Consider the following 113,802-nt stretch of genomic DNA (forward strand, 5'->3'; position numbering starts at 1 on the left):
ACTTGGCGCCTTCTTCTTCCTTGCCAGCCACGACGCGGGCGCTGAGCACGGCTTCCTGCTTGAGATAGCTGCGCAGCTTGTCGAGCAGGGCGGCGTCTTCGGCAAAGCGCTCCATCAGGATGTATTTGGCGCCTTCCAGCGCGGCCTTGACGTCGGCCACGCCCTTTTCGACGTTGACGAAGCGTGCGGCTTCGCTTTCCGGGGCCAGGGTCGGGTCGTTGAACAGGCCATCGGCCAGTTCGCCGAGGCCGGCTTCCAGGGCGATCTGGCCCTTGGTGCGGCGTTTCTGCTTGTAGGGCAGGTAAAGGTCTTCGAGGCGGGTCTTGGTGTCGGCCAGCTTGATCTCGCGGGCCAGTTCCGGGGTCAGCTTGCCCTGTTCCTCGATACTGGAAAGGATGCTGGCGCGGCGCTCGTCGAGTTCGCGCAGGTAGCGCAGGCGCTCTTCCAGGTGGCGCAACTGAGTGTCGTCAAGGCTACCGGTCACTTCCTTGCGGTAGCGGGCGATGAAGGGCACGGTCGAGCCTTCGTCCAACAGGCTCACGGCCGCCTCGACCTGCTGCGGGCGTACGCCCAGTTCCTCGGCGATACGGCTGTTGATGCTGTCCATGTAAACCACCTGACATTTGTGAATACGGGGGTCGCCTGTGGGCTTTTTGCCCGGCGGCGCTGGATGAAAGCCGCGCATTATACCCATCGCAAACGGCTTGCGGTGATGGCGCCCGGCCAGCCGGAACTGGCGCCGGGGGAAAAATCTGCTAACAATGCTCACGCAACGTGCAGCAATGGCTACGCCATAATGCGCGGCGATATCAGAGGAGTTATTCATGACCGGCACGCCAAACACCGCTGAAGGTGACAAGATTCTCATCGTCGACGACGATCCGGGGCTTAGCAGCCTGCTGGAACGTTTCTTCACCAGCAAGGGCTACCGTGCCCGTGCAGTGCCCAACACCGAGCAGATGGATCGCCTGCTGCAGCGCGAGGTGTTCAACCTGGTGGTGCTCGACCTGATGCTGCCAGGCGAGGATGGTCTGTCCGCCTGCAAGCGCCTGCGCCAGCAGAACAACCAGATCCCGATCATCATGCTGACCGCCAAGGGCGACGAGCTCAGCCGCATCAAGGGCCTGGAGCTGGGCGCCGACGACTACCTGGGCAAACCGTTCAACCCGGACGAACTGATGGCCCGGGTCAAGGCGGTGCTGCGTCGCCAGGCGCCGAGCGTGCCGGGAGCGCCGGGCAGCGAAGACGAGTCGGTCACCTTCGGCGACTATGAACTGTCGCTGGCCACCCGCGAGCTCAAGCGCGGCAACGAAGTGCACATGCTCACCACCGGCGAGTTCGCCGTGCTCAAGGCCCTGGTGATGCACGCCCGTGAGCCGTTGACCCGTGACAAGCTGATGAACCTGGCGCGCGGCCGCGAATGGGATGCGCTGGAGCGCTCCATCGATGTGCAGATCTCACGCCTGCGTCGCATGATCGAGCCGGACCCGTCCAAGCCGCGTTACATCCAGACCGTCTGGGGCGTCGGCTACGTGTTCGTACCGGACGGAAACGCCGGAAAATGATGCCTGAACGTCGATGAAAACACCGCTCTGGTTTCCGCAAAGTTTCTTCGCCCGCACCCTGTGGCTGGTGTTGATCGTCGTTCTGTTCTCCAAGGCGCTGACCCTGGTCTACCTGCTGATGAACGAGGACGTGCTGGTCGACCGTCAGTACAGCCATGGTGTAGCGCTGACCTTGCGCGCCTATTGGGCCGCCGACGAAGAAAACCGCGACAAGATCGCCGAGGCGGCAGGCCTTATCCGGGTGACCGGCTCGGGTGTGCCCGAAGGCGAGCAGCATTGGCCCTACAGTGAAATCTACCAACGGCAGATGCAGGCCGAGCTGGGTGACGACACCGAAGTGCGGCTGCGCATTCATGCACCGCCCGCGTTGTGGGTCAATGCGCCAAGCCTGGGGCCGGGTTGGCTGAAAGTGCCGCTGTACCCGCACCCATTGCGTGGGCAGAAGATCTGGAACGTGCTGGGCTGGTTCCTGGCCATTGGCTTGTTGTCCACAGCATCGGCGTGGATTTTTGTGCGTCAGCTCAACCAGCCGCTCAAACGCTTGGTGTTCGCCGCCCGCCAGCTTGGCCAGGGGCGCAGTGTGCGCCTGCCGATCAGCGATACCCCCAGCGAGATGACCGAGGTGTACAAGGCGTTCAACCAGATGGCCGAGGATGTCGAGCAGGCCGGGCGCGAGCGCGAGTTGATGCTGGCCGGGGTTTCCCACGACTTGCGCACGCCACTGACGCGCCTGCGTCTGTCGCTGTCCTTGCTGAACAGCGACAACGAGCTGAGCGATGACATGGTTCGCGATATCGAGGACATGGACGCGATTCTCGATCAGTTCCTGGCCTTCATCCGCGATGGCCGTGACGAGCCGGTGGAGGAGGTCGACCTTGCTGACTTGGTGCGTGAGGTGGTGGCTCCGTACAACCAGCCGGAAGAGCGTGTGCGCCTGTGCCTGGAGCCGATTCCACCGTTCCCGCTGCGCCGGGTTTCGCTCAAGCGCATGCTGGGCAACCTGATCGGCAACGCCCTGCACCATGCTGGCAAGGGGGTCGAGGTGGCTGCCTATGTATCAGGTGATGAGAGTGCGCCGTATGTGGTGCTCAGTGTGCTGGACCGGGGCACCGGTATTGACGAGTCGGAGCTGGAAACCATTTTCAACCCGTTCATTCGCGGTGACCGGGCGCGGGGCGGCAAGGGCACCGGGTTGGGGTTGGCGATCGTGAAGCGGATTGCTGCGCAACATGGCGGGAACGTGGAGTTGCGTAACCGGTCTGGCGGCGGGATCGAGGCGCGGGTCAGGTTGCCGCTGGGGCTGCTGCTGCCGCGTAATGCTGTGTGAGGCTCACTGGCCTCTTCGCGGTTAAAGTCGCTCCTACAGGGATTGTGCAGTACCTGTGGCAGCGGCTTAGCCGCGAAGAGGCGGGCACAGGCTTGAATCAGCCTTTGCCCTTGGTCCGGGTCTGATTGGGCCCGCCATTCTTCTCCAGGTGCTCGATGATCATCCCGGCGACGTTCTTGCCGGTGGTGACTTCAATGCCCTCCAGCCCTGGCGACGAGTTTACCTCCATCACCAACGGCCCGTGGTTGGAACGCAGGATATCCACACCCGCCACGCTCAACCCCATCACCTTGGCCGCCCGGATGGCGGTGATGCGCTCTTCTGGGGTGATTTTTATCAGGCTGGCGACGCCACCCCGGTGCAGGTTGGAGCGGAACTCGCCCGGTTTGGCCTGACGCTTCATCGAGGCAATCACTTTGTCGCCTACCACGAAGCATCGGATATCTGCGCCACCGGCCTCCTTGATGTACTCCTGCACCATGATGTTCTGCTTGAGGCCCATGAACGCTTCGATCACCGACTCGGCCGCCTGGGGCGTTTCGCACAGCACCACGCCAATGCCCTGGGTGCCTTCCAGTACCTTGATCACCAGCGGGGCACCGTTGACCATCTGGATCAAGTCGGGGATGTCATCCGGCGAGTGGGCGAAACCGGTGATCGGCAAGCCGATGCCGCGCCGCGACAACAGCTGCAACGAGCGCAGCTTGTCGCGCGAGCGGGCAATGGCTACCGACTCGTTGAGCGGGTAGACGCCCATCATTTCGAACTGGCGCAGCACCGCGCAGCCATAGAACGTAACCGAAGCACCTATGCGCGGGATCACGGCATCGAAGCCTTCCAGCGGCTTGCCGCGGTAGTGGATCTGCGGCTTGTGGCTGGCAATGTTCATGTATGCCCGCAGGGTATCGATCACCACCATTTCGTGGCCACGCTGGGTACCGGCTTCGACCAGGCGGCGGGTGGAATACAGACGCGGATTGCGCGACAGCACAGCGATCTTCATGCAGCACCTGTGACAGGGGAAAGGGTGGCCGGGAAGGCCGGTTTGTCTTGTACGTATTTCAGGCCTGGGTTCACTACCAGCTGGCCGTGAATCAGGGCCTTGGAGCCAAGCAACAGGCGGTAGCGCATGTTCTTGCGGCAGGCCAGGGTGAACTCCACCTCCCACACACCATCACCCAGCGCCAGTGACGTGCGGATGACGTAGCGGGTCTGGGCGTGGCCGTTGGAGCTTTTGATGGTCTTCATCGTCACCAACGGTGCCTCGCAGCGGCGGTGGCGCAACTGCACCACCGAGCCCAGGTGCGCAGTGAAGCGAACCCAGGGCTGGCCGTCGCGCTCGAAGGGTTCCACTTCGGTGGCATGCAGGCTCGACGTGCTGGCACCGGTGTCGATCTTGGCGCGCAGCCCGGCCACGCCGAGGTCAGGCAGGGCGACCCACTCGCGCAGGCCGATCACAGTCAAATGGTCAAATGTCTTCACGAAGCGCACCCTGCGAATGAGGTGGAGAACTTTAAGCACGGCGGGGACTTTTTGCATCCGTATGTGAAGGTAGTACAGTTCGATGAAAGACAGAATCCGAGGTAACGGGATGGCACAAAAAGCCGAAGACGACGACAAGGTTCGCCTGGACAAATGGTTGTGGGCGGCGCGCTTCTACAAGACGCGAGCGCTGGCCAAGGCGGCGATCGAGAGTGGCAAGGTGCATTGCCGGGGCGAGCGTTGCAAGCCGGGCAAAGAGCCGCGGGTGGGCGACGAGTTCGTACTGCGTACCGGCTTCGATGAGCGCACGGTGGTGGTGAAGGCGCTGTCGGTGGTGCGTCGTGGTGCCCCAGAGGCGCAGGCGTTGTACGAGGAAACCGAAGAAAGTGTGCGTCGCCGTGAACAGGCGGCTGAGATGCGTAAGGCCGGGGCCATGGGCGTGACCACCGATGGCCGGCCGACCAAGAAGCAGCGGCGGCAGATTCACCAGCTGCATGGAAGTTACGATTGAATGGGGCTGCTGCGCAGCCCCAGGAATCTAGCGCAACACCGCCATTCGTCCGACCAGCGGTAACGTGGACAGCAGCTTGAACAACGGCGCTGTCCAGCGCATCAACGCCTCGCTGCCTTTGGCCGCCAGGGGCGTGTAGTAGCTCCAGCCCAACGCCAGTACGGCCATCAGCAAGCCGCCGATGTAGTCGTCCTGCCCCCAGTGGGCACCGGCCACCAGGCGCGGCAGCATGAACAGCGCTGCGAGCCCCCAGACCACCAGGTATTGCATAAGGCGGCGGCTGAACACGCTCATGAACAGCGCCCAGATCAGCAGCACCGAGGCGTGATCACCCGGGAAACTTTTGCTGGAACGGTCCTTGAGTTCCCAGGCCGCCTCCAGGGTCGGGTAATAGTCACTCAGGTGCACGACGTCGTCGAAGATCATCGATGGGCTCTTGTGTTGCCACCCGGCTGCATCCACCCACTTGGAAAACAGCGCGCGAATCACCACTAAGAGGAGTAGCGTGACCAGAAAGCCGAAAAATGCCTGGCGAACCTGAGCGGCCTTGAACACCCAGTCACCACGAATGAGCACAGCGAGCAGGATCAGGCCGACGACGATGTCGAACGGGCGTAGGCTGCCGATGGTCCAGATGTAGCGCCAGGTGGTGCTATCGGCCAGCGGCGCGTTCAGGCTGCGGAACAGCCACTCGTCGAAAGTCAGGCACAGGATCTGGCCAAAAGGCCATAACCAGAAACACAGTAGAGCGATGGGAAGCAGCGTACAGGCTGCCAATGGTCCCCAGGACCACCTTGCTTGGAACAGTGGTCGATTGTCCATAAAATACCTCTATTGCAAACAGGAATCGGAGCGCCTTGTGAGCGCTCTGTCACGGGTTCTCGCCGATTCTCGACAACCCTTGTAACCATTTTGTCATCATTTTTTAGATAGCCGAAACCTATGAGCGATTTGCCTGATACAGATTTCACCCAACGTTTCCTCTTCGACGAGCGCGATGTGCGCGGCGAGTGGGTGTCTCTCGATGACAGCTACGCCGCAGTGTTGGCGCGTCATGAGTACCCTCAGCCGGTCAAGGTGCTGCTCGGTGAGTTGATGGCCGCCACCGCCTTGCTGGTGGGTGCGATGAAGTTCGATGGCTTGCTGATTCTGCAGGCGCGTTCGGCTGGGCCGATTCCGCTGCTGATGGTGGAATGCTCCAGCGACCGCGAGATCCGCGGCATGGCCCGCTACGAAGCGGACCAGATTTCGGCTGATGCCACCCTGTCGCAGCTGATGCCCGACGGCCACCTGACCCTGACCATCGACCCGGTCAAGGGCCAGCGCTATCAGGGGACCGTCGACCTCGATGGCGCCAACCTGTCGGAATGTTTCACCAGCTACTTCGTCCAGTCGCAGCAGCTCAATACCCGTTTCTGGCTCAATGCCGCAGGCGGCAAGGCCCGTGGGCTGTTGCTGCAGCAACTGCCGCGTGATCGCCAGCCGGATGATGAAGAGCGTGAAGACAGCTGGCAGCACGTGGTGGCCCTGGCCAAGACGCTCAAGCCTGAAGAGTGGACAGAGGGCAACGAAACCCTGCTGCACCGCCTGTACCACGAAGACGCCGTGCGCCTGTTCGATATCCAGCCACTGCGCTTCAATTGCAGCTGTTCGCGGGAACGCTCCGGCAATGCGCTGGTCAGTCTGGGCGAACACGACGCCAAGGCGCTGGTGGACGAATGTGGCGGGACGGTAGAGATCGATTGCCAGTTCTGCAACGAGCGCTACTTCTTCGATGCCAGCGATGTGGCGCAACTGTTTGCGGGTGGCGGTACTGACGTGGCCTCAGAAACTCGTCACTGAAACGTTAAATCACAGGATAATCTCCTGTCGAATTGCGCAAAAGCGCAGTTCTGACAGGAGGGGCCTACTTTTTTTGGGCGTTTCTGGCATAATCCGGCCACTTTTTTCGCTGTAGTAGTTTTTTCAAGACAACTACAAAACGTTTGGAGCACTCGGCCTCGGGCCGGATGGGGTATCTCATGACGCAAGCCAACAACACCGTGTACACCGACCTGAGCGTCGATGAGCTGGTAAAAGAAGCGCTGCAACGCGGTGAAGGCGTACTAGCCGATACTGGCGCACTGGTCGTGGAGACTGGTCACCGTACTGGCCGCTCGCCGGCTGACCGTTTCATCGTCGAAGAACCTTCCACCCAGGACGCCATTTCCTGGGGCCCGATCAACCGCAAGTTCCCGGCTGACAAGTTCGATGCCCTGTGGGCTCGCGTCGAGGCGTTCAACAACGCCCAGGATCACTTCGTTTCCTATGTTCACGTAGGGGCCGCAGCCGAGCACTACCTGCCGGTGAAGATGACCACCCAGACTGCCTGGCAGAACCTGTTCGGTCGTTGCCTGTTCATCAACCCGGAGCAGTTCAACCCGGCTGGCCGCGACCAGTGGCAGATCCTCAACGTCGCCAACTTCGTGTGCGAGCCTGAGCGTGACGGCACCAACTCCGACGGTTGCGTGATCATCAACTTCGCCCAGAAGAAAGTGCTGATCGCTGGCATGCGCTACGCCGGCGAAATGAAGAAAGCCATGTTCTCGGTGCAGAACTTCCTGCTGCCGGCTGCCGACGTACTGCCAATGCACTGCGCAGCCAACATCGGCGAAGAAGGCGATGTGACCTTGTTCTTCGGCCTGTCCGGTACTGGCAAGACCACCCTTTCGGCTGACGAAAGCCGTTACCTGATCGGTGACGACGAGCACGGTTGGGGCGAAGGCGTTGTCTTCAACATGGAAGGCGGCTGCTACGCCAAGTGCATCGACTTGTCCGAAAAGAACGAGCCGGTCATCTGGAAAGCCATCAAGCACGGCGCAGTACTGGAAAACGTCGTTCTCGACGCCAACAAGCACGCCGACTACACCGACGTCAGCCTGACTCAGAACAGCCGTGCGGCCTACCCGCTGGAGCACGTTGCCAAGCGTTCGGAAGCGAACCTGGGCGGCGAGCCTAACGCAGTGATCTTCCTCACCTGCGACCTGACAGGTGTTCTGCCTCCGGTTTCGATCCTGAACAACGAGCAGGCGGCCTACCACTTCCTGTCCGGCTACACCGCGCTGGTCGGTTCCACTGAAATGGGCTCGGGCGGCGGCATCAAGTCGACCTTCTCCACCTGCTTCGGCGCACCGTTCTTCCCGCGTCCGGCTGGCGAGTACGCTGAGCTGCTGATCAAGCGTATCAATGGTTTCAACTCCAAGGTCTACCTGGTCAACACCGGTTGGACTGGTGGTGGCTACGGCGTTGGCAAGCGCTTCAGCATCCCCACCACCCGTGCCGTGATCGCTGCCATCCAGAGCGGCGCATTGGTCGGTGCCGAAACCGAGCACCTGGACATCATCAACCTGGACGTGCCGAAGGCCGTTCCGGGCGTTGAAACCGAACTGCTCAACCCGCGCACCAACTGGGCTGACAAAGCGGCCTACGACGAGGCTGCCAAAGGTCTGGCCAAGCTGTTCATCGAAAACTTCAAGAAGTTCGAAGTTTCCGACGCCATCAAAGCCGCTGGCCCGCAGCTGTAAGCCGAGCCCAGCCGCAACGAGAAAGCCGCCCCCAGGGGCGGCTTTTTTGTGGATGCGGGATTACCCGCGAAAAGGCTGGACGTGCTGGCCAATTTCCACCCGTGGTTCACCGTCGCAGCCGCCATCGTATTCGCGGGTAAACCCGCTCCTACACACTGATCGGTGGTGGGCGCAGGCCGTCGTGTAGGAGCGGGTTTACCCGCGAAGGGGCCCGCATAGGCAGCGAAAGTCTGGTTTTTCTGTTTCACTGTCAGCATCCATTGCGAAGACAAGAGCCAGCCAGATGACCGAAGCCCCTCAGCGCACTGCCTTCTCCCACTTCCACCCGATCCTTACCCGCCCCCAGGACAACGACCTGAACGGCCACATCGCCGGTGCAACGGTGCACGGTTTTTTTGAAACCGCGATCCAGGCGTTTCTCGTCGAGCAGGCCGAACTGGACCTGCGGCACGGTGAACTGGCCGCCTTCGTGGTCAGTTCGGCTGCGGATTTCTACGCGCTACCGGGCTTCCCGGATTTGTTGGAGGTGGGGTTGGGAGTGACGCGACTGGCGGGCAGCACGGTAGAGTACCGGCTGGCGCTGTATCGCCCGGGCGAACCGGAGGCGTGCGCAGCAGGCACGGTAGTGCAGGTGTTCATCGAGCGCGACAGTGGCCGGCCTGTGGCGTTGCCAGAGGCGCTGCAGGTGATTCTGTCCGGCCTCGTGCTGGAGCGGCAGGCATAAAAAAGCCCCGCTGGCAGGGGCGGGGCTTTTGTTGCCGGGGGCAGGGCCCTCAGGCATTAGTCGCGCCAGTGGCGCTTGTGCTTGCGGTGGCCATAGTGGTGACCACGGTCCCAGTGACGACGGTCGTCGTCGTAGCCGCGACGGTAGCGGCGATTTTCGTGGCGCTCGTCTTCGTCGGCCTTGTTGCCCATGTAGTTACCCAGCGCACCACCGGCGCCACCGCCGGCTGCTGCGCCAATGTAGCTACCGGTGGTGCCACCCACCGAGCGACCCACCACGTTACCGCCGGCAGCACCCAGCGCGCCGCCAATAGCAGCCTCACCGCGCTGGCGCTTGTCGGCACCCAATGCGCCGCCTGCCGCACCGCCCAGACCGGCACCAATGGCGCCGCCGGTGCTGCCACCGATGGAGTTGCCCACGACAGAGCCCAGTACCCCACCCAATGCGCCGCCAATGCCGGCCTCGGTGGTGCCGCCTGCCATGGCAACGCCGCTGAGCAAGCTGAAAGACAACAACAGAATCGAGGAGTACTTCTTCATCAAGAGAGCCTCATAGGGATGACGAGGCGAATTTGAGGCTAAGAGACTTGGCTGGCAACGGAAATCCGACGAGTAACACGAGTTGTACACAATTCTCTAACTTGCTGTATTTACTATGAAACTTTATCGTTTTTAGGCTGTCTGAGACCTTTATGACAAAGCCCTGAGCCGCCACGGAACAGGGCTTTTTTCATTTTTACAGGATACGCCCGTCCTCGCGCGCACGCTCCAGCTTGATGGCAATGAACTTCGATGTTGGCGTATGGCTACCAACACCAATGCTCTCCAGTGGCACCAGCGGGTTCACCTCCGGGTAATACGCCGCCGCCTGCCCGGCAGGTATGTCGAAGGCCAGCAGGGTAAAGCCTTGCACCCGGCGCACATGTTCATCCCCCCACAGCGAAACGATGTCGACCTTCTGCCCCGGCTGGAAGCCCAGGCGGATGATGTCGGCTTCGTTGGCGAACAGCACCTCGCGTTGGCCGCGCACACCGCGGTAGCGGTCGTCCAGGCCGTAGATAGTGGTGTTGTACTGATCGTGCGAGCGCATCGATTGCATGATCAAGTCTGGCAACTGGCCGCTGGCCCGTACGCGTTCGTCAAGCAGCGTGTCGGGCAGCAGGTTGGCCTTGAAGTTGGCGCGGCCGGTGCTGGTCGCCCATTCGCGGCTGGCCGCGCTGTTGCCCAGATAGAAGCCACCCGGATTACGTAGGCGCTGGTTAAAGCCGCTGAAACCGGCAATGGTATCGCCGATCAGATCGCGAATGCGGTCGTAGTCGGCCACCAGCCAGTGCCAGTCCACCGGTTGCTTGCCCAGCGTGGCGGCGGCGATGCCAGCGATCACTGCAGGTTCCGAGCGCATTTGCGTCGACAGCGGCTTCAGCTGGCCGTTGGAGGCGTGGACCATGCTGAACGAGTCTTCCACCGTGACTGCCTGCGGCCCGTCGGCCTGCAGGTCGATGTCGGTGCGGCCCAGGCACGGCAGGATCAGTGCCTGCTTGCCATGGACCAGGTGGCTACGGTTGAGCTTGGTGCTGATGTGCACGGTCAGCTCGCAGTTGCGCAGCGCCTGGGCGGTACGCTCAGTGTCGGGTGTGGCTTGGGCGAAGTTGCCGCCCAAGCCGATGAAAACCTTGGCCCGGCCATCGAGCATCGCGTGAATGGCTTCGACGGTGTTATGGCCATTGCGCCGCGGCACGGGGAAGCCAAAGCGCTTTTCGATGGCATCCAGCAGCGCCTCTGGCGGGCGCTCGTTGATGCCCATGGTGCGGTCACCCTGCACGTTGCTGTGGCCACGCACCGGGCACAGGCCGGCGCCGGGCACGCCGATGTTGCCACGCAGCATCTGCAGGTTGACGATTTCCTGAATGGTCGGCACCGAATGACGGTGTTGGGTGATGCCCATCGCCCAGCACATGATCACCCGCTTGCCACGGCAGTACATGCGCGCGGCCAGTTCGATATCGGCCAGGGGCAGGCCGGACTGTGCCTGGATGTGCGACCACGGCGTGGCGTCCACCACGGCCAGGTACTCATCGACGCCATGGCCATGTTCGGCGATGAAGGCGTGGTCGAACACGGCCGGTTCGCCGTTGGCCTGGGCTTCGCGTTCCCATTGCAGGGCGAACTTGGCCATGCCACGCAGCATCGCCATGTCGCCACCCAGGGCCGGGCGGAAGAAGGCGGTGTTGGTCGGACGGTCACTGTTGGTCAGCATTTCCAGTGGCTTCTGGGGGTGCTGGAAGCGCTCCAGACCACGCTCCTTGAGCGGGTTGATGCACACCACCTGGGCGCCACGTTTTACCGCATCGCGCAGTGGGTCGAGCATGCGCGGGTGATTGGTGCCGGGGTTCTGGCCCCAGACAAAAATAGAGTCGGCGTGCTCGAAGTCGTCGAAGGTGACGGTACCCTTGCCGACCCCGACGCTTTGCCCCAATGCCACGCCGCTGGCCTCATGGCACATGTTCGAGCAGTCAGGAAAGTTGTTGGTGCCGTAGGCGCGCACGAACAGTTGGTACAGGTACGCCGCTTCGTTGCTGGCACGTCCCGAGGTATAGAATTCGGCCTGGTCAGGGTTGGCCAGCTTGTTCAGTTCGCGGGCGATCAGGGCGAAGGCGGCATCCCAGCTGATCGGCAGGTAACGGTCGCTGGGTGCGTCGTAGACCATCGGTTCGGTCAGACGCCCTTGGTACTCCAACCAGTAGTCGCTCTGCTGCAGCAGCGAGGTGACGCTGTAACGGGCGAAGAAGGCTGCATCGACACGGCGCTTGGTAGCTTCCCAGTTCACCGCCTTGGCGCCGTTCTCGCAGAACTTGACCATGCCGCTTTCCGGCGAATCCCCCCAGGCGCAGCCGGGGCAGTCGAAGCCGCCGTTCTGGTTGGTCTTGAGCAGGGCGCGAATGTTCTTCAGCGCGTTATCGCTGCCGACCCATGCCTTGGCCACGCTACGCAGTGCGCCCCAACCGCCGGCGGGGCCGTGGTAGGGCTTGTAGCGAGGAGGGGAGGCTGGGGCGTTGTCCGGAAGAGGTTGGTACGAGGTCACGACTGTTACGACTCCGCCGCTGGGCTGTAGACCCGCGGTGCGCTGTGCTTGGGCAAATGGATAAGGTTGAGGTTGTGCTTGCGTGCCCATTGCAGGGCAAGGCCGGTGGGCGCTGACAGGCTGACCAGGGTCTGGATGCCGGCACGCAGTACTTTCTGGATCAGCTCCAGGCTGCAGCGGCTGGTGACGATGACCAAGCCACCCTGGCTGTCGATGTGTTGCCGCAGCAGGGCACCAATCAGTTTGTCGAGGGCGTTGTGCCGGCCGATGTCTTCGCGGCCGAGCAGCAGTTCGCCTTGGCGGTCCATGAACAGTGCTGCATGTACGGCGCCGCAATGCTGGCCCAGTGGCTGGAAGGCGTCGATGCGCTCGCGCAGGCCGACCAGCCACTGGGCCGGGGGCAGGGGCGCACCCGGCAACACGGCCAGATCCGGCAGCGCCTGCTCCAGGGCCTCGACCCCACACAGCCCGCAACCACTGGTGCCGGCCAGTTGGCGGCGCTGGTTTTTCAGGTTCCAGAACGCCCGGCTGGAGATTTCCAGGTCGGCGTACATTGCCGAGCCGCTGCCGGAGAGCTTGAGGTCGTAGATTTCTGCGGTGCCTTCGACAATGCCGCTGCCGACGCTGAAACCGACCGCGAAGTCTTCCAGATCGGTAGGACTGACCAGCATCACCGCCTGGTTGAGGCCGTTATAGACAATGGCCAGGGCCACTTCCTCGGCCAGCGGGGTGCTGTCGCGTTTGGCGTCGCTGAGCTGGACGTAATCGTAGGTGTTGCTGGCGGCGGGCATGGACAAGGGCGATGAGGCCGCGCAGACCGGAGGCTTGCTGTTCATCGGGGCGCTGAATACCGGCGGCTTTCTGATAGCACAAGCCTAGGCGTGCGGGCCGGCGGCGTCTAATCGCTAGGGTCTATGCCTTGATAGACCGCGTCGATTGGTCGCGCAGGGCGGGAGTGGTAAAGCTGGCCTAGACTCTTGTGTCCAAGGTTTCGTCAACAAGGAGAGCGCAATGAGCCTGTTCAGTTTCGTGAAGGAAGCCGGCGAGAAGTTGATCGACCTGCTGACCCCTGGCAACGCCAATGCCGAGGAGCAGCTTAAGAAACACGTGGAAGCTGTCGGCCTGGGCAACCCCAACATCACGGCCACTGTAGAAGGAGACAAGATCATCCTCAAGGGTGAAGTGGCCAGCCAGGAAGAGAAGGAGAAGATCATCCTGGCGGCGGGCAACATCAGCGGCGTGGCCAGTGTCGAGGACCAGATCACCGTGACCGGGCCGGTAGTCCAGGCGGCAAGGTTCGTCACTGTGAAGTCGGGCGACACACTTTCAGCCATTGCCATGGTCGTGTATGGCAATGCCAACCAGTACAACAAGATTTTCGAGGCCAACAAGCCGATGCTCAAGCACCCGGACAAGATCTATCCGGGGCAGGTGCTGCGTATTCCTGACTGATCGCTGAAGTCTGTGCCGGCCTCTTCGCGGGCATGCCCGCTCCCACAGGTTGAGCGCCCTCTCACGGCTGGCGCAGTATCTGTAGGAGCGGGTTCACCCGCGAAGAGGGCCTCATAGGCCTACCAGTAACTCCCGGTAATCCTCGACCGCCGCAAACTCTTCAGTATCCCGCGGCCCTGCTTTGCTATCTGGCTGGCGCACCGCCAGCAAGTGCCCCACACCAAACCGCCGTGCACTGCGCAGAATCGCCAGCGTGTCATCAATGAACAGGCTGCGTTCCGGTTCGAAGCCGATATCCGCCCGCAGGGCATCCCAGAACTGCGGGCTTTCCTTCGGGTAGCCATAGTCGTGCGAGCTGATCAGCCGCTCGAAGTACGGTGCAAGCTCCACCCGTTCCAGCTTCAGCGACAGCGAGTCACGGTGGGCATTGGTGATCATCACGACACGCTTGCCGGCCTGGCGAATCGCCGCCAGGAAGGTATCGGCATCCGGGCGCAGGGCAATCAGGTCGGCAATTTCCCGCTTCAGCTCGCGAATGGGCAGGCGTAGCTCGCGGCTCCAGAAGTCCAGGCAGTACCAGTTCAATGTGCCGGCATTGCGTTCGAACAGCGGTTGCAGCTCCATTTCCGCCATGGCCCGGCTAACACCGTGCAGCTCGGCATAGCGCTGGGGCAGGTGGTCCAGCCAGAAGCGGTTGTCGTAATGCAGGTCGAGCAGGGTGCCATCCATGTCCAGCAGGACGGTATCGATGGCAGACCAGGGAAGAACAGGCATGGGAAACTCTCGATCAGTCGGCAAGCCACGGTATAGTAACCCGTTCACGCCAAGGAGCCGCCCCATGCGCCAGAAACCCACCGTACTCAGCCGCGAAATTGTCGCCAGTAGCCGCCTGTTCCGCGTCGAAGCCGTACAGCTGCGCTTCAGCAATGGCGCCGAGCGCACCTATGAGCGCCTGGTGGGCCGGGGTAACGGCTACGGCGCGGTGATGATCGTGGCCATGCTCGATGCCGAGCACGCCGTGCTGGTGGAGGAATACTGCGGTGGCACCGATGAATACGAGCTGTCGTTGCCCAAGGGCCTGATCGAGCCGGGCGAAGACGTGCTGGCGGCAGCCGACCGGGAGCTCAAGGAAGAAGCCGGTTTTGGCGCACGCCAGCTGGAGCACCTGACGGAACTGTCGCTGTCGCCGGGCTACATGAGCCAGAAGATTCAGGTGGTGCTGGCCAGCGACCTGTACGAAGAGCGCCTGGAAGGCGACGAGCCCGAGCCGATGCGGGTCGACAAGGTCAACCTGCGTGAGTTGTCGGCCTTGGCCATGCATCCGCAGTTCACCGAGGGCCGCGCCCTGGCGGCGCTGTACCTGGCCCGTGACCTGCTGATTCAGCGGGGGCTGCTGGAGCTATGAACGACCTGCAACTGATGCACGAAGTGGTCAAGCTGGCGCTGACGGCAGGCGAGGCGATCCTGCCATTCTGGCGCGCCGATGTCGCGGTAACCAACAAGGCCGACGATTCGCCGGTTACCGCCGCCGACCTGGCCGCGCACCGGGTAATTGCCGATGGTCTGCTGGCGCTGGCGCCGCAGATTCCGGTGCTGTCCGAAGAGGACTGCAATATTGCGCTGGCCGAGCGGCAAAGCTGGAGCCGCTGGTGGCTGGTCGATCCGCTGGATGGCACCAAGGAATTCATTGCCGGCAGTGAAGAGTTCACGGTCAACATTGCTCTGATCGAGAACGGCGAGGTGGTGTTTGGCGTGGTGTCGATGCCCACCAATGGGCGCTGCTATTTTGGTGGGCGCGGCATGGGGGCCTGGCGTGCAGATGCCGGTGAGGCAGCCCAGCTGATCCAAGTACGCAACGCACCCGCGCAGGGCGAGCGTTTTACCGTGGTGGCCAGCCGTCGGCATTCCAGCCCGGAGCAGGAAGCGCTGTTGGCCGGCCTTGGGGCTGCGGTGGGCGAACTGGAGCTGGCCAATATCGGCAGTTCGTTGAAGTTCTGCCTGCTGGCTGAGGGCAGCGCAGACTGCTATCCGCGCCTGGCGCCGACTTCGCAGTGGGACACTGCTGCGGCGCAGGGTGTGGTGGAGGGGGCCGGTGGCGAAGTGATCGGGCTGGATGGCTTGCCGTTCCGGTATCCGCCGCGCGAGTCGCTGCTCAACCCGCATTTCCTGGCATTGCCTGCCAATGCTGCATGGCGCCAGGCCTTCCTGAACCTCATCTAACTGCCTGGCACGATCCTGTGGGAGCGGCCTTGCGTCGCGAAAGGGCCGCAAAGCGGCCCCGGCAATTCTGGCGGCGAAGCTGAAATCCTGGGGCCGCTTTGCGGCCCTATCGCGACGCAAGGCCGCTCCCACAAAGGCCGCGTTAGTCGTACTAGCGGTGCAGAACGTACTGGCCGCTGAATTTCACCGCAGGCTCGTCACTTCCGGCATTGCTCACGGTGGTTTCCAACGTCAACCGCGCCCGCCCACGGCGCTGGTACAGGGTCAGGAACCGCTCCCAGGTTTTATCGTCCGGCGCGGCACAACGCGCCACTGCCGTGCCGGTCACTGGCAACGGGTAGCTGATCTGCCCTTCCTGGATGACGATATGCCCGTCATCGATCCCCAGTTCGCGCAGGCGCAGGTGCAGCCAGCCCCAACCCACCAGCACTGCTGCGCAGTACAGGCTGCCGCCGAACATGGTGCTTTTGTGGTTGACGTTGGCCGCCAGCGGCAGTTGCAGGCGCAGGGTGTGCTGCTGCCAATCGATCACTTCCAGGCCCATTTCGCGGGTCAGGGGGATGTCGCTGTGCAGTACGGACTGCAGGTATTGGCTATCGGTGCTCATTAACGGTTGTCCTCTTGATCGTCATGCCCGCCGCTGCCGCCGTCGAAGTTCAAGCCATGCTTGCGCAGCTTGTCATGCAGGGTTTTGCGGGGGATACCCAGTGCTTCGGCCAGGCTCCGCATGGAGCCGTGTGGCTGGGCCAGTTCGGCGGCGATCAGCGAACGTTCGAACTGCTCGACCTGTTCGCTGAGGTTGCCGCTGAGCATGGGCGCTGCCGGCGCTGCTGCCGAGGGTGCCTGGCCATCGAGTGCCAGTTCCAGGCCAAGGGCGAAACGCTCGGCGGCGTTCTGTAGCTCGCGGACGTTGCCTGGCCAGTCATGACGCAGCAGCAGGGCGCGTTGCGCGGGTTGCAGCGCATGCGGCGACAGGCCATGACGTTGGCTGGCAGCATCGGCGAAATGCTGGAACAACACCAATATGTCGTCGCCGCGTTCACGCAGTGGCGGAATACGCAGCGGCGCCACGTTCAGGCGGTAATACAGGTCCGCGCGGAAACGCCCTTGGTCGGCAGCCTGACGCAGGTCTTCCTTGGTGGCGGCTATGATGCGGATGTCCAGCGGGATCAACTGGTTGCCGCCCAGGCGTTCGACCACCCGCTCCTGCAGCATGCGCAGTAGCTTCACCTGCACATCCAGGCTCATGCTCTCGATTTCGTCGAGGAACAGCGTGCCGCCGTTGGCAAATTCGAACTTGCCGATACGGCGTTTCTGCGCGCCGGTGAACGCACCGGGCTCGTGGCCGAACAGTTCGCTTTCGACCACCGACTCGGCCAGCGCGCCGGCGTTGATCGCCACGAACGGCCCTTCGCTGCGGCTGGACAGGTCGTGCAGCGCGCGGGCCACCACCTCTTTGCCAGCGCCCGTCTCACCCAGAATCAACACGTCGGCGCGGGTGCCGGCCAAGGCGCCGATCTGCTCGCGCAGGCGCAGCATGGCCGGTGAATGGCCGACCAGGCGGGTTGCCAGTTGCTGGCGGTCGCTCAGTGCCAGGCGCAGGCTACGGTTGTCCAGCACCAGTCGGCGCAAGGCCAGGGCGCGGCGTACGCTGTCGAGCAGGGCGTCTGTGGCAAAGGGTTTTTCCAGGAAGTCATAAGCCCCGGCACGCATCGCCTGCACCGCCAGCGGCACATCGCCATGGCCGGTTATCAGCAGCACCGGCAGTTCGCTGTCGCGGCCGTGCAGTTGTTCCAGCAACTGCAGGCCATCGATGCCCGGCATGCGGATGTCGCTGACCACCACGCCGGGCCAGTCGGCCTCGATACGTTCGGCCAGGCCTTGGGCCTCGGCCAGGGCGACTACCTTGAGCCCAGCCAGGTCCAGGGTCTGGCTCAAGGCTTGGCGCAGGTGGGGGTCATCGTCGACCAGGATGACCTGGGCTCGGCTGTCGATCAGTGTCTCGGTGGTCATGCCGAGGGGTCCTCCGAATTGGGCAAAGTAGCGCCAGATGCGGCCACACGCAGCTGGAGGGTCAGCATTGCACCACCTTCCGGGTGGTTGGCCAGCAGCAGTTCACCGCCCAGGGCGCGCATCAGGCTTTCACAGATGGCCAGCCCCAGGCCCAAGCCCTGGGTACGGGTCTTGGTGGTGAAAAACGGCTCCTTGGCGTGCTCCAGGGCCTGGCGGCTGAAGCCGGGTCCGTTGTCACGGATGTACAGGTAGACGCAGTCATCACGCTGCTCGGCACTTAGCCACAGGCGGCGCGGGTTGGCTTTTTCGGTCAGGGCGTCGAGGGCATTGGCCAGCAGGTTGCCTAGCACCTGGCGCAGGCGCGTTTCGCCGGCCTGTACCCACAAGGTGGCTTCCGGCAGGTCGCGGATCAGCTCTACGGCCATCGCCCGGCGGCGCTTGGCAAGCAGCGCCAGGGCATCGTCCAGGGCCGGCTGCAGGGCAACGCTCTCCGGGGCATGGCGGTCACGACGGGCGAAGGCACGCAGGTGGGCAATGATCGAGGCCATGCGCCCGGTCAGCTCGCCGATCAGCTTGAGGTTGCCGCGGGCGTCTTCGGTACGTTGGTGGTCGAGCAGGATCTCGGCATTTTCTGCGTAGCTGCGGATGGCGGCCAGGGGCTGGTTCAACTCATGGCTGATACTGGCCGACATGGTGCCGAGCACCGACAGCTTGCCGGCCTGCACCAGTTCGTCCTGTGCGCGCACTGCCTCTTGCTGAGCGTTTTCGCGCTCCAGCACGGCATTTTTCAGGCGGGTATTCAGGCCTTCAAGGTCGGCGGTGCGTTCGGCCACGCGCTTTTCCAGTTCCTGGCGGCCACGGGCTTCGAAGTCGATGCGGTCGATGTAATGGCGCCGCCGTTGCATCACCAGGCCTGCCAGCAACATCAGTACCAGCAGCGTGCCGGCACCGATGGCCATTACCGTCTGCACCGAGCGATCAACCAGCGTGCGCGGGGCAAGGATGCTGACTTGCCAGCCAGTTTCCTTGATGTCGCGGGTCTGGGTGATCCAGGCCTGCGGGTTGAGAACCAACGGCTGTGGGGCTTGGGTCGGATAGGGCTGGATGGCGATGATGGCCTGGCGCTCGGCGTCGGTCAGCGTGCGGGTAGCACGGAAGCGCCAGTCGGGCCGTGAAGTCAGGATGACCACGCCATTGTGATCGGTCAGCAGCAGCTGCTCGGGCGTACGGCCCCACAGGGTTTCGGTGTGGTCGAGATCGACCTTGACCACCAGCACCCCGACGATCCGCTCGCGGTCCCGCACGGCCGCGGCAAAGAAGTAGCCGCGCTTGGCCGAGGTGGTGCCCTGGCCGAAGAAGCGGCCCAGGTGGCCAGCCATGGCTTCGTTGAAGTAGGGGCGGAAGGCGAAGTTTCGGCCGACGAAGCTGTCGTGCTTGTCCCAATTCGAGGCGGCCAAGGTGTTGCCGCTGACGTCCATCAGGTACATCACCTCGGCACCGGTCTGCTGCACGATGTCCTTGAGCAGGCGGTTGGCGTTGGTCACCGCTTCCAGGCGGAAAGGATCGGCCAGCACGCCACGCAGCGCCGGCAAGTCGCCGAGAATTTGCGGCAAGGTCTCGTAGCGGTGCAGGGTGCCGAGCAGGTTGGCCACATACAGGTCGAGGGTCTGGCGGTTCTGCGAGGCCAGTTCTTCCTGGTAATAGCGTTCGGCCAAGTGATGCAGGGGCCACAGTAATGGGGCCAAGATCAGCGCCAGCAGGGCCAGGCTGCGCCAGCGGGGACGGCGTGGGGGCGTGGGCTTTGCAATCATCAGGTAAATGCGCCAGAAAAGTCTGACGCAATTATGCGCTAGTTAAGGCAGCAGTTCCGCCTCTGCCAATGGCAGGCCTACCTTGTCCTTGTCCGACAACAGCGGAGGCTGCTGCAGCCCCCAGTCGATGGCCAGTTGCGGGTCGTCCCAGCGGATGCAGCGGTCGGCGCCCGGGTTGTAGTAGTCGGTGGTCTTGTAGAGGAACTCGGCCGATTCACTCATCACCGCAAAACCGTGGGCGAAGCCAGGCGGAATCCACAGCTGGCGATGGTTGTCGGCTGACAGGTGCACCGCGACCCATTTGCCGAATGTTGGCGAGCTTTTGCGCACGTCCACGGCGATATCGCGGATCTCCCCGTGCACCACGCGCACCAGCTTGCCCTGGGTGTTTGCCACCTGGTAGTGCAGCCCACGCAGCACGCCCTTGATGGAGCGCGAGTGGTTGTCCTGAACGAACTCCACGTTCACGCCGGTTTGCTGTGAGAACTCACGGGCGTTGAATGCCTCGAAGAAAAAACCACGGCTGTCAGCGAACACCTTCGGCTCGATGATCAGTACTTCAGGGATTGCTGTAGGGATGATGTTCATAGCGGCTCGCTGGCCCGTCGTTCAAGTATTGACCCTAGTCGGCCTTGCCGGAAATTTCCGCGCGTAGCTGTAACAGGATGCATAAGGTGTGGCTATGGTAGACAGCAGGCCGCTCCTTTCACCAGACCAGCGCTGACTGGTATCGATTGTTATCGATTTAAATTCGCCGAATGGCGCGGCATTCTTCGATTATCAGGCTTCAAATATCGATATATATCGGTTATAAATTGGCAAACGCCCCAGCACCCCCGGCTCAGGGCCATCACAGAGGTCACCCATGAAAACCCTCAACTCCACGCCCCGTGCCGATGGTTTCCACATGCCCGCCGAGTGGGCCCCGCAGACTCAGGTGTGGATGGTCTGGCCGGAGCGCCCGGACAACTGGCGCCTGGGCGGCAAGCCGGCGCAGGCTGCCCACGTAACCCTGGCCAAAGCCATTGCCCGTTTCGAACCTGTGACCGTCGCGGCCTCCGCCGGCCAGTACGAAAACGCCCGGCGCCAACTCGACCAGCCGAACATTCGTGTGGTTGAAATCAGCAACGACGATGCCTGGGTGCGTGATACCGGCCCGACCTTTGTCATCGACGGCCATGGCGAAGTGCGCGGTGTCGATTGGGGCTTCAATGCCTGGGGCGGCTTCGACGGCGGCCTGTACGCACCCTGGAACCGCGACGAGGAACTGGCCGCCAAGGTGCTGGAAATGGAGCGCTGCCAGCGCTACCAGACCGAAGGTTTTGTGCTTGAAGGTGGTTCGATCCACGTAGACGGTGAAGGCACCGTGATCACCACTGAGGAATGCCTGCTCAACCGCAACCGCAACCCGCACCTGAGCCGCGAGCAGATCGAAGCGGTGCTGCGCGATCACTTGGCGGTCGACACCGTGGTATGGCTGCCTGATGGCTTGTACAACGACGAAACCGACGGTCACGTCGACAACTTCTGCTGTTACGTGCGCCCGGGCGAAGTGTTACTGGCCTGGACCGATGATTCCAACGACCCCAACTATGCGCGCTGCCACGCGGCCATGGATGTGCTGAAGAACACCCGCGACGCCAAGGGCCGCGAGTTCATCGTGCACAAGATGCCGATCCCGGGCCCGCTGTACGCCACCGCCGAAGAGTGCGCCGGTGTCGACCAGGTCGCCGGCAGCCAGGAGCGTGACCCGTCGGTGCGCCTGGCGGGTTCGTACGTGAACTTCCTGATTGTTAACGGTGGCATCATTGCCCCAAGCTTCGACGACCCGGCAGATGCCGAAGCCAGAGCGATCCTGGCAAGGATCTTCCCCGACCATGAGGTGGTGATGATCCCGGGCCGCGAGCTGCTCTTGGGGGGCGGCAACATCCACTGCCTGACCCAACAGCAGCCGGCGCCGGTCAAGCGCTGAGCGCGTGATGAATAAAGAGGCCCGTCCTGTGACGGGCCTCTTTTTTGCGCGGGCGACGCCCGGAGGCCCGAGCTGGCATACGTTTTGTATTGTTTTTCAAGCAGATAGCGAGATGGCACGGCCAAGCCGCGCCTCTGATCTGTAACAATACCTACGTAAATTAGCCGCTCACGGGCCAGGGAGTACGTGTGGACATGAACGCAGCAAGTGAGTCGGCTTTGCGCCCATCGGCAGTTGATCGCCAATCGCTCAGGCTTTTGGCGAAGCGGTTGAAACACCATGGAAGCATCAGGGTCAGGACGACCGACTCGACCGACCCACGACGTCTGCTTGCCGGGCGATACCCCCAAGGGTTGATCAGCGAAGCAGAGATGCAGGCGCTGATGGCGGTGTGGCACTGATTGATGGCACCTGTACCTGCCTCTTCGCAGGCATGCTCGCGAAGAGGCAGGTACAGGCAACTAAGATCAGAAACTGTAGCTACCCGTCACCACAAGGCTACGCGGATCGCCCACCTGGATCTGCGCCGCACTGGTCGCCGAGCTGTAGTAGGTCTTGTCAGCAATGTTGCTCAATGCCGCCCGCACATCCCAGTCATGGGTCCGATACCCCGCCAGTGCATCCCAACGGCCATACCCTGGCAATACCGTGGTGTTCTGGTTGTCCGCATAACGTTCGCCCACCAGTGTCAGCCCGGTTTCGGCGTACCACCCCAGTTCTGGCTTCCAGGTCACGAACAGGCTGCCATTGCGCTTGGCCACGTCATTGATGCGGTTGCCTTCCTGGCCGTTATTGTCCTTGACGATGATCGCATCCTGCAGGCCAATGCCGCCGCGTACATACCAGTTGCCGACGATGTTGCCGGTGGCAGTCAGCTCGATGCCGCGCGAACGTTGCATGCCGCTGAGCAAGATGATGTTCGGGTCGTTCGGGTCGCGGGTGCGGCGGTTGTAAAGTTCCAGCTCGTAGATGGCCAGGGTGGTGGTCAGGCGCTGGTCGAGCCAGTCACTTTTCACCCCGATTTCCTTCTGCCGGGTCTGCTCCGGACGGGTGTCGTTGGTATTGCCCGGCGCCCCCGGGGTGATGCCGATCAAGCCTCCGCCCACCGGCGAGAAAGTCTTGCTCCACGAGGCGTAGAACGAATGGTCGCGCCATGGCGTGTAGACCACGCCCAGGCGTGGGCTGGTGCTGTTGCTGTCCTGCGGTTCGCGCAAGCCATCCTTGTTGGTGGTTTCCACTTCGAACTGGTCAAAGCGTACGCCGGCGAGAACCTGCCACTGATCGTTCAGGCGAATCTGGTCCTGCAGATAAACCCCGCGGCTGTCGACCACGGTGTGGTTGTTGCTCGATACCGCCAACGTACCATTGTGCGGCTGGCTGGGTTTGCCCAGGCCTGGCAGGTTCTGGCTGCCGGCACTGTATAGCAGCGGGTCGCGCCGCTGGTTGCCGAACTCCAGGCCCAGCAGCAGCTTGTGTTCAAGGCCCAAGGTGTCGAAGTCGCCCTCGGCCTCCAGGTTGTTGAACAGGTTGCGGGTGTTCAGGTCCTGCTGCCAGCGTTGGCGGGTCAAGGTATTGGTGCCGGCGTTGTAGCCCGTGACATAGGTGTTGTCGAACTCGCTGTCGAGTTTGAACAGGCCCAGGGTGTGGCGCAGCTGCCAGGTTTCGTTCAACTGGTAGTTCAGGCGCGAGCGCAGCGATTGGGCGCGGTCGTCAATGTAGTCGCGATGGTCGCCGTAGGTGGCGCTGCGGCTGACGTCTGCCGGGCGGCCGTTGACACTCGGGATGCCGCGGTCTGGTGTGCGGTTGTAGCGGCTGTATTCATACTGCACCAGCCAGTTCAGGTCGGGGGTGATCTGCCAGCTGATCGACGGGGCGAACAGTTGGCGGCTACCGTCAATACCCTCGCGAAAGCTGTTGTTGTCCTGGTTGCCCATGTTCAGGCGCAGGCTGACCGTGTCGCTGGGGTCTGCGCTGAGGTCGGCATACAGGCTGCGCAGGTCTTCGCTGCCGGCCTGCGCTTCGATGGTCGAGCGGCGACCCGGCTCTGGTGCCTTGCTGACCCTGTTGACGATGCCGCCCTGGCTGCCACGGCCATACAGTACCGCTGCAGGCCCCTTCAGCACTTCGACCCGCTCGATGTTGTGCAGGTCGCGGATGTACTGGCTGTCGTCGCGAATACCGTCCAGATAGAAGTCGTTGCTGGCCTCGAAGCCGCGGATGCGTACGCTGTCAAAACGGGTGTCGGCGCCGCTGCTGACGTTGGGGATACCCTCCAGCGCCTTGCCCAGCGTGTTGCTGCCGTAATCCAGCACATTGGCGGTTTTCACCGTATCGATGGCCTGCGGCACATAACGCACGGGCGTCGAGGTGCGGGTTGCGGTGCTCACCTCCTTGACCCGCGGGTTGTCCTTCTCGCGTTCGCTCTCGGCGGTAACCGACGACTCCGGCAGTGTGGTGGTGGCGGCACTGGCCAGGCTGGCGCTGAAAAGCAGCGACAGGCCAAGCGTCAGGGGTGAAAGACGGCAGGGTACAAGCATGGGCACATCCGGAACGGGCAGTTGAAAATAAAGTGCGGATGGTAATGCTTGTTATTTGCTCTCGCTCGGCTATTTGTAAAGGGTTGTCTTTACATATGTGTCAGTTTGTAACTACCTCTACGGCCACGCTTTGCCTGCTTTCAGGAAATTGTCCGCTCGATCAAAAGGCAATTTCCTACACAAGATAAATTGCCCGCTGATAGCGCAAACCTGCATGGAAATGCACCAGACAGGCCGGTAATTTTGGTTATATCAACCTGCATTTCACGACTTTTTGACATTTGTAATCGCACACGGCTAGGATTCGGCCAACGCCAGCTGGCCATGTTATTGGCCAAGCTGCTGCCAAGGGCCGCCGTGAACTTACCGGTCGGCCCGCCCGGCTGGATCCGCATAGCGTCGAACCTACGAAGGGGCGTTGGTTCCTGGCGTCATATTGCAGAGCGTTTTTGATTAAGAAATAAGGAAAACAACATGTTGAAAACCAGGATCAGCCTGGTCGCCCTGGCGATGATCGCCGCGACCCAGGCTCAGGCCAATGACCAGGCTGACAGCAAGGGCTTCATCGAGGACAGTCACGCCAACGTCCTTCTGCGCAACGCCTACATCAACCGTGACAAGAAGCATGGCACCGACGACCAGATCGAATGGGGCCAGGCGTTCATCGCCAACTTCTCCTCCGGTTTCACCCAGGGCACCGTTGGCGTCGGTGTTGACGCATTCGGCCTGTACGCCGTGCGCCTGGATGGTGGCAAAGGCCACAACGGTGGTGGCGGCGTCGACTTCTTCAAACCGCACGAAACCACCAATGCCGAAGGCAACGCCAGCTCGCCGCACAACCTGGCGCGTGGTGGTGCTGCTGTGAAATTCCGCATTTCCAACACCGTGCTGAAGTACGGTGACCAGATGCCAGCACTGCCAGTGCTGCAGTACGACGATGCACGTCTGCTGCCAGAAAGCTTCACCGGCACCCTGATCACCTCCAAAGAGATCCAGGGCCTGGAACTGAACGCCGGCCGCTTCACCCAGGAAGCGCGCAAGAGCGCCGAGCGCCGTGATGGTGGTGGCCTGAAGTCGATCAACGTCTTAGGTGGCAGCTACAAGTTCACCGACAACTTCACCGCTTCGCTGTACACCGCCGACAACGAAGATGTGATGAAGAAGCACTACCTGGGCTTGAACTACGTCTTCCCGATCGCCAGCGACCAGTCCCTGACCCTGGACTTCAACGGCTACAAGTCGGACATCAACAACAAGTACGTAAAAGCCGCAGGCCTGAACGGCGATTCCAACACCATCTGGAGCCTTGCAGCCACCTACGCATACGGTGCGCACTCGTTCACCCTCGCTCACCAGCGCAGCACCGGCAGCACTGGCTACAACTACGGCTTCTACCAGAACGCCGGCGGCGTGGGTGACGGTGGTTCCACCATCTACCTGGCCAACTCGTACTGGTCCGACTTCAACGCCGAAGACGAGCGCTCCTGGCAGCTTGGCTACGGCCTGGACTTCGGTGCCTATGGCATTCCGGGCCTGACCTACAAGCTGGCTTACGTGGTGGGTGACAACATCAACACCCGTAACGTCGCCAACCCGCAAGGCTTCGGCGAAGGTAAAGAGCGCGAGATCTTCAACCAGATCCGTTACGTGGTGCAGGACGGCCCGGCCAAGGACCTGTCGATCAAACTGCGTAGCTCGTTCTTGCGTACCAACAACGCCGTGCAGCAGAACGGTTACAACGACGACGGCAACGAAGTCCGCGTATTCGTCGAGTACCCGATCAGCATCTTCTGATTCTGATCTGATGTATCGAACAGCCCCGGCCTATGCCGGGGCTGTCTCTTTTCGGCGAACGGTTACTGGTTGAGCCGGCGCTGGGCTTACGGTCTCCGGCGCAAAACTGTCGCTACGCGCCATCCGCCACATCCGCGCATAAAACTCGCTTTCGATCGAGCCACTGAGTAATTCGCCCGGCTTGAGGAATGTGTGCAAGTCCGAAAACAACCCGATTTCGCTGGGGCTGATGCGCCGTGCCAGGTGCTTGGGCTTGAGCTCCGAAGGGTGCTCCAGGCCTGCGGCAGCCAACATCTCGGCCAGTGCGTGCAGTGTGTTGCGGTGGAAGCTGGCCACCCGCTCGGCCTTGTCTGGCACCACCAGGGCGCGCTGGCGCAGAGGGTCTTGGGTCGCCACGCCGGTCGGGCACTTGTTGGTGTGGCAGCTCTGCGACTGAATGCAGCCAATGGCAAACATGAAGCCGCGTGCCGAGTTGACCCAGTCAGCGCCGATGGCCAATACGCTGGCAATGTCGAAGGCGCTGACGATCTTGCCCGCCGCACCAATGCGGATGCTGGAGCGCAGGTTCAGGCCGACCAACGTGTTGTGCACGAACATCAGGCCTTCGCGCATCGGCACGCCCATGTTGTCGCTGAACTCGCGAGGTGCCGCGCCGGTGCCGCCTTCCTTGCCATCGACAACGATGAAGTCAGGGGTGATGCCGGTGGCGAGCATGGCCTTGGCAATGCCCATGAATTCCCAAGGGTGGCCCAGGCAGAACTTGAAGCCCACGGGTTTGCCGCCCGAAAGCTCGCGCAGGCCGGCTACGAACTGCAGCAGCTCGACCGGCGTGCGGAAGGCGCTGTGCGCCGCCGGCGAGATGCAGTCCTCGCCTACACGTACGCCACGGGTCTCGGCAATTTCGGGGCTGACCTTGTGCCCCGGTAAAATGCCGCCGTGGCCAGGCTTGGCGCCCTGGCTGAGCTTGATCTCGATCATCTTCACCTGTGCCGAGCGGGCCTGTTCGGCGAAGCGCTGTGGGTCGAAACGACCGTCCTCGGTGCGGCAGCCGAAGTAGCCGCTGCCAATTTCCCAGATCAGGTCGCCGCCGTGTTCACGGTGGTACGGGCTGATACTGCCTTCGCCGGTGTCATGGGCAAACCGGCCCATGCGCGCGCCGCGGTTGAGCGCAGCGATGGCGTTGGCGCTGAGGGCGCCGAAACTCATCGCCGAGATGTTGAAGATCGAGGCCGAGTAGGGCACTCGGCATTGCGGCCCGCCGATGGCAATGCGGAACGACGCAGGGTCTGGCGTGGCCACCGGTAGCATGGAATGGCTGATGAATTCGAAACCAGGTTTGTAGGCGTCGTTGAGCGTGCCGAACGCTTTCTCGGCGCTTTCGTTCTTGGCACGGGCGTAGACCAGCGAGCGTTGCGAGCGGGAGAACGGCAGCTTGTCGTCGTCACCTTCGATCAGGTACTGGCGGATTTCCGGGCGGATGGTTTCGATCAGGTAACGGATATTGCCCAGGATCGGGTAGTTGCGTCGCACCGCATGGTGGCTTTGGCGCAGGTCATTCAGGCCGACCAGGCTGAGCAGCGCGGTGATCAGCGTTACCGGCCACAGCCAGGCATGCTGGGCCAGCAGGGGCAGGCTGGCGAAGGTGAAGGCAAGGCAGAGTACGAAGCAGGCGTAGCGGCTGGGAAGAGAGTGTTTCATGGGTCCATCGCAGGCAGGATGACCGGGCCTAGGATAGGCAAACGCAGGGGACGGAAAACCTGGGTAATCGGTAAAAGACTGTTACCTGATTGCGAACTCCCAGGTCTGCGCAGCCCTATTTTGTGGGAGCGGCCTTGTGTCGCGATGGGCTGCGCAGCAGCCCCAGATATTGGTGTCACGGCACTAATCGTCGGGGCTGCTGCGCAGCCCATCGCGACACAAGGCCGCTTCCACAGAAGATCGCGTTAGCCTGGCAGCAGTATGCTGACCCGCAACCCACCGCTCTCACGGTTCGACAGCATCAGCTCACCCCCATGGCTGGTGGCGATCCGCTGGGCAATGCTCAACCCCAACCCATATCCGCCGGACGCCTGGTTACGCGACCCGTCACCGCGCACGAAGGGGTCGGTAATGGTCGCCAGCAGGCCCGGGGCAATCCCTGGCCCGCAGTCGTCGATATGGATCAATACACCTGTGGTGGCCCGTTCCAACGTGACCGAAATGTTCTTGGCGTAGCGCAACGCGTTGACCAACAAGTTTTGCAGGCAGCGCTGCAACAGCAAGGCATCTACCCGCAAGTTGCCCGCCTTGCCGTGCACCGGAAGTGGTTCTGCGGCAGTGGCCAGGTCCGCACACTGGCGCGCGACCAATCGGTCCAGGTCCACCTGCTGCAGATTCCGCTGCTCCCCCGCACGCAGGTAGTCCAGAACCTGACCGATCATATCGTCCATCTGCGTGATGTTCTGCCGCAAGCGCTGGCGGTGTTCGTCATCGGGTAAGCGCTCCAGACGCAGGCGCATGCGGGTGAGTGGGGTGCGCAGGTCATGAGACACGGCGGCCAGGAAGTAGGCCTTGTCGTTGACCATGGCAATCAGCCGCTGCTGCATCGCGTTGAACGCCTGCGCCGCCTGGCGCACTTCCTCCGGGCCATCCAGTGCCAGGGGTGGCTGCTCGAGGTTGCTGCCCAGGCCGCGTGCGGCATCGGCCAGGCGCCGCAACGGGCGCAGGCACAGGCGCACGGCAACCAGGCATACCAGCAACACCGCGACGATGCGCAGCGCATACACCCGCAGCAGGTAATCGCTGATCAGCACCCAGGCCGACTCGCCGCTCCAGCCCTGCAGTTCCTGGCCCGCAACGGTCAGCCAGTGGCCATCGGCCAGCGGCACCGCGAACTGGATATGCGCCTGGGCTGTGCGCAGGCCGAACAGGCTGCGCCAGACGATCGGCTGGCCCAGTTCGTCGGTGAGTTGCACGTTCATCAGGCGCACGTCCTGGGCATGCCCCAGCTCGTACTTCAGGGCCTGCTGCAACAACAGCTCGACCCGCCTGTGTCCGCGGCGCTCGTCATGCTCTTGCGCAGGCAGGCTTTCGACGCAGTGAAGCTGGTAGTGGGCTGGCGCCTGCAGCGTACCGCCGTGGCAGTCGGCCTGGGCAATCAGGGGGGCGCTGCGTGCAGCAACCAGTCGCACGGGCACCTCTAGCGCCTGAGCGAAACGCACATCGAACCAGATGCTGCTCGACATCAACTGGATCACCAGCGTGCCACTGACCATGATCAGCAGCAGTTGACCAAACAAGGTGCGGGGCCATAGCCGGTGAAACCAGCGCATGTCAGGCACCGGCCGCGAGGGGGGCGAGACTCAGCAGGTAGCCTTCGTTACGGATGGTCAGGATTTGCGCGGTCCCCGCCGGCGCCCGGCGCAGCTGCTGGCGCAGGCGGCTGACACACATGTCCACGGAACGGTCGTCGGGCAGGTGGTCGCGGCCGAACGCGCTCCGGGTCAGTTGGTCACGGGAGACCACACGGTTGTTGGCTTCCAGCAGTTCGCGCAGCACGCGGTAGTCGGAGCGCGGCAGGGTCAGGGTCTCGCCATCCGGGCGGGTGAGCAGGCGCTTGACGTGTTCCAGGCGAAAGCCTGCGAACAGCTGGGCGTCCACCACGGGTTCTTCGGCAGAGGTGCCCAGGCGTTGCGGACGACGCAGTACGGCTTTGATCCGGGCGATCAGTTCGCGTGGTTCGAAGGGCTTGGCCAGATAGTCGTCGGCGCCTACTTCCAGGCCGATGATGCGGTCCAGCGTGCTGCCCTTGGCTGACAGCATGATCACTGCCAACCCAGGTGTGGCCTGCAACTGCCTGCACAGGCTAAGGCCGTCCTCGCCCGGCAGCATCAGGTCGAGCACCACCAGCTCCACTTTGTGCCGGGCCAGCTGGTCACGCATCTGTTGACCGTCGGCTGCCGCCAGCACGCTGTAGCCGGCATCGGTCAGGTAATCACAAAGAAGTTCGCGGATCTCGTCGTCATCATCGACAACCAGCAGGGTCGTGCTCATGCAGAAAAACACCTGTTAGGTGAGGGCCGGCGGCGCTCGTTACGTTCAATTACATCCCCGTACATGTCGGGTCTGGAGCCCGGAGGGCTGATCCCTAGAATCCTAACAAAAAATCATCTGCAAATACGAAGCCTTCCCAAATGAATCCCCAAAGCATCACGCCAGTGTTCACCCCCTTCAGTCAAAGCGGCAATTGCCTCAAGCCGCTGGCCTTCTGCGTCGCCGTCGCCATCAGCGGTGGTGCAGTGGCTGCCGACGGCAAACCCCTTGAACTCGACGCCACACAGATCGAAGACAGCGCAGTACTGCCTGCCGACGATGCCGGCCAGTTGGGCTACACGGTCGAGAGCACCCGCAGCTCCACTGGCCTGGCACTGACGCCACGGCAGACACCGCAATCGGTTACCACCATCACCCGCCAGCAGATGGATGACCGCGACATCCATACCATCGAGCAGGCATTGGAAACCGCCCCAGGCGTAACGGCCAACAAGTCCGAGGTGGGTGGGCGCACCGACTACCGCGCGCGTGGTTACTCGATCAGCAACTGGAAGGTTGATGGCCTGCAGACCCAGGGCGGCTCCGATTTCAGTGGCAGCGGCAATGCGCTGAACATGGACCTGTACGAACGCATCGACATCGTGCGCGGCGCCAACGGCCTGCTGGGCGGCACCGGCGACCCCTCGGCCACCGTCAACCTGATCCGCAAGGCACCGACCAAAACCTTCGGCGGCAGCGCTTATGCCACTTATGGCAGCTGGGACAAGCGTCGTCTGGGGGCGGACTTGAACCTGCCGCTGTCCGAAGATGGCCGCCTGCGTTCGCGCTTCGTGATGACCCAGCAGGATGCCAACTCCTTCCGCGACAACCAGTCCGAACGTTCCCGCGCCGCGTTGGCCAATTTCGAGTTCGACCTGGACGACGCCACTACCTTGGGCGCCGGTTACCAGTATGAATACAACAAGGTCGTGGGTGGCGGCTGGGGCGCGAACATCCCGATCTGGTACCGCGACGGCAGCAAGACCGACTTGCCGCGCAGCACCAACGTGGTGCCCAGCTGGAGCTTTGGCGAGTACACCACCCGCACTGCGTTCGGCTCGCTGGAGCACCGCTTCGACAACGACTGGACCCTGGACCTGAAAGCCGCCCAAGCCACCACCGAAGCCCTGAACCATCGCGGCCTTGCCAAGGTGAACTCAGCTGGGCGCGGCAGCTACGGTGGCTATTGGGACCAGGACGGCAGCGGCGCCGTGCTGAACGGTTTGCACAGCTCCAGCGACACCACCCAGCAGTCGGCGCAGATCGACCTGTCCGGCCCGTTCCAGCTGTTTGGCCGCACCCACCAGGCCATGGTCGGCTACAACGACAGCCGCACCGTCGGCTGGTCGCCTCAGTACACCTGCACCATGGTCGGCGACGGCATGACCAGCGCGCCTGCACTGGGTTGCCAGTTCCGCGCCAACAACGGCTTCCCGGTCACCGACTGGCACAATGGCGTGGATGACGACTACGACCTCATCGCCTCGCGCACCGGCCTTCACAGCAAGACCACCACTCGCCTGCAGGGCATGTACGCCGCCACCCGCCTGAGCATCACCGACCCGCTATCGGTAATCGTGGGCGTGCGCACCAGCAACTATTCCTCGGTCACCCGCAGCGTGGCTGGCGAGCGCAGCAGCCAGGAAGAAAACGGCATCGTCACCCCCTACCTGGGCGCGGTGTATGACCTCAACGACAACTACTCGGTGTATGCCAGCTACACCGATATCTTCACGCCGCAAACCTCTGAAACCAGCAGCGGCAGCAAGGTCGAGCCGATTCGTGGGCAAAGCTACGAGACCGGTATCAAGGGTGAGTGGTTCGATGGCCGCCTGAACGCCTCGGCGGCGTACTTCCGCACCAAGCAGGAAAACAAGGCCGTGTTGGACGGCGACCTGACCACCCCGACTGGCGGCAGCGCCTACAAGGCCGGCTCCGGGCAGGAAACCGACGGTATCGACCTGGAAGTCGCAGGCGCCCTGACCCCCAACTGGAACGTCTACGCCGGTTACACCTACCTGCACTTCCGCCGCGTCGACAGCGACGGCCGCAGCGACCCGTCGCACCTGTTCAAGGCCTCCACCACCTACCGCCTGAGCGGCCCGCTCGACCGCCTGACCCTGGGCGCCGGCGTGACTGCGCAGACCAACATCCGCGCCATCTCCAGCCCGGCTGGCCAGCCTACGAACGGTGTGAGCAATGGTGCCACTGACGTGAACTGGTCCGGTTATGCCATCTGGAATGCCATGGCCAAGTACCAGCTGACCGACAACACCAGTGTCAGCCTCAACGCCAACAACCTGTTCGACAAGCACTACTACAGCCAGTACGGGTTCTATGCCGGGGCGATCTACGGCGACCCGCGTAACCTGTCGTTGACGGTAAGCACCGCGTTCTGATCAAGCCCTTCCACAAGGCCTGGCGCTGTACCTGTAGGAGCGGGTTCACCCGCGAACACCGGCGCAGCCGGTGCCTGCACGCGCATCGCCAGCTTCGCGGGCAAGCCCGGTCCCATAGAGCCAGCGCTGGGTTCAAGGCCTGCGCTGGGCCGCCAAGCGGCCCTTTCTTACCTGGGCTCTACCGCTTGCCCTGGATCAACCGGCTTCTCCAGCTGGCCCTCGAAGCTATCCCAATCCTCGCCAAACAGCTCCACCGGATGCATGGTCCGGTCTGCGCCATTGCCACAGGCTAGCGCCTTGGCAGGGCAGTACAGGTCGCAACCCCAGCAGATTCGCTCGGGGTGGCGAGGGTTTGTGGGGAATCTCTTGGCCATGCTCATCCTCCCTCAGGGCTGCCTGTTCTGAACGTAAACTCCTCGCCCAGCCCGTCGTTTGACCGCCATCAATCCATTGGCGATCCACTGAGGTGAATGTCTTACAATCTAGCGAGCCTCGCCTTGGCGGGGTATCGCAGGGTCGATGATGCACATTGCTGTATCGCAAAAGGAGTTGCTTTGGTGCCCCATTCAACCGGCAAGCGCGGCGTGAGTTACGATCCGTCGCAGCGGCGGCAACGCAGGGACATTCCATCCATCGTGCGCCGGGTGACGCTAGGCGTTGTGGTCGTCTGGTTGGCACTTGTGGCAAGCCTGAGCGGGTGGGTAGCGCAGCGCCTTACGGCAGAAGAACTCGACAACCTGGCGGCAGGCGCCGAATACGAAGCCCAGATCACGGGGCGAGTCGTAGACCGCCTGTTCACCGAGATGGCCAGCGTGGCCAACATGGTGGCCCGTCAAAGCGAGGTGATCCAACTCGCTGCCCGATATCGCCATGATCCGCCCGGTTTCGCGGCACTCACGCGTGAGGAGCGCGCTTCGAAGTTCACCCGTGACCCGCTGGTGCGAAGCGTGGGTGATTTCATGGATAGATTGGCCAGTGATCTTCACTATGCCCGTATCTACATGAACAACCTCTCAGACGATACGGTGACGGCCAGCAACTGGGCGGAGTCATTCAGCATCGTTGGCCAGATCTATACGGGCAGGGCGTACCTCCTCGACGCATTGCGCACCGGCAGTGGTGAAATGTTCGGCATTGCCCGCCTGAACAAAACCCCCTCCTATTTCGTAGCCAGCCGCATCGACGATGCTGACGGCAAGCCACTCGGCTCTGTCACGGTCAAGTTCGATGCCCCGGACATCGCCCTTTACCTGACAGGGCGTCACATTGCCTTGATTGTGAACCGTCAGGGGCGCGTGACCACCGCGTCCAGCGAACCCTTCATGCTGCGTAACGTGGCGACACTGCTCCCGCCCGATATTCGCAGGCCTCTGGATGGCGACGAAGAGCCGGGCGAGCCCATGGATATCCGCGCAGTGGCAGCCGCGGCTCAGGCCGATCAATGGCTCATTGGCGGGCACCCTTATCTGGTGCATCGCCAGCCCCTGAACGACGCGCAATATCAGCTGCTGACGCTGGCAAAGCTTGATCACCTGCAGCCGATGCGTCAGCAGTACTACTGGACCGGAGCCTCTGTGGCAGCGCTCGGGTTGATCTTGATCTTGCTCTCCAGCCGTGTGGCCGGGCAGATGCTATTGCGCCGCCAGGAAGAACGCTATGCAGCCAACTATGACGCGCTGACCGGGTTGAAGAACCGGCGTGCGATCCTGGCTGCCTTGCATCGGCATTTCGCGTTGGCGAAGCGAACGGGGCAGGGGGTGCTGGTGGCATTTATCGACCTCGACGAATTCAAGGCGATCAACGACACCTACGGGCACGAGGTGGGGGACAAGTTCCTGATCGAAGGCAGCCGGCGCTTGCAGGGCGGGTTGCGGGCAACAGATGAACTTGGGCGCTGGGGTGGTGACGAGTTCGTTGTGATCGGCTTGACCGCTTCGATCAACCCGGACGAAATGGCCAAAACTGCCGCAGCGATGCGCAGACGGCTGGTGCCGCTGCTGATTGGTAGCTACGAATTTGACGACTGTCGGTTTGATTATGTGGGTGCGAGTTTTGGTATTACGAGTGTTGATCCCGCTGCGACTTCGCTGCAGGCCGCGCTTAAAGCGGCGGATCAGTTGATGTATGCCGATAAAGAGGTGCGGCGGGGGTTGCGGACGGTTTGAGAGGGGGAGGGCGGGCATAACGGCACCCACCTTTCGGTGAGAGTTCTCTGGGTAACTTCACAGCCGGTCGGTTACCGTATCGCCAAATTGGCGATACGATCATGCCATGTCTACCAAATACCGATATCGCGACAAGTACCGCATCGAGCCAAGGGAAAGGGATCATCTACCACCCCACGTTCACCTTACGGGCGGTGGGGTGGATGTGGTGATCAGTCTGGAATCTGTGACTGTTAGCCAAGGCAGGGCACCTGCGAAAGTGGTGCAAGAAGCCCTGGCCTGGGTGGCGGCCAATCAGGCCGATTTGTTGAAGGAGTGGATGAAATGGCATCGATGAAACGTCCCCGTCTGAAGGGTGTACAACCTCGATCGGGCGCTAGCCTTGAGCTTACCTTTACCAATGGTCAGCATTTCACCCTGGATATGAGTGATGCGCTCAAGACGTATCCTGGATTGGCGCCACTGTCCAAGCGCAAAGCGTTTGAAGGCGTCGTATTGGGTGACGGAGGATGGTCGGTGGAGTGGCCAGCGCTGGATATTCAGATTGGTGCGGACACCCTGCTACTGGACGCGCTTGCCCAGAGCGCACCTGATGAAAATACCCGAGTTTTCATTCGCTGGCGCTTGCGGCACCGGATGACGCTCGACCAGGCAGCCGAAGCGCTGAGAGTCAGCGCCCGCAGCATCAGCCGCTACAGCAGTGGTCGTGAAGCGGTACCACGCACATTGGCGCTGGCTTGCCTGGGGTGGGAGAGCTTGGAGCAAAGAGCCGCCTGATAGGGCTTTCTGACGCTTGTGGGAGGGCTGAGGTTTCGCTGTTCCGGTCTGAGATTGCCAGGGCCGCTTTGCGGCCCATCGCGGCGCAAGGCTGCTCCCACAGAAGACGCGACTTACTGGCGAATCCAGTTCTCTGCGCGACGTTGGAGAACAGGCGGAACGCAAACCATCGCGGAGGGGGTTGCCGGAACACCTTTGAGAACGCCGTAGCTGAAAGCCGAAAAGGCCCACCTTTCGGTGAGCCCTTTTTGATACTGCGTAGGGTGCGGCACCAGGAATCGAACCCGGGACCTACTGATTACAAGAAAGTTGCTTACTACTTTTAAATCAATGGGTTATAGAGTTTCGTGGTACGTGTTCACGCCGTTAAGCGCCGCAAATCATCAGATCTTCGACCCGACTGGTACGTGGTGACATCGCTGCCCACTCTGGTCGTGCCTAACTCTTCCAGGTTTTCATGATTTTCTCGCTGTCATACATACTGTAAACCCATTCATTTTTAAATTTTTCTTTCCTGAAAATACCCAGTTCTACGAGCCCATTTAGCGCGTTCGCAGCAGTGTTGTAAGCGCATCTTAAGTTTTCCTTAACATTTGTAATTGTAAACTCAGATGCAACACCCTGTTTTGCTACGTTAAGTATGATTCTCTGTTTTTCTGAAATTTTTGCGTAGAGTCCTGACTGAAAGAGGAAGGCATTGAACTTCATTATGGATTCAGCGGTTTTTTCGTATGTAGAGTTGAATTTGCTTATCGCTCTAGCTACAACTCTGCACTGATAATCTAGGAAATATGTTAAGTCCATATTGTCGGTTTCAGTGTACAGGTAGCTTTTCCCATATTGTATTTGCGCTTTTTTTAGCAAGGTGCTGATAGCAATGTACCTAAAGCCGCTGAAGCCCTTCTTGAACATGAACCAGTAGAAAAGTGACCGTGCTACCCTCCCGTTTCCATCGTGGAAAGGATGCTCGTATCCTATGGCAAAGTGTAAAATGATAGCTTTGATAAGAGGATGCATATAGTCCTTGCTTAACGCGTCGGTATGATCCTTGTTTATCCACTCACACAGCGCAACGATCCTGCCGTGCAGCCCTGCGACTGGCGGGGGCTGATGCACTATCTGGCCATTATCCCCAACAACAACATCGTCGCTATTTTTAAATGTACCAGGATGATATTTGTCGTCGTCAATTCCTTCGACGCCGATTTTATGTAATTCAGTTATAAGATCTTCGGTTAGATCCTTATCTCTGTTTTCCCAAGCGTAGTTCATCATTTTATAGTTGCCGATAATCATTTTTTCATCGGCTGACCGGGGGCCCTTGTTTCTCTTCAAAAGGTCTTTTGCAGCTTTTGTAGTTGTGGCTGCCCCCTCAAGTTGACTGCTGCTTATCGCTTCATCTTCTACGAGGTCATTTAAAAGGTATTGAAGGTGCTTGCCTTCGCCAATCTTTGAGCACATCCATTCAAGCTGGGCTGTCGTTGTGTGTTGATCGCACTTCGAGACTGCTAAGTGCATGGCAGGGGTGTACATGTACTGGCATGTTTGTGCCGGATCCCCGAGTACTATCGCAGGGGTTAGTTGACTTACTCTTGAAAACTTTATGACTGACCATGCTAACGCTGCATCCAGCCCTTTTGGAAACCGGAACCGCCATTCGTCAAAATGGAGGTACCGGCCTTTGGAGTCCAAAGGGTGTACCAGTTCCATGTACTGGCCTATCTGAGCCTTGTGCTCTTCGATAATGGGCTGGAACGGATTGGCTATGACTGGAGGCGGCCGTTTGATGATGCTCATTTCAAAAATTCCTCTATTTGAAATGGAGACTACATCAAAGGGATGTCCGTTTCAATTTCATGAAAAACTGAAACGGACCAATTTCACTAGCACCCACGCGGTTTGAGATTAGTCGGCGGATGGGGAGACGAGTGGGAGGCTGAAATCGTAAATGTCGAGCATAGCCTCGTCACGGTGGCCGCTTGCGTCTTGCTTTTGCTTGCGATCGCCAGGGGTGTCGGTGACGCCCCGTCGCTTGAGATCGTGCAACGCGAAACGCTGTTCCTCGGTGAGAATGCCATCCCTAATAGCCTTGGTGATGAAGCGCTGCCAAGTCGTATCTAGGCTGGACTTCTGCAAGGCCCCCCCATGAGCGGCCACAATGATGAAACGGCGTTCAGCCGCGGTTGGGACCGGGTAGGCCTGACTCGTCCAGACGCTGCGTCTGTATGACTTGGCCCCCTCCCAAGCGGCCCGAAGCCGTGGCGTCCACCGCACCACGTTGTCCCGGCTGCCCTTGCGCCTATTTGTCTGCACCCCTTCTTCCAGCTCGTTGGCATCGGTGAGTGTGACAGTTTCGATACCTCGTAGTCGGCAAAGGTAGGCCAGTTCCATCACGTAGCCTAGATACGCCGGGCAAGAACCTTTCTGGCCTCGTGTGAGTTTGCCTTTTGCATGGGCACGAGCGATCAGCTCTCCCATTACCTTGGGACTCGGTAGGTGGCGCTGTTTACGCTCAGCCGGCGCTTCAATGCCCAGAGCAACGTTTATTTCCAGATAGCCGCGGTTACGGCCCCACTGCATCACTCGCCGAAGGTATCGCAGCACGTGCGCTGCCTTAGAGGGCGTCCCTTCATCGGCTATTCGGTCGACCAGGCGTTGCACAAGGGCCGAAGTGAATTTGCGCACAGATAGTTCACCCAGGAGCTTCTTCAGCTTTGTCGGAATGGGCAGCAGCACATGCCTGCAGTACTCGTAGCAGTGAACAAGCCGCTCTTCGGGGCGGCTTTTTTTCGCCCTGGAAAAGTAGGTCAGAGTATTGGATACACCGCGATCTGCTTGCTCTTGAGTCCTGGCGATGCACCTCCCCAAGTGGAGAAGATTCGCCCGTGCATGTTGGTCTCCATGCAAAGGTGATGGCGCAACTCCAGCACTTGGCGCTGCAAGGCCATGATCTGCTTGTTCAGATCCGCATTGATGTCCACCAGCTTTCGCACATCGGCCTTCGCTTTTGCTACCTGCCCCCAAGCCTGCTCCGCCTCATGGGTCAGAAGCACCACCTGGTGCGCAACCATCTCGGGCCAGCTGGGCAGCCCGTGTTCAAACCCTTCAATGTCGATGTCCACGGCACTGCCATCCAAATACTGTATGTGCAAACAGTATCACCCGGTGGACGAGCAAGCGAGCTTCAGTGACGGCCGGTGCGAGCTGGACCCGGCGCGCGCAATCGTCCCCCCGCCACGCCTGCGGGCTAAACGTGTCGGATTTTCCGCACCCCTGCGCAGATGCTGAACAGGCCAGGCTGTTGGGCTGCTGGAAGGAATTGACGATCCAGGTTTTCTGCGAATCCCTGCACCGGAGGAGGTATTGCGACGGCACAAGGCTGATCTTGGAGCGTCGTTTGGCAGAGGTAGGGGTAGTCTCGAAAAAAGAGTAACAACCGTAACCGAGGGGGAGGGATGGTGCTGAAGACCCCCTATTTACTGGGCTTCGCTGATTACAAAGAGAGGTAATAGAAAGGTAATTTTTCGCTAAGCCCTTGATTTCAAAGGCTTTCAGGAATTGGAAATATCACTCAAGTAAAGAGTAATCTGATTACTTAAGGGTTACTTATAAATTACTTTTTGGTATTGAACTGAGGCCCCGAAATTCAAGGGCTCCAGCGGAGAAAACGGTCAGGATTACTGAGATTACTCTTTTTTTCAGGCATGCCACTACCTTGAAAACAGGAGCCTAGACGCGAGTGCAGGCGCGTGCGTATCTAAACCTCTGCTCCTAGCGACTTCAGCTTCGCAAGGGTCCACTCACACAACTCACCCGTGGAGATCGCCTCGTCAAAACTGACGGGACCGATATGGACAGCCTGGGCTCGAACACGCATCAGCCGGCTGATGACCTCAAAAAGGGAGTCGTCCAGAATTCCTGCTTTGTGCAGGCTGTCGTGGATCGTGTAGACCGGCATACCCAACTTGTAAATGCCGTTCTTCATGCTTAGGTCTTTCAGTGCTAGCTCTACTGGTGACCAGGCGCTCAGTACTGCGGCCCGAGGTTCGATGGATGCCAACTGCCGGAAAACCGGGGTGGGTTCCAATTCCTCCATGCATTCGACCTGCACGTCCGTGTGTTCGGCGCTCACCTTGGCGGCTTCTAACTCACGGCCCACATCGATTTGCAGCCCCTTGTATTTAAGGGAGCGAATCATGGGGACTACTTTCCCCAAAGGCTCGCGAAGCAGAGCAACGATGGTGATCACTGCTACCGGCCAGGCCAGCGAAGCAACGATCGATGAAATGAACTGCAGCCAATCCATGGAGCACCTTTAGCAGCCGCTTGGTACGTGCGTTGGTACGTGCAAAGCCAAAAAAAAGGGCCTGCATCGCTGCAAGCCCTTGATTTATATGGTGCCGGCACCAGGAATCGAACCCGGGACCTACTGATTACAAGTCAGTTGCTCTACCATCTGAGCTATACCGGCAATGGGGCGTCATTATAGCGATCGTTTGGCGCCTGTAAACCACTTCCTTGCGAATGTTCGCAAAAGACCTAAGTCACCGGCCCAAAAGAAGAATTTTCCTACCAGCCGCGGTGCATGGTGGTGACGCTAGGCTCGCTTTTACCCGGGTTGAAAAACAGCTTGTCATTGTCGCAGCCGCGCTTGCGGCACGGGGCTTCTGTGCGCAGGGGCAGGCCGTTGTCGCCGCCCAGCTGCATGCCGGGGTGGTTCCAGCCCAGGTTGCTGTTGGGTTGGGGCGGGGTGCCGCCGGCACAGCCGGTCAGGGCCAGGGCGAAGGTCAACAGGGCGAGGGGGTTGGCTCGGGTCACGATGCTCAGGTCCGGTGGTCCATTGTCGGTTCTGGCGCAACGCCAGAAGGTCGCGGGGCTGGCGGGCAGCGCGCGACGTCACTTTTTAATGATTTGGGGGACGGATGATACACCGTTGCGGCGGTGGAGCATTAGCCTTGTGTTGTCTGGTATGGCCTCTTCGCGGGTGAACCCGCTCCTACAGGGGGGCGGGTAAGCCGGGTTATCTGTGTAAGGGAATTCTGAACCATGGGGTCTAAAGCTTCAGGGTTTGGATGCTTCGGAAGTATCCTACGCGCGCCGCCGAAGTAACGCTGTTGTCGGGGAAGTGGCTCACGGATACCGTTTTCGGGTCGCTCTGGCGACCGGGTGTGAGAACCCGACTTTGAACGTATCGGCTGCGTAATGGCGACTGTGCGCGGGCAGACCTTGGTCTGGCCGAGCTTCCTACGTTCACTCGGTTTCTCACCTCGTGCACGGTTGCCGCCTTTGTTCCGTGAGAAAGAATGAACACGGCAACTCCTTTTGAACTAGGGAGTTTGAAAAGTGAAAACGATCGATTCTGATCCCAACAGCCCCAAACCAATCACAACCGCAGGCGTGGAAACCTTCCTCGCAGCCGGTAACCCATCCCTCAATCTCCTGCGCGTAGAGCCCGGCGTTCCCGTCGACGCGGCCTACGAGCATGTCTCGATCCTGATGGGCTACATCAAGCACCTGGTGCGCGAGGGCGATATGGAGGACGACCATAAATTCCTGGGGGCTGCCGATTACCTGTGCGACATGGCCAAGGCGCTGATGAACGATATCGAGATCGCCAAGGGCAAGGCGCATTAGGCATTGACGCGGTCATTTGTGGGAGCGGCCTTGCGTCGCGAAAGGGCCGCAAAGCGGCCCCCGTTTTCGGCACAATCTCTGAAATCGCCGGGGCTGCTTTGCAGCCCTTTCGCGACGCAAGGCCGCTCCCACAAAAGCCGCTTGCGCTAACCACAAGAAATGTTTATGCACAAGTGGCATCGGCGACCTGAGCGAAAGGCATGCCGGATCGCTACGCCGCTGGTCTTTGCGCAAACGCCTGTTTTTACTGGGCTGCAGCCGCAAGCAGGAATAAGCCAAGCGCTTGAAATAGCGCTTGGATCCAACAGGTAATCACAAGCTTGTTCACAGACTTATCCACAGGTTGTGCTGCGGCTAACCGTCGCGTTCCGCGAGAATGAGCAGGTTGCGCGGGGTCAGTGGGTAATCGCAAAACAGGCCCAGGCGCACGTCATAGCCTTGTTCTTCGAGGAACAGGGCGCGATCGAGTACCAGCCACAGCTCCAGTGGCCGACGGAACAGGTTGCGTACGCGCTCCAGGTTCCGAACCTCGGCCAGGCGTTGCCAGCCCGCAGCTTCCAGCATTGCCCAGTCCGGGTCGCCGCTCACTGGCAATTGCTTCAGTTCAGCCAAGTCGCGGCAGTATTGCTCGAAGGGCTTCTCCAGCCAGGCCACCGGCAGGGAAGGCGTCGGCAGGTATTCATCGCTCTGGCGCTGTTGGCGTTGCAGCAGGTCGAAGCCCAGGCGCCGGGCCATCGAGGTGTCGCGCTGGCGCCGCACGCGGGCGCCGGCAGTGACGGTTTCGCTCAAGGGCAGGCCCAGGTCGTCCAGCGACAGCTGCAGGCTCGACGCCTGCGCGGCTGTGGACAACGTCTGGTACTGCTGCGCGGCGATGCGGTTGTAGCAGCAGGGGGCTATGGCCAGTTGCCGGCAACCTTGCTGGCTGGCCAGTTGCATCAGGCGGACATGCAGATCGCCACAGGCATGCAAGGCAACCACGCTTTTATCGTCAGCCAGGTGGCGCGCGCTGTCGCTGGCCATCACATCCTGATGTAAGTGCTGTGCTTGCAAGTGGTGGTGTGCACTCAGGGCCTGACCGGCAGCGACCAGGTCGGCGTCGTACTCCAGGCAGGTCAGGTGTTGCCCAGGTTGCAGCAGGCGACGGCCGAGGTGGCCTTTGCCAGAACACCAGTCCAGCCAGTGCCGGGGCTGCTCGCGGAAGGCCAGGTGGCTGGCGAAGGCTTCGATCTGTTGCCATTTGCGACCGGGGACGGCGACGTCCAGGCGGTGGGCGGCCGGCGGTAGATTGGTTTGCGCAAGGCTGCCGAGCGTGGCGAGCTGTCGGGCTTGTTCGGCCAGTTGCGGGAATGGGGCAGGCAAGCGGTCAGCGGCGCTGTCGGCTTCGGCGTCTGCCAGGGAACATTGGCGCAGGTGGGCGGCAAGCTCTGGGTGGGTGGTTTCCCAAGGCAGTTGCAGGGTGGTGAAGGGGCGGGGTTTCCACAGCTGTTGGTGCTCGATCAGGAACTGGTCGAGGGCCTGGAAGCGGGTGCTTAGGTGGTGGCTGTGGAGGGGGCTGGGCATGGGGATGTGTGTTGGGGTTGAGGGCCTGTTCGCGGGTAAACCCGCTCCTACGAAGGTTCAGCATAGGCCTGTTGTAGGAGCGGGCGTGCCCGCGAAGATGGCTAGGAGATGTTAGCGGCCTTGGCAGGCATCCACGCGCAACCAGCGCTCCAGCAGCTTGAAGCCTTGCACCAGCACGAACGAGATCACCAGGTAGAACACGCCTGCGGCGAAGAAGATCTCCACCGGCAGGTAGGTGCGGGCGATGATGGTACGGGCCATGCCGGTCAGCTCCAGCAGGGTCACGGTACTGGCCAGGGCACTGGCCTTGAGCATCAGGATCACTTCGTTGCTGTACGCCGGCAGGCCGATGCGCGCAGCGCGTGGCAGCATGATGTAGAACAGCGTTTTGCCACGCGACATGCCCAGCGCTCGTGCCGCTTCAATCTCACCTTTAGGGATCGCCTGCAGCGCGCCACGCAGGATCTCGGCGATGTACGCAGCGGTGTGCAGGGTCATGGTCAGCACCGTGCACCAGAACGGATCGCGCAGGTACGGCCACAGCGAACTGGAGCGCACCGCATCGAACTGCGCCAGGCCGTAATAGACCAGGAACAACTGCACCAGCAGGGGTGTGCCACGGAAGAAGAAAATGTAGCTGAACGGCACCGCGCGCACGTACCAGTGGCGCGAGGAGCGGGCGATGCCCAGCGGTATGGCCAGGATCAACCCGGCAACCACGGCGATGGCCACCAGCTCAAGGGTCAGGGTCGCGCCTTCGGCCAGGCGTGGCAGCCATTTGAAGATGACTTCCCAATTCATTATTCAGCCCTCGCAAAGCCGCGAGCGGCGCGTTTTTCCATGAAATGCATACCGGTCATGGCAAGCACGGTCAGGCCCAGGTAGATGCAGGCCGCGACCATGTAGAAGGTGAACGGCTCTTTGGTCACGGTCACGCCAATTTGCGAGTGACGCATGATTTCTTCAAGGCCGATTACCGATACCAGGGCGGTGTCCTTCATCAGGATCATGAACAGGTTGCCAAGGCCGGGCAGGGCGATGCGCCACATCTGCGGCAGGATGATCCGCGAGAGGATGCGGCCCTTTGACAAGCCCAGCGCCAGGCCAGCTTCGCGGTGGCCTTTGGGGATCGCCAGGATAGCGCCACGGAACACTTCGGTGGCGTAGGCGCCAAAGCACAGGCCCAGGGCGATCACGCCCGCGGCGAAGGCGCTTAGCTCAAGGCCCGGCATGTTCAGGGCTTCGCCGAGGCTGTTCATGAGCCCGACGGTGCCGAAATAGATAAGCAGTACCCACAGCAGTTCGGGCACGCCGCGAACCAGGGTCGAGTAGAAGCCGCCAAGCCATTGCAGCGGCTTGAGCGGGGAGGTCTTGGCCAGGGCGCCGAGCAGGCCCAGGACCAGCCCCAGCAGCAAGGCGCAAAGCGCCAGTTTTACGGTCATCAGGGTGCCGGCCATCATGGCCGGACCGAATCCGTGCAGGTCGATATTCATGGGCAGGTCATTTTAGGGACTGGCGCGCCACTTGGGCGCGCCGGTCAGGGCGGGTCATTCGATACTGAACGGGAAGTACTTGTCGTTGATCTTCTTGTACGTGCCGTCGGCCTTGATCTCTGCCAGGGCTTTGTTCAGGTCGTCGCGCAGCTTGGTGTCACCTTTGCGCACGGCAATGCCGATCTTGTCGCTGTCCATCACCGGCTCGCCCTTGAACTCGAAGTTCGAGCCGTCTTTGCTTTTCAGCCACTCGTACTGCACGTACTTGTCGGCCAGGATGCCGTCGATACGACCGGAGACCAGGTCGAGGTAGGCGTTTTCCTGGGTGTCGTACAGCTTGACGTCGACGCCCTTGAAGTTGTCTTCAAGGTAGGTGCCGGCCAGGGTGGCGCGCTGGGTGCCGATGACCTTGCCTTTCAGCGACTCTTTGTCAGTCTTGAAGTCGACGTTTTTCGGCGCGATGAACTGCAGCTTGTTGGAGTAGTACGGCTCGGTGAAGTCCACAGCCTGCTTGCGTTCGTCGGTGATCGACAGCGAAGACACCAGGAAGTCGAACTTCTTGGCGTTCAGGGCCGGGATGATGCCGTCCCAGTCGGAGGTAACGACCGAGCACTCGACTTTCATCTTGGCGCACAGGGCGTCGCCAATGTCTTTGTCGAAGCCAACCACGTTACCGCTGGCATCCTTGTTGTTGAACGGTGGGTAGGCGGCTTCGATGCCCATGCGCAGTTTTTCTGCGGCCATGGCGTTTGCCGACATCACCAGCGTGGCAGCAGCTGCCAGGAGAAACTTCTTGTAGGTGTGCATGTATTGCTCCGTTAGCGGTGGCTGGACATGAATTGCTTGCAACGCGCCGAGGTCGGGTTTTCGAAGACCTGCTGCGGCGATCCCTGCTCTTCGACCAGGCCCTGGTGCAGGAAGACGACTTCACTGGACACATGGCGGGCAAAGCTCATCTCGTGCGTCACCAGCAGCATGGTACGGCCTTCTTCGGCCAATGCGCGGATAACGTTAAGCACTTCCTGGACCATTTCCGGATCGAGTGCCGATGTAGGCTCGTCGAACAGGATGACCTTGGGCTTCATGGCCAGGGTACGGGCAATGGCGGCGCGCTGTTGCTGGCCACCGGAAAGCTGGGCGGGGTAGCTGTGGCGTTTGTCGTAGATGCCGACCTTGTTCAGCAGCGCTTCGGCGGCTTCGATGGCCTCGGCCTTGCTTTGGCCGAGCACGCGGCGTGGCGCCTCGATGATGTTGTCGAGGATCGACATGTGCGGCCACAGGTTGAAATTCTGGAAGACAAAGCCGATTTCGCTGCGCAGGCGATTGATCTGGCGGTTGTCGGCTGCGATCAGGTCGCCATTCTTGGCGGCCTTGAGCTTGAGGGCTTCGCCGGCGACCAGGATTTCGCCCTGGTGCGGGTTCTCGAGCAGGTTGATGCAGCGCAGCAGGGTGGACTTGCCGGAGCCGGACGACCCCAGGATGGAGATCACGTCACCGTCGCGAGCGGTCAGCGAAATGCCCTTGAGAATTTCCTGCTCGCCGTAGCGTTTGTGCAAATTGCGGATTTCCAGCGCGGGCGTGGCCTGAGCCATGTGCGGTCCTCATGTGTTCGGGTGCGTTCCCAGCTGTTGGCGGCCTTCCTGGCGTGCGCCAAGCTAGCATAGCGGCATTATGACGGCCAACAGGGTCGCCGGGGACTGGGGGCGCTGGTGGGGCAGTTTGTCGCATCGCTACAGCGTAACGTCGCGCAGATGTCCGCGAAGGTGTCGCCCAGCACCAGAGCCTTGATGAAAAAAGGCGCGATGGTGCCAGCTTTGGCCGGCGCATGGAAGCTGTTTTGACCCATTGGAGGGGTAAACCCGACCTTTTGCCAGTGCAAACGGGTTCACCCACGAATGCCATGTTGATGTGACAAGGTTGTACCCATGGGTTGCACTTTTTGGCATTGCGTTGGTGCGTGGGTGTTACCGAGGAGCACCTTTGGTGCATTTGTAAGTGGGTATTTCAGTAATCCGTTGATTTGATGCCCTTTCGGTCATGTAATGGCCGAAAGCCCTCCAAGCCGCATCCTAAAAGGCCTGCAGAATTTTCTGACGGGTGTATTCGGCATGTGGCGCGCTTATTGCCAGTTGGAAACCGCCGATTGCAGCGACGCCTGGGTCAACCCCTGGCGCGCTCTATACCCGCAGTCGGCGTGGTCCACTCCTTACAAAGGTAGTTTCAATGAGCGGTAACAATTCCAATGACCTCGCTCAGGGGCTCAAACAACGGCATGTGACCATGCTGTCCATTGCTGGCGTCATCGGTGCCGGCCTGTTCGTAGGCTCCGGCCACGCCATCGCAGCTGCCGGCCCTGCCGTGCTGCTGGCTTACGCTGCCGCCGGTACGCTGGTCGTGCTGGTCATGCGTATGCTGGGTGAAATGGCAGTCGCCTCGCCTGACACCGGTTCGTTCTCTACGTATGCCGACCGTGCCATCGGGCGCTGGGCCGGTTTCACCATTGGCTGGCTGTACTGGTGGTTCTGGGTGTTGGTAATTCCGCTGGAGGCCAACGCCGCCGCGGCCATTCTGCATGCCTGGTTCCCGGCGGTTGACCTGTGGGCGTTCTCCCTCATCATTACCCTGGCACTGACACTTACCAACCTGTGCAGCGTGAAGAACTACGGTGAGTTCGAGTTCTGGTTTGCCCTGCTCAAAGTGCTGGCGATCATCGGCTTCATCGCCGTGGGCTGTGCTGCCTTGTTCGGCTTTGTACCGAGCAGCCAAGTGAGCGGTGCCAGCCACCTGTTCGATACCCAAGGCTTCATGCCCAACGGCCTGGGCGCAGTGCTGGCAGCCATGCTGACCACCATGTTCTCGTTCATGGGTACCGAAATCGTCACCATCGCCGCTGCCGAGTCGAAGGACCCGGGCAAGCAGATCAGCCGCGCCACCAACTCGGTAATCTGGCGTATCTGCCTGTTCTACCTGGTGTCGATCTTCCTGGTCGTGGCCCTGGTGCCGTGGAACGACCCGGCCCTGGCCGAGACGGGCTCCTACCAGACCGTGCTGAGCCGTATTGGTGTGCCGAATGCCAAGCTGATCGTCGACATTGTTGTGCTGATTGCCGTGACCAGCTGCCTGAACTCGGCGCTGTACACTTCTTCGCGCATGTTGTTCTCGCTGAGCAAGCGTGGCGACGCCCCGGCCATCGCCCAGCGCACCACCAAGGCGGCGACCCCGCACGTGGCGGTACTGCTGTCCACCGCGGCTGCGTTTCTCTGCGTGTTCGCCAACTTCGTGGCACCGGCCCAGGTGTTCGAGTTCCTGCTGGCCAGCTCTGGCGCCATCGCGCTGTTGGTGTACCTGGTGATTGCCGTGTCGCAGCTGCGCATGCGCGCCCAGCGTGAAGCCCGCGGCGAGAAGATCACCTTCAAGATGTGGCTGTTCCCGGGCCTGACCTGGGCGACCATTGCCTTCATCGTTGCCATTCTGGTGGTGATGGCGCTGCGTGAGGATCATCGTGCGGAGATCATTGCGACTGCGTTGCTGAGTATTGGTGTGGTGGCGGCTGGCTTGCTGGTGCACCGCAAGCGCGAGGCTGCCGGGCGGGCGGCGCTGGACAGCTGATCCGCGCTGGCTGAAATGAGAAGGCCGCGCCCTGTGAAGGGTGCGGCCTTTTTTTGTTGCCTGTGATGGCCCTTTCGTGGGCAAGCCCGCAGGTTCGCCACAGGCCCGTAGGCGCGGGTTTACCCGCGAAAGGGCCGGGCCTGCTGGCCAATTTCCCTGGCTAATCACCGTCGCAGCCGCCATCGTATTCGCGGATAAACCCGCTCCTGCAGGGGCCGCGCGGAGGCCACAACGGGTTACATGGCCCTGTCAGCCAAACTGCTTCTGCTGTTGCTTGGCCACGAGTTCGGAAGCAGCGATATAGGCGTCCTGGAACTCATCACTCTCCAGCCAGGCCATGGTGGTCTCTTCGTCAGCGCCGTCCAGCCATTTGCGGTAGGCGTTGAACACCAGCACGATGTAGTCGGTGGCGTGTTCTTCCTTGTGCCCCTTGAGCACCAGGGCGAGCAGCGGATCCACCAGGAACACCGAGATCATTGGCACCAGGCCGCCTTCCTGGGCTTCCTTCATCTTGTTGAACATCGCGTCGTAGCTGCCCGACTCCATGGCCTTGTTGTACACCTGCTCGACGCTGGCGCTGTCGCCGGCGCTGGCCTTGACCGCTTGGCCGCTGCGTACCATGCGGTTCTGCTTGGCCTTGCTGGCGGCGCGCTTGGCGCGTTTCTGTTGCTTGGTAGGGGTGGCCATGGGGAAATCCTTGGGTGTGTCTGAAAGTGCGCGTATTGAAGCGCAATTGCCCGATAAACCCAAGCCGTGCGCCTGGGCGCTGCAGCTTGAGATGTCTGTGGGATACATATCCAGATTATGCGAACCGTGGGCCCTGCGTAGCTTCTCTCCTGCTGCCAGCCATGCTGGCTGGCAGCCTGTCACTGCGCCAATTCGGCGTCTGTGAGTGATGCGCACGTTTGCGCTACAAAGGAGGAGTCATGAAGCACTTTTATCTGGTCACCCTGTACGGCTACACGGACGATGGCAGGGTTTACTATCCAACCGGTTTCGCCGATTGCGACGAGCAAAGGATTACAAAGGCTGACATCGCCGCCATTATCGAAAAAGGCAAGCAACACGGCCACCTTCAGTTGCACAGCATCTCCTACATGGGGCACATGACCGAGGACGCATTCAATCATCTTCGTTCCATGTCGGACGAGTAAGGTTTGGCCCGCAGTCTGCTTATGGCTGCGGGTTTCTCGATTGCATGGCGAGCCTTCAGGTTGCGTTGTGAAATCTGGTGTTCTTCGAAGCTGCTGAAGTTAAAAATCACAGGCAACAAAAAACCCGCACTAGGCGGGTTTCTTGTTGTCGCTTCGGGTAACTTTGCAACCACCAGAAGCTTGAAGGTGGTGCCCAGAGACGGAGTCGAACCGCCGACACGAGGATTTTCAATCCTCTGCTCTACCGACTGAGCTATCTGGGCGACGAGGTGAATTAAATAGATTTCCGGACCGCTCGTCAACGACTTTTTGAAAAAATTTTAAATTAATTCCGTCGCTTACGTTTTTTGGGGTCATTCGGCCGGTGGAACGTAGCCTTCGGCCTGGGCGTATTCTTCGCCGGCGAAAAACTTGTCCATCTCAGCCTGGAGGAATTTGCGGTCCTCGGCGTTCATCATGTTCAGGCGCTTCTCGTTGATCAGCATGGTCTGGTGCTTCTGCCAGTCGGCCCAGGCTTTCTGCGAGATGTGTTCGAAGATGTCCTGGCCCTTGGCACCGGGATAGGGCGGGCGTTCCAGGCCTGGCAGTTCTTCTTGGTATTTGCGGCACATCACGGTGCGGGTCATCGGGCGTCTCCTGCAATCAGTTCGTCGGTCGCGCGTTCAAGCAGCTTTTTCACCGGAGCGGCGAGGCCCAGGCGCGGCGGGGTGGCGAGGTTATACCAGAGCCAGTCGGCCTCGACCACGTGCTCGCCGACCGGGTCGACGCGCACGAGCCAAGGCTCGATCGCCAGCTGGAAGTGGCTGAAGGTGTGGGTCAGGCCGTCCATGGCGTGGCGGCCAGCCAGGCGCAGGCCGTGCTGGTAGGCCAGGTCGTCGAGCTGGGCGATGTCGTCCAGCTCCGGGAGGCTCCACAAACCACCCCACAGGCCGCTGGAAGGGCGGCGGTAAAGCAGGATGGCGCCTTCGTGGTTGGCCAGCAGTGGCATCAATGTGCGCCGTTGCGGCAGCGCCTTGCGCGGTTTGGGCTCGGGGTAGCGGGTTTCTTCGCCGTGCAGGTGCGCTTCGCAGCCGCGCTGCAACGGGCAGATCAGGCAACTGGGCTTACTGCGCGTGCACAGCGTGGCGCCCATGTCCATCATCGCCTGGGTGTAGTGGTTGGCGCGTTGTTGCGGGGTAAAGCGCTCGGCAGTGGCCCATAGCTGGTTGGCAACCTTGGGTTCGCCGGGGTAGCCAGCCTGGGCGGTGTAGCGTGCCAGCACGCGCTTGACGTTGCCGTCGAGGATCGGTGCGCGGATGCCCATGCTGATGCTGGCGATGGCGCCGGCAGTGGAGCGGCCAATGCCGGGCAGCTCGGTAAGCTGCTCGACGCTGCGCGGGAATTCGCCGCCATGTTGCTCGACGACGACCTTGGCGGCCTTTTGCAGGTTGCGTGCGCGGGTGTAGTAACCCAGGCCCGTCCACAGGTGCAGCACTTCGTCCTCCGGTGCCTCGGCCAGGGCTTGCACGGTTGGCAGGGCCTGCATGAAGCGGTCGAAGTAGTTGAGCACGGTGCTGACCTGGGTCTGCTGCAACATGATTTCCGACACCCACACCCGGTACGGCGTGATGCCCTGTTGCCAGGGCAGGTCGTGCCGGCCGTGCTCGTCATACCAGTCCAGCACTGCGCTGGAGAACTGCTCGGGGCTCATCGCTTGAACAGCCCCTTGAGCGCGTCTTTCAGTTCCGGGCTCACTTTGTCTCCAAGTTTTTCATCAAGCTTTTCATCGATCTTGTCCTTCAGGCGGTTGCCGGCCAGTTTGGCGGCAACCTTGCCCAGGCCGTTCTGGTCCAGGCGGCAGGCCTTTGCGCCGAGTTCCAGCGGACCACGGCAGCGCAGGGGTACTTCAACACCTACATAACGTTCGTTGACCTGGCAGGCCGGGTCCGGCATGGCACGCTGGTCGCCTTCGACGACTACACCGACGTTGTAGTCCATGCCCAGCACGCGCAGGTCGAGGTCACCATGGCCATTGACGGTGAGGCCCGGGATGCGCGCCTTGAGGTCCGGGTTGCTGGCGACGCCATTGCGTACTACCAGGCTGCCGCGCAGTTCCTGGAACGGGGTGTCCTTGCCGCGTGGTTCGCTGCTCAGCGTCTTGCGATTGAGCGTGGCGATGGCCTGGCACAGCTGCTGTTCCAGGTTGGCATTGACCAGCACGCCATCGTTGATGGCGAAGTTTGCGCTGCCGTTCAGGGTGTCGACCAGTGCTTTCTGGCTGTTACCGGTGGCTGTCAGATCACTGGTCAGGGTCAGCAGGCCCTTGACCGGCGGCGTCTGTTCCTTGCCTTCGGCCTTGATGAAGTGTTCCACCGGCACCCGCTGGATATTGGTGTTCACACCCAGCTGTGGCACGGCAGGGCGAACGTCGACCGTGCCCTTGGCTTCGAAGGTGCCGTTGTACAGCGCTCCGCGCAAGGTTTGCAGGGTCAGCAGGCCGCCTTGGCCAATGGCCTTGAGCTGGGCGTCCTCGATCGGCAGCTTGTCCAGGGTCAACGAGCCGAAGGCCAGGTCGGCCTGCAGGTCGAGGGCACGCAGACGGTCGACCGGCAGCAGCTTGTCGTCGCTCCACGCCACGTGTGTTGGGGCGTTGGGCAGTGGTGTGGTGCCAGCACCGGCTACGGCGCTGGCCTCTTGTTGCTTGATCTCGGCCTGGCGCGCAGCGGTGGCGCCCTTGGCTTCTTCGCTCTTGGCCGGCAGGTAGCGGTCGGCGTCGAAGGTGTCGCCCTTAAGCTGCAGGCGCAGGGCTTGTTTGGCGAAATCTTCGACGGCCACGCGGCCGCTGAAGGTGCTGTCGTCCAGCTTCACCGCCAGGTCTTCCAGGGCCAGGCTGCTGGGCGTGCCCTGCAGGCGAGTCACCAGCTCCAGCTTGGCGAAGGCGGCCGGGTCGTTGGTGGCCGGCAGCGGGTGGCCAATGCTTTCAAGGAAGGCGCGCAGGTTGAACTGGGCGATGGACAGGCCGCCGCTCAGCTGGGGTGCTTTGTCCAGATCACGCAGGTTCAGCTCACCGAGGGCGCGCAGTTGGTTGGCCGAGACTTTCAGGCCGTTCCACGAGGCGACATTGGCGGCCAGGTCGACCAGCAGTTGGCCCTGGGCGGCGAAGGTCACGGTCTTGCCGCCGGTAGGCTCACCCGAGGTCTCGCCCGACAGGCGCATGTCTTCGAAGTTGTAGCGCTTGAGCTTGCGGTCGAAGCGCAATTCGCCGGCCAGCTCGGTACGGGCTTTGATGCTCGGCTGGCTGGCGCTGATGAAGGCGCTGGCCTTGAGCGGGATGTTTGCGCCTTCATGGACCGGCCCGGTGCTCAGCTGAATGCTCTCGGCGCTGTAATTTTGGCCGGTCTTGGCATCGGTGTACTGCACGCGGGCGTTGTTCACGGTCAGGCTGTCGATGTCCAGCTTGATGGCGCGGTCGTTGCTGTCGGTGGTCGCAGGCGTCTGCTCGGCAGGTGCCTGTGCCTGTGCATCGGTGCCTGCGCCATTCTGCGCGGGTAGCGGCTTGCCGATGTCCTCCCAGTTGCCATGGCCCTGTTCGTCACGCGCCAGGGTCAGGTTCAGGCCCTCGACACGTACGTCGCTCATTTGCACTTCGCGGCGCAGCAGCGGCAGCACACGGACTGAAAGGCCAAGCATCTGCAGGTCGGCGAACGGTTCCTTGGGTTTGTTCAAGGTAGCGATGCTGGCTTCGTGCAGCTCCAGACCCAGCCACGGGAACAGGCTCCAGCCGATGTCACCATTGAGGGTCAGTTCGACGTGGGCCTTGTCGCGCGCCAGCTGGCGAATCTCGTCTTTGTAGTCGTTGGGATCAAAGAGGTGGGTCAGGGCGAAGCCCAGCGCCACGATGATCAGCAGTAACCCGAGAAGCCCCAGTCCCAGGATTTTGCCGAACGCTTTCATGGGCGAGTCCTTTTAGTCCGTTAGTGAGTTCAGGCGGCAGAGTATAACGCTGTAGCGGTTACCCCTGCTTGTACGACTAGAGATGTAGAAAATTCCTACGCCTGCATCAGAGGGTACGGCTTTCGACAGCTTAATACTGAGCTTTTGCCGGGGACATGACCGATTCAGTTAGGCAAAAATGGACGATGGCAGATTGCTTTCATGCTGCTTGATGCTGCTACCCTTGCGCCGCTTCGCGAGCACCCTCCCTATAACAAGGATCAGATTCATGACCAGTACCGTCGCGACGGGAAGCTCGGCCAGTGAGCCAGGCTTCCTGTCGAAGGAACGCATAATCGCCCGCCCGGGCTTCAACCGCTGGCTGGTCCCGCCAGCTGCCTTGGCCATTCACCTGTGCATCGGTATGGCCTACGGCTTCTCGGTATTCTGGCTGCCCTTGTCGCAAGCCCTGGGGATCACCGCCCCCGTCGCCTGTGCGGCAGACATGGGCTTCATGGCCCGGATGTTCAGCGCCGAATGCGACTGGCCAATCTCGATGCTGAGCTGGATCTACACCCTGTTCTTCGTCTTCCTCGGTTGCTCGGCGGCAGTGCTGGGCGGCTGGCTGGAGCACGCCGGCCCGCGCAAGGCTGGCCTGGTGTCGGCCTTGTGCTGGTGCGGTGGCATGCTGCTTTCGGCGATAGGTGTGAAAACCCATCAATTGTGGCTGATGTGGCTTGGCTCCGGCGTGATTGGCGGTATCGGCCTGGGCCTGGGCTACATCTCACCCGTGTCGACCTTGATCAAGTGGTTCCCGGACAAACGCGGCATGGCCACCGGTATGGCGATCATGGGCTTCGGCGGCGGGGCCATGGTCGGGGCGCCGCTGGCCACCGCGCTTATGGGGCATTTTGGCAATGAGCACGAAGTTGGCGTATGGCAGAGCTTTGTCGCCATGGCGGCGATCTACTTTGTGTTCATGACCGCTGGCGCCCTGGCGTATCGCGTACCACCGACCGGCTGGAAGCCTGAAGGCTGGGCTGCGCCGTTGAAGAATGCCAGTAACGCCATGGTCACCGACCGCCACGTGCACGTCAGTGTGGCCTGGAAGACCCCGCAGTTCGCGCTGATCTGGCTGGTGCTGTGCCTGAACGTGTCGGCGGGCATCGGCATTTTGGGCATGGCGTCACCGCTGCTGCAGGAAGTGTTCGCCGGTAAATTACTGGGCAACGAACTGACCTTCAGCCAGCTGAGCACTGCGCAGTTGGCGCAGATTGCCGCGATCGCCGCCGGCTTTACCGGCCTGCTGAGCCTGTTCAACATTGGCGGCCGGTTCTTCTGGGCATCGTTCTCCGACTACATCGGCCGCAAGAACACCTACTTTGCCTTCTTCGCCTTGGGCGTGGGCTTGTACAGCCTGGTGCCGAACATGGGGCACCTGGGCAACGTGGCGCTTTTCGTGGCAGCGTTCTGCATCATCCTGTCGATGTATGGCGGTGGTTTTGCAACGGTGCCGGCCTACCTGGCCGACCTGTTCGGCACGCAGATGGTGGGTGCCATCCATGGCCGCCTGCTGACCGCCTGGGCGGCAGCGGGGGTGCTGGGGCCGGTGCTGATCACCTACCTGCGCGAGTATCAACTGGCAGCGGGCGTGGAGCGGGCGGCGGCTTATGACATGACCTTGTACATTCTCGCGGGTCTGCTGGTGCTGGGCTTTATCTGCAACATGCTGGTGCGCCCGGTGGCCGACAAACATTTCATGAGTGATGCCGAACTGGCGGCCGAGCGCGCGTTGAGCCATGACAAGGGCGCCGATGGGGCGCGGTCGCTGGAGTGGAAGGCGGCGCCAGGCAGCCTGCCACTGGTGCTGCTGGCCTGGGCGGTGGTGGTTGTGCCGTTGGCCTGGGGTGTTTGGGTGACACTGCAGAAGACTGCTGTCCTGTTCCATTGATGTAACTGCATGGGTGCGCTTTGCGCCCCTTTCGCGACGCAAGGCCGCTCCCACAGGGACCGCGTACGCTTCAGGGTTGCGCGGTCCCTGTGGGAGCGGCCTTGTGTCGCGATGGGCTGCAAAGCAGCCCCCATTACGCAGTTGTATAGACCTGTAGCAGCATCCAGCCCGCGTAAAACCTGGCTTTGCCATATGTCATCCGCGTTTCAAGCTGGCGCGTTCTGGGCCTATAATGAAACCCTTTTCGCCCAATGATTTTGCGGAGCTGGTGATGGTCGAACGTAAGGCTTCCGTCGAGCGCAATACCCTGGAAACCCAGGTCAAGTGCTCGATCAACCTCGATGGCAGTGGCAAGGCCCGATTCGATATCGGTGTGCCTTTCCTTGAACACATGCTGGACCAGATTGCCCGCCATGGGCTGATCGATCTGGATATCGAGTGCAAGGGTGACACGCATATCGACGATCACCATACCGTCGAAGACGTCGGCATCACCCTGGGCATGGCATTCGCCCAAGCTATCGGTGACAAGAAAGGTATCTTCCGCTACGGCCACGCCTACGTGCCGCTGGACGAAGCGCTGTCACGCGTGGTCATCGACTTCTCTGGCCGCCCAGGCCTGCAGATGCACGTGCCGTATACCCGTGCAAGCGTTGGCGGCTTCGATGTCGACCTGTTCCAGGAGTTTTTCCAGGGCTTCGTCAACCACGCCCTGGTAACCCTGCACATCGACAACCTGCGTGGCCACAACACCCACCACCAGATCGAAACCGTATTCAAGGCTTTCGGCCGTGCCCTGCGCATGGCCATCACCCTCGACGAGCGTATGGCCGGGCAGATGCCTTCCACCAAAGGGTGCCTGTAAATGCAAACGGTAGCCGTAATCGACTATGGCATGGGTAACCTGCACTCGGTGGCCAAGGCGCTTGAGCACGTAGGTGCCGGTAAAGTGCTGGTGACCAGCGATGCCTCAGTGATCCGCGAGGCCGACCGTGTGGTGTTCCCGGGCGTGGGCGCGATTCGCGACTGCATGGCCGAAATCCGCCGCCTGGGCTTCGACAGCCTGGTGCGCGAAGTCAGCCAGGACCGCCCGTTCCTCGGCATCTGCGTCGGAATGCAGGCGCTGCTCGAGCACAGTGAGGAAAACAACGGCGTCGACTGCATTGGCCTGTTCCCTGGCCAGGTGCGCTTTTTCGGCAAAGACCTGCAAGAAGAGGGCGAGCACCTGAAGGTGCCGCACATGGGCTGGAACGAAGTCAGCCAGACCGTCGACCACCCGCTGTGGCACGACATCCCTGACCGCGCACGTTTCTACTTCGTGCACAGCTACTACATCAATGCCGGCAAGCCGGGCCAGGTGGTGGGACGCGGTCACTATGGCGTCGACTTCGCCGCAGCGCTGGCCGACGGTTCGCGTTTTGCCGTGCAGTTCCACCCGGAGAAGAGCCATACCCATGGCCTGCAGCTGCTGCAGAACTTCATCGCCTGGGACGGGCGCTGGTAAATGAGCAGGTCGAAGACCAAGGCCCCGACCATCACCCTGGCCCCCGAGCAGGAGCGCGAAGCGCTCGATACCTTGAAGCGTTTTCTCGAAGACCGCTTCGAGCTGCAGTTGGGGTCGTTCGAGGTGGCCGAGGTCCTCGAGCTGTTCAGCAAAGAGATTGCACCCCATTACTACAACAGGGCGATTGCCGATGTTCAGCTGCACCTCAAGGAGCGGTTCGAGAGCATCGAAAGCGACCTGTGGGCACTCGAGAAGCCCTGAAACCCAACAAATAGACAGGTTCCCAAGATGCTGATTATCCCCGCTATCGATCTGAAGGACGGTGCTTGCGTGCGCCTGCGCCAGGGCCGCATGGAAGACTCTACGGTATTTTCCGACGACCCGGTGAGCATGGCCGCCAAGTGGGTCGAGGGTGGCTGCCGCCGCCTGCACCTGGTCGACCTCAACGGCGCCTTCGAAGGCCAGCCGGTCAATGGTGAAGTGGTTACCGCCATCGCCAAGCGCTACCCGAACCTGCCGATCCAGATCGGCGGCGGTATCCGTTCGCTGGAAACCATCGAACACTACGTCAAGGCTGGCGTCAGCTACGTGATCATTGGCACCAAGGCCGTCAAGCAGCCCGAGTTCGTCGCTGAAGCGTGCAAAGCCTTCCCGGGCAAGGTCATCGTCGGCCTGGACGCCAAGGACGGTTTCGTCGCCACCGACGGTTGGGCCGAAGTGAGCTCGGTGCAGGTCATCGACCTGGCCAAGCGTTTCGAGGCCGATGGCGTCTCGGCGATCGTCTACACCGACATCGCAAAGGACGGCATGATGCAGGGCTGCAATGTGCCCTTCACCAAGGCACTGGCTGAAGCCACCCGTATCCCGGTGATCGCCTCGGGCGGCATTCACAACCTGGGCGACATCAAGGCGCTGCTGGACGCCAAGGCCCCGGGCATCATCGGCGCCATCACCGGCCGTGCCATCTACGAAGGCACCCTGGATGTTGCTGAGGCCCAGGCCTTCTGTGATAACTACCAAGGCTGAGGACTGAACCATGGCACTGGCCAAGCGCATTATCCCTTGCCTGGACGTGGACAACGGCCGGGTGGTCAAGGGCGTCAAGTTCGAGAACATCCGTGATGCCGGCGACCCGGTGGAAATTGCCCGTCGCTACGACGAGCAAGGTGCTGACGAAATCACCTTTCTCGACATCACCGCCAGCGTCGATGGCCGCGACACCACTTTGCATACCGTCGAGCGCATGGCCAGCCAGGTGTTCATCCCGCTGACGGTAGGGGGTGGCGTGCGGACCGTGCAGGACATCCGCAACCTGCTCAACGCCGGTGCCGACAAGGTCTCGATCAACACCGCCGCGGTGTTCAACCCAGAGTTTGTTGGCGAGGCGGCGGACCGTTTCGGTTCGCAGTGCATCGTTGTCGCCATCGATGCCAAGAAAGTGTCCGGGCCAGGTGAAGCGCCGCGCTGGGAGATTTTCACTCACGGCGGGCGCAAACCGACCGGGCTGGATGCAGTCGAGTGGGCGAAGAAGATGGAAGGCCTGGGCGCTGGCGAGATCTTGCTGACCAGCATGGACCAGGACGGCATGAAGAACGGCTTTGACCTGGGCGTTACCCGCGCTATCAGTGATGCGCTGGGGATTCCGGTGATTGCCTCGGGGGGGGTGGGTAACCTGCAGCACTTGGCTGACGGCATTCTGGAGGGGCATGCCAGCGCGGTGCTGGCGGCCAGCATCTTCCACTTTGGCGAGTACACAGTGCCTGAAGCCAAGGCTTACATGGCTTCGCGCGGGATCGTCGTTCGCTGACAGATGGCCGGGAGGGCTTTGCCCTCCGTTCGCGACACAAGGCCGTTCCCACCCGTACAGCGCTGAGCCTGAGGCTGATGCAGTACGTGTGGGAGCGGCCTTGCGTCGCGAAAGGGCCGCGAAGCGGCCCCAAAGGCCTCACCCGTGGTTCTTGCCGAGCAGTGCGTGGTAAAGCTCGGTATCCCCGAGTATCCCCACCACCCTGTCGTTATCCTGCAGCACCAGCTTGTTGCCGGTTTGATAACGAATCTGCAGTGCCTCACGCATGCCGATGTCAGCGTGCACCACGGTCGGCCTGCGCTCCAGCAGCTCCACATCTTGCCCCGGTGCCCATCTCTGCATGTCCAGCCCGTTCTGGCCCTGGCGTGCACGCTTGAGCGCGCCGCCTTCGCCAAGGTCCAGCCACGAATCGATACCTGGGTCCAGGCACACCGAGCCATTGACCCGTTTGCAATTGTCCAGGCTGCGCATCAGGCTGCGCCCGCACAGCACGTTCAGCGGGTTGGTATGGGCGACGAAAGTGCGCACGTATTCGTCGGCCGGGTTCAGCACGATCTCCTCCGGCTTGCTGTACTGGATGATCCGACCGTCTTTCATGATCGCAATGCGGGTACCCAGTTTCAGCGCCTCGTCCAGGTCGTGGCTGACGAACACGATGGTTTTGCTCAACTTGGCCTGCAGGCCAAGCAGCTCATCTTGCAGGCCCTGGCGGATCAGTGGATCCAGTGCCGAGAACGGTTCGTCCATCAGCAAGATGTCGGCATCCATCGCCAGCGCCCGGGCCAGGCCCACGCGCTGCTGCATGCCGCCAGACAGCTCATCCGGCTTCTTGTTGCGCCACTGGGTCAGGCCCACCAGCTCAAGCTTCTCGTCGACCAGCTTGCGCCGTTCCTTTTCCGGGCGACCCTGCATTTCCAGGCCAAAGCTGATGTTCTCGCGCACCGTCAGCCAAGGCATCAGGGCAAACTTCTGGAACACCATGGCAATGCGCTTGGTGCGCATCATCTTCAGCTCGGCCGCGGAGCAGTTGGCAATGTCGATGTGCTTGCCTTCGTGCTCGACGAACAACTTGCCACGGCTGACGGTGTTGAGGCCGTTGATGCAGCGCAGCAGGCTCGACTTGCCCGAGCCAGACAAGCCCATCAGTACGCAGATCTCGCCTTTGTTGATATCGAGGTTGGCCTTTTCGACACCCACCACCAGGCCGGTCTGCTTGAGGATCTGCTCGCGGGTCTGGCCTTGGTCCAGCAGCGCCAGTGCCTCGCGCGGCTTGTTGGAGAAGATGACGTCGACGTCTTCGAAACGAATGATGCTCATGCCTCACCCCTTACCGGCAGTTCCGGTTGCTTGCAGATACGGTCGAGCATGATTGCCAGCAGCACGATCGCCAGGCCCGCTTCGAAGCCCAGGGAGATATCGGCGGTGTTCAGTGCGTTGACCACAGGTTTGCCCAGGCCGTCAGCGCCAACCAGGGCGGCAATGACCACCATCGACAGCGACAGCATGATGCATTGAGTGACACCGGCGGCGATGCTTGGCATCGCGTGCGGCAGTTCGATACGGGTAAGCAGTTGACGACGCGAGCAGCCAAAGGCCTTGCCGGCGTCCATCAACTCTTGTGGCACGTCGCAGATGCCCAGGTAGGTCAGGCGAATGGGCGCGGCGATGGCGAACACCACGGTGGAAATCAGCCCCGGCACCACGCCCAGGCCGAACAGGGTCAGGGTAGGGATCAGGTAGACGAATGTGGGCACCGTCTGCATCAGGTCGAGCACCGGGCGCATGGCGGTATAGAACATCGGCTTGTGCGCGGCGAGGATGCCCAGTGGCACGCCGATCACCACACATACCACCGTGGCGAAGGTGACCTGCGCCAGGGTTTCCATGGTTTCCTGCCAGTATCCCAGGTTGAGGATCAGCAGGAACGACAGGGCGACAAATGCGGTCAGGGCCCACTTGCGCTGGATGAAGTGCGCCAGGGCGGCGAACAGGGCGATAAGCACGAACGGGTTGAAGAAAGTCAGGGCGCTGGTGACGCCATGGATCATGAACTCCAGGCCTTGCGCGATGGCGTCGAAGTAATTCGCGCCGTTCTGGGTCAGCCATTCGACGAACGACGCGATGTACTGGCCCAGAGGTATTTTCTGATCGATAAGCATGATAGCGAGCTTCCACCTGCATAGATTGAAATCAACCCGGGGCAGGCACGGTCCTGCCCCGAGGTAGCGCTACTGCGTAGTTCGTTATTGCGTAAGCTTGGCCTTGACCGCCTCCAGGCCAGGCTTGCCATCAACGGTGGTAACGCCGGCCAGCCAGGCATCCAGCTTGCGTGGGTTGTCCTTGATCCATTTCTTGGCGGCGGCCTCGGGTTTCATCTTGTCGTCCAGGACATAGCCCATCATGGTGCTTTCATCCTTGAGCTCGAACGACAGGTTCTTAAGCAGTTGGCCAACGTTGCTGCATTCCTGCGTGTATCCTTTGCGGGTGTTTGTCAGCACGGTCGCCTTGCCGAAGTCGGGGCCGAAGAAGTCGTCCCCGCCGGTCAGGTACTGCATCTTGAAGCGGGTGTTCATCGGGTGTGGCTCCCAGCCCAGGAACACCAATGCCTCGCCGCGTTTCTGCGCGCGGTCAACTTGCGACAGCATGCCCGCCTCGCTGGACTGCACGATCTTGAAACCGGCGTCCTTCAAGCCAAAGGCGTTCTTGTCGATCATGCTCTGGATGGTGCGGTTACCGTCGTTACCCGGTTCGATGCCGTAGATCTTGCCGTCCAGTTCCTTCTTGAACTTGGGTATGTCGCTGAAATCCTTCAGGCCCTTGTCGTACAGCGCCTGGGGGACTGCCAGGGTGTACTTGGCGTTCTCCAGGTTGGCGCGCACGGTTTCTACCGTGCCGGCGTCGCGGTACTGCTTGATGTCGTTCTCCATGGTCGGCATCCAGTTGCCGAGAAACACGTCCAGGTCCTTGCCGGTGGCCAGCGACTTGTAGGTCACCGGTACCGAGATCATGGTGGTGTGGGTCTTGTAACCCAGTGCTTCGAGCACAACGCTGGTGGTCGCGGTCGTGACTGTGATGTCGGTCCAGCCGACATCGGAGAAGCGTACAGTCTGACATTGCTCGGGTTCGGCTGCTTGGGCCAGCAATGGCGCGGACAGCAACGCAACCAGTAACAGCGAGGGTGAACCTTTCATGGATGGACTCCTGAGATATTGTCTTCGGGTTCGCGTGGGTCGCCGGGCTTTCTGAGGGTCCGGTCGACCAGGCCTGCAGAGGGCAGGATGCGTGGCCGTGCTTTACGAGTCGCTTTCGATAATCCTCCAGCTCCGGGCAATCGCCTACTGGTTGGGTCGTATCCAGTACGGAACGGGTCGTATCCAGTATGGGCGATGTCGCTTATGGATTTTTCCACCCCCTCGCGCGCATTTTTGCGTCACCAGGCCGCTGGAAAACGGCGCGGTGGGCGCAGTTTCTGGTTGAGAACAGCGCGGCGCTGCTGGACAAAAGTACGTCGGTTGCAGACGGCGAGGTGGGCGGTAAAAGCCCGATGATGCTGGCATTCAAGGCGGCCCGCTGTTTGAGCCTAGCAGCTACCCCGCCCTGCGCATGGCGCGCAGAGACAAGCCCAGCAAGAGGTGATTCGACAATGGCCATCAGCGTGTTCGACCTGTTCAAGATCGGTGTCGGGCCCTCCAGCTCCCACACCGTCGGCCCCATGCGTGCTGGCGCCCTGTTCGTTCAGGGCCTGCGCGAACGCGGTGAGCTGGAGCGTGTAAAACGGATCGAAGTGCGCCTGTATGGCTCGCTGTCGGCCACCGGTATTGGTCATGGCACCGACAACGCCACCATCATGGGCCTGATGGGCGAGTGGCCGGACGCCATTGACCCGACCCAGATCGTGCCGCGTATCGCTGACCTGCGCGAAACCAACACCCTGCAGCTGGATAGCCGCTTGCCTGTCGAGTTCGTCTGGGCCCGCGACATGCTGCTGCTGGACGAGAACTTGCCGTATCACCCCAACGCCATGACCCTGATTGCCGAAGGCGAGCAGGGTGAGTTGCACCGCGACACCTATTACTCGGTGGGCGGCGGCTTTGTGGTCGATGCAGCCCAAGCCGCCAGCGGTGTGCTGGATGCTGACCAGACAGTGTTGCCGTACGACTTCAACAGCGCCGCCGAACTGCTGCGCCTGTGCAAGCAAAACGACCTCAGCGTGTCGCAATTGATGATGGCCAACGAGAAGGTCTGGCGCAGCGAGGAAGACATCCGCGCTGGCCTGCACAAGCTCTGGGAAGCCATGCAGGAATGCGTCAACAACGGCCTCAAGTACGAGGGCACGCTACCCGGCGGGCTGAACGTGCGCCGCCGTGCCGCCAAGCTGCACCGCAGCCTGCAGGAAATCGGCAAGCCCAACGTGATCGGCTCGACCATGAGTGCCATGGAATGGGTCAACCTGTTCGCCTTGGCGGTCAATGAAGAAAACGCCGCCGGCGGGCGCATGGTGACCGCGCCTACCAACGGCGCGGCAGGCATCATCCCGGCGGTGCTGCATTACTACATGCGATTCAGCGATGCGGTGGATGAGTCCAGCGTTGTCGATTACTTCCTGGCTGCCGCCGCTGTGGGCATCCTGTGCAAGAAGAACGCTTCGATCTCCGGTGCCGAAGTGGGTTGCCAGGGGGAAGTCGGCTCGGCCTGCGCGATGGCCGCAGCGGGGCTTGCCGAAGTGCTCGGCGCCACCCCGCCACAGGTTGAGAACGCCGCTGAAATTGCCCTGGAACACAACCTTGGCCTGACCTGCGACCCGGTTGGCGGGTTGGTGCAAGTGCCCTGCATCGAGCGCAACGCGATTGCTGCGGTGAAGGCCATCAACGCGGTGCAGATGGCGTTGCGCGGCGATGGTGAGCACTTCATTTCCCTCGACCAGGTAATCCGCACCATGCGCGATACCGGGGCCGATATGCACGACAAGTACAAAGAGACCTCGCGCGGCGGCCTGGCGGTCAGCGCTATCGAGTGCTGATTTCCTGAACTGACCTTCTGGGCCTCTTCGCGGGCAAGCCCGCTCCTACAGGAACTGTGCAATCCCTGTAGGAGCGGGCTTGCCCGCGAAGAGGCCCTTGAGGCTGATGCAGGTGCAACACAACCGCCAATGCCTCTTTATGGTGCGGCGCCACGCTACCGATCGTCGGATGTCGCGATCAGTGTGAGGGTTGTCGGTGACACTTAAAGGTGTCGCTTCTGGGAAACCCACGCGGCGCGTGTCACTAAACTGCTCAACCGTTACAGGCAACGCGCTAGGTCGCCTGTTCTGGACGACTGGCCAACACGATGCAAGCACTTGAATTGCCCCATAAAGGCGTCGTTTTCAGGTTTTTTTGGATGGCCGTTCAAGTTTAGGCACGGCGTTTGCGTTGAGATTGGCAAGCCTACCCTCGGAAAATGACCGAGGGGTCATAACAAGAAGTAAGTGCCCGCCTGAGGCACACCCTGCATTTGTGTGAGGAGAAATCGCGATGACGTCGTACACCTCCGGGAATCCAACCCAGAACCGCACAGCACCCCAGTCCATCGGGTTTCTTCTATTGGACAATTTCACCCTGATTTCCCTGGCATCGGCGGTCGAGCCGCTGCGCATGGCCAACCAGCTGTCTGGCCGTGAGCTGTATCGTTGGCACACGCTGACCATCGATGGCGGCCAGGTGTGGGCAAGCGATGGTCTGCAAATCACACCGGATGCCGCCATCAGCAATGCTCCGCCTATCGACACCGTGATTGTCTGTGGTGGTGTTGGCATCCAGCGTTCCGTCACCCGTGAACACGTCACCTGGCTGCAAGCCCAGGCCCGTCAGTCGCGCAGGTTGGGTGCCGTGTGCACCGGCAGTTGGGCACTGGCCTGCGCTGGCCTGCTCGACGGCTTCGATTGCAGCGTGCACTGGGAATGCCTGGCCGCGATGCAGGAAGCCTTCCCGCGGGTGAACATGAGCACCCGCCTGTTCACCCTTGACCGCAACCGCTTCACCAGCTCCGGTGGCACCGCGCCGCTGGACATGATGCTGCACCTGATCAGCCGTGATCACGGCCGCGAGTTGTCGGCGGCGATCTCCGAGATGTTCGTCTACGAGCGTATTCGCAACGAGCAGGACCACCAGCGTGTGCCGCTCAAACATATGCTTGGCACCAACCAGCCGAAGTTGCAGGAAATCGTCGCGTTGATGGAGGCCAATCTGGAGGAACCGATCGACCTGGACGAACTGGCGGTCTATGTGGCGGTTTCGCGGCGTCAGCTGGAGCGCCTGTTCCAGAAGTACCTGCACTGCTCACCTTCGCGCTACTACCTGAAGTTGCGCCTGATCCGTGCGCGGCAGTTGCTGAAGCAGACGCCGATGTCGATCATCGAAGTGGCATCGGTGTGCGGCTTCGTGTCGACCCCGCACTTCTCCAAGTGCTATCGCGAGTACTTTGGCATTCCGCCGCGTGACGAGCGCGTGGGCTCCAACACCGCGCAGCAGGTGGCCATGATGCCGATTCCTCAGGCCATGACCTTGTCGCCGCACAGCGGGCCGATGGCGGCCCTGAGCCAGGCACGCAACGAGTCGACATTTGCCAGTGTAAGGCTCTGATACCGAGTCGACTTTTTCGCGGGGCAAGCCCGCTCCCACAGGTCACCCGCTGAGCTTGAGCCAGCGGTGATCTGTGGGGGCGGGCTTGTTCCGCGAAGGGGCCGGTCCTGGGTAAATGAATTACGCGCGTTTGTTGAACTGCGCCAGCGCCGGCAACAGCTGCTTGTCGATGGCTTGGCGCACTGCCGGCAGGATCGTCGCACTACCGGTGTACATTTGCTCCACCATCCCCTTCAGCGCCCGCGCATTGGGCTCGGTCAGCCCACGAACCACCGCTTCACACGCCTGTTCGGCACTGGCCCCGGCAGGAATATCAAAACCGCGCGCGCGCAGGTGGCCGGCGAGGTCGTCCTGATCAATCAAATCCGCATGCATCATGGCTGTTGTCCCTTTTATCGCTAAGAGAGTGCTGCTGTGATTTACGACCGATTCTGTGACGTGTGCGACAGCCTCGCAAGGACAGAATGTCGCCATGGCTGCTTTGGCTAAGAACAGGTCGTTTACGACTAAATCCCCTGCCAGGCAAGCACGCACACTGAAGCCATTCACGGTACAGAGGGTTTGGTCACCCTCGCTCACGCACAGTGGATGTTGCTCGCTCTTGGCCCCGGTAGCTCACGGCTTTCCGGGGTTATTTTTATTCCGCCAGACTCCCCTATACATACACCTAGCATTTATGTCAGGTGACGGACTGCAGAAGTCTGTGCTCTTTTGTGGAAGATGGATTCCACAGGAGCGGAAAATGTGAAAAAGAATATCTGCATGATCATTGTCCTAGGCGCGACTTTGATAATGGCTTCATGTTCGTCATCTACCCCGTCAATGAGCACTGTTGGCAGTGTTGTTCCGCAGCTGTTTACACTGCAGCCTACTCAAAACCGCCAGATGCTTCAGAAAACAGCAAAAGGCTATCTGAAAACGTTGTTGGCCGACCCCGCTAATGAAGAATTCACGCTAGTGAAGGTTGAGGCGTCATTGATTGGGGGGAACGCTGAAAACATCGCTATAACACTACCGGATCGAAAGGCTGAAAAGTTTAATCGGAGAAACTTCAATGCCTTGGCTGATGGGTATGAAGGATGGGTTGGCTATCAGCCTTCACAGTGGAAGGCAGGCCACTCGGGGTCGGAAGGAGAAATTGATTTCGATCCTAAATACTATATGTCAATCGTCCGTCTTGATAATCAGCTGGCAGGCAATTTTTTGGTGGGTGGCCAGCGGTACCGATTGGTTTATATCGGTTCAGGTATGCACGTGCTGATCAAGGTTGACGAGTCAAAGCTGCCCTCTGAAGATGCACGGGGCGTAGAAGTTGAGAATACGGTATATCCTGCTCTAGAAGAACCGCAGCAGGTCTCGTCTGCCTACAGTATAATAAGACTGCTATTTGTAAGTACCGTTCAGTCTCGCGCGAAAAATCCAAACTATCGTGCTGATTTGATGTTAGGGTTGCAGGATGTAAATCAAATTGCAAAAAACAGCAAGGTGAATATTACTTACGAGTTTGCGGGGTTTATAGATTCTGCTATTGACGAAGAGGGGAAAGACTTTGGAACGCTGCTCAATGAGGTTCAATATAACAATCCCGCTGTCAATGCCAAAAGGGTGGAGCTCAGGGCAGATCTAGTTTCGATGTACGTTGCCAATAATGAGCTCTGCGGCGCGGGTAAGCCGTCGAGTAATAAGACGCAAGGCTTTTCGGCGATTAGTTGCATTACCTCGTTAGGCCACGAGATTGGCCACAACTTTGGCATGGTTCATAACTGGGATGGGCAAACGGATACTTATATTCATGGGTATCGCTACGGTCCGGATGGGGGGAACCTCAGGTTCCGAACTCAGATGTCTTATGACTGTAGCCCGACATGTCCGAGAGTACCGTTTTACTCCAATCCGCGGCTGAGTTATCAAGGACAACCTCTGGGTACTGTCGCACATCATGATGTCGCCCGCGCGATCAACGAGCGTAGGGCAAGTATAGAGAGTTTCTACCCTCCCATGCCGGGCGTGCTTAAAAATAAAGGTCGGCTGGAGCAAGGTTCCCCTCACCCCTGCTTGCAGGATTTTGCCGGGTCAAATATCCAGTTCGTCGCGTGCTCTCCTGGCCCGCAGCAGAAGTGGACCTTAGAGCCGTGGGGCGATGCGGGTACGTTCAGGATTGTGGCGCCGGGCGGTAATTGTATGGTCGCGCGCGCTGACAATTATGTTTTGGCTGAGCCATGCCCCGCAACAGTCAAAGATGGTCTTCTCTGGATGGTATCAGCGCAGCCCGATCACACCTTGAAAATACAGAGTTATAACCGCAACCTTTGCCTAGGCTCTCAGCCCAGCTTGAGGCCGGGGCCTGAGTTACTGGCATGTGATAACGGTAGGTACCAAAGTTGGATAAATCTCGATATCCCACAATAACCGAGGCCTAGTGTGGTATTTCACAAATAACGACCATAACTCGCGGCGCTTTTTGCGCTCATGCGGCGTTGTCGCTCCTCGCCGTAGCTGGGCTACGACTCGTCGCGACGCCTTGCCTGAGCGCAAAAATCGCTCGCGAGTTATTGGCCGTATTTGCAAAACACCACACTAGCGAGCAGCCATGGTCTGGCTGCTCTCGTTGGTATCAACCAGGAATCTTTATCACACGGCCTGTAAAGGCTGGCGTTGGTAAATCCCGTTGGCTATCGACCACGCTTTGTAGTTGATTGGTGCTGAATTCTCCAAAAGGCTTGGCCTTTGGCCCCGCCAGGTCCACATGTAAAAGCAATTGCTCACTGGCGGCTAACGCCTCGTCAAAACCTGATCGATGCAAGCTGTGATACAAGTGCAGTCGCTTTTTATCGAAGCCGATGATCTGCGTCTGCACCCACACCTCGGTGCCCAGCTTCACCTCGTGCAGATAATTGATGTGCGCCTCCAGCGTGAACAGCGAATTACCGCTTTGCCCGCGGCTGTCGGCGTCCAGGCCAATGCGCTCCATCAGGGCATCGGTCGCGTAGCTGAAGATCAGCAGGTAGAAGGCATCGCGAAGGTGCCCGTTGTAATCGACCCAGTCCTCCTGGACCGTGGTGCGGTAGGTGATCAGAGCAGGCATCTTGGTCTCCTTAATCGCTGAACGACATGCCGTGGCTGGCCTTGCTGGACTTCACCGCTTCCAGTACCGCCAGCAGGGTGTCGTCACGGTAGCGCTCCAGTGCAGCGATGCTGCGCTCGCCCTGTTGCTCGGAAGTGCCGCTCACCACATCGTCGATCAGCTTGTCGGTCAGTTCCGGTGCTGGCAGGTACGTCCAGGGCAGCTTCAGGGCAGGGCCGAACTGTGACATGAAGTGGCGCATGCCGGCATCGCCACCGGCCAGGGTATAGGTAAGGAATGTGCCCATGAACGACCAGCGCAAGCCTGCGCCGAAGCGGATCGCGTCGTCGATTTCGCCCGTGGTGGCAACGCCGTCGTTGACCAGGTGCAAGGCCTCGCGCCAGAGCGCTTCGAGCAGGCGGTCGGCGATGAAGCCTGGCACTTCCTTGCGCACATGCAGTGGGCGCATGCCGAGGGCGGTGTAGATGGTTTTGGCAGCTTCAATGGCCTCGGGTGAGGTGCGGCTGCCGCCGACGATCTCGACCAGCGGCAGCAGGTACACCGGGTTGAACGGGTGGCCGACGACGCAGCGTTCAGGGTGAGTGGACGACTCGTAGAACTCGCTGGGCAGCAGGCCCGAAGTGCTTGAGCCGATGATTGCGTCAGGCTTGGCTGCGGCGCTGATTTTGGCGTGCAGGCCGAGCTTGAGGTCCAGGCGCTCTGGTGCGCTTTCCTGGATGAAATCGGCGTTGCGCACGCATTCCTCGATGGTTGTCACGAACTTCAGGCGGTCTTGCGATGCGCCAGGGGCCAGGCCTTGTTTTTCCAGTGCCGGCCAGGCGTTGGCGACACGTTTGCGCAGTGCCTGTTCGGCGCCGGGCGCGGGATCCCAGGCCACCACGTCCAGGCCATGGGCCAGGGCGCGGGCGACCCAGCCGCTGCCGATCACGCCGCTACCCAGGGCGGCGAAGGTCTTGATCTCGGTAATGAAGGGCATATCGGTCTCCTGAAAGGATCAGCGGCGCTTGAGGTTCATTTTTTCCCGGCCTTCTGCCGGGCTGAGCACGCGGCCACCCATGCGGGTGATGATCTCGCTTGCGCGTTCCACCAGTTGGCCATTGCTGGCCAGCACGCCACGGTCCAGATACAAGTTGTCTTCCAGGCCCACCCGCACATTCCCGCCGAGCAAAACGGCCTGCGCGGCCATGGGCATCTGCATGCGGCCGATGCCGAAGCCGGCCCAGGTGACGTTGGCAGGCAGGTTGTCGACCATGGCCTTCATGGTGGTGGTGTCGGCCGGTGCGCCCCACGGGATGCCCAGGCACAGCTGGAACAACGGGTCTTCAAGCAGGCCTTCCTTCATCATTTGCTTGGCGAACCACAGGTGGCCGGTGTCGAAGATTTCCAGCTCGGCCTTCACCCCCAGTTCGGTAATGCGTTTGGCACCGGCGCGCAGTTGGGCCGGGGTGGACACGTAGATCGAGTTGCCATCGCCGAAGTTGAGGGTGCCGCAGTCGAGGGTGCAGATTTCCGGCAACAGTGCTTCGACATGGGCCAGGCGCTCCAGCGGGCCGATCAGGTCGGTGCCCGGGCCGAACGCCAGCGGCGTTTCACCCGGGCCGATTTCCAGGTCGCCGCCCATGCCGGCGGTGAGGTTGACGATGATGTCCACGTCAGCTTCGCGGATACGCTCCATGACTTCCCGATAGAGGTTTACATCACGGCTGAAACGGCCGGTCTGCGGGTCGCGGACGTGGCAGTGGACCACGGTGGCGCCTGCTTTGGCAGCTTCCACGGCGGATTCGGCGATCTGTTTGGGGGTGACCGGGACCAAGTGGCTTTTCGAGGCGGTGTCGCCGGCGCCGGTGAGGGCGCAGGTGATGATGACGTCGTGGTTCATGGCGGGTTCCTTGTATGGTCAATGCTGGCCTCTTCGCGGGCAAGCCCGCTCCTACAGGGAGCCGTGATGGCCCTGGCGAACGCGTTACCTGTGGGAGCGGGCGTGCCCGCGAAAGGGCCCTGTCAGTTGGCGGTAAGCTTGAGGTTGTCCGCAGCCGGCTTGCCATCGAAGGTGGTCACACCCTCAAGCCAGCGCGCCTTGTCCTCGGGGTGGTCCTTGAGCCACTGGCGGGCCGATTCCAGCGCGTCTTTGTGGTCAAGCAGTGGCTGCATCATGCGGCTCTCGTCCTCGGCGCTGAACTTCAGGTTGGCCAGCAGGCGGTGGGCATTGGGGCAGCGTTCGGCGTAGTCCGGCGCCGTCACCGTCCACACCGTCGCACGGCCTTCGTCAGGGCCGAGTGCATCCTGGCTGTCACCCAGGTAGGCCATGTCGATGTTCACGTTCATCGGGTGTGGCGCCCAGCCGAAGAACACCACGGCCTCCTTGCGCCGCACCGCGCGGTCGACGGCGGCGAGCATGCCGGCCTCGCTGGACTCGACCAGCTGGAATTTGCCCAGGTCGAACTGGTTCTTGGTGATCATCGCTTTGATCTGCGTATTGGCGCCGGAACCCGGTTCGATGCCATAGATCTTGCCGCCCAGCTCTTTCTCGAACTTGTGGATGTCGGCGAACGTCTTCAGGCCCTTGTCGTAGAGGTATTTCGGCACGGCCAAGGTGGCGCGCGCGTCCTCCAGGCTTGGCTTGTCCAGCACCTTGACCTGGTTGGCATCGACGAACGGGGTAATGGTCTGGGTCATGATCGGGTTCCAGTAACCCAGGAACATGTCCAGGCGTTTGTCGCGTATGCCGGCGAAGATGATCTGTTGCGAGGCACTGGTCTGTTTGGTCTGGTACCCCAGGCCGTCGAGCAGTACCTGGGCCATGGCGCTGGTGGCAATGACGTCGGTCCAGTTGACCACGCCAAGGCGCACGTTTTTGCAGGCGGCGGGCTCGGCGGCGAAAAGCGGGGTGGCAATGATGCTGCTCAGGGCAAGGGACAACAGGCTGCGGCGGATCAAGCTGTGCATGGTGGCTCTCCATCGGCAGTGCATATTGTTATTGAGGGCGGCCTCTGCGGACCGTGTGAATACGCTACGCTGGCGCTACCTTGCCCAAGCGCACGCTAGCGACAGGAATTAGCACCTGGGCGACCAGTTTCTGTGGAGGAGGGGATGATGGAGACGATTGCCTTTCTGTTGGTGCCCGGCTTTTCCGCCATGGGGTTCATTTCGGCGGTGGAGCCGCTGCGGGTGGCCAATCGTTTTGGCGGGCAGTTGTACCGGTGGCAGGTGCTTAGCCTGGACGGTGAGGCGGTGCTGGCGAGCAATGGCATGTCGATCAATGCCGATGCCGCCCTGGGGGAAGGAGAGCCGGCCAACATCCTGCTGGTGGTTGCGGGCTTTGAGCCACTGGCCAATGTCGCACCCAAACTGCTGCATGCGCTGCGCCGGCTCAACCACGAAGCTGTCATGCTCGGTGGCATCGACACGGGCGCAATGGTGCTGGCCGAGGCAGGGCTGCTCGAGGGCTACCGGGCGACATTGCATTGGGAGGCGCTTGAGGCATTCAAGGAACGCTATCCAGGCCTTCAAGCCACCCAGGAGCTGTTCGAGATTGACCGCAGCCGTATCACCTGTGCCGGCGGAACCGCCTCGATCGATTTGATGCTGCACCTGATTGCCCAGTCTCACGGCAGCGAACTGGCGGTCAAGGTGTCGGAGCAGTTCGTGCTGGGTCGTATCCGTCAGCGCCAGGACCACCAGCGCATGCAGATCGGTGCGCGTTATGGCATCAGCAACAAGAAGCTGGTCCATGCCATTGGCGAAATGGAAAAACACATCGAGCCACCGTTGAGTACGCTGGAACTGGCTGCCGCGATCAAGGTGACACGGCGTCAACTGGAGCGTTTGTTTCGCATGCACCTTGATGCAACCCCGAGCGGTTTCTATCTCGGGTTACGGCTGGACAAGGCGCGCCAGCTGTTGGCCCAGACCGACATGTCGGTGACTGAAGTCAGCCTTGCGTGCGGGTTTGAACTGCCATCCTATTTCACGCGGCGCTACAAGCTGAGGTTTGGACGGTGCCCGCGGGAGGAGCGACGGCCCAGCGGTACAAAATGAGCTTCAATCCAGTTCACGCTCGAGGATGGCCCTTAGCTTTTCGCGATTCCTTGTTTGCAGATCTTTGCGAAGCGGGGCGAAATCCGCTGCATTGAAGCGTGCACCCAGGTGGTCAAATATCAGGTTCAACTTTCTGGTGGGCTCGACCGGGTCGGTAACGCAATAGGCATAAAACAGGATCGCAACCGGGACCTGGTCCCCTTCATGGTCCATTTCGATACTGAGATGTGAAGAGGCGTTCATGACGGTGAAGGTACGCGTACCGGCCGACTGCAGAGCGGCTTGAACATTTTCTTCGAGGCTCTTGAACCAAGGTCCTTTCTCGCGGGGCGGGGGTAGATAGCCACTGTAAACATCGCTTAATGCAAGCAAGTGCGGCTCATACACGATGGTTTTATGAGTGTGTTCGAACAGGGTGAATTTCAATGATTGCAAGGTGGCGAGAGCGACAGTGAACCATTGCTGAGGCTGGGTCTCCATCGAGAATTTTTCATTGGCCACTGCTTGTGAATAACGCAGGCATAGCTGCAAGTCTTCCCATGTCTCAAGTGTCAGCCAGGGCGCAGGCTTGATGCTTAGCCGCTCCTCGAATACACGGGTATCCAGGTTCGTATCGCCCATGTGGCATTGCTCCTTGATGGATGCAGATGACCAGAACCGGGTACCAGAGAGCTGGTACCCGGTCTCGCTAATCAGATAGCGAGAAACGCGGCGATGTCGCCTTTTATCTTCTCATTCACAAGATCACGTGCAGCGTCGAAGTGACGAACGCTGAACGTGCCTTGTTGCGAAGCGCGATAAACGCGGGTAGAGGTTTTGTCGACCTTGCGGGTCAGGGCGCCTTCACGCTCGACTTTCGAGTCGTAGCTGGCCTGGAAGCTGGTCATGTGCATCGCCGGCAGGCCTTGTGGCGTCATTTCGCACTGGGCGACCACGAAGTTGCTCGATTTGCCGGATTCACTATGGCTGTGCTTTTCCAGGTGCGCCTTGACTTCCGGCTTCTGCACGACAATTTGCAGAACACGCCTGGCGCAGGCGGCGCGACGAGGGTCCGCGGAGACGCTGATGGTGACGGACTTGGTAATCAGCTCTGCCAGGGTCAGGTTGTCCTCATCAATGGCATCTTCGGCATGTGCTGCGCCCGTCATGGTCCAGCCAAACTTGATCAGGCCATCGTTGTAGAAGTTGTACCACTCGCGCTGCTGGGTCTCCTTGTCGAACTTCTTGTTGGCCAGTTCGGTCATCAAACGCATGCCGGCCAGGATGTCTTCTGCAATGTTGGCAGGGACATTGTCAGCGAAGACGCAGATGGTCTGGCCGGTAGCGGCTACGCGCTCTTGACCCTCTTTGCGGATTTTTTCCATTTCAACTTTGATGTCAGCCACTTTGTAATTCCTTGATAGTTGTGAGTTCCAAGACACACATGGTGAGCACGTGGTCTGGGGGCACTATCGAGCAATTACGCAGGGGGCATCAGCGGCACGTTGTTCCTCTGGAGTTGATCCTTCACTCGCACGTGCTGATCAATCTTCGGGTGCTGGCTCGTCACTGTTTTGCGCGCCCAGGCTGCGCAAATACTCGGCTCGCTCATCGCTGCGCTGTGCAATGCAGCTGTTCCAGGCGATCTGGTAGGCCCTGCTGCCGGGTTGTTCAGCATGGGTTTCGACCTTGCAGTCTGCATCGCGCAGTTGGCTCCAGACTTTCTCGGCTGCCTCTATTCGCGACATCAGGCCTGCCTCGTCGCCGAACTGATCACGCATGCGCGCGACCAGGTCGTCGTAGGCCGACTGCAGCTCACGCTCGGCGACCTGCTTGTTGAATGCTGCACAGGCGAAGGTTTGCTGGTCGGTCTCCACATTGTCGCAAGGTGTGCTTTCGTCCTCACTGGCCTGGGCCCCGCTCACGATGGCCAGCAGCACCAGCCATGCCATTGATTTCATCCGTTTTCTCCTCAACAGGCTGTCGAATCGCAGGGATTCTCGCTCAGCCAGAGGCCAGGTGGTAGCTCCCTGACCAAATGTTCATGTACCGGCCGCAAATGTCGTTATCGAGACTGTCTCGCATCCCCGGAACACGCGCCAGACGCGCTCTTGTCGCGCATTGACGCTTTCGGCAAACCCCCTGTCGTTTTTGCACCGGGGCGCCTCGGGGCACAGGCATATGCTGGCCTCAAAGCGCCGGCAGAAGGTTTGGCGCGACCCAACTCTATAAAAGGGGACAGCCTGATGAGCCCAGCCGAACTACACGCCGACAGCATCGTCATCGATGGCCTGATCATCGCCAAATGGAACCGCGAGCTGTTCGAAGACATGCGCAAAGGCGGCCTCACTGCGGCCAACTGCACGGTGTCGGTCTGGGAAGGGTTCAAGGCTACCGTCGACAACATCGCGTCCAGCCAGAAGCTGATCCGCGACAACAGCGACCTGGTGATGCCGGTGCGCACCACCGCCGACATCCGCAAGGCCAAGGAACTGGGCAAGACCGGCATCCTCTTCGGCTTCCAGAACGCCCATGCGTTCGAGGACCAGATCGCTTATGTGGACGTGTTCAAGCAGTTGGGCGTGGGCATCGTGCAGATGTGCTACAACACCCAGAACCTGGTGGGCACCGGCTGCTACGAGCGTGACGGCGGGCTGTCCGGCTTCGGTCGCGAGATCGTTGCCGAGATGAACCGTGTCGGCATCATGTGCGACCTGTCCCACGTTGGCTCCAAGACTTCCGAAGAAGTCATCCTCGAATCGAAAAAGCCGGTGTGCTACTCGCACTGCCTGCCCTCGGGCCTGAAAGAGCACCCGCGCAACAAGTCGGACGAAGAGCTGAAGTTCATCGCTGATCACGGCGGTTTCGTTGGCGTCACCATGTTCGCGCCGTTCCTGGCCAAAGGCATTGACTCGACCATCGATGACTACGCCGAGGCCATCGAGTACACCATGAATATCGTCGGTGAAGACGCCATCGGTATCGGTACCGACTTCACCCAGGGGCACGGCCAGGACTTCTTCGAATACCTGACCCATGACAAGGGCTACGCCCGCCGCCTGACCAACTTCGGCAAGATCATCAACCCGCTGGGCATTCGCACTGTCGGCGAATTCCCCAACCTCACCGAGACCTTGCTGAAACGCGGCCACTCCGAGCGTGTGGTGCGCAAGATCATGGGCGAGAACTGGGTCAACGTCCTCAAGGATGTCTGGGGCGAGTAAGCCGCTCTCCAAGCCTGATAGCCCCTGCCAGCAACGCCGGGGCACCCACAAAAAAATTTTATGGAGTTGAGTTTCCATGGCCAAAATCGCCCCGCAATTGCCAATCGAAGTCGACAGCGAGACCGGTGTCTGGACCAGCGACGCCTTGCCGATGCTGTATGTGCCTCGTCATTTCTTCGTCAATAACCATATGGGCATCGAGGAAGTGCTGGGCGCCGACGCCTATGCCGAAATCCTCTACAAGGCTGGCTACAAGTCCGCCTGGCACTGGTGTGAAAAAGAGGCCGAGTGCCATGGCCTGGAAGGCGTGGCGGTGTTCGAGCACTACATGAAGCGCCTGAGCCAGCGTGGCTGGGGTCTGTTCGAGATCCAGGATATCGACCTGGATAAAGGTACCTGCAGCGTCAAGCTCAAGCACTCTGCGTTCGTGTACGTCTATGGCAAGTGCGGCCGCAAGGTCGACTACATGTTCACCGGCTGGTTCGCTGGCGCGATGGACCAGATTCTCGCTGCCCGCGGCAGCAAGATCCGCACCGTGGCCGAACAGGTCTATGGCGGGTCGGAAGAAGGCCACGAAGATGGCCTGTTCGTTACAAAGCCGTTGTAAGCCGGAGATAGCGTCATGGCATTCGAAGCAATGTTCCAGCCGATCCAGATCGGCAAACTGACCATCCGCAACCGTGTGCTCAGCACCGCGCACGCCGAGGTCTACGCCACTGACGGCGGCATGACGACCGACCGCTATGTGAAGTACTACGAAGAGAAGGCCAAGGGCGGCATCGGCCTGGCCATCTGTGGCGGCTCGTCGGTGGTTGCCATCGACAGCCCGCAGGAATGGTGGGCATCGGTCAACTTGTCGACCGACCGCATCATCCCGCACTTCCAGAACCTTGCCGACGCCATGCACAAGCATGGCGCCAAGATCATGATCCAGATTACCCACATGGGCCGCCGCTCGCGCTGGGACGGCTTCAACTGGCCGACGCTGATGTCGCCATCGGGCATTCGCGAACCTGTGCACCGCGCCACCTGCAAAACCATCGAGGTGGAAGAGATCTGGCGGGTAATCGGCAACTACGCGCAGGCTGCGCGTCGCGCCAAAGAGGGCGGCCTGGACGGCGTGGAATTGTCGGCGGTGCACCAGCACATGATCGACCAGTTCTGGAGCCCACGGGTCAACAAACGTACCGACGAATGGGGCGGTACCTTTGAAGGCCGCATGAAATTCGGCCTGGAAGTACTGAAAGCTGTGCGCGCCGAAGTGGGTGACGATTTCTGCGTGGGCATGCGTATCTGTGGTGACGAGTTCCACCCTGATGGCCTCAGCCACGAGGACATGAAGCAGATCGCTGCCTACTACGACGCCACCGGCATGCTCGACTTCATCGGCGTGGTCGGCTCGGGTTGCGATACCCACAACACCCTGGCCAACGTCATCCCCAACATGAGCTACCCGCCGGAGCCGTTCCTGCACCTGGCAGCCGGTATCAAGGAAGTGGTCAAGGTCCCGGTGCTGCACGCGCAGAACATCAAAGACCCGAACCAGGCCACGCGCATCCTTGAGGGCGGCTACGTGGACATGGTCGGCATGACCCGTGCGCACATGGCCGACCCGCACCTGATCGCCAAGATCAAGATGGGCCAGATCGACCAGATCAAGCAGTGCGTCGGTGCCAACTACTGCATCGACCGCCAGTACCAAGGCCTGGATGTGCTGTGCATCCAGAACGCCGCGACCTCCCGTGAGTACATGGGTGTGCCGCACATCATCGAGAAGACCACCGGCGTCAAGCGCAAGGTGGTGGTGGTTGGCGCAGGCCCTGCCGGCATGGAAGCGGCCCGCGTGGCTGCTGAACGCGGCCACGACGTGACCCTGTTCGAGAAGAGGGACCAGATTGGCGGGCAGATCACCATTGCCGCCAAGGCCCCGCAGCGTGACCAGATTGCCGGTATCACCCGCTGGTACCAGCTTGAGCTGGCTCGCCTGAAAGTCGACTTGCGCCTGGGCACTGCCGCTGATGTGGCCGCGATCCAGGACCTGCGCCCGGACGTCATCGTGCTGGCCGTAGGTGGGCACTCGTTCCTGGAGCAGAACGAGCACTGGGGTGCCGCTGAAGGGCTGGTGGTCAGCAGCTGGGATGTGCTCGATGGCAAGGTAGCGCCGGGCAAGAACGTGCTGGTGTACGACACCATCTGCGAATTCACCGGTATGTCGGTCGCCGACTTCATCGCTGACAAGGGCAGCCAGGTCGAGATCGTCACCGACGACATCAAGCCAGGCGTGGCCATGGGGGGGACCACCTTCCCCACCTACTACCGCAGCATGTACCCCAAAGAAGTGATCATGACCGGCGACATGATGCTGGAAAAGGTCTACCGCGAAGGCGACAAGCTGGTGGCGGTACTGGAGAACGAATACACCGGCGCCAAGGAAGAGCGCGTGGTCGATCAGGTAGTGGTCGAGAACGGCGTGCGGCCTGACGAAGAGCTGTACTACGCGCTCAAGGAAGGTTCGCGCAACAAGGGCCAGATCGACGTGGAGGCGCTGTTCGCCATCAAGCCACAGCCGATCCTGAGCCAGCCGGGCGAAGGCTACCTGCTGTACCGCATCGGCGACTGCGTGGCCCAGCGCAACGTGCATGCGGCGATCTACGACGCCTTGCGCCTGTGCAAGGACTTCTGATCGTTAACAGTCGCCGCCATCGGGCGCGATCCCTGTAGGAGCGGGTTTACCCGCGAATGCGTCAGCACTGACAACACTGTTGCCTGACCGGACGCATTCGCGGGTGAGCCTGCTCCTACATGGGGCCAGTCCCGCCCTCTGGTCGGCGCAAGAATCCAGCTGTTTGTGGGAGTCTCCCATGTTGAACACCCTTCTACCCATCCTGCTGTTCGCTGCCCTTGGCCTGGCAGTGCTCGGTGCCTTGCGCCGGGTGCGCATGTGGCGCCGTGGCCGGCCGTCCAAGGTCAACCTGATCGGCGGCCTGCTGGCCATGCCGCGCCGCTACCTGGTGGACCTGCACCATGTGGTTGAGCGCGACAAATACATGTCCAAGACCCACGTGGCCACTGCGGGCGGCTTTGTGCTGTCTGCTGTGCTGGCCATTCTGGTGCATGGTTTTGGCCTGCAGAGCAAGATCCTCGGCTATGCACTGCTGGTAGCCACGGTGATCATGTTCACCGGTGCCATCTTTGTCTTCAAACGCCGCCTGAACCCGCCCTCTCGTCTGTCCAAGGGCCCGTGGATGCGCCTGCCGAAGAGTTTGCTGGCGTTCGCCGTGAGCTTCTTCATTGCCACCCTGCCGGTCGCCGGTATCCTGCCGGCCAACACGGGTGGTTGGGTGATGGTCGCCGTTCTGGGCCTGGGCGTGCTGTGGGGTGTGTCGGAGCTGTTCTTTGGCATGACCTGGGGCGGCCCGATGAAGCACGCCTTCGCCGGTGCCTTGCACCTGGCCTGGCACCGCCGTGCCGATCGCTTCGGCGGCGGCCGCTCCACCGGCCTCAAGCCGTTGGACCTGGAAGACCCGAACGCACCCCTTGGCGTGGAAAAGCCGGTGGACTTCACCTGGAACCAGCTGCTGGGCTTCGATGCCTGCGTGCAGTGCGGTAAATGTGAAGCCATGTGCCCGGCCTTTGCCGCTGGCCAGCCGCTGAACCCGAAAAAACTCATCCAGGACATGGTCATCGGCCTTGCCGGTGGCACTGACGCGCAATTTGCCGGTAGCCCATACCCTGGCAAACCAATCGGCGAACACGGTGGCAATCCACACCAGCCGATCGTCAATGGCCTGGTCGACGCCGAAACGCTGTGGTCCTGCACCACCTGCCGTGCCTGCGTCGAGGAGTGCCCGATGATGATCGAGCACGTCGATGCCATCGTCGACATGCGCCGCCACCTCACCCTGGAAAAGGGCGCAACCCCGAACAAGGGCGCCGAGGTGCTGGACAACCTGATCGCCACCGACAACCCCGGCGGCTTCGCCCCCGGCGGGCGCATGAACTGGGCTGCCGACCTTAATCTGCGGCTGCTGTCTGAAGTGAAAGCGACCGAAGTGTTGTTCTGGGTCGGTGATGGTGCCTTCGACATGCGTAACCAACGCACTTTGCGTTCGTTTGTCAAAGTATTGAAAGCCTCGGGTGTGGACTTCGCCGTACTCGGCCTGGAAGAGCGCGACAGCGGCGACGTGGCGCGCCGCCTGGGCGATGAGGCGACCTTCCAGCAACTGGCCAAGCGCAACATCCAGACTCTGGCCAAATACAAGTTCCAGCGTATCGTCACCTGCGATCCGCACAGCTTCCATGTGCTGAAGAACGAATACGGCGCCCTGGGCGGTGACTACCAGGTGCAGCACCACAGCACCTACATCGCCGAACTGATCGCGGCCAAGAAACTCAACCTTGGCCAGCACAAGGGCGGCAGCGTCACCTACCACGATCCGTGCTACCTGGGCCGCTACAACGGCGAGTACGAAGCCCCGCGCGAAGTGCTCAAGGCGCTGGGTATCGAGGTGCGCGAGATGCAGCGTTCGGGCTTCCGTTCCCGTTGCTGCGGTGGTGGTGGCGGTGCGCCGATCACTGACATCCCTGGCAAGCAGCGTATTCCCGATATGCGCATGGACGACATCCGTGAGACGGAGGCCGAGCTGGTAGCCGTGGGTTGCCCGCAGTGCACCGCCATGCTTGAAGGCGTTGTCGAGCCGCGCCCACAGATCAAGGACTTGGCCGAACTGGTGGCCGACGTGCTGATCGAGGAGGACGCATCCACTGTCCCAAAGCCGCAAACGGCTAAACGTGAACCTGCGGAGGTGCACTGATGAGCGACATTATCCGCCGCGACCCACGCGCCGAGTGGATCGCCCGTAACCGTCTGCACCCGCTGCATGCCGCGATGCAGACGCAACAGACCAGCTGGATGGGGCCTAACGGTATCATCCGCAAGAACCCACATGCGATTGCCGCGGGCTTTGTCGGCCCGGCCGGCATCAAGCGTATCGACCGCAGCGGCGCCCAGCAGGGCACCGGCGCGGGCGGGCGGCGCACGGCAACAGTCGAGGTCAAGTTGCCACTGCACCAGGTGGCGGCGCCGGCGTTCTACATTGCCGTTGTGCCGGACATGGTTGGCGGCCGCCTGAGCAGCCACGACCGCGACCTGCTTGGCCTGGCCCACAGCCTGGCCGGCAGCGACGGGGCGGTGCTGGCCGTGGTGTTTAACGAGCACAAGGAAAGCAACTTTTCCACAGCCGGTGTCGACCGCCTGATGGTTATCGAAGGCGAGGCCTTTGAAGGTTATGCACCGGAGCAACTGGTGCAGGGCCTGCGGGCTGTGGATAACCAGTTCGCGCCGCGCCACTGGCTGCTGCCCGACAGCCGCACCGGTGGCGGTGAACTGGGTCGGCGCCTGGGCGCCGCGCTGGGCGAGCGCCCGGCAACGCGGGTATGGCAGATCAAGGACGGCCAGTGCATTGGTCGCGCCGGTGCCGGCCAGCAAGACCTGCAACGCACTGTGCCGCGCCTGATCCTGGCGGCGGCCGAGTGCGCCGAGCCGGTCAGCGAAACCCGTCACGAAGCGCTGCCGGTGGAGTTGTCCACAAGCGTGGTGCGCAGCCTGCCGCGCATCGAAGACCTTGGCTCGGTGGCCGTCGACCCGGCCACCATTGCCATGGCCGAAGCCGAGTTCATCGTCTCGGGCGGCAACGGTGTCAAGGACTGGGACCTGTACCACAAAGCCACCGCAGCCCTCGGCGCTACCGAAGGTGCCTCGCGGGTGGCGGTGGACGACGGCTTCATGCCGCGCAATCGCCAGGTGGGGGCTACCGGCACCTGGGTTACCGCGCGTGTCTACGTGGCTGTGGGTATCTCGGGCGCGATCCAGCACCTGCAGGGTATCGGTGCCTGCGACAAGGTGGTGGCGATCAATATGGATCCAGGCTGCGACATGATCAAACGGGCTGACCTGTCGGTGATTGGCGACAGCTCGGCGATTCTCAAGGCGCTGATCGAGGCTGTGGACAACTTCCGCAGCGGCGGCCAGCGCGACGCGGCATAAGGGCACGAGCATGAGTACGAAAGTGATCAGCCTGGTTTCCATTGGTGCCCACCCCAGCTCTGGCCGCGCCCGCCGCGCCGAGCAGGATGCCCGTGCCGTGGAGTTGGGTTTGCAGCTGGCTGGGGATAACTTGCAGGTGGTGCATGCTGGCGATCCACAGGAAGAGGCGTTGCGCGCTTACCTGGGCATGGGCCTGGACCACCTGGACGTGCTGGAGCAACCGGCCGGTGCCGATGTGCTGGGCGTGCTGGGCGATTATCTGCGCGACGCCGGGGCCCAACTGGTGCTGACTGGCAGCCAGGCCGAGACTGGCGAGGGTTCGGGCATGTTGCCGTTCCTGCTGGCCGAAAAGCTCGGTTGGCCGCTGATTGTCGGGTTGGCTGAGGTGGAGTCGATCGACAACGGCACCGCGCAGGTGTTGCAGGCTTTGCCGCGTGGTCAGCGGCGTCGCTTGAAGGTGCGTTTGCCATTGCTGGCGACTGTGGATAACGCTGCGCCCAAGCCACGCCAGAGCGCTTTTGGGCCTGCGCGCCGGGGGGTATTGGCGGCGCGTAATGTGGCCATTGTCGAAGATGAGCTGTTGGCTGAAGCCGAGTTGCAACCGGCCCGTCCAAGGCCCAAGCGCTTGAAGGTGATCAAGGCCAAGAGTGGCGCCGACCGCATGAAGGCCGCGACGGCCAAGGCCAGTGGCGGTGGTGGCAAGGTGCTGAAGGACGTTTCGCCACAGGAAGGCGCCGAAGCCATCCTCAAGCTGTTGGTGGAAGAGGGCGTGCTGCGCTAAAGGCTCATGCACTCCCCGGCAAGGCGTTCTCCTGGAGCAACGCTAAATTACTGATTTTCCAGTGACCGAGTGCGGGCGGGCATGCCCCGCCAACACCGGCGCAGCCGGTGCCAGGCACTGGGTCTCCTGCTCCACGGGACAAGCCCGCTTCCACAAGGGCGCCCCGATCATCTGCCAGACGCACATTCTACCTGTGCATAAGTCCTTGCCGGACCCATCACACCGCTCGTCAGGCACGGATATGCATGCCTCCAGCTCGTATTGCCCACAATCGCTGTTAGCTGCTCTGTGGATAATCTGTTGGGCAGTAGCTGGAGTACGCGTAGGGCGTGGCTTGCGAAGAAATGATTAAAAAACGATCAAGGTGGGTCAGAAGTCTCGAATTCTTGATTATCAGAGCTTTGAACCGCTTATCCACAGAACGACAGTTGTCGGCTCCGTGTTTTGCTCACAAAGTCTGTTAGTGTCTCTGTGGACAAGTTGTACGGAGTGCACTGTAGCCCTTTAAAAACAAGGGCTCCGTTGTTTCGATCAAAAATTGACCATCTGCTTGAATCCGATTGATACCTGTGGGCACTGACAGAATTGCCAGTGTTTGAGTACGCGGCGGCTGGATATCCTCCATAGAACCATTCCAGGAGTTATCCACATGACCCTTATGCCTGCAGTTGTCAACGGATACTCACCCTATGGCTATCGAACGCATCGTGGAGCTTGTGTACTTGCGTTCAACGGCGAGCGGCGAGACCCGTTCACGGGTTGCTATCACTTGGGTAACGGTTATCGTGCCTACAACCCGGCATTGATGCGGTTTCAAGCCCCAGACTCCTTCAGTCCTTTTGGGGCAGGGGGGGTGAACGGTTATGCGTATTGCGCTGGTGATCCGGTTAACCGAGTCGATCCCAGTGGCCATAGTATTGATCTTGGGAGCTTTATGCTGCGTGGTTTAGGTATGCTGTCGAACGGAGCGACGATTGCTTATAACTTTCTCGGACCTACGCCTGAAACCTGGATAGGCCTTAATGCCACACGAGTGAGCACCTTCGGTTCCATACTGAGCTTAGGAAGCTCCGCGGCATTGTACGCAGGGGTGCCGAGCGCTATTTTTGGCGCGAACGTGGGTACGGCAATCAGTGCTGCAGCAACGCTCACGCGAGCGATCAACGCAGCGATTGGGCCGGGGAGCCGCCCATTGAATCAGATCAAGACGAATTGGAATTTGATGACGGGAGGCTTACCCGAGGCGCCAATGCCGCACGAGTTCGTGCTGGAAGTTGTCACTCCAACTGGTAGGCCACCCGTGACCCCTTCGAATCAGAATGTCGTGTATGACATCAATGAAAGAATACGGCAGCGGAGAATTGCGGGTGCTTCGCCGCCTTCACAAGCGTTGAATATACGGCGACCGCGTAGTCAGTCACAGTGAGCCGACTGCTATGAGGTTACGCCCTGCCGCAAAGTGCATCTTTTGCGGCAGGGCGTTTTTGTTTACTGAGCCTGCACTTCTTTCAGGTAGGCCGCCGGCTCTGCTCCCAGGTTGTTCAGCATCCGCCCGCTGTACCAGTCAATGAAGTTCACCACACCAAACTCGTAAGTCTTCGAATACGGGCCGGGTTGGTACGCGGTGGAGTTGATCCCACGCTGGTTCTCTTCCGCCAGACGGCGGTCCTGGTCGTTGGTGGCGTCCCACACCTTGCGCATGTTCTCGGGGTTGTAGTCCACACCTTCGACGGCATCCTTGTGCACCAGCCACTTGGTGGTGACCATGGTCTCCTGGGCGCTGATCGGCCACACGGTGAACACGATCATGTGGTCGCCCATGCAGTGGTTCCACGAGTGCGGCAGGTGCAGGATGCGCATCGAGCCAAGGTCCGGGTTCTTGATGCGACCCATCAGCTTCTGGCAGGCCTGCTTGCCGTCCATGGTCATCGACACGGTGCCCTTGAGCAGCGGCATACGCACGATGCGGTTACGCAGGCCGTGGCTCTTGTGCAGGTACGGGATCTTCTCGGCTTCCCAGGCAGCGGCGGAGGCGGCCACGTGGTCCTTGAATTCCTGGCTGGCACGCGGGTCGTTGGTATCGTCCCATTCCAGCAGGGTTTGCAGCAGTTCCGGGTGCGAACCGGAGCAGTGGTAGCACTCGCGGTTGTTTTCCAGCACCAGTTTCCAGTTGGCCTTTTCCATCAAGGTGGTCTGCACCGCCACCTTGGTGTTCTCCATGTCGTACGGTTCCATGTAGTGCTCGAGCGTGGCCAGGAACTCGTCGATGGCGGGCGGGTTTTCCGCCAGGCTGATGAAGATGTAGCCGCCGGCCACCTTCACGTTCACGGGCTTGAGGCCGTACTGGTTCATATCGAAGTCAGCACCCATCTCGGTACCAGCGAACAGCAGGCGACCGTCCAGTTCGTAGGTCCACTGGTGGTAGTGGCAGACCAGCTTGGCCACCTTGCCTTTGTCGCTGACGCACAGGCGTGAACCGCGGTGACGGCAGACGTTGTGGAAGGCGTGCACCTTACCTTCGGCACCACGGATAACGATGATCGGGTTCTTGCCGATCTGCAGGGTGATGTAGTTGCCTTTCGCCGGGATCTCGCAGGTCATGCCGGCGATCAGCCATTCTTTGTGGAAGATCTCCTGCATGTCGATCTGGAACAGACGCTCGTCGGTGTAGAAAGGCTGGGGCAGCGAGTAGGTTCGCTCGCGGGTCTGCAGCATCTCGGCGGTGGCCTTGCGTGCAGGTTCCAGTGGATCGCCCAGGCTCAGGGTTGCGGTGACGTCCATCGTGTATTCCTCGGGGCCGTATGCGGCCGGCAAAAGGTGGCTAATCGTTGTTGTGGTGCCGCAAGGCTGCTTGTCAGAAAACAGCATGTTGTTTTGCCGTGGAGTGTGCGTCCGAAGACGCCGCGAACCGTATCCATGGGCGACATGGCCGATTTGAATAACGACGCGCCAGCCCTTGTATCGCGGGGCTGGTCGCGATAAGCACGCCGATGTCGCTGGCAGGAATGTACGTCGCTCTCAGCTTGCGCATTATCCAAGCCATATAAAGCCCGATAGTCGGCCGCTGGAGATGAACATGTCCGATACCTTCCTCAATCCGGTCACTACCCAGACCTGGGCCAACGGCCGCCACATCGTGCGCTGCGTCAAGGTCATCCAGGAGACCTGGGACGTGCGCACCTTCTGCTTCATGGCCGACCAGCCGATCATGTTCTTCTTCAAGCCAGGGCAGTTCGTCACCCTGGAGCTGGAGATCGAAGGCAAGCCCGTGATGCGCTCCTACACCATCTCCAGTTCGCCGTCAGTGCCCTACAGCTTCTCGATCACCGTCAAGCGTGTGCCGGGTGGCCTGGTGTCGAACTTCCTGCACGACACCATGCACGAAGGCGCCGAGCTGCCGGTGCACGGCCCGGTGGGGCTGTTCAACGCCATCGACTTCCCTGCTGGCAAGGTGCTGTACCTGTCGGGCGGCGTCGGTATTACCCCAGTGATGTCGATGGCGCGCTGGTTCTACGACACCAATGCCAACGTCGACATGGTGTTCGTCCACAGCGCCCGTTCGCCGAAAGACATCATTTACCACCGCGAGCTGGAACAGATGGCGTCGCGCATCCCCAACTTCAGCCTGCACATCATTTGCGAAAAGCATGGCCTGGGCGAGCCGTGGGCGGGTTACCGCGGTTACCTGAACCAGCGGCTGATGGAACTGATTGCGCCGGACTACATGGAGCGCGTTGTGTTCTGCTGCGGCCCGACGCCGTACATGACGGCGGTCAAGCGCATGCTTGAAGCGGTCGGCTTCGACATGAAGAATTATCACGAGGAGTCGTTCGGCGCGACGCCGGCGGAAGCCAAAGCCGACGCCGTGGAGCACGCCGAGCAGGCGGCCGATGCACCTGAGCTGGACGTTTCCGACCTCAATCTGGTGGAGTTCATCGGCAGCGAGAAGAGTATCCGCATCGCCCCGGGCGAGACCGTGCATGCGGCCGCGGCCAAGGTCGGCCTGATGATCCCGAAAGCCTGTGGCATGGGTATTTGCGGGACGTGCAAAGTGCTCAAGCTGGGCGGCGAAGTAGAGATGGAGCACAACGGCGGCATCACCGAAGATGACGAGGCCGAGGGCTACATCCTGTCGTGCTGCAGTGTGCCGAAAGGGGATGTGCGGATCGATTACTGATCCAGTGGCCAGTCTGGATTCTTCGCGGGCACGCCCGCGAATGCTTCTAGGTGCGGAACCGGGCTACCAGGCCATTGAGGTCTACCGCCAGACGCGACAGCTCGGCACTCGCCGCACTGGTCTGATGCGCCCCGGTAGCACTCTGCACCGACAGGTCATTGATGTTCACCAGGTTGCGGTCCACTTCCCGCGCCACCTGGGCCTGCTCTTCCGCCGCACTGGCAATCACCAGGTTGCGCTCGTTGATCTGCGCCACCGCGCCGGCGATGGTGTCCAGTGCCATGCCTGCGCCACGAGCGATGTTCAGTGTCGACTCCGCGCGCTCGGTGCTGGTGCGCATCGATTCTACCGCCTCTTCCGTACCGCCCTGGATGCTGCCGATCATGCGCTCGATTTCGCTGGTCGACTGTTGTGTACGATGGGCCAATGCCCGCACTTCATCGGCGACCACGGCAAAACCACGGCCCGCCTCACCGGCCCGCGCGGCTTCGATGGCTGCGTTGAGCGCCAGCAGGTTGGTCTGGTCGGCCAGGCCACGGATCACGTCCAACACCTTGCCAATGTCGCGCGACTGTTCGGCCAGGTGAGTAATCAGCTTGGCGGTGGCCTGCACATCACCGCTCATGCGCTCGATCGCACCCACGGTTTCCATCACCAGGTCACGACCATCGCCGGTGGAGCGGCTGGCTTCACTGGACGCTTCTGATGTGCTTACGGCATTGCGCGCCACTTCTTCCACTGCGCTGGTCATTTCGGTGACAGCAGTGGCGGCCTGTTCAATCTCATTGTTCTGCTGCTGCAGGCCACGGGCACTTTCGTCGGTGACGGCATTCAACTCTTCTGCCGCCGAGGCCAGCTGGGTGGCGGAGCCGGCGATCTGCTGCAAGGTATCGCGCAACTTGTCCTGCATGCGCGCCATGGCGCGCAACAGCCGGGCGGCTTCGTCGGTGCCCTCTGCGCGGATGACGTGGGTCAGGTCGCCGTCGGCGACTTGCTCGGCGCATTTGAGTGCTTCTTCGATCGGCTTGACGATACTGCGGGTCAGCAGGAAAGCACAGGCGAAGGTCAGTACGGTGGCGGCAACCAGCAGGCCGATCACCAGGGCGAAAGCGCCGGCATACTGGTTGGCGGCTTTTTCGTTGGTGGCGCGAGTCTGGTCAGTGTTGATGCGTACCAAGGTGTCCATGACCTTGTTGATCTGCTCGGAGTTGGCCAGCAGGTCGCGGTTGAGCAGGTCACGCAATTCGTCCAGGCGATCGGCCTGGCTCAGTGTGCGCATGCGCGATTCCAGCTGGCGGTACTGGTTGAGCAACTGACCGTACTGGTCGAATGCTGCCTGTTCGTCGGCGGCGACGATCATTGGCAGGTAGGCCTGGCGTGCGCGGTCGATCTGGCTGTTGCGCTGGTCCAGCAGATCGAGGGTATCGCGTTGGGTTGCCGGCTCGCGGTTGAGCAGCAGGCGGTAGGAAAGCGTGCGCATGCGCAGGTTCAGCGCGGTGAGTTCGTCGAGGATCTTGATGCTGGGCACGCTGACTTGCTCGATGGCAACGCCCGCCTGGCGGATGTTGCCCATTTGTACCAGGGAGAAGATACCAAGGCCGAGCATCAGCAGGCCGATGAGCGCGAAGCCGAGAAGCGCGCGCGGTGCGATATTCATGTTGCGTAGGGACATGGAGAGCAGGATCCAGGCAAGTGGGGAAAGAGCGACAAAACATGACTTGCCGGGCTATCGGTCGTGACTGGTTAGTCTTGAATGGGACCGGGGAAAATTGTGCAACCGCGAACCTTTTCCTGACCGGCGGTTGATCCAGGTCGGAACAAGGGGTCGATTACCCTGTCAATCTGCGGGTCAGACACCTTATGAATCCGATATTTAATGGCGATGGGCCGCACTTTTCTTTATCGTGTGCGCCCCTCGCAACAACCTGAGATAGACCCATGCTGGAAGCTTCCCTGAATCAAATCGAGCAACTGGTCAGCGACCTGATGCAGAAAAACGCTCAACTCATCGAGCAGAACACCGCCCTTGGCCAGGAACTGGCCCAGGCCAAGGAAGAGAACGAAACCCTGCAGCTGTCGCTGATGGAACAGGAAGAGAAGAACGGCGCTACCGCAGCACGCATCCAGGCCCTGGTCGAGCGCGCCAGCGCGGGCGTTGTTGGCGCATGAGACTGCAAGAGCAGCCGATCAATGTCGTGTCGATTCTCGGCATCGACTATTCGATCAAGGCGCCCGAAGGCCAGGAAGAAACCCTGGCCCAGGCGGTACGGATGCTCAACAAAGCCCTTAACGAGACCAAGCGTCAGTACCCGACCTTGATCGGTGACAAACTGCTGGTGCTGGCTGCCCTTAACCTGTGCTCCAAACAGGTTGAACTGCAGAAAGAGCATCAGCAGACCCTTGCGCGAACTCAAGCGCAGATCGACGCCACGGTGGATGCCATCGTGCGGACCATTGCAGAGCAATAAGACCGCACACCTTCCCCTGTAGGAGCGGGTTCACCCGCGAATGCGTCAGTGGCTTCAACACCGCATTCGCGGGTAAACCCGCTCCTACAGGCATCATCAGACCCTTGCGCGAACTCAAGCGCAGATCGACGCCACGGTGCGGACCATCGCTGAGCAATAAGGTCGTACACCGTCCTCCCCGTAGGAGCGGGTTCACCCGCGAATGCGTCAGTGGCTTCAACACCGTATTCGCGGGTAAACCCGCTCCTACAGGGTGCATCTGATTGCTTCAGATCACTGGATTAACTGGATACGCAAGTGTATACACTTTCCGCAAAACAATAATGTGCGGGGAGTAGGGGCATGCGTATCTGGCGTAAGAGCATCCAGTTGCAATTGATCACCAGCATGGGCGCTGCCTTGCTGGCGAGCATCCTGGTGGTGGTCATTATCTTCACCGTGGCGCTCAACCGCCTCACCGACCGCTACCTGGTCGACACTGCCCTGCCAGCCAGCATCGAAGCCATCCGCAACGACATCGAGCGCATGCTGGGCCAACCGTTGGTCGCTGCCGCGGACATTGCCGGTAACACCCTGCTGCGCGACTGGCTTGCTGCCGGTGAAGATCCCGCGCAGGCGCCCCAATTCATCGAATACCTGACCGCCGCCAAACAGCGCAACCACGCCTTTACTACGCTGTTCGCCTCGACTGAAACCGGCCACTACTACAACGAGAACGGCCTGGACCGCACCCTCAGCCGCAGCAACCCCAAGGACAAGTGGTTTTACGGTTACATCGACAGCGGCGCCGAGCGTTTCATCAACATCGACATCGATGGTGCCACCGGCGAACTGGCTCTGTTCATCGACTATCGCGTGGAAAAGGAAGGCAAGCTGGTGGGTGTGGCCGGCATGGGCTTGCGCATGACCGAATTATCGAAGCTGATCCACGACTTCAGCTTTGGCGAGCACGGCAAGGTGTTCCTGGTGCGCAACGATGGCCTGATCCAGGTGCATCCCGATGCTGCCTTCAGTGGCAAGCGCCAGCTTGCCGAACAGCTTGGCGCGGACGCAGCCAAAGGCGTCATGGCCGGAGGCGGGAGCCTGCGTAGCAGCCGTTTCAGCCGTGACGGCGAGCGCTACCTGGCGCTGGGCCTGCCGCTGCGCGACCTCAACTGGACCCTTGTGGCCGAAGTGCCAGAGTCGGAAATTTACGCGCAAATGCATCAGGCCGTCTGGCTGACCAGCCTGATCGGTGGCGCCGTCGCGTTGGTGTCGCTGCTGTTGGTGGTACTGCTGGCGCGTGGCCTGGTGCGGCCGATCCGCCGCGTTACCGCCGCATTGGTTCAGATTGGCGGGGGAGCGGGTGATCTCAGCCATCGGCTGGACGATTCGCGTCAGGATGAGCTGGGTGACCTGGCCCGTGGTTTCAACCGCTTCCTGGACAGCCAACGCAGCCTGATCGGCGAGGTGTTGAGTACCTCCGAGCGGCTGCGGCGGGCCGTGGAGCAGGTAACCCAGGTGGTGGACAATACCGCTGAGCGCTCCGGGCGCCAGCAGGAGATGACCGAGATGGTCGCCACTGCTGTACACGAGATGGGCCTGACCGTGCAGGACATCGCCCGCAATGCCGGCGATGCGGCCCAGGCGTCGCAGTCGGCACGAGACGAGGCGTTGCAGGCCCGCGAGGTGGTGCAACGATCCATTCGTGGCATCGAGGGCATGTCGGGCGACATCGGCAAGGCGGCCGATGCGGTCAGCCAGCTGGCCGACGAAGTCGCCTCGGTCGATGAAGTGCTCGCGGTAATCCGCAGCATTTCAGAGCAGACCAACCTGCTCGCGTTGAACGCTGCCATCGAGGCCGCGCGGGCAGGGGAGATGGGGCGCGGGTTCGCTGTGGTGGCCGATGAAGTACGTACGCTGGCCAGGCGCACACAGCTGTCCACCGATGAAGTGCAGCAGATGATCCAGCGCCTGAAGCTGGGTGCAGGTTCGGCGGTGAGTTCAATGCAGGCAGGGCAGCAGGCGACCGGCAGTGGCGTGGAATCGAGCCAGCGCACCGGGGCGTCGCTGGGGGCGATTACTGACCAGGTGGAGCACATCAGCGACATGAACCATCAGGTGGCTGCGGCGACGGAAGAGCAGTCGGCGGTGACTGAAGAGATCAACCGGACAGTACAAGGGATTTCCGACCTGGCGCGGGAGACGGCGGCAGAGGTGCAGGGGTGTCGGGAAGAATGCCAGGCATTGCGTGGTCTGGCCGATGACCTGGCGCGCCAGATGGGTGGGTTCAGGCTTTAGATTGCCGGGGCCGCCTTGCGGCCCTTTCGCGACACAAGGCCGCTCCCACAGAGGATTGCATCACCTGCAGGCGAGTGCATAACCCCTGTGGGAGCGGCCTTGTGTCGCGATAGAGGGCAAAGCCCTCCCGGCAATCTCTCAGCCAGCAATGATCGCGCGGATATCCGCCGCCAGCTCTCGCACCCGCGCTTCTTCGGTATCCCACGAGCACATGAAGCGCGCGCCACCGCTGCCGATAAAGGTATAGAAGCGCCAGCCCTTGCCCCGCAGCGCCTCGATGGCGTGCTCCGGCATCTGCAGGAACACCCCGTTGGCCTCCACCGGGAACATCAGCTCTACCCCCGGCAGGTCACTGACCAACGATGCCAGCAGCTGCGCGCAATGATTGGCGTGGTTGCCATGGCGTAACCAGGCGCCACCTTCCAGCAGCCCGACCCATGGCGCCGACAAGAAGCGCATTTTCGACGCCAGTTGCCCGGCCTGCTTGCAGCGATAATCGAAGTCTTCGGCCAGCTGGCGGTTGAAGAACAGAATCGCCTCGCCCACCGCCATACCGTTCTTGGTGCCGCCAAAGCACAGCACATCCACACCGGCCTTCCAGGTCAGTTCGGCCGGGCTGCAGCCCAGGAAAGCACAGGCGTTGGTAAAGCGTGCGCCGTCCATGTGCAGGTTCAGGCCCAGCTCCTTGCAGGTGGCGCTGATCGCCTTCAGCTCGTCGGGGCGGTACACCGTGCCGACTTCGGTGGCCTGGGTAATGGTCACCACGCGCGGCTTGGGGTAGTGGATATCCTGGCGTTTGAGCGCCACTTCACGAATAGACTGTGGCGTCAGCTTGCCGTTGACGCTGGCCGCTGTCAGCAGCTTGGAGCCGTTGGAGAAAAACTCCGGCGCACCGCATTCGTCGGTTTCGACGTGGGCGGTCTCGGAGCAGATCACGCTGTGATAGCTCTGGCACAGCGACGCCAGGGCCAGGGAGTTGGCAGCGGTGCCGTTGAAAGCGAAGAACACTTCGCAGTCGGTTTCGAACAGCTTGCGGAAGTACTCCGATGCACGCTCGGTCCACTGGTCGTCGCCGTAGGCGCGGTCGTGGCCGTGGTTGGCTTTTTCCATCGCCGCCCAGGCTTCGGGGCAGATGCCGGAATAGTTGTCGCTGGCGAATTGTTGGCTCTTGTCTGTCATGGCACGGTCCTGTGAACGACGCAGATCAGCACTCTAAACCATCGATTCAGCACTTGCCTATACAACCCGTGCATCGGCTGATTTCTGTGTTGTCCGGGCTGGCCCTTTCGCGGGTGAACCCGCTCCCACAGGGCGTCGTAAGCCTTCAGAGCGCCGCCGTACCTGTAGGAGCGGGTTCACCCGCGAAAGGGCCAGCACAAACAGCACAACAGCGAATGTCGTAAACGCGCCATTGCAAGGCGTGCGCAGGCATCTGACCCGGCCCCGCCAGTCATAACATCGCCACAAAGGGCCACAGTGCCCCACGACAAAAAACGATCGCTGCCGGGAGATACACAATGTTCAGCAAGCAAGACCAGATCCAGGGTTACGACGATGCACTGCTGGCGGCGATGAATGCCGAAGAACAGCGCCAGGAAGATCACATCGAGCTGATCGCCTCGGAGAACTACACCAGCAAGCGCGTCATGCAGGCCCAAGGCAGCGGCCTGACCAACAAGTACGCTGAAGGCTACCCTGGCAAGCGTTACTACGGTGGCTGCGAGCACGTAGACAAGGTAGAAGCCCTGGCCATCGAGCGCGCCAAGCAGCTGTTCGGTGCCGACTACGCAAACGTCCAGCCACACTCCGGCTCGTCGGCCAACGGCGCCGTCTACCTGGCCCTGCTGCAAGCCGGTGACACCATCCTGGGCATGAGCCTGGCCCACGGTGGCCACCTGACCCACGGCGCCAAAGTGTCGTCCTCGGGCAAGCTGTACAACGCTGTCCAGTACGGCATCGACACCAACACCGGCCTGATCGACTATGACGAAGTCGAGCGCCTGGCGGTCGAGCACAAGCCGAAAATGATCGTTGCCGGTTTCTCGGCCTACTCCAAGACCCTCGACTTCCCACGCTTCCGCGCCATCGCCGACAAAGTGGGCGCACTGCTGTTCGTCGACATGGCCCACGTTGCCGGCCTGGTTGCCGCTGGCCTGTACCCGAACCCGATCCCGTTCGCTGATGTGGTCACCACCACCACCCACAAGACCCTGCGCGGTCCGCGTGGCGGCCTGATCCTGGCCAAGTCGAACGAAGAGATCGAGAAAAAGCTGAACGCCGCTGTATTCCCGGGTGCCCAGGGTGGCCCGCTGATGCACGTGATCGCTGCCAAGGCGGTGTGCTTCAAGGAAGCGCTGGAGCCTGGATTCAAGGCCTACCAGCAGCAAGTGATCGAAAACGCCCAGGCCATGGCCCAGGTGTTCATCGACCGTGGCTACGATGTGGTTTCCGGTGGCACCGACAACCACCTGTTCCTGGTCAGCCTGATCCGTCAGGGCCTGACTGGCAAAGACGCCGACGCCGCCCTGGGTCGTGCGCATATCACCGTCAACAAGAACGCCGTGCCGAACGACCCGCAGTCGCCGTTCGTCACGTCGGGCCTGCGTATCGGCACCCCGGCCGTCACCACCCGCGGCTTCAAGGTCGCCCAGTGCGTGGCCCTGGCTGGCTGGATTTGCGACATCCTCGACAACCTCGGTGACGCAGACGTCGAAGCCGATGTGGCGAAGAACGTCGCGGCCCTGTGCGCAGATTTCCCTGTCTACCGCTGAGTGGAGTCACACACCATGCAACGTTACTCGGGCTTCGGCCTTTTCAAGCACTCCCTCAGCCACCACGAAAACTGGCAGCGCATGTGGCGCACGCCAACCCCTAAAAAGGTTTACGACGTGGTCATTGTCGGCGGTGGCGGTCATGGCCTGGCCACGGCCTACTACCTGGCCAAAGAGCACGGCATCACCAACGTTGCCGTGATCGAGAAGGGCTACCTGGGCGGCGGCAACACCGCCCGTAACACCACCATCGTGCGTTCCAACTACCTGTGGGACGAGTCGGCGCACCTGTACGAGCACGCCATGAAGCTGTGGGAGGGCCTGTCCCAGGACCTGAACTACAACGTGATGTTCTCCCAGCGCGGCGTTTACAACTTGTGCCACACCCTGCAGGACATGCGTGACTCCGAGCGTCGGGTCAGCGCCAACCGCCTCAACGGCGTGGATGGCGAGCTGCTGAACACTGCCCAGGTTGCGGCCGAAATCCCGTACCTGGACTGCTCGAAGAACACCCGCTACCCGATCCTCGGCGCCACCGTACAGCGCCGTGGCGGCGTTGCCCGTCACGATGCCGTGGCCTGGGGCTTCGCCCGCGCTGCCGACGCCCTGGGCGTCGACCTGATCCAGCAAACCGAAGTGATCGGCTTCCGCAAGGAAAACGGCGCGGTCATCGGTGTGGAAACCAACAAAGGCTTCATCGGCGCCAAGCGCGTCGGCGTGGTCACCGCCGGTAACTCCGGGCACATGGCCAAGCTGGCCGGCTTCCGCCTGCCGCTGGAATCGCACCCGCTGCAAGCGCTGGTATCCGAGCCGATCAAGCCGATCATCGACAGCGTGATCATGTCCAACGCCGTACACGGCTACATCAGCCAGTCCGACAAGGGCGACCTGGTGATCGGTGCCGGTATCGACGGCTGGGTCGGCTACGGCCAGCGCGGTTCGTACCCGGTGATCGAGCACACCCTGCAGGCCATCGTCGAGATGTTCCCCAACCTTTCGCGTGTTCGCATGAACCGCCAGTGGGGCGGCATCGTAGACACCTCGCCGGACGCCTGCCCGATCATCACCAAAACCCCGGTCAAGAACATGTTCTTCAACTGCGGTTGGGGTACTGGCGGCTTCAAGGCGACCCCCGGTTCGGGCAACGTCTTCGCCGCGAGCCTGGCCAAGGGCGAAATGCACCCACTGGCCGCGCCGTTCTCCATGGACCGTTTCTACAACGGCGCACTGATCGACGAACACGGCGCCGCCGCCGTCGCCCACTAACCGGAGACACCGTCATGTTGCATATTTTCTGTCCCCACTGCGGCGAGCTGCGCTCCGAAGAAGAGTTCCACGCCTCTGGCCAGGCACACATCGCCCGCCCGCTGGACCCTAACGCCTGCTCCGACGAGGAGTGGGGTACCTACATGTTCTACCGTGACAACCCACGCGGTATTCACCATGAACTATGGGACCACGTTGCCGGCTGCCGCCAGTACTTCAACGTCACCCGTGACACCGTGACCTACGAAATTCTGGAAACCTACAAGATTGGCGAGAAGCCGCAAGTGACCGCCAATGGCAAAGCCGCCAGCGCCACGTCGACCGTCAAAGGCCAAGGGGAAAAAGTATGAGCCAGACCTATCGCCTCGCCAGCGGCGGCCGTATCGACCGCAGCAAGGTCCTGAACTTCACCTTCAACGGCAAGACCTACCAGGGTTATGCCGGTGACAGCCTGGCCGCCGCGTTGCTGGCCAACGGCGTCGACATTGTCGGCCGTAGCTTCAAGTACTCGCGCCCGCGCGGCATCATCGCCGCCGGTACCGAAGAGCCGAACGCCATCCTGCAGATCGGCTCCAGCGAAGCTACCCAGATCCCCAACGTGCGCGCCACCCAGCAGGCACTGTACGCGGGCCTTGTCGCCACCAGCACCAACGGCTGGCCGAACGTCAACAACGACGTCATGGGCATCCTCGGCAAGGTAGGCGGCAGCATGATGCCGCCGGGATTCTACTACAAAACCTTCATGTACCCCAAATCGTTCTGGATGACTTACGAGAAGTACATCCGTAAAGCCGCCGGCCTGGGCCGTGCACCGCTGCAGAACGATCCAGACAGCTACGACTACATGAACCGGCACTGCGACGTGCTGATCGTCGGCGCCGGCCCTGCTGGCCTGGCTGCTGCACTGGCCGCTGCGCGCAGCGGTGCCCGCGTGATCCTGGCTGACGAGCAGGAAGAGTTCGGCGGCAGCCTGCTCGACACCCGCGAAACCCTCGACGGCAAGCCTGCTGCCGAGTGGGTCAACGCCGTGGTCAAAGAGCTGGAAGGCCTGCCGGAAGTGACCCTGCTGCCACGTGCCACGGTCAACGGCTACCACGACCATAACTTCCTGACCATTCACGAGCGCCTCACCGACCACCTCGGCGACCGCGCCCCGATCGGCCAGGTTCGCCACCGTGTGCACCGCGTTCGCGCCAAGCGCGTGGTACTGGCTGCCGGCGCCCACGAGCGCCCGCTGGTGTACGGCAACAACGACGTGCCGGGCAACATGCTGGCCGGTGCTGTTTCCACCTATGTTCGCCGCTATGGCGTGGCGCCGGGTCGCAAGTTGGTACTGTCGACCAACAACGACCACGCCTATCGCGCCGCGCTGGACTGGCACGACGCAGGCCTGCAAGTGGTCGCCATCGCCGACGCCCGCCACAACCCACGTGGCTCGCTGGTTGAAGAAGCGCGTGCCAAAGGCATTCGCATCCTCACCTCCAGCGCCGTGGTCGAGGCCAAAGGCAGCAAGCACGTCACCGGCGCCCGTGTGGCGGCGATTGATGTGCAGGCACACAAAGTCACCAGCCCAGGCGAAGTCCTCGAGTGCGACCTGATCGCGTCCTCGGGCGGTTACAGCCCGATCGTGCACCTGGCTTCGCACTTGGGCGGTCGCCCGGTATGGCGTGACGATATCCTTGGCTTCGTGCCGGGCGATGCGCCGCAGAAGCGTGAGTGCGTCGGTGGTATCAACGGCGTGTATGCCTTGGGCGATGTGATTGCCGATGGCTTCGAAGGCGGCGTCCGCGCAGCCACCGAGGCCGGTTTCAAGGCCACTGTCGGCACCCTGCCAAAAACCGTGGCGCGCAAGGAAGAGGCCACCGTGGCACTGTTCCTGGTACCGCACGACAAAGGCACCAAGGGGCCGAAGCAGTTCGTCGACCAGCAGAACGACGTGACCGCAGCCGGTATCGAGTTGGCCACCCGTGAAGGCTTCGAGTCGGTCGAGCACGTCAAGCGCTACACCGCGCTGGGCTTCGGTACCGACCAGGGCAAACTGGGCAACATCAACGGCCTGGCCATCGCCGCCCGTTCGATCGGCATCACCATCCCGGAAATGGGTACCACCATGTTCCGCCCCAACTACACGCCGGTGACGTTCGGCGCGGTAGCGGGCCGTCACTGTGGTCACCTGTTCGAGCCTGTGCGCTTCACTGCCCTGCATGCCTGGCACGTGAAGAACGGCGCCGAGTTCGAAGACGTCGGCCAGTGGAAGCGCCCGTGGTACTTCCCGAAAGCCGGCGAAGACATCCATGCTGCCGTCACGCGTGAATGCAAGGCCGTGCGCGACAGCGTGGGCCTGCTGGACGCCTCGACCCTGGGCAAGATCGACATCCAGGGCCCGGACGCGCGCGAATTCCTCAACCGCATCTACACCAACGCCTGGACCAAGCTCGACGTGGGCAAGGCCCGCTACGGCCTGATGTGCAAGGAAGACGGCATGGTCTTCGACGACGGCGTAACCGCTTGCGTCGGCGACAACCACTTCATCATGACCACCACCACCGGCGGCGCTGCCCGCGTGCTGCAGTGGATGGAGCTGTATCACCAGACCGAATGGCCAGAGCTGAAGGTGTACTTCACTTCGGTCACCGACCACTGGGCCACCATGACCCTGTCCGGCCCTAACAGCCGCAAGCTGCTGAGCGAGCTGACCGACATCGACATGGACAAGGAAGCCTTCCCGTTCATGACCTGGAAGGAAGGCAACGTCGGTGGCGTGCCGGCCCGCGTGTTCCGTATCTCGTTCACCGGCGAGCTGTCGTACGAAGTGAACGTGCAGGCCAACTACGCCATGGGCGTGCTGGAACAGATCATCGAGGCCGGCAAGAAGTACAACCTGACCCCGTATGGCACCGAGACCATGCACGTACTGCGTGCAGAGAAGGGCTTCATCATCGTGGGCCAGGACACCGATGGTTCGATGAACCCGGACGACCTGAACATGAGCTGGTGCGTTGGCCGCAACAAGCCGTTCTCGTGGATCGGCCTGCGTGGCATGAACCGCGAAGACTGCGTACGTGAGAACCGCAAGCAGCTGGTGGGCCTGAAACCGGTCGACCCGACCAAGTGGCTGCCGGAAGGCGCCCAACTGGTGTTCGACCCGAAACAGCCGATCCCGATGGACATGGTCGGCCACGTCACCTCCAGCTACGCGTCCAACTCCCTGGGCTACTCGTTCGCCATGGGTGTGGTCAAAGGCGGCCTCAAGCGCATGGGCGAGCGTGTCTACTCGCCGCAGGCGGATGGCAGCGTGATCGAGGCGGAAATCGTGTCTTCGGTGTTCTTCGATCCGAAGGGTGAGCGGCAGAACGTCTAAGGCCCCGGATGGCGGCGCAGCCTGATTGCACGGCTGCGCTGCCCTGACGAACAAGAATTCAAGGCAGGTAAGAAATGAGCGCTATCAACGTCTTCCAGCAAAACCCCGGCGCCGAGGCCAAAGCCCAGTCGCCACTGCACCATGCCGACCTGGCCAGCCTGGTAGGCAAAGGCCGCAAGAACGCAGGGGTGACCCTGCGTGAACGCAAGTTCCTCGGTCACCTCACCCTGCGTGGTGATGGCCACAACCCGGAATTCGCCGCTGGCGTGCACAAGGCCCTTGGCCTGGAGCTGCCCGTGGCGCTGACCGTGGTCGCCAACAAGGACATGTCGCTGCAATGGGTCGGCCCAGATGAGTGGCTGCTGATCGTACCCGGCGGCCAGGAGCTGGCAGCGGAGCAAAAGTTGCGCGCGGCCCTTGAAGGCCAGCACATTCAGGTCGTCAATGTCAGTGGCGGGCAAAGCCTGCTGGAACTGCGCGGCCCGAACGTGCGCGACGTGCTGATGAAGTCCACCAGCTATGATGTTCACCCGAACAACTTCCCGGTGGGCAAGGCCGTGGGCACCGTGTTCGCCAAGTCGCAACTGGTGATCCGCCGCACTGCAGAAGACACCTGGGAGTTGGTAATTCGCCGCAGCTTCGCCGATTACTGGTGGCTGTGGCTGCAGGACGCTTCTGCCGAATACGGCCTGAGCATCGAAGCCTAAGGAGCAAGAACATGAGTCGGGCACCGGATACCTGGATTCTCACCGCCGACTGCCCGAGCATGCTCGGCACCGTCGACGTGGTGACGCGTTACCTCTTCGAGCAGCGCTGCTACGTGACGGAGCACCACTCCTTCGATGACCGGCAGTCGGGACGCTTCTTCATTCGCGTCGAGTTCCGTCAGCCGGACGATTTCGACGAGGCGGGCTTCCGGGCCGGCCTCGCCGAGCGCAGCGAAGCGTTCGGCATGGCTTTCGAGCTGACCGCACCCAACCACCGCCCCAAGGTGGTGATCATGGTGTCCAAGGCTGACCATTGCCTGAATGACCTGCTGTATCGCCAGCGCATTGGCCAACTGGGTATGGATGTGGTGGCCGTGGTGTCGAACCATCCTGACCTCGAACCCTTGGCGCATTGGCACAAGATTCCTTATTACCACTTCGCCCTCGACCCCAAGGACAAGCCTGGGCAAGAGCGCAAGGTGCTGCAGGTGATCGAGGAGACCGGTGCTGAGCTGGTTATTCTTGCCCGCTATATGCAGGTACTGTCGCCCGAGCTTTGCCGCCGTCTGGATGGTTGGGCGATCAATATTCACCACTCGCTGTTGCCGGGTTTCAAAGGCGCCAAGCCTTATCACCAGGCCTACAACAAGGGCGTGAAAATGGTCGGTGCCACGGCGCACTACATCAACAACGACCTGGATGAAGGGCCGATCATTGCCCAGGGTGTCGAGGTGGTGGATCACAGCCACTATCCCGAAGACCTGATTGCCAAAGGGCGGGATATCGAATGCCTGACACTGGCGCGGGCGGTGGGGTATCACATCGAGCGGCGGGTGTTCCTGAACGCCAACCGGACTGTCGTTCTGTAATAACCGGTACCGGCCTCTTCGCGGCTAAAGCCGCGCCTACAGGTACTGGCCCTTGGATGGGTGCGGTCCCTGTAGGCGCGGCGTTAGCCGCGAAGAGGCCCGCACAAGCCGCCGCTCTGTTTGCCCACATTCCCCAACGACACTCCTGCCGCTAAAAGGCATCTCTCTGTCGCTCCCAGTCAGTGCAGATCTCCCCATCCGGCCCACAATTCCCTCATTCCAGAAACACATGCCGCCCACGGATGGCGGCGCGTTCAACCACCGCTGCATAAATAAAAATCAAGCGAGGTAAGAGCATGTCTGGCAATCGTGGAGTGGTGTATCTCGGCGCTGGCAAGGTCGAAGTACAGAAGATCGACTACCCGAAAATGCAGGACCCGCGCGGCAAGAAAATCGAACACGGCGTCATCCTGAAGGTGGTCTCCACCAACATCTGCGGTTCTGACCAGCACATGGTCCGTGGCCGCACCACTGCCCAGGTCGGCCTGGTCCTGGGTCACGAAATCACCGGTGAAATCGTCGAGAAGGGCCGCGATGTCGAGCGCATGCAGATCGGCGACCTGGTATCGGTCCCGTTCAACGTCGCCTGCGGCCGCTGCCGCTCCTGCAAAGAGATGCACACCGGTGTCTGCCTCACCGTCAACCCGGCCCGCGCCGGCGGTGCCTACGGCTACGTCGACATGGGCGACTGGACCGGTGGCCAGGCCGAATACGTGCTGGTGCCGTACGCCGACTTCAACCTGCTGAAGCTGCCTGAGCGCGATAAGGCCATGGAAAAGATCCGTGACCTGACCTGCCTGTCCGACATCCTGCCCACCGGCTACCACGGTGCCGTAACCGCTGGCGTCGGCCCAGGCAGCACTGTCTACGTTGCCGGTGCCGGCCCGGTCGGCCTGGCCGCCGCTGCCTCGGCGCGCCTGCTGGGCGCCGCCTGCGTGATCGTCGGTGACCTGAACCCGGCTCGCCTGGCCCATGCCAAGTCGCAGGGCTTCGAAGTGGTCGACCTGTCCAAGGACACCCCGCTGCACGAGCAGATCGTCGACATCCTCGGCGAGCCGGAAGTGGACTGCGCCGTCGACGCCGTCGGCTTCGAGGCCCGTGGCCATGGCCACGAAGGTGCCAAACACGAGGCCCCGGCCACCGTGCTGAACTCGCTGATGCAAGTGACCCGCGTAGCCGGCAACATCGGTATCCCGGGCCTGTACGTGACCGAGGACCCGGGCGCAGTGGATGCCGCTGCCAAGATCGGCGCGCTGAGCATCCGCTTCGGCCTGGGCTGGGCGAAATCGCACAGCTTCCACACCGGCCAGACCCCGACCATGAAGTACAACCGCCAGCTGATGCAGGCGATCATGTGGGATCGGATCAACATTGCTGAAGTGGTGGGTGTGCAGGTGATCAACCTGGATCAGGCGCCGGAAGGGTATGGCGAGTTTGATGCGGGTGTGCCTAAGAAGTTTGTGATTGACCCGCACAAGATGTGGGGCGCGGCATAACCGCTTGGAGTCAGATGAAACCCCTCTTTCGAGGGGTTTTTTCATCTCGTCTTACGGTAGAACGGCCATCGAAGGCTAAAGCCACGAGATTCTCTGGTCGACCTGTCAAGGCCGGTCGCTGACTTCGATGCAACCGGCCGAGACTAGTAGGCAGCCCTGATGATCGCAGTGGCTTAAGAGGCTTGGGATTACATTTCAGAAACCGCTTCCAAGGAACATGAAATCGCGGGGGGTTGGAGTCTGATTGGTTCGCCGAACTCTCGCCAGTTCATCAGTTGGCGGCGAGGAATCTGCTTGGTATCCGGGTAGGCTGTTGTCTGTGGCGGGGACTGAGGCTGAGACTGCATTTTGAGCCTGCATGAACTTATCCATGTTGGTTTGGCGCTTAGCAGTCAGATCATCCCACTTGGTTATCTCAGCGCTACGCTTCAATTCGTTGTTCGTTATCTTGGCTTTTAGGGATTCTACGTAATGTGATGGCTGGTTCCCGTATTCATCAGGGTGGTTATTGCTCCTTCTTTCAATCTTCCAATGTCTCAAATCGACATTTAGCTGGCTGAGCTTCTCGTCATAATGGTAAATTCTTTTTTCGACCTTGATTATTTTGTTGTTCAGTAGCTCAAGTTTCTTGGCGTAGTGTTTGAAAGCTGAAATCGGACTGCGTTTAAAAATTGATACTAAGAAATGCCCAGTAGGGTCAGTGTTGTTAACAGGGTCGGCCATGCAATAAGCATAAGGATTTAATCCGCCCCTGCCGAACGGGCTCATTGTGTCCTGACTGCAGAAGCGCATCAGGGAGGGGCTAAACAACCTATATCCATTTCCCAGAGGGTACAGCATAGATACCGGGTCACACCGATGCCCGTTAAAGGCGAGCAACGACTTCATGACATGTTCATCAGAATAGCCGTAAGGCGAATAAGCTATGGTGTCTCGAGATAAACCTATAATTGAATTAGAGCGGTCGGTCTGTACTATTTTAGTCGGTTGTGTCTGCTCCATTTGGGCAATTGGTAATCCCAGAGCCCGCAGGGCCTTGTAGTTGCCTTGGGCGGAAACCTCATTAGATAATTGACCGGTTTGGTAAAAATACATGGAGGTTCGATTAGCCGCCTTTCCCGGCGGCATTGTGGTTGATCGATTTTTTTTACTATTCCTGTCTACGTTTTCAGCCATGATTTGATCCCGCCTCAGACTTTGCACTGAGTGTTTACGTTGCACTCCGCTGCCGGATGGTACAACTAGCATTTTTGCTAGGTAGTAAGCGGTCGGAACAAAACCCCAAACCACGAGTCAAACCCCTCGTTTCCCGGCCATCCCGGCCAACGAGGTCCCTCCCGATGAAAGCATTCACCCTGGCAACCCTGATGACCCTGGCTGCAAGCCCGGTGTTCGCCTTCAACCTCAGCGACGCTGCCAACGCCGTGTCCGCCATGCAAAACCAGAAACAACAAGGCCAGGTGCAGGCCCCCGAGGCGCAGGCCAATCTGCTCAATACCCTGGGCAGCCAGTTGAACATCACCCCCGAACAGGCGGTAGGCGGGGCAGGGGCCATGCTGGGGCTGGCGCGCAACAACCTTAGCAGCGATGACTATGGGCAACTGACCAAGGCGGTGCCAGGGCTGGACCTGCTGGCCGGTGCAAATGCGCTGGGCGGGTTAAGTGGGTTGAGTGATTTGCTGGGCAAGAACAGCGAAAGCCAGTCGGCCTTGAGCAATGCGCTGGGCAACAACGTGGAAAACCGCAGCGACCTGGACAGTGCGTTCAAGGCGCTGGGCATGGACACCGGGATGATCGGGCAGTTTGCGCCGTTGCTGCTGCAGTACCTGGGGCAACAGGGGATTGCCGGGGCGTTGTTGCAGAATCTGGGGAGTTTGTGGGCCACACCGGCGCCATTGGCTCAGCCCTCGGTCTGAAGGTCGGGTGAGGATTCTTGCGCAGTCTGCCCGGGCCTCTTCGCAGGGTACCCGCGAAGAGGCCCGGGCAGACACTTAAAAAACATCAGCTCATTTCCTGCCGTAGCTGCTCGATCCGCTGGTCCTTGGCCACCCACAACTGGTTGACCCAGGCCTGCACCGTTTGCCGAAACTCGGGATCATTCTCGTAATCCCCCGCCCACAACGCCGGGTCCAGCTCACGCACCTGAATGTCGATAATCACCCGGCTGATGCTGCCATTGAGCAAGTCCCAAAACCCCGGCGCCTTGTTGCCGGGGTACACGATGGTCACGTCCAGCAGGGCATCCAGCTGCTCGCCCAATGCGGCGAGCACAAACGCCACACCGCCCGCCTTGGGCTTGAGCAGGTAGCGATACGGCGACTGCTGCTCCTGGCGCTTGGCTTCGGTAAACCGGGTGCCTTCCAGGTAGTTGACCACCGTCACTGGCTGGCGCTTGAACAGCTCGCAGGCCGCCTTGGTGATTTCCAGGTCCTTGCCCTTGAGCTCCGGGTGCTTTTCCAGAAACGCCTTGCTGTAGCGCTTCATGAACGGGTAATCCAGCCCCCACCAGGCCAGGCCAAGCAACGGCACCCAGATCAGCTCCTTTTTCAGGAAGAACTTGAAGAACGGTGTCCGGCGGTTGAGGCTTTCGATCAGCGCCGGGATGTCGACCCAGGTCTGGTGGTTGCTCACGGCCAGGTACGAGGTGTCCTTGCGCAGGTTTTCCACACCGCGGATGTCCCACTGAGTAGGGATGCACAGGGCGAAGATGGCTTTGTCGATTTCCGACCAGGTTTCGGCCACCCACATCACCGCCCACGACGCGTAGTCGCGGCCACGGCCTGGCAACACCAGCTTTAGCAGGGCGAAGACCAGCAGCGGGCAGATCAACACCACGGTGTTGAGCAGCAGCAGGGTGGTAGTGAGAATGCCGGTCAGCAGGCGACGCATAAAGAGACTCTTGTTGTGGGAGATAAACGGTTGGCAATGATAAGCAGGGCGGTGGCCTACGCCAAATGTCCAATGCCCGACGGCGGGGACAAATGTTTCACATTATGTTGGTTAGGCTCGTGACAGCGAACCTATCTGCCCAGTGCAGTCTAAGCATTGACCCTCTCAAGGAAGCCTGCTTGTGAAATCTCTTTTAGCCATGTTGTCGCTGTTGGCGCTGCCGGTGATGGCCGCCGAACCCACTATCTACGGCCGTTACGAGAATATTGCCCTGCCTGAACTGGGCGAAACCCTGAAAGCCAAGATGGACACTGGCGCCTTCACCGCGTCGCTGTCGGCCAAGGATATCGAGCTGTTCACCCGCGATGGGGACGAGTGGGTGCGCTTCCGCCTGGCGACCAAGGAATCGGACGGCAAGGTGTACGAGCACAAGGTCTCGCGGATCAGCAAGATCAAGGGCCGTGCCGATGAAGAGGACGAAGGGGATGCGCCAGAGATCTCCAAGCGCCCGGTGGTCGACCTGGAGTTGTGCCTGGGGGATGTGAAGCGCACCGTCGAGGTGAATCTGGTGGACCGCAGCAACTTCAACTACCCGCTGCTGGTGGGTTCCAAGGCGCTGCGCGAGTTCAAGGCTGCGGTCAACCCGGCGAAGAAGTTCACTGCTGGCAAGCCAGGCTGCTGATCTGAAGCGTGCGCCATACAATGTAGGAGCGGGCTTGCCCGCGAACACACATAATGGGGTGTCAGGCACCGGCTTCGCCGGTGTTCGCGGGCAAGCCCGCTCCTACACTGAAATGTGCCAACCTTCAAAACCGCAAGGCCGGACGCCATGCCTCATATCCTCATCGTCGAAGACGAAGCCGCCATCGCCGACACCCTGGTCTACGCCCTGCAGGCTGACGGTCACAGCACCGAGTGGGTAACCCTGGGCAGTGCCGCCCTCGACCAGCAGCGCCAGCGCCCGGCCGACCTGGTCATCCTCGACATCGGCCTGCCCGACATCAGTGGCTTCGAAACCTGTCGCCAGCTGCGTCGGTTCACCGAGGTGCCGGTGATGTTTCTCAGCGCGCGGGACGGTGAAATCGACCGCGTCGTGGGCCTGGAAATCGGTGCCGACGACTACGTGGTAAAACCATTCAGCCCTCGTGAAGTGGCAGCGCGCGTTCGGGCGATCCTCAAACGCATGGCCCCGAGGGCCGAGGTTGTCGGCGAAACCACCTTGTTCCAGCTCGACACCTTGCGCATGCAGATTACCTACCGCAGCCAGCCGCTCACGCTGACCCGGCATGAGTTCCGCTTGCTGCAATGCCTGCTCGAACAACCGCAGCGGGTGTTCAGCCGCGAACAGCTGCTCGACGCTTTGGGCGTGGCCTCCGACGTGGGCTACGAGCGCACCATCGACAGCCATATCAAGAGCCTGCGCGCCAAGCTGCGCCAGGTAGCGGGTGACGCCGAGCCGATCCAGACCCATCGCGGCCTCGGTTACAGCTATAGCCCGGAGCACGCCTGATGCGCTTGGGCATTCGCATCTTTCTGGTGTACTTCCTGTTCGTCGGCTTGGCCGGTTACTTCTTGCTCAATACCGTACGCGAACAGATTCGCCCGGTAGTGCGCCAATCCTCCGAAGAAACCTTGGTAGACACTGCCAACCTGCTGGCAGAAATCCTGCGGGATGACGTCAAGGCTGGCACCCTGAACCAGGGCCGCCTGCCCGAGGTGCTCGAGGCCTACGGCTCGCGCAGCCCGGGCGCACAGATCTGGGGGCTGGCCAAGAACCAGGTCAGCCACCGCATCTATGTCACTGACGCCAAGGGCATCGTGTTGCTGGACTCCAGTGGCGAGGCCCTGGGCAAGGATTACTCGCAGTGGAATGACGTGCTGCTGACCCTGCGAGGCCAGTATGGCGCCCGCTCCACCCGCAGCGACCCCAACGACGAAAGCACCTCGGTGATGCACGTTGGCGCGCCGATCATCGACAACGGCAAGATCATCGGCGTTGTCACCGTCGCCAAGCCCAATAGCTCATTGCAACCCTACATCGACCGCTCCGAGCGGCGCCTGCTCACCCTGGGGCTAGGGCTGATCGGCCTGGGCTTGCTGATCGGCGCGGCTCTGTCGTGGTGGCTTGCGCGCTCGCTGCGCAAGTTGGCAGGTTATGCGCAGGCGGTCAGCGAAGGGGAACGTGCGGAGCTTCCGCATTACAAGGGCGGCGAGCTGGCGAACCTGGCACAGGCAGTGGAACGCATGCGCACCCAGCTGGAAGGCAAGGCCTATGTCGAGCGCTACGTGCACACCCTGACTCACGAGCTGAAAAGCCCGCTGGCGGCCATCCGTGGTGCTTCCGAGCTGTTGCAGGGCGAGGATATGCCCGCTGATCAGCGGGCACGCTTTGCCGGCAATATCGAGCGCGAGAGCGAGCGGTTGCAACAGATGATCGAGCGGCTGCTCAACCTGGCCAGGGTCGAGCAGATGCAGGCGCTGGAGGACGAGCAGCAGGTGGCGCTGGCGGCGTTGGTCGATGAGTTGCTGCTGGCCCATGCGGCGCGTATCGAAGGCGCCCGTTTGCAGGTACGTCAGCGGGTGCCTGCCACTTTGCGCTTGCTCTGCGATCCGTTTCTGATGCGCCAGGCGTTGGCCAATCTGCTCGACAACGCACTGGACTTCACTCCGGAAGGTGGCACGCTGCTGTTCGACCTGGAGCGCGATGGCGAACGGGTGGCGTTGAGTTTGTTCAACCAGGGGCAAGCGATACCGGCCTATGCCATCGGGCGGGTCAGCGAGCGGTTCTACTCGCTGCCGCGGCCCGGGAGCGGGCGCAAGAGTACCGGGCTGGGGCTGAACTTCGTGGCCGAGGTGATGCAGCTGCATGGCGGAGCCTTGGCGGTGGACAACGTCGATGGCGGGGTGCGGGTGCGGCTGTGGCTGCCGGTGCGGCGCATCAGCTGAGACAGCCGGGGCTGCACAGCAGCCCCAAATACACGTAAATCACACACGCGCTCCACAAAGCCTCCATGCAAGGCGCAGACACTGCGCCCAATGCCACAGGAGGCCACATGAACAAGACCCTCGGTTTCAAACTCGGCATGATCGCCATGCTGATGTTGCTGCTGCTCATCCCGCTACTGCTGATCAACGGCCTGATCGACGAACGCCAGGCCATGCGCGACGGCGTGTTGCGCGATATTGCCCAGAGCACCAGCTTCGACCAGCAACTCAGCGGCCCGCTGCTGGTGGTGCCGTACCGCAAGTACCAGCGCCGCTGGATCGAAAAGGACGGTGAGCGTACCCAGGAAACCAGCACCATCGCCGGCCACCTGTACTTCCTGCCGGAAACCTTCGACGCCGACCTGGGTGTGGACACCGAACTGCGCGCCCGAGGCATCTACCAGGCGCGGTTGTTTCACACCAAAGGCCGTATCAGCGGCCGCTTCAAGCTCCCGGCGCATTGGGGCATCGACAAGGACTTTGACGACTACCGCTTCGACACGCCGTTCCTGGTGGTGGGCATCAGTGATATCCGCGGTATCGAAAGTGCTCTGGAGCTGAGCATGGACGAGCAAAAAGTGCCGTTCGAGCCCGGCACCCAGCTCGACTGGATGCGCGGCGGCGTACACGCCAGCCTGCCGGGGCTGGACGGGCTACAGGCGCGAGCGTTCAGTTATGGCTTTGACCTGGCGCTGCAAGGTACCGGCCAGTTGCACGTGGTCCCCGTGGGCCGTACCAGCAGCGTGGACATGCGCGCCAACTGGCCGCACCCGAGCTTCGTCGGCAACTACTTGCCCAACCGCCGCGAAATCGATGCTCAAGGCTTCAGTGCCCATTGGCAAACCTCGTTCTTTGCCACCAACCTTGAGGATGCCATCCGCCAGTGCGCTAACGCCGGGCAGTGTACGGATTTCAGTGAGCGTAGCTTTGGCGTGAGTTTTATAGACCCGGTGGACCAGTACCTGAAAAGCGAGCGGGCAATCAAATACGCGTTGTTGTTCATTGCCCTGACCTTTGCCGGCTTCTTCCTGTTCGAGGTAATGAAGAACCTGAGCGTGCACCCCGTGCAGTACATCCTGGTGGGCGTGGCGCTGGCGTTCTTCTACCTGCTGCTGCTGTCGTTATCCGAGCACATTGGCTTTGGCCTGGCGTATGGGCTGTCGGCTTCGGGCTGTGTGCTGCTGATCGGCTTCTACCTGAGCCATGTTTTACGCAGCCTGTGGCGAGGGGTGGGTTTTGCAGCGGGTTTGGCGGCGTTGTACGCGCTGCTCTTCGGGCTGCTGAGTGCCGAAGACTATGCGCTGCTGATGGGGTCGCTGTTGTGTTTCGGCTTGCTTGGGGTGTTCATGGTGCTGACCCGGCGGCTGGACTGGACGCGTGTGGGGAGGGCGGCATGAGGGAGGATAGAGAGATCGGGCGCTGGTTGGCGCTCAGGATCGGGCTGTTGTTTCCTGTGATACCGAGGTGAGGCCTTCGCGGGCACGCCCGCTCCCACAAGCCCACCACAGATAGCGCACACTGTGGAAAACCTTGTAGGAGCGGGTTTACCCGCGAAGGGGCCCTCAGGCCACTGGCGCTGTAGCGACCATCGATGGCCGCTTGACCACCTCGGCATACCACGCCGCCAACCCAGGCTGGTGCTCGCGCCAGCCAAACCCGGGCTGACGCAAATCCAGATAGCCCAGCGCACAGGCCACACCAATCGCCGCCAGGTCGAAGCCGGAGATCAGCTCCGGCAAGTGCTCCTGCTCCAGGTTGGCCAGGCTACGGCGGATCTTGTCACCCTGCGCCTGCAGCCAGCCATCCCAGCGCTTGTCTTCTGGCCGCAGGAAGCTCTCATACCGGCTCGACACCGCCGCATCCATGATCGCATCGGCCTGTGATACCAAGGTCATGCGCCGCCAGCGCGCCGAACCTTCACGCGGCAGCAGCGGCAGGCCAACGTGCTGCAGGTCGAGGTACTCGCAGATTACCCGGCTGTCGTGCAGCACGGTGCCGTCTTCCAGGCGCAGGGCCGGGATCTTGCCGATCGGGTTGTCCTGGTTGAGCTGCGGGTCGCCGCTCACCGGGCTGATGTTCACCGGCTGCAGCTGCACACGCTCAAGCTGGCCGGTCTCGTGCAACACCACCATGACCTTGCGCACGAAAGGCGACAACGGCGAGTGGAACAGGGTCATCGTGCTCATGCTTCAGTTACCTTGCAGGCTGGGTGGCAGGCACACGCCGGTGCCGCCGATGCCGCAGTAGCCGTCCGGGTTCTTGGCCAGGTACTGCTGGTGGTAGGCCTCGGCGAAATAGACGGTCGGTGCCTGGTCGATTTCGGTGGTGATTTCGCCGAAGCCGGCCTTGCTCAGCTCGGCCTGGAAGGCGTCGCGGCTGGCCTTGGCCTGTTCCAGCTGTTCCGGGCTGGTGCAGTAGATGGCCGAGCGGTACTGGGTGCCGATGTCGTTGCCCTGGCGCATGCCTTGGGTCGGGTTGTGCAGCTCCCAGAACATTGCCAGCAGTTCGCGGTAGCTGACCTTGTCCTTGTCGAACACCACCAGCACCACTTCGGTGTGGCCGGTCAGGCCCGAGCAGACTTCTTCGTAGGTAGGGTGCGGGGTGAAGCCGCCGGCGTAGCCGACCACGGTGCTGACCACACCTTCACGCTGCCAGAAGCGGCGCTCCGCGCCCCAGAAGCAACCCAGGCCGAAGATGGCGAAGTCGATGGCGCCTTCGAAGAACGGGCCGAGCAGCGGGGTGTCTTTGAAGACGTAGTGGAACTCGGGCAGGCTCATTGGTGTGTCGCGGCCAGGCAGGGCCTGTTCCGCAGTTGGCATGACGTTTTTGTTCACCAGGATTTCCGAACGCAGGACCATGGCCGTTCCTCTGTATGTCATTGAGATGGGGGCTGGGGCCTTCGCGGGTAAACCCGCGAAAGGGCCCGAATGGCTTCTATAGTGCCCGAGGATTACGCAGCTGTCAGGCCACCGGGCCACGCGGATAGCGCTTCAGCCGTTCGGCCAGCTCGCGCCCGGGAATCGGCCGGTCGAACAGGTAGCCCTGGCCCACATCGCAGCGGTGACGGCGTAGGAATGCCAGCTGCTCCGGCGTCTCGATCCCTTCGGCCACCACCTTCAGCTTCAGGTTGTGGGCCATGGCCACCACCGCCGAGGTGATTTCCATGTCGTCCTGGTTGTCGGGGATTTCGTTGATGAAGCTGCGATCGATCTTGAGGATGTCGATCGGAAACTTCTTCAGGTAGCTCAGCGACGAATAGCCGGTGCCGAAGTCGTCCATGGCCAAGGTCAGGCCCAGGGCCTTCAGCTCGTCCAGCTGGCGGTGGGTGTCTTCGCTGGCTTCCAGCAGCAGGCCTTCGGTCAACTCCAGCTCCAGCAGGTGCGGGGGCAGGGCTTCTTCCTTGAGGATGGTGCTGATCGACGCCACCAGGTCCGGGTCGGAGAACTGTTTGGGCGACAGGTTGATGGCTACATGCAGGTTGCCCAGGCCGGCCTTGCGCAGTTGCTGGCTCATGCAGCACGCCTGGCGCACTACCCATTTGCCGATAGGGATGATCAGGCCGGTTTCCTCGGCCACGCTGATGAACTGGTCCGGGCGGATCATGCCGCGTTCGGGGTGGTTCCAGCGCAGCAGCGCTTCCAGGCCCAGCAGGCGACCGCTGCGCAGGCACAGCTTGGGCTGGTAGAACACGTCCAGCTCATTCTGGGTCAGGGCACGGCGCAGGTTGTTCTCGACGAACAGCTTGTAGCTGGCTTCGGCGTTGAGCACTTCGGTAAACACCTGTACCTGGTGTTTACCGTTGGCCTTGGCCTTGTGCAATGCAAGGCCGGCATTCTTCATCAGGCTGGCCGGGTCGACGCCGTGCAACGGTGCACAGGCCAGGCCTACCGAGGCGGTGACGTTGATCAGCTGGTTGTCGACGAACATCGGCTTGTCGAGGGTGCACAGCAACTGCTGGGCGACGCCTTGGCCATCTTCAAGGCTGGTGTGGTCGAGCAGCACGGCGAACTCGTTACTGGCAAAGCGCGCCAGGATGCCACCGCTGTGCAGGCTGTTGCGCAAACGCCTGGCCAGGCTGATCAACAGCTTGTCGCCGGTCTGGTGGCCTAGGCTGTCGTTGATGCGCTTGAAGTTGTCGATGTCCACCAGCAGCAGGCACATCGAGCTTTCGCCATCGCGGGCGAAGCGCTCGTCCAGGCTGCGGATGAACGCCGGGCGGTTGCCCAGGTTGGTGAGGTTGTCGGTGTAAGCCAGGCGTTCGATGCGTTGTTGGGCCAGCTTGGTCTGGGTGACGTCTTCGTAGATGCCGATGTAGTGGGTCAGCTCACGGTTGTCACCGTACACCTTGGAAATCGACAACTGGCCCCAGTACGGCTCCAGGTTTTTGCGCCGGCTCTTAAACTCGCCCTGCCAACTGTTGCCCATGGCCAGGCTCGACGGCGAGTCGAACAGCAGTTCGCTGAGGTTCTCCAGGGCCGGTAGCTCGCCCAGCTGGCGGCCCTGCACTTCGTCGGTACTGTACTGGGTGATGGCGGTGAAGCTGGGGTTGACGTACTCCACCCGGCCGTCGCGGTTCACCAGCAGAAAGGCGCTGGCGCTCTGCTCGACCGCACGCTGGAACAGGTGCAGGGCGCTGGCCGCAGCCCGTCGTTTGTGGTTTGTGATCACTTGGGCGAACTGGTCGGCCAGCTCGCCGGCAAAGGCAATTTCGTCCGACTGCCAGGCCCGTGGCTGGCCGGTTTGCTCCAGGCACAGCACGCCAATCACCTGGCCATCGACACGGATGCTGGCGTCGAGCATGGCCTTGTTTTCCGGGCGCATGCTTTGCGCCAGGGCGCGGGTGCGCGGGTCGTGGCCGGCGTTGTGAGCGTCGATGGCGCGGCTTGCGTGCAGTGCATCCAGGTAGTCGGGGAAGCGGCTGGCATCGATGGCTTCGGGCTGGCGGTGCTCCTGTGCGTCGCGGTACCAGGCGATGATCGGTTCCAGGCGTTGGTCTTCCAGGTGCCAGATGCTGGCGCTGTCGACCTTGTAGATTTCGCAGGCGCTCTGGGTGATCAGCTGGGCCGCTTCGAGCAGCGAGTTGCCCGCGCTGTAGCGATGGCGGGCGAGGCGCAGGATAAGGTCCTGCTGGCCGCGCACCCGCTCCAGGTGCTCCAGTTGTTCTTGCTGCGTGCGCTGGTTCAGCTGCAGGGCCAGTTGCAGGCGGTTGTTGCGTGACTCCAGGTCGCTGGCGCCGGGTTCGCCGGTCTCTTCCTGCTGGTCGTCGAGCACGCTCAGGTAGCCGCGCAACAGCTGGCGGTTGTGTTGCTTGTAGGCTTCACCCGCTTCCAGCAGGCGCAGCGAGGTGCTCGGCGTGTGCAGGGTGTAGCGCACGCGATAGTAGCCGCGCTGGGCCAGTTGCAACTGGATTTCGTCGTGCAGCCGGTAGCGTGCCTCGGGTTCCATCAGGCTGGCGTAGGGCGCGTCAATCAGGGCACATAACTCGCCGGTTTTCAGGCCGAACTGGCGCTCACAGGCTGGGTCAAGGTAGAGCATGGCCCAGGTGGCTTCGTTGAGCCTTTCGAAACGCAGCATGCCGAGCCGCGAGGGCACGGGTAACTGTGTCACGACCTCGGCCGCCACACGGCTGGCGGCATCGGGTTGGCTTTTCATCGAAGACTCGCTTGAAGAGGGAACGCTGCCTTGTGGCTGCGGCGGATTTGGCAAGGTTGCATCATGTCCCGAGGGCTGGCAAGCGGCCATGCTTGATGCTGTGGACAGGTTATCGGCTGACGTGGCCGATTCTGCAGTTTGGCTGGAGATTTTGGGGCCGCTTTGCGGCCCATCGCGACACAAGGCCGCTCCCACAGGGATCGCGCCAGCTTTTAGAAATTGAGCAAGACAGTTACTCCCACAATGTGGACTGCGATTGCCTGTGGGAGCGGCCTTGTGTCGCGAAAGGAGGGCGAAGCCCTCCCAGCTTTTTCCAGGCAAAAAAAAGCCCCGCCAATCGACGGGGTTGAGGTACGAGCGTGGCAGCTCGAAAAGGGTACTGCCCCTCGCAAGGAGGGGCAGTGTGCTGGCTTACAGCAGCATGGTGCGGATATCGCCCAGCACGTCGCCCAGGCGCTTGGTGAAGCGCGCGGCGGCAGCGCCGTTGATCACACGGTGATCGTAGGACAGCGACAGCGGCAGCATCAGCTTTGGCTGGAAGGCCTTGCCATCCCAGACTGGCTGCATGGTCGCCTTGGAGACGCCCAGGATAGCCACTTCCGGCGCGTTGACGATCGGCGTGAAGCCGGTGCCGCCAATGTGGCCGAGGCTGGAGATGGTGAAGCAAGCGCCTTGCATCTCGTCGGCCGACAGCTTCTTGGTGCGCGCCTTCTCGGCCAGTGCAGCGGCTTCGGCAGCCAGTTGCAGCAGGCTCTTCTGGTCGACGTTCTTGATCACAGGGACCAGCAGGCCGTCCGGGGTGTCCACGGCAAAGCCGATGTGCACGTACTTCTTGCGGATGATGGCCTTGCCGCTTGGCGCCAGCGAGCTGTTGAAGTCCGGCAGTTCCTTGAGCAGGAAGGCGCAGGCCTTGAGCAGCAGAGGCAGCACGGTCAGCTTCACGCCAGCTTTCTCGGCCACGGCCTTCTGCGCAACGCGGAAGGCTTCCAGCTCGGTGATGTCGGCAGAGTCGAACTGGGT

The 113,802-nt window shown here is 61.3% G+C and carries 103 protein-coding genes, 3 tRNA genes and 2 pseudogenes (2 of these 108 cut by a window edge); 53 read left to right on the forward strand and 55 right to left on the reverse strand.

Annotated elements, in window-relative coordinates:
- Window positions 1–607: the start of a Tex family protein gene (locus LMH93_RS01360; protein ID WP_060538958.1), read on the reverse strand. 1,718 nt of this gene lie to the left of the window's left edge; only the first 607 of its 2,325 coding nucleotides appear in the window; its start codon is at window positions 605–607; its stop codon lies off the left edge, out of view.
- Between the two features lie 217 nt (window positions 608–824).
- On the opposite strand from LMH93_RS01360, the gene ompR reads away from it, so the two are divergent.
- Window positions 825–1,565: an osmolarity response regulator transcription factor OmpR gene (gene ompR / locus LMH93_RS01365; protein WP_003255821.1), complete on the forward strand. Its 741-nt coding sequence runs from the start codon at window positions 825–827 to the stop codon at window positions 1,563–1,565.
- 13 nt (window positions 1,566–1,578) lie between these two features.
- Window positions 1,579–2,892, forward strand: coding sequence for an ATP-binding protein (locus LMH93_RS01370; RefSeq protein ID WP_003255819.1), 1,314 nt, complete (start codon window positions 1,579–1,581; stop codon window positions 2,890–2,892).
- A gap of 97 nt (window positions 2,893–2,989) precedes the next feature.
- On the opposite strand, the gene rimK is transcribed toward LMH93_RS01370, so the two are convergent.
- Both rimK and rimB read right to left on the reverse strand, forming a co-directional pair.
- A complete protein-coding gene (rimK, locus tag LMH93_RS01375; protein ID WP_003255817.1) occupies window positions 2,990–3,895 on the reverse strand; it encodes a 30S ribosomal protein S6--L-glutamate ligase in 906 nt (301 codons plus the stop codon).
- Window positions 3,892–4,374, reverse strand: coding sequence for a retropepsin-like aspartic endopeptidase RimB (rimB, locus tag LMH93_RS01380; RefSeq protein ID WP_004576370.1), 483 nt, complete (start codon window positions 4,372–4,374; stop codon window positions 3,892–3,894). Before rimB ends, rimK begins: the two co-directional genes overlap by 4 nt.
- Window positions 4,375–4,483: 109 nt before the next feature.
- On the opposite strand from rimB, the gene LMH93_RS01385 reads away from it, so the two are divergent.
- The gene (locus LMH93_RS01385; protein WP_003255812.1) at window positions 4,484–4,885 is read left to right on the forward strand and encodes an RNA-binding S4 domain-containing protein; all 402 of its coding nucleotides are present in this window, start codon (window positions 4,484–4,486) and stop codon (window positions 4,883–4,885) included.
- Between the two features lie 27 nt (window positions 4,886–4,912).
- On the opposite strand, the gene LMH93_RS01390 is transcribed toward LMH93_RS01385, so the two are convergent.
- Window positions 4,913–5,707, reverse strand: a complete 795-nt coding sequence (locus LMH93_RS01390) for a phosphatase PAP2 family protein (RefSeq protein WP_070096093.1) — start codon at window positions 5,705–5,707, stop codon at window positions 4,913–4,915.
- A 120-nt stretch (window positions 5,708–5,827) separates the two neighbouring features.
- Here LMH93_RS01390 and hslO point away from each other — a divergent pair, with 120 nt between their 5' ends.
- The 3 genes from hslO to LMH93_RS01405 all read left to right on the forward strand — a co-directional run bounded on the left by hslO (window position 5,828) and on the right by LMH93_RS01405 (window position 9,172).
- Window positions 5,828–6,727, forward strand: a complete 900-nt coding sequence (gene hslO, locus LMH93_RS01395) for an Hsp33 family molecular chaperone HslO (RefSeq protein ID WP_003255808.1) — start codon at window positions 5,828–5,830, stop codon at window positions 6,725–6,727.
- Between the two features lie 179 nt (window positions 6,728–6,906).
- Entirely contained in the window at window positions 6,907–8,448 is a 1,542-nt protein-coding gene (locus LMH93_RS01400; protein WP_003255806.1) for a phosphoenolpyruvate carboxykinase, read from the forward strand.
- Window positions 8,449–8,731: 283 nt separating this feature from the next.
- Complete coding sequence (locus LMH93_RS01405) at window positions 8,732–9,172, forward strand: acyl-CoA thioesterase (protein WP_003255804.1); 441 nt, start codon at window positions 8,732–8,734, stop codon at window positions 9,170–9,172.
- A gap of 56 nt (window positions 9,173–9,228) precedes the next feature.
- Here the strand turns inward: LMH93_RS01405 and LMH93_RS01410 are convergent, their stop codons facing one another.
- The 3 genes from LMH93_RS01410 to fdhD form a co-directional block, all read right to left on the reverse strand.
- The gene (locus LMH93_RS01410) at window positions 9,229–9,711 is read right to left on the reverse strand and encodes a glycine zipper domain-containing protein (RefSeq protein ID WP_064491775.1); all 483 of its coding nucleotides are present in this window, start codon (window positions 9,709–9,711) and stop codon (window positions 9,229–9,231) included.
- Window positions 9,712–9,907: 196 nt separating this feature from the next.
- Window positions 9,908–12,253, reverse strand: coding sequence for an FdhF/YdeP family oxidoreductase (locus LMH93_RS01415; RefSeq protein WP_108191472.1), 2,346 nt, complete (start codon window positions 12,251–12,253; stop codon window positions 9,908–9,910).
- A 5-nt stretch (window positions 12,254–12,258) separates the two neighbouring features.
- Complete coding sequence (gene fdhD / locus LMH93_RS01420; RefSeq protein WP_108191473.1) at window positions 12,259–13,089, reverse strand: formate dehydrogenase accessory sulfurtransferase FdhD; 831 nt, start codon at window positions 13,087–13,089, stop codon at window positions 12,259–12,261.
- Between the two features lie 175 nt (window positions 13,090–13,264).
- Here fdhD and lysM point away from each other — a divergent pair, with 175 nt between their 5' ends.
- A complete protein-coding gene (gene lysM, locus LMH93_RS01425; protein WP_010951629.1) occupies window positions 13,265–13,705 on the forward strand; it encodes a peptidoglycan-binding protein LysM in 441 nt (146 codons plus the stop codon).
- 111 nt (window positions 13,706–13,816) lie between these two features.
- On the opposite strand, the gene yrfG is transcribed toward lysM, so the two are convergent.
- A complete protein-coding gene (gene yrfG, locus LMH93_RS01430; protein ID WP_108191474.1) occupies window positions 13,817–14,479 on the reverse strand; it encodes a GMP/IMP nucleotidase in 663 nt (220 codons plus the stop codon).
- Between the two features lie 64 nt (window positions 14,480–14,543).
- On the opposite strand from yrfG, the gene nudE reads away from it, so the two are divergent.
- Window positions 14,544–15,110: an ADP compounds hydrolase NudE gene (gene nudE, locus LMH93_RS01435; protein WP_003255794.1), complete on the forward strand. Its 567-nt coding sequence runs from the start codon at window positions 14,544–14,546 to the stop codon at window positions 15,108–15,110.
- Window positions 15,107–15,925, forward strand: a complete 819-nt coding sequence (gene cysQ / locus LMH93_RS01440; protein WP_003255792.1) for a 3'(2'),5'-bisphosphate nucleotidase CysQ — start codon at window positions 15,107–15,109, stop codon at window positions 15,923–15,925. Before nudE ends, cysQ begins: the two co-directional genes overlap by 4 nt.
- Before the next feature lie 151 nt (window positions 15,926–16,076).
- Here the strand turns inward: cysQ and LMH93_RS01445 are convergent, their stop codons facing one another.
- Genes LMH93_RS01445 through rfbC form a run of 4 tightly spaced genes read right to left on the reverse strand, consistent with a single transcriptional unit; the run spans window position 16,077 to window position 20,337 of the window.
- Entirely contained in the window at window positions 16,077–16,532 is a 456-nt protein-coding gene (locus tag LMH93_RS01445) for a thioesterase domain-containing protein (protein WP_108191475.1), read from the reverse strand.
- On the reverse strand, window positions 16,532–17,938 hold the full coding sequence (locus LMH93_RS01450; RefSeq protein WP_014589347.1) for a sigma-54-dependent transcriptional regulator: 1,407 nt from the start codon (window positions 17,936–17,938) through the stop codon (window positions 16,532–16,534). Before LMH93_RS01450 ends, LMH93_RS01445 begins: the two co-directional genes overlap by 1 nt.
- Complete coding sequence (locus tag LMH93_RS01455) at window positions 17,935–19,749, reverse strand: sensor histidine kinase (RefSeq protein WP_004575931.1); 1,815 nt, start codon at window positions 19,747–19,749, stop codon at window positions 17,935–17,937. Before LMH93_RS01455 ends, LMH93_RS01450 begins: the two co-directional genes overlap by 4 nt.
- Window positions 19,750–19,791: 42 nt before the next feature.
- Window positions 19,792–20,337, reverse strand: a complete 546-nt coding sequence (gene rfbC, locus LMH93_RS01460) for a dTDP-4-dehydrorhamnose 3,5-epimerase (protein WP_003255787.1) — start codon at window positions 20,335–20,337, stop codon at window positions 19,792–19,794.
- A 277-nt stretch (window positions 20,338–20,614) separates the two neighbouring features.
- Here rfbC and aguA point away from each other — a divergent pair, with 277 nt between their 5' ends.
- Entirely contained in the window at window positions 20,615–21,721 is a 1,107-nt protein-coding gene (aguA, locus tag LMH93_RS01465; RefSeq protein ID WP_047603203.1) for an agmatine deiminase, read from the forward strand.
- Window positions 21,722–21,915: 194 nt separating this feature from the next.
- Complete coding sequence (locus LMH93_RS01470) at window positions 21,916–22,122, forward strand: hypothetical protein (protein ID WP_033726529.1); 207 nt, start codon at window positions 21,916–21,918, stop codon at window positions 22,120–22,122.
- Window positions 22,123–22,188: 66 nt separating this feature from the next.
- Here the strand turns inward: LMH93_RS01470 and LMH93_RS01475 are convergent, their stop codons facing one another.
- Window positions 22,189–24,258: a TonB-dependent receptor gene (locus LMH93_RS01475; protein WP_230064784.1), complete on the reverse strand. Its 2,070-nt coding sequence runs from the start codon at window positions 24,256–24,258 to the stop codon at window positions 22,189–22,191.
- Between the two features lie 474 nt (window positions 24,259–24,732).
- Here LMH93_RS01475 and LMH93_RS01480 point away from each other — a divergent pair, with 474 nt between their 5' ends.
- Window positions 24,733–26,052 (forward strand): OprD family porin, encoded by a 1,320-nt coding sequence (locus tag LMH93_RS01480; protein ID WP_003255784.1) that lies wholly within the window; start codon window positions 24,733–24,735, stop codon window positions 26,050–26,052.
- A 30-nt stretch (window positions 26,053–26,082) separates the two neighbouring features.
- On the opposite strand, the gene LMH93_RS01485 is transcribed toward LMH93_RS01480, so the two are convergent.
- From LMH93_RS01485 to LMH93_RS01495, 3 genes are all read right to left on the reverse strand, one after another.
- Window positions 26,083–27,750, reverse strand: coding sequence for an FMN-binding glutamate synthase family protein (locus tag LMH93_RS01485; protein ID WP_003255783.1), 1,668 nt, complete (start codon window positions 27,748–27,750; stop codon window positions 26,083–26,085).
- Between the two features lie 245 nt (window positions 27,751–27,995).
- Window positions 27,996–29,363: an ATP-binding protein gene (locus LMH93_RS01490; RefSeq protein ID WP_064615109.1), complete on the reverse strand. Its 1,368-nt coding sequence runs from the start codon at window positions 29,361–29,363 to the stop codon at window positions 27,996–27,998.
- A gap of 1 nt (window position 29,364) precedes the next feature.
- On the reverse strand, window positions 29,365–30,084 hold the full coding sequence (locus LMH93_RS01495; protein WP_003255781.1) for a response regulator: 720 nt from the start codon (window positions 30,082–30,084) through the stop codon (window positions 29,365–29,367).
- Between the two features lie 140 nt (window positions 30,085–30,224).
- Here LMH93_RS01495 and LMH93_RS01500 point away from each other — a divergent pair, with 140 nt between their 5' ends.
- Entirely contained in the window at window positions 30,225–32,522 is a 2,298-nt protein-coding gene (locus tag LMH93_RS01500; protein WP_003255779.1) for a TonB-dependent siderophore receptor, read from the forward strand.
- A gap of 167 nt (window positions 32,523–32,689) precedes the next feature.
- Here the strand turns inward: LMH93_RS01500 and LMH93_RS01505 are convergent, their stop codons facing one another.
- Window positions 32,690–32,896, reverse strand: a complete 207-nt coding sequence (locus LMH93_RS01505; RefSeq protein ID WP_014860378.1) for a DUF3079 domain-containing protein — start codon at window positions 32,894–32,896, stop codon at window positions 32,690–32,692.
- 183 nt (window positions 32,897–33,079) lie between these two features.
- Here LMH93_RS01505 and LMH93_RS01510 point away from each other — a divergent pair, with 183 nt between their 5' ends.
- The 3 genes from LMH93_RS01510 (at window position 33,080) to LMH93_RS01520 (ending at window position 35,464) form a co-directional block, all read left to right on the forward strand.
- A complete protein-coding gene (locus tag LMH93_RS01510) occupies window positions 33,080–34,687 on the forward strand; it encodes a diguanylate cyclase domain-containing protein (protein WP_442800192.1) in 1,608 nt (535 codons plus the stop codon).
- A gap of 106 nt (window positions 34,688–34,793) precedes the next feature.
- Window positions 34,794–35,024 (forward strand): DUF4160 domain-containing protein, encoded by a 231-nt coding sequence (locus LMH93_RS01515; protein WP_230064785.1) that lies wholly within the window; start codon window positions 34,794–34,796, stop codon window positions 35,022–35,024.
- Window positions 35,012–35,464 (forward strand): DUF2442 domain-containing protein, encoded by a 453-nt coding sequence (locus tag LMH93_RS01520; RefSeq protein ID WP_230064786.1) that lies wholly within the window; start codon window positions 35,012–35,014, stop codon window positions 35,462–35,464. Before LMH93_RS01515 ends, LMH93_RS01520 begins: the two co-directional genes overlap by 13 nt.
- Window positions 35,465–35,728: 264 nt before the next feature.
- Here the strand turns inward: LMH93_RS01520 and LMH93_RS01525 are convergent.
- The 7 genes from LMH93_RS01525 to LMH93_RS01555 all read right to left on the reverse strand — a co-directional run bounded on the left by LMH93_RS01525 (window position 35,729) and on the right by LMH93_RS01555 (window position 40,282).
- Window positions 35,729–35,841 (reverse strand) — tRNA-Thr (locus LMH93_RS01525).
- 61 nt (window positions 35,842–35,902) lie between these two features.
- Window positions 35,903–37,255, reverse strand: a complete 1,353-nt coding sequence (locus LMH93_RS01530; protein ID WP_442800200.1) for a Fic family protein — start codon at window positions 37,253–37,255, stop codon at window positions 35,903–35,905.
- Between the two features lie 114 nt (window positions 37,256–37,369).
- On the reverse strand, window positions 37,370–38,275 hold the full coding sequence (locus LMH93_RS01535) for a site-specific integrase (protein ID WP_442800201.1): 906 nt from the start codon (window positions 38,273–38,275) through the stop codon (window positions 37,370–37,372).
- Window positions 38,272–38,586, reverse strand: a complete 315-nt coding sequence (locus tag LMH93_RS01540) for a hypothetical protein (protein ID WP_230064788.1) — start codon at window positions 38,584–38,586, stop codon at window positions 38,272–38,274. The genes LMH93_RS01535 and LMH93_RS01540 overlap by 4 nt, the downstream gene beginning before the upstream one ends.
- A gap of 635 nt (window positions 38,587–39,221) precedes the next feature.
- Entirely contained in the window at window positions 39,222–39,770 is a 549-nt protein-coding gene (locus tag LMH93_RS01545; RefSeq protein WP_230064789.1) for a hypothetical protein, read from the reverse strand.
- 89 nt (window positions 39,771–39,859) lie between these two features.
- A tRNA-Thr gene (locus LMH93_RS01550) sits at window positions 39,860–39,935 on the reverse strand.
- 98 nt (window positions 39,936–40,033) lie between these two features.
- On the reverse strand, window positions 40,034–40,282 hold the full coding sequence (locus tag LMH93_RS01555) for a hypothetical protein (RefSeq protein WP_121782743.1): 249 nt from the start codon (window positions 40,280–40,282) through the stop codon (window positions 40,034–40,036).
- Window positions 40,283–40,807: 525 nt separating this feature from the next.
- Here LMH93_RS01555 and LMH93_RS01560 point away from each other — a divergent pair.
- Window positions 40,808–41,098: a DUF3077 domain-containing protein gene (locus LMH93_RS01560; RefSeq protein WP_003255753.1), complete on the forward strand. Its 291-nt coding sequence runs from the start codon at window positions 40,808–40,810 to the stop codon at window positions 41,096–41,098.
- Window positions 41,099–41,452: 354 nt separating this feature from the next.
- On the opposite strand, the gene LMH93_RS01565 is transcribed toward LMH93_RS01560, so the two are convergent.
- The 5 genes from LMH93_RS01565 to LMH93_RS01585 all read right to left on the reverse strand — a co-directional run bounded on the left by LMH93_RS01565 (window position 41,453) and on the right by LMH93_RS01585 (window position 45,743).
- The gene (locus LMH93_RS01565; protein ID WP_230064790.1) at window positions 41,453–42,658 is read right to left on the reverse strand and encodes an adenovirus L4-33K/L4-22K family protein; all 1,206 of its coding nucleotides are present in this window, start codon (window positions 42,656–42,658) and stop codon (window positions 41,453–41,455) included.
- Window positions 42,659–42,769: 111 nt separating this feature from the next.
- Window positions 42,770–43,459 carry an ABC transporter permease gene (locus LMH93_RS01570; RefSeq protein ID WP_004577128.1) on the reverse strand — a complete coding sequence of 230 codons (690 nt, stop codon included), beginning with the start codon at window positions 43,457–43,459 and terminating at the stop codon, window positions 42,770–42,772.
- Window positions 43,459–44,151: an ABC transporter permease gene (locus LMH93_RS01575; protein WP_003255749.1), complete on the reverse strand. Its 693-nt coding sequence runs from the start codon at window positions 44,149–44,151 to the stop codon at window positions 43,459–43,461. The genes LMH93_RS01570 and LMH93_RS01575 overlap by 1 nt, the downstream gene beginning before the upstream one ends.
- A gap of 54 nt (window positions 44,152–44,205) precedes the next feature.
- Window positions 44,206–44,958: an ABC transporter substrate-binding protein gene (locus tag LMH93_RS01580; protein WP_003255747.1), complete on the reverse strand. Its 753-nt coding sequence runs from the start codon at window positions 44,956–44,958 to the stop codon at window positions 44,206–44,208.
- 11 nt (window positions 44,959–44,969) lie between these two features.
- A complete protein-coding gene (locus LMH93_RS01585; protein ID WP_003255746.1) occupies window positions 44,970–45,743 on the reverse strand; it encodes an ABC transporter ATP-binding protein in 774 nt (257 codons plus the stop codon).
- 631 nt (window positions 45,744–46,374) lie between these two features.
- On the opposite strand from LMH93_RS01585, the gene gabP reads away from it, so the two are divergent.
- Window positions 46,375–47,760: a GABA permease gene (gabP, locus tag LMH93_RS01590; protein WP_003255745.1), complete on the forward strand. Its 1,386-nt coding sequence runs from the start codon at window positions 46,375–46,377 to the stop codon at window positions 47,758–47,760.
- Window positions 47,761–48,009: 249 nt separating this feature from the next.
- Here gabP and LMH93_RS01595 read toward each other — a convergent pair whose 3' ends face one another.
- Complete coding sequence (locus tag LMH93_RS01595) at window positions 48,010–48,447, reverse strand: hypothetical protein (protein WP_003255744.1); 438 nt, start codon at window positions 48,445–48,447, stop codon at window positions 48,010–48,012.
- Window positions 48,448–48,686: 239 nt separating this feature from the next.
- On the opposite strand from LMH93_RS01595, the gene LMH93_RS01600 reads away from it, so the two are divergent.
- Window positions 48,687–48,914, forward strand: coding sequence for a hypothetical protein (locus LMH93_RS01600; protein WP_003255743.1), 228 nt, complete (start codon window positions 48,687–48,689; stop codon window positions 48,912–48,914).
- A 187-nt stretch (window positions 48,915–49,101) separates the two neighbouring features.
- On the opposite strand, the gene LMH93_RS01605 is transcribed toward LMH93_RS01600, so the two are convergent.
- From LMH93_RS01605 to LMH93_RS01620, 4 genes are all read right to left on the reverse strand, one after another.
- Window positions 49,102–49,177 (reverse strand) — tRNA-Phe (locus tag LMH93_RS01605).
- A gap of 90 nt (window positions 49,178–49,267) precedes the next feature.
- Window positions 49,268–49,540 (reverse strand): oxidative damage protection protein, encoded by a 273-nt coding sequence (locus tag LMH93_RS01610; RefSeq protein WP_003255742.1) that lies wholly within the window; start codon window positions 49,538–49,540, stop codon window positions 49,268–49,270.
- On the reverse strand, window positions 49,537–50,604 hold the full coding sequence (gene mutY / locus LMH93_RS01615; RefSeq protein ID WP_003255741.1) for an A/G-specific adenine glycosylase: 1,068 nt from the start codon (window positions 50,602–50,604) through the stop codon (window positions 49,537–49,539). Before mutY ends, LMH93_RS01610 begins: the two co-directional genes overlap by 4 nt.
- Complete coding sequence (locus LMH93_RS01620) at window positions 50,601–52,847, reverse strand: AsmA family protein (RefSeq protein WP_185279892.1); 2,247 nt, start codon at window positions 52,845–52,847, stop codon at window positions 50,601–50,603. The genes mutY and LMH93_RS01620 overlap by 4 nt, the downstream gene beginning before the upstream one ends.
- Window positions 52,848–53,115: 268 nt before the next feature.
- Here LMH93_RS01620 and LMH93_RS01625 point away from each other — a divergent pair, with 268 nt between their 5' ends.
- From LMH93_RS01625 to hisF, 6 genes are all read left to right on the forward strand, one after another.
- Entirely contained in the window at window positions 53,116–54,777 is a 1,662-nt protein-coding gene (locus LMH93_RS01625) for an OFA family MFS transporter (protein WP_014860392.1), read from the forward strand.
- Window positions 54,778–55,048: 271 nt separating this feature from the next.
- Window positions 55,049–55,642 carry an imidazoleglycerol-phosphate dehydratase HisB gene (hisB, locus tag LMH93_RS01630; protein WP_003255736.1) on the forward strand — a complete coding sequence of 198 codons (594 nt, stop codon included), beginning with the start codon at window positions 55,049–55,051 and terminating at the stop codon, window positions 55,640–55,642.
- The gene (gene hisH / locus LMH93_RS01635) at window positions 55,643–56,281 is read left to right on the forward strand and encodes an imidazole glycerol phosphate synthase subunit HisH (protein ID WP_230064791.1); all 639 of its coding nucleotides are present in this window, start codon (window positions 55,643–55,645) and stop codon (window positions 56,279–56,281) included.
- Window positions 56,282–56,542, forward strand: coding sequence for a DUF2164 domain-containing protein (locus LMH93_RS01640; protein WP_003255734.1), 261 nt, complete (start codon window positions 56,282–56,284; stop codon window positions 56,540–56,542). It abuts the gene before it with no gap.
- A gap of 27 nt (window positions 56,543–56,569) precedes the next feature.
- Entirely contained in the window at window positions 56,570–57,307 is a 738-nt protein-coding gene (gene hisA / locus LMH93_RS01645) for a 1-(5-phosphoribosyl)-5-[(5-phosphoribosylamino)methylideneamino]imidazole-4-carboxamide isomerase (RefSeq protein WP_003255731.1), read from the forward strand.
- 10 nt (window positions 57,308–57,317) lie between these two features.
- Window positions 57,318–58,088: an imidazole glycerol phosphate synthase subunit HisF gene (gene hisF, locus LMH93_RS01650; RefSeq protein ID WP_003255729.1), complete on the forward strand. Its 771-nt coding sequence runs from the start codon at window positions 57,318–57,320 to the stop codon at window positions 58,086–58,088.
- 138 nt (window positions 58,089–58,226) lie between these two features.
- On the opposite strand, the gene choV is transcribed toward hisF, so the two are convergent.
- The 3 genes from choV to LMH93_RS01665 all read right to left on the reverse strand — a co-directional run bounded on the left by choV (window position 58,227) and on the right by LMH93_RS01665 (window position 61,279).
- Window positions 58,227–59,405 (reverse strand): choline ABC transporter ATP-binding protein, encoded by a 1,179-nt coding sequence (gene choV / locus LMH93_RS01655; protein WP_003255727.1) that lies wholly within the window; start codon window positions 59,403–59,405, stop codon window positions 58,227–58,229.
- Window positions 59,402–60,250, reverse strand: coding sequence for a choline ABC transporter permease subunit (gene choW, locus LMH93_RS01660; RefSeq protein ID WP_172830946.1), 849 nt, complete (start codon window positions 60,248–60,250; stop codon window positions 59,402–59,404). The genes choV and choW overlap by 4 nt, the downstream gene beginning before the upstream one ends.
- Window positions 60,251–60,331: 81 nt before the next feature.
- A complete protein-coding gene (locus LMH93_RS01665; protein ID WP_230064792.1) occupies window positions 60,332–61,279 on the reverse strand; it encodes a choline ABC transporter substrate-binding protein in 948 nt (315 codons plus the stop codon).
- 452 nt (window positions 61,280–61,731) lie between these two features.
- Here LMH93_RS01665 and LMH93_RS01670 point away from each other — a divergent pair, with 452 nt between their 5' ends.
- Together LMH93_RS01670 and LMH93_RS01675 are read left to right on the forward strand one after the other, a co-directional pair.
- The gene (locus LMH93_RS01670; RefSeq protein WP_003255722.1) at window positions 61,732–63,108 is read left to right on the forward strand and encodes an L-serine ammonia-lyase; all 1,377 of its coding nucleotides are present in this window, start codon (window positions 61,732–61,734) and stop codon (window positions 63,106–63,108) included.
- A 493-nt stretch (window positions 63,109–63,601) separates the two neighbouring features.
- On the forward strand, window positions 63,602–64,708 hold the full coding sequence (locus LMH93_RS01675) for a GlxA family transcriptional regulator (protein WP_003255719.1): 1,107 nt from the start codon (window positions 63,602–63,604) through the stop codon (window positions 64,706–64,708).
- A gap of 120 nt (window positions 64,709–64,828) precedes the next feature.
- On the opposite strand, the gene LMH93_RS01680 is transcribed toward LMH93_RS01675, so the two are convergent.
- The gene (locus LMH93_RS01680; RefSeq protein WP_003255717.1) at window positions 64,829–65,086 is read right to left on the reverse strand and encodes a hypothetical protein; all 258 of its coding nucleotides are present in this window, start codon (window positions 65,084–65,086) and stop codon (window positions 64,829–64,831) included.
- Between the two features lie 366 nt (window positions 65,087–65,452).
- Here LMH93_RS01680 and LMH93_RS01685 point away from each other — a divergent pair, with 366 nt between their 5' ends.
- Complete coding sequence (locus tag LMH93_RS01685) at window positions 65,453–67,117, forward strand: reprolysin-like metallopeptidase (protein ID WP_223817354.1); 1,665 nt, start codon at window positions 65,453–65,455, stop codon at window positions 67,115–67,117.
- A 205-nt stretch (window positions 67,118–67,322) separates the two neighbouring features.
- On the opposite strand, the gene LMH93_RS01690 is transcribed toward LMH93_RS01685, so the two are convergent.
- The 4 genes from LMH93_RS01690 to choX all read right to left on the reverse strand — a co-directional run bounded on the left by LMH93_RS01690 (window position 67,323) and on the right by choX (window position 70,739).
- Complete coding sequence (locus tag LMH93_RS01690) at window positions 67,323–67,793, reverse strand: thioesterase family protein (RefSeq protein WP_047603179.1); 471 nt, start codon at window positions 67,791–67,793, stop codon at window positions 67,323–67,325.
- Window positions 67,794–67,803: 10 nt separating this feature from the next.
- A complete protein-coding gene (locus tag LMH93_RS01695; protein WP_173879254.1) occupies window positions 67,804–68,769 on the reverse strand; it encodes an L-carnitine dehydrogenase in 966 nt (321 codons plus the stop codon).
- An 18-nt stretch (window positions 68,770–68,787) separates the two neighbouring features.
- Window positions 68,788–69,672: a 3-keto-5-aminohexanoate cleavage protein gene (locus LMH93_RS01700; RefSeq protein ID WP_003255710.1), complete on the reverse strand. Its 885-nt coding sequence runs from the start codon at window positions 69,670–69,672 to the stop codon at window positions 68,788–68,790.
- Window positions 69,673–69,794: 122 nt separating this feature from the next.
- Window positions 69,795–70,739 carry a choline ABC transporter substrate-binding protein gene (gene choX, locus LMH93_RS01705; protein WP_070096868.1) on the reverse strand — a complete coding sequence of 315 codons (945 nt, stop codon included), beginning with the start codon at window positions 70,737–70,739 and terminating at the stop codon, window positions 69,795–69,797.
- 144 nt (window positions 70,740–70,883) lie between these two features.
- Between choX and LMH93_RS01710 the strand changes: the two genes are divergently transcribed.
- The gene (locus tag LMH93_RS01710; protein WP_011953245.1) at window positions 70,884–71,831 is read left to right on the forward strand and encodes a GlxA family transcriptional regulator; all 948 of its coding nucleotides are present in this window, start codon (window positions 70,884–70,886) and stop codon (window positions 71,829–71,831) included.
- Between the two features lie 3 nt (window positions 71,832–71,834).
- Here the strand turns inward: LMH93_RS01710 and LMH93_RS01715 are convergent, their stop codons facing one another.
- The 3 genes from LMH93_RS01715 to LMH93_RS01725 form a co-directional block, all read right to left on the reverse strand.
- Complete coding sequence (locus tag LMH93_RS01715) at window positions 71,835–72,452, reverse strand: hypothetical protein (protein ID WP_014755073.1); 618 nt, start codon at window positions 72,450–72,452, stop codon at window positions 71,835–71,837.
- 71 nt (window positions 72,453–72,523) lie between these two features.
- Window positions 72,524–73,216: a hypothetical protein gene (locus tag LMH93_RS01720; RefSeq protein ID WP_003255705.1), complete on the reverse strand. Its 693-nt coding sequence runs from the start codon at window positions 73,214–73,216 to the stop codon at window positions 72,524–72,526.
- A gap of 138 nt (window positions 73,217–73,354) precedes the next feature.
- Window positions 73,355–73,771 carry a lysozyme inhibitor LprI family protein gene (locus LMH93_RS01725; protein WP_003255702.1) on the reverse strand — a complete coding sequence of 139 codons (417 nt, stop codon included), beginning with the start codon at window positions 73,769–73,771 and terminating at the stop codon, window positions 73,355–73,357.
- 285 nt (window positions 73,772–74,056) lie between these two features.
- On the opposite strand from LMH93_RS01725, the gene LMH93_RS01730 reads away from it, so the two are divergent.
- The 7 genes from LMH93_RS01730 to LMH93_RS01760 all read left to right on the forward strand — a co-directional run bounded on the left by LMH93_RS01730 (window position 74,057) and on the right by LMH93_RS01760 (window position 83,287).
- Window positions 74,057–75,034, forward strand: coding sequence for a dipeptidase (locus LMH93_RS01730; RefSeq protein ID WP_003255700.1), 978 nt, complete (start codon window positions 74,057–74,059; stop codon window positions 75,032–75,034).
- Window positions 75,035–75,110: 76 nt separating this feature from the next.
- Complete coding sequence (locus LMH93_RS01735) at window positions 75,111–75,641, forward strand: DUF5943 domain-containing protein (protein WP_003255698.1); 531 nt, start codon at window positions 75,111–75,113, stop codon at window positions 75,639–75,641.
- 15 nt (window positions 75,642–75,656) lie between these two features.
- Window positions 75,657–77,717, forward strand: coding sequence for a dimethylglycine demethylation protein DgcA (gene dgcA, locus LMH93_RS01740; RefSeq protein ID WP_003255697.1), 2,061 nt, complete (start codon window positions 75,657–75,659; stop codon window positions 77,715–77,717).
- 178 nt (window positions 77,718–77,895) lie between these two features.
- A complete protein-coding gene (gene dgcB, locus LMH93_RS01745) occupies window positions 77,896–79,848 on the forward strand; it encodes a dimethylglycine demethylation protein DgcB (RefSeq protein ID WP_004575952.1) in 1,953 nt (650 codons plus the stop codon).
- Window positions 79,848–81,080 (forward strand): electron transfer flavoprotein subunit alpha, encoded by a 1,233-nt coding sequence (gene etfA / locus LMH93_RS01750; RefSeq protein WP_230064793.1) that lies wholly within the window; start codon window positions 79,848–79,850, stop codon window positions 81,078–81,080. The genes dgcB and etfA overlap by 1 nt, the downstream gene beginning before the upstream one ends.
- A gap of 10 nt (window positions 81,081–81,090) precedes the next feature.
- Window positions 81,091–81,861: an electron transfer flavoprotein subunit beta gene (gene etfB, locus LMH93_RS01755; protein ID WP_003255694.1), complete on the forward strand. Its 771-nt coding sequence runs from the start codon at window positions 81,091–81,093 to the stop codon at window positions 81,859–81,861.
- 649 nt (window positions 81,862–82,510) lie between these two features.
- Entirely contained in the window at window positions 82,511–83,287 is a 777-nt protein-coding gene (locus LMH93_RS01760) for an RHS repeat-associated core domain-containing protein (RefSeq protein WP_230064794.1), read from the forward strand.
- Window positions 83,288–83,349: 62 nt separating this feature from the next.
- Here LMH93_RS01760 and gbcA read toward each other — a convergent pair whose 3' ends face one another.
- Window positions 83,350–84,642: a glycine-betaine demethylase subunit GbcA gene (gene gbcA / locus LMH93_RS01765; protein WP_047603174.1), complete on the reverse strand. Its 1,293-nt coding sequence runs from the start codon at window positions 84,640–84,642 to the stop codon at window positions 83,350–83,352.
- 295 nt (window positions 84,643–84,937) lie between these two features.
- Between gbcA and gbcB the strand changes: the two genes are divergently transcribed.
- Window positions 84,938–86,038, forward strand: coding sequence for a glycine-betaine demethylase subunit GbcB (gene gbcB, locus LMH93_RS01770; protein WP_003255691.1), 1,101 nt, complete (start codon window positions 84,938–84,940; stop codon window positions 86,036–86,038).
- A 46-nt stretch (window positions 86,039–86,084) separates the two neighbouring features.
- On the opposite strand, the gene LMH93_RS29745 is transcribed toward gbcB, so the two are convergent.
- Both LMH93_RS29745 and LMH93_RS29750 read right to left on the reverse strand, forming a co-directional pair.
- Window positions 86,085–86,957: a methyl-accepting chemotaxis protein gene (locus tag LMH93_RS29745; protein ID WP_404943662.1), complete on the reverse strand. Its 873-nt coding sequence runs from the start codon at window positions 86,955–86,957 to the stop codon at window positions 86,085–86,087.
- Window positions 86,940–87,710: pseudogene (locus LMH93_RS29750) on the reverse strand (MCP four helix bundle domain-containing protein); the annotation flags it as partial. The pseudogene LMH93_RS29750 and the gene LMH93_RS29745, both read right to left, overlap by 18 nt.
- A gap of 266 nt (window positions 87,711–87,976) precedes the next feature.
- Between LMH93_RS29750 and LMH93_RS01780 the strand changes: the two are divergent.
- From LMH93_RS01780 to LMH93_RS29760, 4 genes and pseudogenes are all read left to right on the forward strand, one after another.
- Window positions 87,977–88,207 carry a hypothetical protein gene (locus LMH93_RS01780; RefSeq protein ID WP_003255686.1) on the forward strand — a complete coding sequence of 77 codons (231 nt, stop codon included), beginning with the start codon at window positions 87,977–87,979 and terminating at the stop codon, window positions 88,205–88,207.
- Window positions 88,204–88,506, forward strand: a complete 303-nt coding sequence (locus tag LMH93_RS01785; protein ID WP_003255684.1) for a cell division protein ZapA — start codon at window positions 88,204–88,206, stop codon at window positions 88,504–88,506. The genes LMH93_RS01780 and LMH93_RS01785 overlap by 4 nt, the downstream gene beginning before the upstream one ends.
- Window positions 88,507–88,893: 387 nt before the next feature.
- Window positions 88,894–89,922, forward strand: a pseudogene (gene mcpH / locus LMH93_RS29755) (methyl-accepting chemotaxis protein McpH); the annotation flags it as partial.
- Between the two features lie 135 nt (window positions 89,923–90,057).
- Entirely contained in the window at window positions 90,058–90,786 is a 729-nt protein-coding gene (locus LMH93_RS29760; RefSeq protein WP_409202069.1) for a methyl-accepting chemotaxis protein, read from the forward strand.
- 138 nt (window positions 90,787–90,924) lie between these two features.
- On the opposite strand, the gene LMH93_RS01795 is transcribed toward LMH93_RS29760, so the two are convergent.
- Complete coding sequence (locus LMH93_RS01795) at window positions 90,925–91,965, reverse strand: threonine aldolase family protein (RefSeq protein WP_230064796.1); 1,041 nt, start codon at window positions 91,963–91,965, stop codon at window positions 90,925–90,927.
- A gap of 338 nt (window positions 91,966–92,303) precedes the next feature.
- Here LMH93_RS01795 and LMH93_RS01800 point away from each other — a divergent pair, with 338 nt between their 5' ends.
- The 7 genes from LMH93_RS01800 (at window position 92,304) to fdhA (ending at window position 101,256) form a co-directional block, all read left to right on the forward strand.
- Entirely contained in the window at window positions 92,304–93,557 is a 1,254-nt protein-coding gene (locus LMH93_RS01800) for a serine hydroxymethyltransferase (RefSeq protein ID WP_003255681.1), read from the forward strand.
- Between the two features lie 15 nt (window positions 93,558–93,572).
- Window positions 93,573–94,823, forward strand: a complete 1,251-nt coding sequence (locus LMH93_RS01805) for a sarcosine oxidase subunit beta family protein (protein ID WP_003255680.1) — start codon at window positions 93,573–93,575, stop codon at window positions 94,821–94,823.
- 14 nt (window positions 94,824–94,837) lie between these two features.
- Window positions 94,838–95,173, forward strand: a complete 336-nt coding sequence (locus tag LMH93_RS01810; protein ID WP_003255679.1) for a sarcosine oxidase subunit delta — start codon at window positions 94,838–94,840, stop codon at window positions 95,171–95,173.
- Complete coding sequence (locus LMH93_RS01815) at window positions 95,170–98,184, forward strand: sarcosine oxidase subunit alpha (RefSeq protein WP_003255678.1); 3,015 nt, start codon at window positions 95,170–95,172, stop codon at window positions 98,182–98,184. The genes LMH93_RS01810 and LMH93_RS01815 overlap by 4 nt, the downstream gene beginning before the upstream one ends.
- Before the next feature lie 74 nt (window positions 98,185–98,258).
- Entirely contained in the window at window positions 98,259–98,891 is a 633-nt protein-coding gene (locus LMH93_RS01820) for a sarcosine oxidase subunit gamma (RefSeq protein WP_003255677.1), read from the forward strand.
- Between the two features lie 11 nt (window positions 98,892–98,902).
- Window positions 98,903–99,760 carry a formyltetrahydrofolate deformylase gene (purU, locus tag LMH93_RS01825; protein WP_003255675.1) on the forward strand — a complete coding sequence of 286 codons (858 nt, stop codon included), beginning with the start codon at window positions 98,903–98,905 and terminating at the stop codon, window positions 99,758–99,760.
- Between the two features lie 296 nt (window positions 99,761–100,056).
- Window positions 100,057–101,256, forward strand: a complete 1,200-nt coding sequence (fdhA, locus tag LMH93_RS01830) for a formaldehyde dehydrogenase, glutathione-independent (RefSeq protein WP_003255673.1) — start codon at window positions 100,057–100,059, stop codon at window positions 101,254–101,256.
- Window positions 101,257–101,451: 195 nt separating this feature from the next.
- Here fdhA and LMH93_RS01835 read toward each other — a convergent pair whose 3' ends face one another.
- The gene (locus LMH93_RS01835) at window positions 101,452–102,432 is read right to left on the reverse strand and encodes an RHS repeat-associated core domain-containing protein (RefSeq protein WP_230064797.1); all 981 of its coding nucleotides are present in this window, start codon (window positions 102,430–102,432) and stop codon (window positions 101,452–101,454) included.
- A 164-nt stretch (window positions 102,433–102,596) separates the two neighbouring features.
- Between LMH93_RS01835 and LMH93_RS01840 the strand changes: the two genes are divergently transcribed.
- A complete protein-coding gene (locus LMH93_RS01840; protein WP_003255668.1) occupies window positions 102,597–103,172 on the forward strand; it encodes a DUF2780 domain-containing protein in 576 nt (191 codons plus the stop codon).
- An 85-nt stretch (window positions 103,173–103,257) separates the two neighbouring features.
- Here LMH93_RS01840 and LMH93_RS01845 read toward each other — a convergent pair whose 3' ends face one another.
- Window positions 103,258–104,145, reverse strand: a complete 888-nt coding sequence (locus LMH93_RS01845; RefSeq protein WP_004576362.1) for an acyltransferase — start codon at window positions 104,143–104,145, stop codon at window positions 103,258–103,260.
- A 181-nt stretch (window positions 104,146–104,326) separates the two neighbouring features.
- Between LMH93_RS01845 and rloA2 the strand changes: the two genes are divergently transcribed.
- The 4 genes from rloA2 (at window position 104,327) to creD (ending at window position 108,527) form a co-directional block, all read left to right on the forward strand.
- Complete coding sequence (gene rloA2, locus LMH93_RS01850; protein WP_014860930.1) at window positions 104,327–104,827, forward strand: retropepsin-like aspartic peptidase RloA2; 501 nt, start codon at window positions 104,327–104,329, stop codon at window positions 104,825–104,827.
- Window positions 104,828–104,974: 147 nt separating this feature from the next.
- Window positions 104,975–105,655, forward strand: a complete 681-nt coding sequence (gene creB, locus LMH93_RS01855; RefSeq protein WP_003255664.1) for a two-component system response regulator CreB — start codon at window positions 104,975–104,977, stop codon at window positions 105,653–105,655.
- A complete protein-coding gene (gene creC / locus LMH93_RS01860) occupies window positions 105,655–107,091 on the forward strand; it encodes a two-component system sensor histidine kinase CreC (RefSeq protein WP_003255662.1) in 1,437 nt (478 codons plus the stop codon). The genes creB and creC overlap by 1 nt, the downstream gene beginning before the upstream one ends.
- Window positions 107,092–107,198: 107 nt before the next feature.
- The gene (creD, locus tag LMH93_RS01865) at window positions 107,199–108,527 is read left to right on the forward strand and encodes a cell envelope integrity protein CreD (protein ID WP_230064798.1); all 1,329 of its coding nucleotides are present in this window, start codon (window positions 107,199–107,201) and stop codon (window positions 108,525–108,527) included.
- 165 nt (window positions 108,528–108,692) lie between these two features.
- Here creD and LMH93_RS01870 read toward each other — a convergent pair whose 3' ends face one another.
- From LMH93_RS01870 to aceF, 4 genes are all read right to left on the reverse strand, one after another.
- A complete protein-coding gene (locus LMH93_RS01870) occupies window positions 108,693–109,316 on the reverse strand; it encodes a glutathione S-transferase (protein ID WP_070096856.1) in 624 nt (207 codons plus the stop codon).
- A gap of 3 nt (window positions 109,317–109,319) precedes the next feature.
- Window positions 109,320–109,988 carry a peptide-methionine (S)-S-oxide reductase MsrA gene (gene msrA, locus LMH93_RS01875; protein ID WP_010951691.1) on the reverse strand — a complete coding sequence of 223 codons (669 nt, stop codon included), beginning with the start codon at window positions 109,986–109,988 and terminating at the stop codon, window positions 109,320–109,322.
- 103 nt (window positions 109,989–110,091) lie between these two features.
- On the reverse strand, window positions 110,092–112,782 hold the full coding sequence (locus LMH93_RS01880) for a putative bifunctional diguanylate cyclase/phosphodiesterase (RefSeq protein WP_017148050.1): 2,691 nt from the start codon (window positions 112,780–112,782) through the stop codon (window positions 110,092–110,094).
- Window positions 112,783–113,193: 411 nt separating this feature from the next.
- A protein-coding gene (gene aceF / locus LMH93_RS01885; protein WP_003255652.1) for a dihydrolipoyllysine-residue acetyltransferase crosses the window boundary here: on the reverse strand, window positions 113,194–113,802 show its 3' end. 1,032 nt of this gene lie beyond the right edge of the window; only the last 609 of its 1,641 coding nucleotides appear in the window; the start codon falls outside the window, past its right edge; it ends in the stop codon at window positions 113,194–113,196.

Source organism: Pseudomonas sp. CIP-10 (assembly GCF_020911845.1).
Lineage (GTDB): Bacteria > Pseudomonadota > Gammaproteobacteria > Pseudomonadales > Pseudomonadaceae > Aquipseudomonas > Aquipseudomonas alloputida.

Bases quoted from the DNA above. Each gene is read 5' to 3' on its own strand.
- ompR (WP_003255821.1), top strand. From the start codon at position 825: ATGACCGGCACGCCAAACACCGCTGAAGGTGACAAGATTCTCATCGTC.
- LMH93_RS01370 (WP_003255819.1), top strand. From the start codon at position 1,579: ATGAAAACACCGCTCTGGTTTCCGCAAAGTTTCTTCGCCCGCACCCTG.
- rimK (WP_003255817.1), bottom strand. From the start codon at position 3,895: ATGAAGATCGCTGTGCTGTCGCGCAATCCGCGTCTGTATTCCACCCGC.
- LMH93_RS01385 (WP_003255812.1), top strand. From the start codon at position 4,484: ATGGCACAAAAAGCCGAAGACGACGACAAGGTTCGCCTGGACAAATGG.
- LMH93_RS01390 (WP_070096093.1), bottom strand. From the start codon at position 5,707: ATGGACAATCGACCACTGTTCCAAGCAAGGTGGTCCTGGGGACCATTG.
- hslO (WP_003255808.1), top strand. From the start codon at position 5,828: ATGAGCGATTTGCCTGATACAGATTTCACCCAACGTTTCCTCTTCGAC.
- LMH93_RS01400 (WP_003255806.1), top strand. From the start codon at position 6,907: ATGACGCAAGCCAACAACACCGTGTACACCGACCTGAGCGTCGATGAG.
- LMH93_RS01405 (WP_003255804.1), top strand. From the start codon at position 8,732: ATGACCGAAGCCCCTCAGCGCACTGCCTTCTCCCACTTCCACCCGATC.
- LMH93_RS01410 (WP_064491775.1), bottom strand. From the start codon at position 9,711: ATGAAGAAGTACTCCTCGATTCTGTTGTTGTCTTTCAGCTTGCTCAGC.
- fdhD (WP_108191473.1), bottom strand. From the start codon at position 13,089: ATGAACAGCAAGCCTCCGGTCTGCGCGGCCTCATCGCCCTTGTCCATG.
- lysM (WP_010951629.1), top strand. From the start codon at position 13,265: ATGAGCCTGTTCAGTTTCGTGAAGGAAGCCGGCGAGAAGTTGATCGAC.
- yrfG (WP_108191474.1), bottom strand. From the start codon at position 14,479: ATGCCTGTTCTTCCCTGGTCTGCCATCGATACCGTCCTGCTGGACATG.
- nudE (WP_003255794.1), top strand. From the start codon at position 14,544: ATGCGCCAGAAACCCACCGTACTCAGCCGCGAAATTGTCGCCAGTAGC.
- cysQ (WP_003255792.1), top strand. From the start codon at position 15,107: ATGAACGACCTGCAACTGATGCACGAAGTGGTCAAGCTGGCGCTGACG.
- LMH93_RS01445 (WP_108191475.1), bottom strand. From the start codon at position 16,532: ATGAGCACCGATAGCCAATACCTGCAGTCCGTACTGCACAGCGACATC.
- LMH93_RS01450 (WP_014589347.1), bottom strand. From the start codon at position 17,938: ATGACCACCGAGACACTGATCGACAGCCGAGCCCAGGTCATCCTGGTC.
- LMH93_RS01455 (WP_004575931.1), bottom strand. From the start codon at position 19,749: ATGATTGCAAAGCCCACGCCCCCACGCCGTCCCCGCTGGCGCAGCCTG.
- rfbC (WP_003255787.1), bottom strand. From the start codon at position 20,337: ATGAACATCATCCCTACAGCAATCCCTGAAGTACTGATCATCGAGCCG.
- aguA (WP_047603203.1), top strand. From the start codon at position 20,615: ATGAAAACCCTCAACTCCACGCCCCGTGCCGATGGTTTCCACATGCCC.
- LMH93_RS01470 (WP_033726529.1), top strand. From the start codon at position 21,916: ATGAACGCAGCAAGTGAGTCGGCTTTGCGCCCATCGGCAGTTGATCGC.
- LMH93_RS01475 (WP_230064784.1), bottom strand. From the start codon at position 24,258: ATGCTTGTACCCTGCCGTCTTTCACCCCTGACGCTTGGCCTGTCGCTG.
- LMH93_RS01480 (WP_003255784.1), top strand. From the start codon at position 24,733: ATGTTGAAAACCAGGATCAGCCTGGTCGCCCTGGCGATGATCGCCGCG.
- LMH93_RS01485 (WP_003255783.1), bottom strand. From the start codon at position 27,750: ATGAAACACTCTCTTCCCAGCCGCTACGCCTGCTTCGTACTCTGCCTT.
- LMH93_RS01490 (WP_064615109.1), bottom strand. From the start codon at position 29,363: ATGCGCTGGTTTCACCGGCTATGGCCCCGCACCTTGTTTGGTCAACTG.
- LMH93_RS01495 (WP_003255781.1), bottom strand. From the start codon at position 30,084: ATGAGCACGACCCTGCTGGTTGTCGATGATGACGACGAGATCCGCGAA.
- LMH93_RS01500 (WP_003255779.1), top strand. From the start codon at position 30,225: ATGAATCCCCAAAGCATCACGCCAGTGTTCACCCCCTTCAGTCAAAGC.
- LMH93_RS01505 (WP_014860378.1), bottom strand. From the start codon at position 32,896: ATGGCCAAGAGATTCCCCACAAACCCTCGCCACCCCGAGCGAATCTGC.
- LMH93_RS01515 (WP_230064785.1), top strand. From the start codon at position 34,794: ATGTCTACCAAATACCGATATCGCGACAAGTACCGCATCGAGCCAAGG.
- LMH93_RS01520 (WP_230064786.1), top strand. From the start codon at position 35,012: ATGGCATCGATGAAACGTCCCCGTCTGAAGGGTGTACAACCTCGATCG.
- LMH93_RS01545 (WP_230064789.1), bottom strand. From the start codon at position 39,770: ATGGATTGGCTGCAGTTCATTTCATCGATCGTTGCTTCGCTGGCCTGG.
- LMH93_RS01565 (WP_230064790.1), bottom strand. From the start codon at position 42,658: ATGCCCAGCCCCCTCCACAGCCACCACCTAAGCACCCGCTTCCAGGCC.
- LMH93_RS01570 (WP_004577128.1), bottom strand. From the start codon at position 43,459: ATGAATTGGGAAGTCATCTTCAAATGGCTGCCACGCCTGGCCGAAGGC.
- LMH93_RS01575 (WP_003255749.1), bottom strand. From the start codon at position 44,151: ATGAATATCGACCTGCACGGATTCGGTCCGGCCATGATGGCCGGCACC.
- LMH93_RS01580 (WP_003255747.1), bottom strand. From the start codon at position 44,958: ATGCACACCTACAAGAAGTTTCTCCTGGCAGCTGCTGCCACGCTGGTG.
- LMH93_RS01585 (WP_003255746.1), bottom strand. From the start codon at position 45,743: ATGGCTCAGGCCACGCCCGCGCTGGAAATCCGCAATTTGCACAAACGC.
- gabP (WP_003255745.1), top strand. From the start codon at position 46,375: ATGAGCGGTAACAATTCCAATGACCTCGCTCAGGGGCTCAAACAACGG.
- LMH93_RS01595 (WP_003255744.1), bottom strand. From the start codon at position 48,447: ATGGCCACCCCTACCAAGCAACAGAAACGCGCCAAGCGCGCCGCCAGC.
- LMH93_RS01600 (WP_003255743.1), top strand. From the start codon at position 48,687: ATGAAGCACTTTTATCTGGTCACCCTGTACGGCTACACGGACGATGGC.
- LMH93_RS01610 (WP_003255742.1), bottom strand. From the start codon at position 49,540: ATGACCCGCACCGTGATGTGCCGCAAATACCAAGAAGAACTGCCAGGC.
- mutY (WP_003255741.1), bottom strand. From the start codon at position 50,604: ATGAGCCCCGAGCAGTTCTCCAGCGCAGTGCTGGACTGGTATGACGAG.
- LMH93_RS01620 (WP_185279892.1), bottom strand. From the start codon at position 52,847: ATGAAAGCGTTCGGCAAAATCCTGGGACTGGGGCTTCTCGGGTTACTG.
- LMH93_RS01625 (WP_014860392.1), top strand. From the start codon at position 53,116: ATGACCAGTACCGTCGCGACGGGAAGCTCGGCCAGTGAGCCAGGCTTC.
- hisB (WP_003255736.1), top strand. From the start codon at position 55,049: ATGGTCGAACGTAAGGCTTCCGTCGAGCGCAATACCCTGGAAACCCAG.
- hisH (WP_230064791.1), top strand. From the start codon at position 55,643: ATGCAAACGGTAGCCGTAATCGACTATGGCATGGGTAACCTGCACTCG.
- LMH93_RS01640 (WP_003255734.1), top strand. From the start codon at position 56,282: ATGAGCAGGTCGAAGACCAAGGCCCCGACCATCACCCTGGCCCCCGAG.
- hisA (WP_003255731.1), top strand. From the start codon at position 56,570: ATGCTGATTATCCCCGCTATCGATCTGAAGGACGGTGCTTGCGTGCGC.
- hisF (WP_003255729.1), top strand. From the start codon at position 57,318: ATGGCACTGGCCAAGCGCATTATCCCTTGCCTGGACGTGGACAACGGC.
- choV (WP_003255727.1), bottom strand. From the start codon at position 59,405: ATGAGCATCATTCGTTTCGAAGACGTCGACGTCATCTTCTCCAACAAG.
- LMH93_RS01665 (WP_230064792.1), bottom strand. From the start codon at position 61,279: ATGAAAGGTTCACCCTCGCTGTTACTGGTTGCGTTGCTGTCCGCGCCA.
- LMH93_RS01670 (WP_003255722.1), top strand. From the start codon at position 61,732: ATGGCCATCAGCGTGTTCGACCTGTTCAAGATCGGTGTCGGGCCCTCC.
- LMH93_RS01675 (WP_003255719.1), top strand. From the start codon at position 63,602: ATGACGTCGTACACCTCCGGGAATCCAACCCAGAACCGCACAGCACCC.
- LMH93_RS01680 (WP_003255717.1), bottom strand. From the start codon at position 65,086: ATGATGCATGCGGATTTGATTGATCAGGACGACCTCGCCGGCCACCTG.
- LMH93_RS01690 (WP_047603179.1), bottom strand. From the start codon at position 67,793: ATGCCTGCTCTGATCACCTACCGCACCACGGTCCAGGAGGACTGGGTC.
- LMH93_RS01695 (WP_173879254.1), bottom strand. From the start codon at position 68,769: ATGCCCTTCATTACCGAGATCAAGACCTTCGCCGCCCTGGGTAGCGGC.
- LMH93_RS01700 (WP_003255710.1), bottom strand. From the start codon at position 69,672: ATGAACCACGACGTCATCATCACCTGCGCCCTCACCGGCGCCGGCGAC.
- choX (WP_070096868.1), bottom strand. From the start codon at position 70,739: ATGCACAGCTTGATCCGCCGCAGCCTGTTGTCCCTTGCCCTGAGCAGC.
- LMH93_RS01710 (WP_011953245.1), top strand. From the start codon at position 70,884: ATGATGGAGACGATTGCCTTTCTGTTGGTGCCCGGCTTTTCCGCCATG.
- LMH93_RS01715 (WP_014755073.1), bottom strand. From the start codon at position 72,452: ATGGGCGATACGAACCTGGATACCCGTGTATTCGAGGAGCGGCTAAGC.
- LMH93_RS01725 (WP_003255702.1), bottom strand. From the start codon at position 73,771: ATGAAATCAATGGCATGGCTGGTGCTGCTGGCCATCGTGAGCGGGGCC.
- LMH93_RS01730 (WP_003255700.1), top strand. From the start codon at position 74,057: ATGAGCCCAGCCGAACTACACGCCGACAGCATCGTCATCGATGGCCTG.
- LMH93_RS01735 (WP_003255698.1), top strand. From the start codon at position 75,111: ATGGCCAAAATCGCCCCGCAATTGCCAATCGAAGTCGACAGCGAGACC.
- dgcA (WP_003255697.1), top strand. From the start codon at position 75,657: ATGGCATTCGAAGCAATGTTCCAGCCGATCCAGATCGGCAAACTGACC.
- dgcB (WP_004575952.1), top strand. From the start codon at position 77,896: ATGTTGAACACCCTTCTACCCATCCTGCTGTTCGCTGCCCTTGGCCTG.
- etfA (WP_230064793.1), top strand. From the start codon at position 79,848: ATGAGCGACATTATCCGCCGCGACCCACGCGCCGAGTGGATCGCCCGT.
- etfB (WP_003255694.1), top strand. From the start codon at position 81,091: ATGAGTACGAAAGTGATCAGCCTGGTTTCCATTGGTGCCCACCCCAGC.
- LMH93_RS01760 (WP_230064794.1), top strand. From the start codon at position 82,511: ATGACCCTTATGCCTGCAGTTGTCAACGGATACTCACCCTATGGCTAT.
- gbcA (WP_047603174.1), bottom strand. From the start codon at position 84,642: ATGGACGTCACCGCAACCCTGAGCCTGGGCGATCCACTGGAACCTGCA.
- gbcB (WP_003255691.1), top strand. From the start codon at position 84,938: ATGTCCGATACCTTCCTCAATCCGGTCACTACCCAGACCTGGGCCAAC.
- LMH93_RS29745 (WP_404943662.1), bottom strand. From the start codon at position 86,957: ATGGCGCGCATGCAGGACAAGTTGCGCGATACCTTGCAGCAGATCGCC.
- LMH93_RS01780 (WP_003255686.1), top strand. From the start codon at position 87,977: ATGCTGGAAGCTTCCCTGAATCAAATCGAGCAACTGGTCAGCGACCTG.
- LMH93_RS01785 (WP_003255684.1), top strand. From the start codon at position 88,204: ATGAGACTGCAAGAGCAGCCGATCAATGTCGTGTCGATTCTCGGCATC.
- LMH93_RS29760 (WP_409202069.1), top strand. From the start codon at position 90,058: ATGGTCGCCACTGCTGTACACGAGATGGGCCTGACCGTGCAGGACATC.
- LMH93_RS01795 (WP_230064796.1), bottom strand. From the start codon at position 91,965: ATGACAGACAAGAGCCAACAATTCGCCAGCGACAACTATTCCGGCATC.
- LMH93_RS01800 (WP_003255681.1), top strand. From the start codon at position 92,304: ATGTTCAGCAAGCAAGACCAGATCCAGGGTTACGACGATGCACTGCTG.
- LMH93_RS01805 (WP_003255680.1), top strand. From the start codon at position 93,573: ATGCAACGTTACTCGGGCTTCGGCCTTTTCAAGCACTCCCTCAGCCAC.
- LMH93_RS01810 (WP_003255679.1), top strand. From the start codon at position 94,838: ATGTTGCATATTTTCTGTCCCCACTGCGGCGAGCTGCGCTCCGAAGAA.
- LMH93_RS01815 (WP_003255678.1), top strand. From the start codon at position 95,170: ATGAGCCAGACCTATCGCCTCGCCAGCGGCGGCCGTATCGACCGCAGC.
- LMH93_RS01820 (WP_003255677.1), top strand. From the start codon at position 98,259: ATGAGCGCTATCAACGTCTTCCAGCAAAACCCCGGCGCCGAGGCCAAA.
- purU (WP_003255675.1), top strand. From the start codon at position 98,903: ATGAGTCGGGCACCGGATACCTGGATTCTCACCGCCGACTGCCCGAGC.
- fdhA (WP_003255673.1), top strand. From the start codon at position 100,057: ATGTCTGGCAATCGTGGAGTGGTGTATCTCGGCGCTGGCAAGGTCGAA.
- LMH93_RS01835 (WP_230064797.1), bottom strand. From the start codon at position 102,432: ATGGCTGAAAACGTAGACAGGAATAGTAAAAAAAATCGATCAACCACA.
- LMH93_RS01840 (WP_003255668.1), top strand. From the start codon at position 102,597: ATGAAAGCATTCACCCTGGCAACCCTGATGACCCTGGCTGCAAGCCCG.
- LMH93_RS01845 (WP_004576362.1), bottom strand. From the start codon at position 104,145: ATGCGTCGCCTGCTGACCGGCATTCTCACTACCACCCTGCTGCTGCTC.
- creB (WP_003255664.1), top strand. From the start codon at position 104,975: ATGCCTCATATCCTCATCGTCGAAGACGAAGCCGCCATCGCCGACACC.
- creC (WP_003255662.1), top strand. From the start codon at position 105,655: ATGCGCTTGGGCATTCGCATCTTTCTGGTGTACTTCCTGTTCGTCGGC.
- creD (WP_230064798.1), top strand. From the start codon at position 107,199: ATGAACAAGACCCTCGGTTTCAAACTCGGCATGATCGCCATGCTGATG.
- LMH93_RS01870 (WP_070096856.1), bottom strand. From the start codon at position 109,316: ATGAGCACGATGACCCTGTTCCACTCGCCGTTGTCGCCTTTCGTGCGC.
- msrA (WP_010951691.1), bottom strand. From the start codon at position 109,988: ATGGTCCTGCGTTCGGAAATCCTGGTGAACAAAAACGTCATGCCAACT.
- LMH93_RS01880 (WP_017148050.1), bottom strand. From the start codon at position 112,782: ATGAAAAGCCAACCCGATGCCGCCAGCCGTGTGGCGGCCGAGGTCGTG.